Source organism: Deinococcus psychrotolerans (assembly GCF_003860465.1).
In the GTDB taxonomy this organism is placed as follows: Bacteria; Deinococcota; Deinococci; order Deinococcales; family Deinococcaceae; genus Deinococcus; species Deinococcus psychrotolerans.
This window is the reverse complement of record NZ_CP034183.1, coordinates 2301053-2413029: the sequence shown is the minus strand read 5'-3', so window position 1 is coordinate 2413029 and position 111977 is coordinate 2301053. Positions and strand designations below refer to the sequence as shown.

Genomic DNA, 111977 nt, shown 5'->3' with positions numbered 1-111977 from the left:
ACTTGGCTTCTGAACAAATAATGGAGACCCCACATGCCCCTAGACCCAGCCCTTAAAGAAGTTCTCCTTCAGTTCGCCGCCGCGCCGCAGCCAAATGGCCTCGACGAGATGCGCCAGATGGTGATTGCCAGCGCCGAGCGCACGCCCAAGCGCCCCACCAAGATCGCCGGAACCCGCGACATGCTTGTTCCTGGCCCCGAATCCGAGTTGCCCGCCCGCCTGTACTTACCGCTGGGCGCAAAGCCTGAAGGCGGCTGGCCGCTGACGGTCTTCTACCACGGCGGCGGCTTCGTCGCTTACAGCATCGAGACGCATGATCAGGTCTGCCGCGAGCTGTGTGAGGGTGCCAATACGGCGGTGCTGAGCGTGGACTACCGCCTCGCCCCCGAGCATAAGTTTCCGGCCCCAGTGGACGACGCCTACGCTGCCTTCGTCTGGGCTGCCGAGCACGCGGGCGAGCTGGGCATTGATCCCTCCAAACTGGCCGTATCGGGCGACAGCGCAGGCGCGAGCCTTAGCATTGCCGTGACCCAGCGTGCCCGCGACGAACACGGCCCGGCCATCAAAGCGCAACTGCTGATCTACCCGGCAGCCGATTTCGTCAACACCGAGCGCTACCCCTCGCGCAAGGAAAACGGTGAGGGCTACTTTCTGACCGAGGAGCGCATGAAGTTCTTCGGGGAAATGTATCTGGCCGAGGCCGCGCACGGCGAGCACCCGCATGTCTCGCCGCTGCACGCCGCCGACCTGAAGAACCTGCCACCCGCGCTGGTCCTCACCGCCGAGTTCGACCCGCTGCGTGACGAGGGAATGGCCTATGCCGAAGCGCTGGGGGCAGCGGGCAACCGCGCCGAGCAGCAGAGCGGCCCCGGCATGATTCACGGCTTTGCCAACATGACTGGCGTGTCTCCGGCAGCGGCGGAGTTAATGGATAGGGCGGCGGCTTGGCTGGGCAGGGAACTGGCGGGCACAGCTTAAGGCAGAGACTTTTAACCTGTCTGACAGGTGCGCCGAGTCTGCGCTAGAGTGAGGGCGTTCAAAATCCTTCACCCGCTCTTTGCGCTCACGCCCATCAGGAGGTTGACTTTCGTGGCCCCATTTCTCTCCAAACGCGATTTGCAGTTCCAGCTCTATGAAGTGCTCGACACCGCTTCCCTCCCCAGCCGCCCGCGCTTCGCGGAGCATTCCCGCGAGGTCTACGACGACGTGCTGGCGCTGGCCTACAACGTGGCCGATAAGTATTTCGCCAACCACGCCCGCGAAGCCGACCTCAACGAGCCGCATGTCGTGGATGGCAAAGTGCAGCTCGTTCCCGGCGTGCAGGCGGCGGTCAACGCCTTCCGCGACGCTGGATTTTTCAGCGCCCACCACGACGAGGAGTTGGGCGGCCTGCAACTCCCCTGGGTGGTGCTTCAGGCGGTGCAGGCCAACTTTCAGGCCGCCAATGTCGGTTCCAGCGGCTACGCCTTTCTGACCATCGGCAACGCCAACTTGCAGCGCGAGTTTGCTTCCGAGGCGCAGCAGGCCAAGTACATGATGCCGCTGCTGGAAGGCCGCTGGTTCGGGACGATGGCCCTCAGCGAGCCACACGCCGGAAGTGGGTTGGCCGATATCACCACGTCTGCCACGCCAAGGGAAGACGGCAGCTACAACATCTCCGGCAGCAAAATGTGGATTTCCGGCGGCGAACACGAGCTGTCCGAAAACATTGTCCATCTGGTGCTGGCCCGTATCAAGGGCGCTCCAGTGGGCGTCAAGGGCATCAGTCTATTTATCGTGCCGCGCTACCGTGTGGGCGAGGACGGCGGCGTGGGCGAGTCCAACAACGTCGTGCTGGCGGGCCTCAATCACAAGATGGGCTACCGGGGCACCACCAACACGCTGCTCAATTTCGGTGAGGGCGGCGAAACGGTGGGCGAACTGCTGGGCGAAGCGGGGCGCGGGCTGGCCTACATGTTCAGGATGATGAACGAGGCCCGCATCGGCGTGGGCATGGGCGCGGTGATGCTCGGCTACGCCGGATACCTAGCGAGTTTAGAGTACGCCCGCGAACGCAAGCAGGGCCGCCACGCCAGCAACAAAGACCCGCAGAGCGGCATGGTGGCGATCATCGACCACGCCGACGTGAAACGCTTGCTGCTGCGCCAGAAGTCGTTCGTGGAAGGCGGGCTGGCGCTGGGCCTCTACGCCTCAGCGCTGGTGGACGAGATTCAGACCGGGCCGGAAGCGGAGAAGCCCGATAACGAACTGCTGCTCGATCTGCTGACGCCCATCGTCAAATCGTGGCCCAGCAAGTACAGCCAAGAAGCGCTGAGTGACGCCATTCAGGTGATGGGCGGCGCAGGCTACACCCGCGATTATCCGGTGGAAATGTATTACCGAGACAACCGCCTCAACCCCATCCACGAGGGCACCGAGGGCATTCAGGGCAATGATCTGCTGGGCCGCAAGCTGGGTCAGGCAGGCGGGCGAGGCTTACAGGTGCTGATGGAGAAAATGCAGGCCGACCTTCAAGCATCCGAAAGCTTGGACGGCCTGACCGAGATTCGCGCTGCCCTGCAAACCGCCATGCAGGAATGCCAGACGGCGTTTGGGGCCATTCTCAAACGCGCAGCCGAACTTGGCCCCGATCTGTTTCTGGCCAACGCCAACAGCGCCCTGGAAGCCCTCGGCCACACCGTCATAGGCTGGATGTGGCTGCGGCAAGCGGCAGCGGCGGCCAAAGCCTTGCCAAACGCCAAAGGTGACGACTTGGACTTTTATCAGGGCAAATTGCAGGCTGCCAAATTCTTCGCCATTTACGAACTGCCCAAAATCAAGTTTCACACCGACCTCCTCGCCAGCGCCGATCCCACCACCCACGACATGCAAAGCAAGTGGTTTTAGGGTGAATCACACCGCAGCGTTCACGAACCGGAAGAAGATCAGGGGTTGGAAGACCCAGATGAAGCGCATCGAACGCTGGCGCACAGAGCATCTGACACCTGACTGGCCGCACTTTGAGCGCTACGATTATGACTACTGCAAGATTCAGATTGATCCTTGGAACCGCCTTATTGAGCGAGAACCGCCTATCTGGTTGGGGCGGCAGATGATTCACGGTCTGCTGGACATTCACGACTCTTGGACTTTGGCGTCCGGCCCGGAGGTGAAGTACCTGAAACTCTGGTTGAAGTGGCCTTACTTGACAACGTCGCAGGTGGTCATGGCAGGCGAGTCGCGGGCGTCTTGGTACGGTGGTGTGTTCCGACCTGTTGCCGACTTAGGGTGGGCAACGGAGAGGGGATTTCCACCGCAATTCGGCCCAGCCCTGCTCAAACGCTTACAGGGCTGGGACTGGCAGGAATGTCTGGATGAAGTGGAGGTTAAACGCGCAGACCTTCCGGCCAGTTGGCTAAATAAACGCCCTTATAGTTCCCTCCTTTCTGAAGGTGGCCGCTCTGTCACGCTGGTTGAAGTAGGCCGAGTCTGGCTAGGCAAGGAAAGGGTTCGAACGTGACAGGAGACCGCCGCCCCATCGCCGCCCGCGACTCTGGCGTGATGCAGCGCCTCGCGGCGTGGCTGATTTTGCGGCGGGCCTCGGCCAACGACATCTCGCTGCTGGGAATGGGAGCGGCGCTGCTGGCTGGGGGGTGCTTCGCCTTGGTACCGTCGCTGCCTCAAGCGACTTGGGTCTGGTGGCTATTGGGGGCCGCGCTGGTTCAACTGCGCCTGCTGGCCAACCTGCTCGACGGCATGGTGGCAATCGGACGCGGTGTGGCCTCCCCAGTGGGCGAACTCTTCAACGAAGTGCCAGACCGCGTGTCGGACACCACAATTTTGCTGGGGCTGGGCTGGGCGGCTGGCGAGCTGTCGCTGGGCCTCGGCGCAGCTCTGGCGGCCATGACCACCGCTTATATCCGCGCTGTGGGCCGCTCAGCGGGTGCGCCCAGCGACTTTCGCGGCCCGCTGGCCAAGCCGCAGCGCATGGCCCTCGTCACGCTGGCGGCGGTGTGGTGCGCGGTCACGCCCGCTACTTGGTCGGCGGCGGTTCCCACGCTCGCCCTTTGGGTCATTTTACTCGGCGCCGCTTTGACGGCAGCGCGGCGACTCACCGGCATCTCGCAAGCCCTCAGGAGGCTCCATTGAATACCGTCCCAGACACCAGCCCACTCAATACCGTTCAAGTTTCTGGCCGCAGCATGGCCTACACCGAAATTTGCCCCCAGAGTCCCAAAGCCACCGTCCTCTTTTTGGCGTGGCTGGGCGGATCGCGCCTTGGCTGGCAGAGCGTGGTGGGCGAGATCGGCAAGGACTTTAGGGCGCTGGCCCCCGATCACCGCGACACCGGCGACTCTCAGATGGTTGAGGACGCCTACACCCTGCCCGACTTGGCCGATGACGCCGCCGAATTTCTCAAGGCTCTCCAAACCGGCCCCGTGTTCGTGGTGGGCCTCAGCATGGGCGGGATGGTGGCGCAACATCTGGCGCTCAGGCACCCCGAGTTGGTGCGCGGCCTGGTGTTGGTGTCCACCACAGCGGGCGGAGCAGGCGGCACTCCCGCCACCGAGCGCGGGCGCAACGCTCTGTTTTTGTCCACCGAAATAGAAGCGGGAGAGCGGGCGCGGCAAGCTTTGGCGCTGATGGCCGCTGACGGCCTGCTGGAGCGTGACCCCGCCGCCTTCGACGCTGCCCAGCACAATGCCGAGCAGCATCCCCAGAGCGCTGAGAGCTACAAGCGGCAGTTTCGGGCCATCCGCAGCCACGACACCACCGCCGAGCTGAGCCAAATCAAAGTACCGACGCTGATTTTGCACGGCGAAACCGACGATCTGATTCCGCTGCCCAACGCTCAACGCCTCGCCGAGAGCGTCTCTGGCGCAGACCTCAAAACTTACCCGCAGACCGGACACATGCCGCAAGTAGAGCGGCGAGACGAGTTTCTGGCCGACTTGCGCGGCTTCCTGAAACAGTACGCATGAAGTTCTTGCTGCTGCTGGGCTTGCTGGGAGTCGGCGTCGTCTCCGCGCAGGCCACTTCGTTCAGTGACGGTTTCGCGCTGCCGTCCGGACGAATTCAGTGTCAGTTTAGCGACGAGGGAAGTCCGCCCGCGCTGAGCTGTGAAGTGCAACTCGCACAGTTCAGGCCGCCCACCCGGCCCGCCGACTGCCCGCTGGCCTGGGGCGATTCACTGGGCCTGGGCGTCACCGGCAAAGCGTATTTCGTCTGTCACGGCGACACGGTGTTTGATCCCTTGCGGCCCGCGCTGGCTTACGGCAACACTTGGCGCACGCCCGGCCTGACGCCAAATGGCCGGATCACCTGCCAGTCGCGCCCCAGCGGCCTGCGCTGCACCAATACTGATGGGCACGGCTTCGAGCTGGCCCGCGCTTATTACCGGCTGTTCTGAATTCACTCAAAGGAAAATCCTATGCCCCTACAACCCCTGTTTGACCTTACTGGAAAAGTCGCTCTCATCACTGGCGGCTCACGCGGCCTCGGCCTGCAAATTGCCGAAGCGCTGGGCGAATACGGCGCGAAAGTGGTGCTGACCGCCCGCAAGCAAAACGAACTCGACGAAGCCAAAACCCACTTGGAAGGCTTGGGCGTGGAAGTCATGACCATCCGCAACGACCTGAGCGATTACCCCAGCATCGAACCGATGGTGCAGCAAATCGTGGACGCTTGGGGCCAGATCGACATTCTGGTCAACAACGCCGGAACCACTTGGGGCGCAAAAAGTCAAGATCACCCACTGGACGCCTGGGAAAAAGTCATCAATCTCAATATCAACGGTCTGTTTCTGGTGACGCAGGCGGTGGGCAAGCTCTCGATGATTCCGCGCCGGAGCGGGCGGATCGTCAACATCGCCTCGGTGGCAGGGCTTCAGGGCAACGGCATGGGCATGATTCCCACGCTGGCCTACAACACCTCCAAAGGCGGCGTGGTCAACCTGACGCGCACGCTGGCCGCCGAGTGGGCCGAGCATAACATCACCGTCAACGCTATTTGCCCCGGCTATTTCCCCACCAAGATGACCAAAGGGACGCTGGATTACGGCATGGAGCGCATTTTGGCCGCCACGCCCCTGCGCCGCATCGGCAACGAGCAGGACTTGAAGGGACTGGCCCTGCTGCTGTCCAGCGACGCTTCCGCCTTTATGACTGGCCAAAACATCGCGGTGGACGGCGGGGCCATGTTGATATGAACGTGTTGATATGAATGGCGTCGGTTTAGAGAGCGAAGGCGCACGGCGGCTCGTCCAATTGGCTTTGGAAGGGAGCGGCTATTCCAAATGGATCGGTGTGCGGCTGCGTTCGTTTGCGGCGGGCACAGTCGAGATTGAGCTTGACTTGCGCCCCGACCTCACTCAGCATCACGGGCAGGCGCACGGAGCCGTCATCGGTTACCTCGCCGACACTGTGAGCGCTTGGGCAGCCGCCAGCTTGGGGGGCGACGTGGTGACGGCGGAATATAAACTCAATTTTCTGACGGCGGCACGCGGCGAAGTGCTGTGGGCGCGGGGCGAAGTGCTGCGGGCTGGGAAACGGCAAGCGGTGGTGCGCTCGGATGTCTACTCGCTCCGTGGCGAGGAGCAAACCCATGTCGCCACCGCTCTGGCCACCATCGCGGTGATCGGGCCGAGGAACTAAGGGCCAATCAAAGTCGAGCAGTGACTCTCGCTCCAGTCTTGCGCCGCAGCGGGACAACCCTGAGCCGCCGACCAAGCCGAATAAGTCGGGCTTAAGGCAGCCCACGCTGCGGCACAAAGTCGCCTGAGTTACCCCTAAACACGACCCACAAACCGCAGATACAGCAGCCGTAGCGGTCAAGCTTATCCCCAGCCCCACAGGAGGGTTATGCAGCCCAGCGAACTTCAGTCTCACCTCGGCCAACAAATCGCGCTTTCCGATTGGCTAGAGATCACCCAAGAGCGCGTCAGCGCTTTTGCCGACGCCACCAGTGATCATCAATTTATTCACGTCGACCCCGAGCGGGCGGCCCAGACTCCCTTCGGGGGCCCCATCGCCCACGGCTTCCTGACGCTCTCCCTGCTGGCGGGTGAGTTCGCCAATCTGGGCGGCAGCCTCCAGCTGGAGGGCGCAAAAATGGTGGTCAATTACGGCCTGAACCGGGTACGCTTCATTGCTCCGGTGCGGGTGGGCAGCCGCTTACGCAACCGCGCAGTGCTGCAAAGCGTGGAAGAAGGCGCAGGGTATTTGCAAGTGACAGTGCTCAACACCGTAGAAATCGGAGGGCAAGACAAGCCCGCCATGATTGCGGAGTCGCTGGGGCGGGTGTATTTGTAGAAACCTTTTGAGAAGCTTTAAATCGACCGCAGGAGTTCAGCGCGGACTTGCTCGGCGTCACTCGGCCTTTTGGCCGGATCAGCTTCCAGCAAGTTGGCGCATAGCTTTTCCAGCGGCTCCCCTGCCAAATCTGATTCACCGTCTGCCGGCAACTCACCCCTCAGACCCCAGTACAGCAGCACGCCCACGCCGTAAAGATCACTCTGCGGCCCCAACACCTCGCCGCGCTGCGCTTCGGGCGACTGAAAAGCGGCGGTGCCAATTCGGAGCGGCACGGCAAAGGTTTCGCCGATCGGCCCCGACAAATCGTAGTCCAACAAAGTGGCCGCGCCACTCTTTTGCACCAAGATGTTATCGGCCTTGACATCCCGGTGCAGCCAACCGCCCGCGTGCATGGCCGCCAAACCCTCCAGCACGTCGCTGAGCGTCCGCACAAAAGCGGGACGCTCACGCTCAAGGGCAGGGCGAAAACGGTAGCGGCTAAACAACTCGGTGCCTTTGGTAAAGCGCAGCACCACTGCTGGCTGGCCCGCCACTTCGCTGAGCAGCATGACTTCAGCCAAATGCGGCCCGCGCACCCGCATCCTGGCTTCTCTCGCGGCGTGATCGGCCAGCGGCGGCGCAAACAGCTTGACCGTGTAAGCTTCTCCGTCGTCGCCCAGCGCTACATACACCAAACTGGACGCGCCCTGTCCCAGCGGACGAATCAGGGTGTAGTGGTCAGCCAAACGGGTGCCAGCGAGCGACATACCTTAGCCTAGCGCTTCATATCTGACACGAACCCCTCAAGCCACTCTGGATTTTATGAACCCGTCTGCTGCGCCCGTCTTGCCCTTCAAGTTTTTGAAGCGCTCTCTACCCCTGCTCTGACCACCTCCGGCGCGGCCTGCCCCCACCAAGTCCCGCATTCTTTCATGCTAGATGGGCTATTCTTTGCAAGATTGCTTTTGACTGCCCCGCTTCCGCTGACCCAGATGGAATTCAGCGGGCGAAAGCGGGGCGGCCCTTGCCAAAGATCAGGAGTCAGATGACCAAACTCAAAAAACCGCCGAACGCCTTCCAGCGCCTCTGGAAAGAATTACTTGAGCCGATTGTTTTTGCAGTCGTCATCACTCAGTTCATTGCGACCTTGGTTGGCGTAGACGGCGTGAGCATGATGCCCAATTTGCGCCACCATGAGCGCGTGCTGGTGCCCAAATACGAAACGTGGCTGCATAAGGTCGGCATCGGGGACTTCAAACGCGGTGACATTCTAATTTTCAAGCCGCCCGCCGCTGCCGAAACCCGCACCTTCTTTAATTTGTGGACTTACCGCCCTTTCCTGATCAAACGGCTGACCGGCCTCCCAGGCGACAAGCTCCGCATTTCAAAAGGCGTCGTGTTTGTCAATGGCAAAGCGCTGAGCAACAATTACACCGCCGATTACTGGAAGTCGCAGGGCTGCTGGGATACGGACAGTCCAATTGCCAATCAAATTCAGTCGAGCCTCAAAGGTATTTTGACGGATCAAGCTGAAATCACTATTCCTGCCGGAGAGTATTTCGTGATGGGCGACAACCGCACCGAGAACGGCTCGGAAGACTCGCGCCTGTTCGGGCCGATTCCGCTGCGGGATATCGCAGGCCGCGCTGCCGCCGTGATCTGGCCGATCATGCGACAGGAGAACGCCAAGTACAACTGCGCCATTCAAAGCGCCAACCCTGCCGACTATGTGACAACCAGTGGTAAAAGTAACTTGAACTGGCGTATGTTGACGCGGCCTGAAACCTTTAATCAGGATTTTGGGAAGTAAAACGTACGGGCTGTAGAGATTAAAGAATAAAGCATAAACTGAGATCGGGACGGCAAAATCTACCGTTCCGATCTCAGTTTATAGAGATTCTCCATAATCCATAAAAATTTCGGTCACTCACTCATGCGCTTTGGTCTCTACCCTTCAAAATTTGCGTTTTGACTTCTCAGTACCCCTTCCCCAACTCCACTTTGTTCTTCGGCTCCTCGCCGCGTGCGAGTTGGCCCAGCACGGCCTCGGCATAGTCGGCGGCCCGCTGCTGCATATCCTGAGTGGTGCTGGCAATGTGCGGCGTAATCAGCACGTTGCCGCGCCCCCAAAGCGGGTGGCCTTCCGGCAGCGGCTCGGGGTCGGTCACGTCCAGCACCGCGCCTCCCAAGTGGCCATTATCTAGAGCCGAAACGAGCGCCGCCGTGTCCACCAGTTCGCCGCGCCCCAAGTTGTAGAGCCACGCGCCGGACTTGAGGCTGGCCAGCACCCCAGCATTCACGATCTGCTTGGTGGCGTCGGTCAGCGGCAGCAGCAACACCACATCGTCCGCCGTGCTGAGCGCCGCTTGAATCTCCTGCGGCGTGCTGCTGGAACGCAGGCCGGTGATCTGTGCGCCGAAAGGAGCCAGTAAGTCACTGAAAATGCGCCCGATGTGGCCGTAGCCCCACACCACCACGTTGCGCCCTTTCAGCGTCCACAGTTGTCCGGGGCGCTCCCAGCTCCCTGCCTGGGCAAAGCGGATCAGGCCGCGCCCCGCCGCCAGCAGAGTGGCCGCCGCGTGCTGGGCTACCGCCTCGTCGTGCAGTTCGTGGGCATTGTAAAGGGTCACGCCGGGCGGCAACATCTCGGGCCAGCCGTCGATTCCGGCGGTCAGGGTCAGCACCCACTTGAGGCCGGGGTGCAAGAGAACTTGTGAGCGCAACTTTTTGGGCATCCCCCACGCCACCAAGCCTTCAAATTCACCTTCAGGCAAAAAGTCGGCGCGGTAATAAGCAGACTCAGTACCCTCGGCAGTTATGGCGCGAAACTCCGGCAGATCAGGCATCAGGACGCGGGTGGGCGTCGTTGTGGGCGGCTTGGGCATCATTCCATTCCTCCAAAGTAATTTCCATGTGAACGTCGGTGCGCTTGGCGTGTTCGGTGCGGCCCATTTCGCGGAAACCGCTGGCCGCAAACGCCCGCTGAGCGCGGCGGTTGTGCAAAAAAGTGGTCAGCCGAATGCGCCTCAAGGTCGGTTGGCGCGTTCCAAAGGCCCAGTCCAAAGTGGCCTGCACCGCTTCGCGTCCGTAGCCCCCCCCCCAGAGTGTTCGCTCGCCGATCATCACGCCGAGGGTGGCGGTGGTGGGGCGTGAGGGCGGCGAGGGGCGCAGGTCGTAGAGTTCGATGCTGCCGATGAGGCGCTGATCTTCGTTCATGATGCCAAAGCCGTGACGTTCGCCGCTGCGCTCCTCGTCTTGCATCACTTTGCGGAACAACCACTCTGGCAGCCGGATCGGTTGAGCGCCGTTCCAATCGGCCAATTCGCGGTCACGAAAATAACTGTACAGGGTGCGCCACTCGGCATTGTTCATTTCAAGCAGGGGTTTGAGCCTTACCCGCCCCCAATTCAGCTCAGCCCGCTGCTGTCCACTCATCGGCTCCATCTTATCGGTAAACACCGGCTGAGCGGCAACCATGGTATGAGTGGGCTAAGCACTGCGAGCATCCGGCGGATCGACATACACCGTTTTTTGCTGGGTGTAGTGGACTTGCCCCGAAGGAGCGCCCTTGGGCCGCCAGACGTGCTTGATGCGGGTGTAGTCCACCGGCACGTTGCCGCTGAGCCGCGCTTTGCTGTGCTGAGCGGCGAGCTGGGCGGCGTACAAGATATCCGGCAAATCGAGGTCGCGCCCGCCAGTTCTGACCAAGACATGCGACCCCGGATAGCCCTGCACGTGAAACCAGTAATCCGTGCTGCGCCCCAAGCGGTGGGTCAGCGTAGCGTTTTCTTTGTTGTTGCGGCCCACCAACACCTCGAAGCCGCCGGGCGAGGTGTACCGCGCTCCGTAAGCGCTGCGCAGCGGCTGCTCGGCGGTGAGTTGGGTTTCGAGGGCGGCGAGCTGCTCCAAGCTGGAGGCGTCCAAGTCACTGAGGCGGCGCTCGACCTCGGCGTAATCCTCGCGCAAGGTGGGTTCGCGCTCGGCCAGCCGCTCGAACACGTCTTCGCGGCGGCGGGCACGGGTGTAGCGCTTCTCGGCATTTTGAATGGCGCTCAGGGATGGTTCTAACGCAATCGGCACTTCGCCTTCCCCAGAAAAGTCGGGCAGCAGCGCCGACGACGCGCCCGCCTCGACGGTGTGGGCGTACGCCATCAGCAAATCGGCTTCGCGGCGGTCTTGGGCGGCCTCGTCTAAGCCGAGGGTGGCCCGCTCCACATCGCCGAGTTGGTGGGTCAGCAGGGTCAGGCGCTTGGCCAGCGGTTCACGCAGCGCTTTGCGGAGTTGGGCAGCTTTCTCGGCGCGGGCCGCTTCGCGCGAGGCGTCGTTGAGGCTGGCCTCCGAAGCGCTGAGGGTCGGGTCAACGACCAGGCTTTTGAGGGCTTCTAAGACCTGCGGCCACCGCTCACCCGCTACGCCCACAAAGCCGGTACGGCGCACCAATTCGGCGCTGAGGCTCGGCCCCAAACCGTCAATCTGCTCGCGCCAACGGGAAACCGGCAGGTCAGCTAAACTTTCAGCCTCCTGCGCCGTCATCGTGCGCGGATCAAACTTGTCATAAGGCGGCGGCGGAACATACGCACCCCCGCTTCTGACGGTGCGGAAGCGGTTGCGGCTGTTGGTGATCTCACGTCCGGCGCTGAGAATCCGGCCTTGCCAAGCGTCTGCGTCTTCTTGCAAGGGTTCCAAGACCAGCAGGTTGGTGTTGCGTCCGGTCAACTCGAACAACAGTCGCACGGCCGACACGTCCACAAAGCCGCCCTCACCCGCGAAGGCAAACTGGGCCACCCGGTCAAGCTTGAGTTGCTCGGCGCTGAAGAGTTCACCGCGCACTTTGGCCGCCAGAAAGCGCTGAAAGGCGTTGTGGGCGTCGCCGCGCAGCCGCTCACGGCTCAGGTAAATCACCGGCTGCGGCGGGCGGTACGACAGCACCAGATTGCTAACGCCCTTTTGACCTTCAAAGAGCAGCGCCGCCGATGTCTCATCAGGAAAAACCCAGCCCAGCGTGCGGGCCGGTAAATGTTCCCGAAGCTCAGCGAGGGTGCGCGATAGAGCTAAACCTTCCATAAGCTTTTATTGTGCCGGTTTTGCAGGGGGCAAATGGGAAATGAAGTACCCCTTCGCCCCCTCACAGCAGGCCGCTCCTCTCCTATTTGCCCAGCACGAACTGAATCAGCCGCTTGACCGCCGCGATATCCGACGGGTTGCTGACTTTGTAGCCGTTGACGAATAAGGTCGGCGTGGCATTGACACCCGCCGCTAGGGCTTCTTGCAGTCCGGCGTCTACGTTGGCTTTGCCGCCCCGGTTGGCGAGGCAGGTTTTGAAGGTGTCCCCGCTGAAGGTTTTGGCTTTACCACCGGCAAGCTGAGTGGCCAGCGCTATGAAATTGGGATTGGGATTGGCGGCTTTCGTCCAGACCGTCCAGTTGGGGGTATCAAACAGCGCGTCTTTGTAAGCCCAGAATTGACCCTGCGCGGCGGCGCACTCGCTGGCTTCGGCGGCGGCGCGGGCATTCGGGTGGATTTGCTCCAAGGGAAACTGGTGAAATTCAAAGCGCAGGGTGTTGCCGTAGGTTTTTTGCAACTCCGTTTGCAGCGCAGGCCAAGCTTGCTGCTCGAATTGCTGACAAAAGGGACACTGAAAATCGCTGAAAAGCCGCAGCACCACCGCCGATTTGCTGGGGCCGAGCGTATTGGCCGTGCTGATAAACACCTTGCTGGGCACCTCCGCCAACTTGAGGCTAAATTGCAGGCGCTGGCCCATTTGCTTGGTAATCACTTGGTACTGCTCGGCGCTGATGGTCATACCGGCTGGAGTACTCAGTTGCGGCTTGACCTGCGGGTTGCCGAGGTATCCGGCGTAAGGCGTCGCCAGCCCGTCACCGTAGCCGCTCAGCACGCCGAGCAGTTGGCCCGCTTTGGCCGCGTCCGGCGTCGGCAGCGTCACGGTTGCGCCCGCCAAGTACGAACCCCGACTTACCAGCGTGATCTGGGTGCCGTCGGGGGCGGTGAGGGTATTGCCGCTTTTGACGTAAGCCGAGAGCAACGGGTTACCGTCCAGCGAGGTGCTGAGGTTGCCGACTTGGGCCAAGGCCGCGCCGCCGAGAAGCGCGAGTGACAGCGAAATAAAGCGAGCAAAACGAATCATCCCGCCATTCTAAGCGGGATGATCCTTCAGGGCTATGACAAGCTGAGGCTTTGAAAACTCAGGTTAGACGCGCACGAATTCGTCTACATTGACCACAAACATTACCGCGCCGCCCACCGGCACTTCCACCGGATCGGCCACCAGCCCTTCGCCCTGCTCCCCCATCGGGACGCTGGGCGTGACCAAGCGGCTGCGGCTGCGGCAGTTTTGGGCCACCAGAGTTTTGAGGTGCGGCAACCGCTCATCTTGGACACCAATCATTAATGTGGTGTTGCCCTCGCGCAAAAAGCCGCCAGTCGACGCGAGCTTGGTGACTTCGTAGCCCTGCTCAGAGAGGCTGCGCATCAGTCCGGGCGTATCGGCGTCTTGGACGATGGCGAGTACCAGTTTCATGGGTGTCAGTTTAGCAGATGGGGTGTGAGGGGGAAGTCAGGCGGGGTGCTTAAAGGTCACCTTGTTTCTGGGCTGTAGCGGCGACGTTCGCATTGAAGACAAAGCTTTTGCCCCGACTGGTGAAGCCTACAAATTCAATAATGCTGCTGCGGGACGCTGAGGCGTTGCTGGCAATTACCAAGTCAACCAAAGGCGTCGTAAAATCAAGGTTGAGCGGGCTAGTAGACACACCGTTCCCCTGAACCGTGGTGATGAGTGAGGAGTCACAAGACTGGGTTTGGCTGCGGGTCGAAGTAGGATCAATTGGGTTGACCACTGGGCAGGTATAACCAGAAGGAACATAAATGTTTAACTTGAGCTGAGTGATTGCAGCGTCTTTAGGATCAGCAACTTGCTCTACACCATTGAACTTGTCACTGATGAGCCGGAAACCAGTGACATAAGCCGCGTCTGAGCCGGGGCGACTGGTGAAGGTAAACGTAGCCGGGCCTGCGCCACTCGATGTCCAGACAGTTTTGGCGACTGTGCCTGGCTTGGCCGGAATCGCAGGAACCGCCGGAGTCCCTGGCTGACCGCCCACGCCCGGTACAGCCGGTACGGCGGGTATCTCAGGCGTACCGGCTGTCGCTGGAGTGAAGGTTTTGGTGACAATCACTGTTGACGTGGAGTCGCCAACCGCGATACCTACATTCAGGGTGGTGGGCAGTTGAATAGAACCTGTCGTGCCCACATCTCCGCATCCCGCCAGAGGCAACGCCAGCGCCCCCAACAACCACACCTTTTGAAATCCAAACTTCTTTCCTGCTTGCTTCATGCCTTCTCCTCCGGGTCTTGATCTCTAAGCTGTGGGTTGAGCATATAAAACGCCAGCCGCTTCATGCCCACCAAAAAGTCCACGTTCTCCACCATCACATCACGCCACTCATCACTGATCTCTTGCAAACCACGCTCATGTCCCGCGCTGTCTTGGGCCGGCTGAATGAGGGTCGGCGCGAAATTCAGAATACCTTTTACGCCCGCTTCGACCATAGACTGCGCCGCAGCCTGGGCGTGTTCGGGGGGCACCGCCAAAAAACCCATGTCAATAGCCCGGCCCTGCGCGGCTTGCTGCTGGGCAAAAGCAGTGAGGTCACGGATGTGTTGGATATTCAGTTGGCGCGGCTGCGCGGAGGCTGCCAGCCCTGAGCCGCTCACGCCCTCGCGCTGAGCAGGAACGTCAACGGGCGTGCCGATCAGCTCGGCTTTGACATCAAACAGGCCCACGTAGCCGAACTGGTACTCGCTCGCCCCCGGATAGTGGGCGATGGCCTGCCCCAATCTGCCCATGCCCACGATGACCACGCTCCACGAGCGGTTAAGGCCCAGCACGCGGGTCAGTTCGCGCTTAAGAACGCTGACGGTGTAGCCCATACCGCGTGTGCCGAACCTGCCGAAATATGCCAAGTCTTTACGGACTTGAAAGGCGCTGACCTGAGCACGCTCAGCCAGTGCGCCGCTGCTGGTGGTGGGCACTTCGGCGCGTTCGAGTTCTTCGAGAATGCGCAGGTACGTCACCAACCGCGAAACGGCGGCGGTGGGAATGCCGGGAACACCCTGAACCGTCACGCTGCCGCGCCCAGCCGCTCAGCGAACTCGGAAGTGATCAAAGCCGTTGTCGTTGAGCTTGCTTTCGGCACGCAGCACCGCCTCGCCGGAAAAGGGGCCGATCAAGACCGTGACCTTTTTGCCTTCCGGCGCTTGCACGCTGGGGTTGTAGCCCAAGTCGTCCAACAAGCCAACCAGGCGGGCAGCACTTTCTTGGCGGTCAAACGCGCCGACCTGCAAATACACCGGGCCACTGGGCGCAGCCGCTTGCGCGGGCTGGCTGGGAGCGGCCTGAGCGGGCGCGGGTGAACTGGTTACGGCAGAACTCACCGCTGAAGCCGCAGAAGGACTCGGAGCGGCGACACCAGCAGCATTGTTACGGGCGCTGTCAGAGCTGCCGCTGGCCGCTGGCTGCTCCAAACCGCTACTGACCGACGAGCGCGGCGCGTACAGCAGTGCGCCGCCGTAAGCCCGCAGGATGTCGCTGAGCGCTGCGTTGGCGTCACTGGCACTGGCAAAGGGGCCCACTTGCGCCACCACTTGCGACCCCAGATCAATCGGATAAACGGTGTAGCCCAGCGCACTCACCGCAGCGGTGCTGGCCTGCGCTTCCGCTACGCTGCCGAAAGTGCCGAGGCTGATGCGGTAATCGCGCCGCAGCGGAGTGCGGTTTTCGCTGGTCGCTACTGCTCCACCGCTGCGGGGCGGTGTGGTTGCCGCAGTGGGCGGCGCGGTGGGAGACGCAGGAGTGGTCGGCTGACCCGTTGCCGGTTGGGCAGTGGGCTGAGCCATCGGGGCTGGCGTGGTGGTCACGGGCGGCTGACTGGTGTCCGGCTGCGGCGTCACCGGCGGCGCAAGCGGGCTGGTGGCCACAGGGCCGGTGCTGGGTTGAGTTTGACCGGGTTGTGCAGGAGCCGCCGTGCTGGGCGGTGTGGTCGGGGATTCGGGCTGAGCCACCGTTGCCGTTTGGTCGCCGCTGGCCGGAGTGGAGGCGGCAGGATCAGTGACGGGCGTTTGAGCCGCCTGCGAAGGATCAGTGGCGGGGCTTGCAGCAGGCACAGTGGCAGCAGGAGTGCTGGGCACGGCGGAAGTCGTTCCAGTTTGGCCCACGCTTCCTTGGCCTGCGTCCGGCGGCGTGACGGCTTGGGTGTTGGTGACGCCCGTGCCGGGCGCGGCAGGAATGTCAGCGGTGCTGGCCGGAGGCGGCGTCAGCGCACTGGGGGTGATGGCGGCGCGGTTGCGCTGAGTCAGGAGCAAGCTTCCGAGGCCCAGCGCCAAGACCACAATTAAAATGCCGATCAGCAGATCAGGTAAACGTCGTCCTACAAGTCTCATGGTAGCTACCTCGAGCTACAGAGTAGGACATTTGAGGAATAAGGGGATGGGAGGGAGGCGAGAAAACTGCTTCTCCCCACCCCTTTTCTCAGTGCCAAATTGGTATGCGCTGCGTTATTTCAGTTCAGCTTTGGCGGCGGCCAACCCCAGTTTGGCCGCAGAAGTAAAAGCGGTTTTGGCTTCGGCGTCTTTGCCCTGCGCTTTGCGCGACAAGCCGAGCTGATACCAAGCCGCCGCGTTTTTGGGATCTTCGACGGCCACGCTGCGTAAAGTCGGTTCCGCTTCGGCAAAGCGCCCCGCCGAGAGCAGCGCCGCGCCGAGGTTGAGCCGGGCGCTGAGGGTGTCGCCCAGGCGCACGCTGTCGCTGAGCGCCGCAATCGCCGCCGGATAATCCTTGAGGGCGTAAGCGCTCAGGCCCAGCCACAGCGAAGTTTCGGCGCTGGGCTGCTTGGCGGCGCTGCCTGACAGCGCTTTGGCCGCCGCCGAGTAGTCTTTGAGGCGGTAAGCGCTGACGCCCTGCACAAACGCGGCGCGGGCCTGGGTGGCAAGGTCAGCGGGCGTGGGCGCGGGGCTGTCGGCCAGCTTGAGGGTAAGCTCAGCGCTCCTGCGGGCCTCGGCATTTTGGCCCAAAGCCAACTGCACCGCCGCCAAATTCAGGAAAATGCTGGCGTTGCCCGCTTCCAGAGCGGCGGCTTTTTGCCAAGCGCTCAGGCTGCCCTTCAGATCACCGTTGCTGGCCAGTAAGCCCGCCAAGGTGGAGGCCGCGCTCGCCGAGCGGCTGTCGGCCTGAACCGCTTCTTTGGCGGCTTGGGCGGCGGCCGGCACTTTGTTTTGGAGTTGCAGCAGCTGGGCTTTGCGAACCAGCAAGCGGGAGCGGTCGGTGCCGCTGAGTTGCCCTCCGGCGGCGCTGTCGAGTTCGCGCACCGCCCGGTCGGGCAGGTTTTGGGCGGCGTAGATGTCGGCGATCAGGAGGGCCGCTCCAGCGCGGGTAGCGTCGTTTTGCAGCGCACCGTAGAGCAGTGGCAGCGCTCCAGCGCCGTTGCCGGAAAGGGCCACCGCTTGGCCGAGGCGGTAGCGCAAATTGGCGTCGCTGGGGTCAATCGCCAGTGCCTGCGTCAGGGTGGCGCTCAGAGCGGCGTAATCTTGGCGGCGGTTTTGCTCACCGGCCAGCGCTTCCAAGACCTGACGGCGGGCGGTGGGCGCGGCGTCACCCGACAGCGCCGCCGCCGCCGTGAACTGCTTGAGCGCTTCGTCATACTCTTTGTTCTTGACCGCGATAATGCCGAGGTTGTACGGCCCTTCAAAACTGGCGGGTGAGAGCGCCACGAACTGACCCAGTTCAAAGCGGGCACCAGTCAAGTCACTCAGCGCGAACAAGCTCAGCGCCAAGCCGAAATGCGGCTCAGGTTGCTGGTAATTCTCCGAAATCAGTTCTTCATAAATGGTGCGGGCCTGCGCCCACTTGCTCTGGGCAAACAGCGCTTTGGCCGAGTTCAGGCGCACAATTTGGGCGTCGGTCAGCGGCACGGCGGGCGCTAGGGCGGCAGCGGGCAGGGCTGAAGGAGCGGCCACAGGAGAAACGGGCGACCCCGGCGCGGCTGGAACCTCAGCCTGAGCTTGCGCCTGCTGCTTTTCGAGCTGGGCTTTGAGCGCTTTGGCCCGGTCTATGGCCGCTTGGCCGCCGGTCACGCTCTGCTGATCGAGGGTGTTGCTGATGTTGATGGTCTGCAAGGTATCGACCATCGTCTGGGCGCGGGCCAGCGGCGCGGTAGCCAGCGCCAAGGTGAGAAAGGAAAGGGCTACCCAGCGCCGACGCGAGGGGGCAGGCGCAGGGTAGGCGGGAGCCAGCGGCGAGGGCAATCGTGTCTTCATCGTGCTTGTCATGCTAGCAGTTGGCTCTTGCCCAACCCTTACACCCAGCGCCGCACGCTCTACCGGCTGCGCTGGGTCAGCCACGCGGCCATGTCGTTCATCGGCCCGCTTTGCATCGGCGCGAAGGTGTCTTGGGTAATGGCGGGCGAGAGGCCCAGCGAGTGCCCCAAGCCCGCGTAGAGTTTGAAGGTGTGATCCGCGTTGCCTGCTGCGCCCAGCGCGTCGTCGAGACGCTGGGCAGCAGCGGGGTCAATGTTGCCGTCGTTCTCACCTTGCATAATCAGCACCGGCAACTTGAGACGGGAAGCCAATTCGCCCAAGGTCGGCAGGGTGGTGGCGGGGGCGTACATGGGCGACTGCGGCGTGAACTGCTGGTAAAACTGGCGAATTTGCGGCAAAGCTTCGGCCTTCAAATCGATCAACCCGTCTTTGTTGGTGTCGAGCAGGGTGCTCAGCATGGGTTTTTGTGGTGTGCTCTCCAGCGAGAACAGCAAGCTGGCTTCAGTCTTGGCCAGGCCGCTGCCGTTTCCGTAGAGCGCAGCCAGCACGCCTTTGAGGTCTATTTTGCCGTCTTTGCTGTAGGGCTGCAAATAGGCCAAGCCGACCCGTTCAAACTGGTTGGCAAACGAATCGGCAAACGAGTCCACCACCGGCCCCTGCACGATCAGGCCGCTGGCGTTGGTTTCCAGTGCCAAGCTGGACGCGATGACGCTGCCTTCGCTCCAGCCGTAAATGAAGACTTTGGAAGCGTCCACCCTCGGCTGCTGTTTGGCGGCATTCAGGGCAGTGCGGGCGTCAGCGAGCAGATCGGTCATGCCCAGTTTGCCGTACTCGGTAAAAGCGGCTTGGGCGGTTTGGGGCTGAAAAGTGCCTGCCGCGTAGCGTTTGTCAAAGCGCATGACCGCGAAGCCCGCTTGGCTGAGGTGTTGAGCGAGTGCGCCCAGCGAACCTTGAACGACTTGTCCCGCCGATACGCTGTAGCTGCCGTTCTGGTCTTCCGGCCCAGTGCCTGCAATCAGCAGCACCAGCGGCGCTTTGGCCGCGCCCGCTGGGAGGCTCAGGGTGGCCTGAGCACTGACTGGCCCAAATTGCAAGGTCAGGTCGCGCTCTGAACTGCGCGGGCCTGCGCCGCCGGCCAAAGCCGGAGCGGTCATGCCCAGCAGCAAAACGAGGGTCAAGCCAGAAACGCGCCGTTTGGTTTGGGGGAAGTCCATGCTCTTTATCTTGCGGCTTGCACGGTGAGAGTCCGTCTCCTTTTCATCAGCCTGCTTTTAATCTCAGGCAGCGTGGAAGTTGACGTTTCACACGCTCTACGCCCCCGCCACCGCGCCCGGCTGCTTGAGGGCCAGTTGACCGCAGGCCGCGCCCGCATCTCTGCCGCGTGAGCGCCGCACGCTGACCGGCACGCCCCGGTTTTCTAAGCGGTCATAAAAGGCTTGGAGTTCGTGTTCGGGCGTTTCCACAAAGCCGCTGCCTTCCCAAGGATTCATCGGAATCAAGTTGACGTGACTGACCAGGCCTTGCAGCAGATCGGCCAGCATGTCGGCTTGCCACAGCGAGTCGTTGACGCCGCTGAGCATGGCGTATTCGAAAGTGACACGCCGCCCGGTCACGGCTTGGTAATCGCGGGCCGCCGCCATGATCTCGCTGATCGAATTGGCCTGACCCGTCGGAATGATCTGCTGGCGGGTTTCTTCGTCGGGGGCGTGCAGACTGATGGCCAGCTTGATGCCGAGTTCGTCTTCGGCGGCCAGCTTGCGAATGCCTTTGGCCAGTCCCACCGTGCTGAGCGTCACGCGGCGCTTGCTCATGCCGAGCGCCTGCGGGTGCAGCAGCAGCTTGGCGGCGGCGATGGTGTGGTCGTAGTTGAGCAGCGGCTCGCCCATGCCCATGAACACCAGATTGCGCATCTCACGCGGCGAGAAACCCTGATGCCAACTCACCGCCAAAATCTGCCCCACCACTTCGCCGGGCGTCAGGTTGCGGCCAAAGCCCATCGAGCCGGTGGCGCAAAAAGCGCACTTGGCCGGGCAGCCCACCATGGTCGACACGCAGATGGTTTTGCGGTCGAGGTAAGGCATATACACCGCTTCCATTTGCCGCCCGTCAAACAAAGTGAACAGGTATTTGACGCTGCCGTCGCTGCTTTCCACCGTTTCGGTTCGGCTAAACGGATTGAGGGCGTACTGCTCCGTGAGTTCGGCCCGCAGCGGCAAGGGCAGATTGGTCATGTCATCAAAGCTGGGTGCGCCGTGGACAAACACCCATTCCAGCAGTTGTTTGCGGCGGTAGCCCAAGAGCGGATAAGCGTCGGGCTGGAGGTCAAGGAGAAGCGGCAACATCTTTCCAGTGTACGGCGCGTGGGCCAGCTTAAATGGAAGGCGTGCAGAGGAGGGCTTTGCCCTGTTCACCGCAATGCCTTATTCTCAGGTATGACCCACACCCTCAAAAGAGCAGTGGTTGTATCGGCGCTTTTCGGCCTCAGCTTGGGTTTGCCGCTTGCCAGCGCCCAGACCGTCATCAAGATCGCCACGCCGGAAACCTTGATGCCGATCCTCAAAACCGCAGGCTACACCGCCACCGTCGACCGCACTGGCAAGTCTCCTTTTCTTAAAGTCGAGAACAAAACCGACGGCAACGATTTTTACATCGATTTTTTGAATTGCAACACCAGCAGTTGTGACGGCGCGTTCGCCAACGTCTTTTATACCGCCACCGACTTCAAAACCAAGCCCGATCTCAAAGTGATCAACGCCTGGAACAAAGAGTATTTCAGCCAGGCCTATATGGACGATAAAGGCAACCCGCACCTGATCAGCACTTACACTTTCGTGGGCGGCTTTACCAGTGCCAACTTCCTAGATTGGGTTCAGACATTTTACGATGAGATCAATCAGTATAACGATATACTGGACGGCAAAGGCAAGTAAGCCGCTTAAGCTCAGTTGAGTTCACGCAAAGAGTTATCGGTGGGCACCGCCAACGCGAAAGCGGGAATCGGTGCCCTTCCTGTTTGGCCCCACGCGTCCCGCAGCTCGTAATACCCCGACATGCTGCCAGGCACGTCTTCGAGTGTCACGAAGCTGTCGTAGACGAACACGCCGCCGGGGGCGATGATCGGCTGCTGACCAATGACGCCTTCACCTTCCACCCGCGTTTCTCGCCCGCTGCCGTCGGTGATCTGCCAGTGGCGGGCCATGATTTGCCAAGAATCGGCGGCGTGGTTTTCGATGCGGATCAGGTAGCTGAACACCTGCCGACCTGCCCGCGAGTGGGCCGCGAGGTGCTGCACCGTGACGCTGACTCGCACCTCAGGCGCAGCCACGTGAAGAGGACGTTCGGCAAATTCGGACATGCAAGAAAGCATAAACCACCCACGCCAGCCGGTGAGCGCCTATGCTCGGGAGCATGACTGCTTTTACTCCGAAGACCAGCCCGCTCAACACCGAATTTTTGCTCAATCTTTTGCGTGAAGCCGGCCCCAGCGGTTACGAGGCCCGCCCCGCCCGCGTGTGGCTCAAGGAAGCCGCGCAGTTTGCCCGCACCCGCAGCGATTCTTACGGCAACGCCTACGCCGAAGTCGGCCCTGAGGACGGCCAGCCGATTATCTTGCTGGGCCACCTCGACGAAATCGGTTTGATGGTTTCGCACATCGACGATCAGGGCTTTTTGGCGTTTCTCAACCTCGGCGGCTGGGATCCGCAGGTGCTGGTCGGGCAGCGCATCCGGCTGCTGGCTCCGGGCCAGGACATTCTGGGCGTCATCGGCAAGAAAGCCATTCACGTGATGGAGCAAGAAGAGCGCACCAAAGCCAGCAAGCTCGAAGAGCTGTGGATCGACACCGGCCTGAGCGCCGAGGAAGTGGGTCAGCGCATTCCGGTGGGCACGGTGGGCGTCATCGAGCAGCCGCCGCTGCTGCTGGGCGACAAGCTGGTCAGCAAGTCGCTCGACAACCGCGTGGGCGCGTTCGTGGTTTTGGAAGCCCTGCGCCAGCTCGCGCAGCAAGGCGTCAAGCGCCGGGTGGTGGCGGTCGGCACAGCTCAAGAAGAAATCGGCTTGTTCGGGGCCAGCGTCAGCAGCCACGCCCTCGATCCCTTGGCGGGCATCGCGGTGGACGTGACCCACGAAACCAAGCAGCCGGGCGTCAATGAAAAGAAATACGGCAAGTCGCCGTTCGGCTCTGGCGCGAACCTGAGTGTCGGGCCGATGTTCAATCCCAAGCTCACCGACGCCATACAGGAAGTCGGCCGGGCCAAAGCTATTCCGTTCAGCGTATCGGCCACCCCGCGCCACTCGTCCACCGATGGCGACGCGCTGGCCCTGACGCGCGGCGGCGTGCCGACCGGCGTGGTCAGCATTCCCAACCGCTATATGCACAGCCCCTCGGAGATGGTGCAGCTCAGCGACGTGCAGGCCTGCATCGACATCATCGCGGCCTGGGTCATGAGCTTGCCGGAAGGCGAAGTGGACTTTTCGCGCCACTGAGCGCAGACCGTCGGGGCGCGGGGAAGCAGAGCTATCGGTAAGCCTGCTTCCCCGCGCCGTTTTCTTGGGCGCGTTGCGGCGCTCTTTCAACTCCTAAAGTCAGTCGCCCGCGCCCACTTTGGCCAGCACGGTGTCGTTCTGGGCGGCGAGTTCGAGGATGTGATAGCCGTAAGCGTTGATGACCTGCGCTCCGGTGGCCGCGTCGGTGTACGACACTTTTTTGCCCTCGTACTCGTGGATATGGCCGTGAACCACCATGCTGGGGCGGCGCTTTTCGATAAAGCCGCTGATAAATTCGCAGCCTCTATGGGCGTAGTCGCTGCCCGCGTGCGGCCCCAGCGGCGGAGCGTGGGTCAGGAAAATGTCCACGCCGCCTCTGGCTTGCCACGCCAGCTTGCTCAGCCCCCAGCGGGCCTGCGAGGCCGTGTACTGGTTCTCGCCGTCGCGGTAACGCGGCACCCCACCCCAGCCCGCGATCCTCAGCCCCGCTTCAGTAACTACCCGGCCATGCGCGTTGATGACGCCCTGCGGTAGGTGGCGGCCCGAGCCTTCGTTGATGTATTCGTCGTTGTGGTTGCCCGGCACATACACCACCGGCACCGTCAGCGTGGAAGCCAGAAACTCCAAGAAAAAACCCGGAATATCGCCCGCCGCCAGCACCAGATCAAATTCAGGCAGGCCGCTGGGAAAGCCCGTGCGGTACACGTAGGGATGCACCATATCGGCCACCACCATCACCCGCTTGGCCGCTGCGGGAGCGGATGGTGCGGCGAGTTTGGTCGGGCGGGCTTGGGCTGTAGGTTGGAGAAGCGAGGTCATAAATGCAAAAACTCCTGCCCGGCGCAGGTTCACTAAATTGGGGCAGCACCAATCAGCTCAAACGCGGCTGCTGACTCCACCCACCGGGACTTTTGTGGCCTCTATTCTAGCGCGGCTGGAGCGGCGCATCGGCAAGTCTGGCAAAATGCTAAAGATGACGGCCCCCGCTCCTGCTTCCAGCTTGCCCACCCTCTTCACGCCGCGCCTGAAGCTGTATCCGCTCACGCACGACATCGTGGTGCGGCAGCTTACGGGAAAGCCGTTCACGCTGGACTTGCCGGAACTCGGCCCAGTCGAGTTTGATACCGAGTGGCCCGGCGACGCCTTTGCCATCTTCGCGTCGCTGGCCCAGGACACGCAGAGTTCGGGCGGTTGGGTGATGGTTTATGCGGGCGAGGCGGCAGGCATGATCGGCCCCAAAGGGGTGCTGTGGGGCGCGGTGGAAATCGGTTACGGACTGCGGCCCCAGAATTGGCGGCAGGGGCTGGCCACCGAAGCGGTGCAGGCCGTAACCGCTTGGCTGCTGACGCTGGAACACGTCCGGCGCGTCACCGCCGAAACCGCTGTGGGCAATCTGGCCAGCGCAAAAGTCCTTACGAAAGCGGGCTTTGTAGAAACAGGGCGCGGCCACAGTGAAGAAGACGGCGACTTGCGGCTGTGGGAGCGGCGCACCTGAAAGAAATCCGACCTGCCACCCCGAGCCTTATGCGCCTTCCCACTACTCCAGCAGGGTGGCCCGAATCCGCGCCGAGAGCATGTCCAGCGCTGGTTCGTTCATGCCGCCGTGCTGAATGATCACGTCGGCGTGCCGCTTGGTGGGTTCGACAAAGCTCAGGTGCATAGGCCGCACGAACTCCAGATACTGCTGAATCACGCTTTCCTGGCTGCGGCCCCGCTCATGGGTGTCGCGCAGCAACCGGCGAATGAAGCGCACGTCCGGGTCGGCGTCCACGAAGACTTTGAGGTGCATCTTGCCGAGCAGATCGGGGTCGTAAAGCGCGAAAAACCCTTCCAGCACCACCACCGGCGCGGGCAAAACGGTCTGGGTCTCTTCGGCACGGGTGTGATGGGTAAAATCGTAGGTCGGCATATCGACCGGTACTCCGGCCAGCAGCGCGTCCAGATGCTCACGCAGCAAAGCCCAATCGAAGGCGGCGGGGTGATCGTAGTTGGTGCTGACGCGCGTTTCAAAAGGAATCTCGGCCTGGTCGCGGTAATAGTTATCTTGCCAGAGCACCGCGACGCCCGACGCACCCACTGTTTCGATGACCCGGCGGGTCACGGTGGTTTTTCCGCTGCCCGACCCGCCCGCCACCCCGATCACGAAGGGGCGCTGAAGCGACTTGTTCACGCCCGTCCGAGTGAGCCGATCAGTTCGATGCGGCGCTCGGCCAGTTTGCGGGCCACCAAATGCGGCGGCTTGTGGTGCTGCTCGGCCAGCGCCGCGATGCGCGAGACGATGCCGTAGATTTTTTCTCCGGCGGCTTCCGGCGTGAGGTTGTGGGCCGAGGCGATCAGGCCCGCGCCGTTGATGGCGAAGTCGGGAATATAAGCGATGCCCGCTTCGCGCACCAACTCCTCGCTGCTGCGCGAGAGCGGGTGGTGCTCGGCTCCGGCGATGAGGCGGCACTGCAACCTCGGCACGTCTTGACTGCGGATGCTGTAGCCGAAGGCGCACGGCGCGAGAATGTCGCAGGGCGCGTCGAGCAGGCTCTGGGTGTCCATGGCCTGACTGTTGTCCAAGCTGCTGCCCAGCGCTTCGGCCCGCTCAGCTTGGGTGTCGCTGAGCAGCAGGCGAGCGCCCTCGCGGTGGAGCAGTTCGGCCAGCAGCCGCCCGACCGTGCCGACGCCCAAGATGGCGACGCGCACATTACGCATACTCTCGCTGCCGAGGGTAAACCGGGCCGCTGCCTTGATGCCCCTATAGACCCCGTAAGCGGTGGCGGCGGCGGTGTCGGTGTTCATGCCCATGGTGCTGTTGGTTTCCTGCGCCACATAAGCAATGTCCTGACCCGAAACCCGCACGTCTTCGGTGAGAATCAGCCGCCCACCAAAATGGCTGATCTGCCGCCCCAAAGCCCGGAACAACGCTTCGCGGGCGTGGCCCTGCGCGTCACTGCCTTCTTCGCTCGTCAGGTTGTCGGGGCTGAGCAGCACGCACGACGCGCCGCCGTAATTCAGGCCCGTCAGCGCCGCCTTGAGGGTCATGGACTCGCTCAGCGCCAGCGCTCCCTTGAGCACCAAGTCTTCATCGAGCATCACCAAGCGGCATCCGGCGATGGCCGGGCCGAGCACCGTCGAGTGAATGGCCAGCACCGCCCGCAACCCGCTGGGCACATGCGAAAGCAGCGTGACTTGTTCGTGTCCGCGCTGCTGCATCTCGTCAAACATCAGCATTGTTCCGCTCCCTTCTGCACGCCGCTCACGCTAGCATGTCTGGATGTTTGCCGGCTTTGGGAGCGCCCTGTAAGATGGAAGCGTTCAGTGAAAGCCGCCGCGCTAGAGTAAGACTCAGCTCCAAGACCTTTGCCCAGCCAAGAACGCGGGCGCGGGGATGAGATTTGTAAGACATGGCATTCTAAAGTAATGGCGGATTAATCGCCGCACGGCAAAGACAAGCAAGGTCAGCTGAGGAAGGGAGCAAGTTGGCAAGGTGCAGAGCAGGTGGGAGAGAGTAAACCGTGACAAGGCCCCGGCTTTTGGACAATCTGGATTGCACAGAAGACACCCAAAACCAACACAGCACCATCTAAAACGGCTGCACTGAGTCGAGCAGACGCATAAAGTGAGGAGAGAAATGGAGACAATTGCGCCGCTGGCAAAAGTTCTAGCCGAGGCAAACGGAATCGAGTGGCGTTCGCTGCACGGTACAGGCAACGCCGGAATGATCACCGAAACCGATATTTTGGGTTACTTGGCCCGCGTCATGAGCGGAGAAGAAGACGCGCCGACGACCCCAGTCGATCCGATGCCCTCGCCTGCCGAGTTGGCGGTGTATTCATCGCCAGAAATGCTCAGCCGCGCCGGAGTCGAGCCGGAATTGGCCGAGTTTCTCAAGGCCCAGCAAGATCAGATTCAGCACGTCCAAACTCACGAAGTGGTGGCCCCGCCCGTGCCCAGCATGTCTGCACCTGATATTGCCGTTCCCGATATTGCTGTGCCGAGTGTGTCGATGCCCAGCGCCGCCATGTCCGATTTGGCCGCGCCTGATTTGGTGGTGCCTGAAGTGACGGCGGCAGAAATCGTGCTGGAACCGGTTGTGGCAGCCCCCGTCACCCCAGAGCCCACCGCGCCAACGCCCGCCTTTGAAGTGCCGCTCGCTGCCGAAGACGACCTCGCTGAGCCTGCGTTCATCCACACGCCGGCTCCCGCACCAGAAGATGAGTTCGAGCTGGAAGAAGAACCCGTGGAAGCCGAAGCTCCTGTGCCGCAAGCGCAGCCAGTGATGCCGCCTCCCCTGCCCCAAGCGCCTGCCAAGCCCGCTTCCGGCGGCCTGCTCAGCGGCCTGCTGTCGAGCTTGTACCGCCGCAACGACTCGCCCACTCCTCAAACGCCGGCCCAGCCCACACCGACTCAGCCGGTTGCCGCGACGCCTGCGGTCAACTTGCCGGAAGTGGTCAAACCCGCAGTCGTCAAGCCTGAAGTGAAGCTGCCCGAACTCGGCGTGCCGCCTGCCGCCGCCTTGGCGCTGCCGGAACCCGAACTGGCCGTACACGCCGACGTGGTGCCGCCGATCAGCACCGAGAGCAGTGCCGAAGAGCGCGTCCTGCCGCCTGCCCCCGTACTTGGCGAAGTCATCGTGCCCGATATCGCGCAGCCAATCGACACGGCGAAGCCATCAGACACCGCCGAGCCCGCTCCATTCGTGCCCAGCGAACCCGAAGTCGCGCCGATGCCTGCGCCGCAGATGCCGTCTGTTGCGGCCATCACCGTGCCCGCTGCTGCTTGGGCCGGAACCTACCTGCGCCGCGAGGTGGAGTTGAGCGCCATGCAAAGCGCCCGCGAGCAACTCAGCGATCTGGTCGGCGACTTGCCGCTCACCCTGATGCTGGCCCGCGCCGCTCAGCGCCACCTCGGCCTGCTGAACCTTTCCAGCGTGGCAGTAGCCAATGTGAGCGGTCAAGCGCTGGACGCCGATCTCAGCGGCGATCTCCGCAGCGGCATCAAGGCCCTTTCGGATGCCAAACCTGCTGGCTCAGCTGATCTGCTGATTCTCGACGCTGGCGAACTCGACCTCGACGACCTGCACTACCCGCACGCCGTCACGCTGTCGCTGGGCCGCGTTCAAAACGGCAAGTCGGCCCTGAGCCTCAACGGCGACTTGGACGTGCAGCAGGCCGCCCGCTTCCTCGCTGAAGTCTCGGCGCTGCTGGCCGCACCGGTCAAGCTGCTGGTGTAGTTGGGATAGGGGAAAGCAAACCAGTTTTCTAGCTTTGCTTTCCCCCCCGCTCTTCCAATCCGTTAAACTAAGTCACGGTGCTGTGCGCCGTGCTTTTTTTTGGCAAAATTCGCGCACAGTGGGAGGCATACATGCCCGGAATTGCAATTATTGGCGCACAGTGGGGAGACGAGGGCAAAGGCAAGATCACCGATTTTCTAGCTCCCAAAGCAGACTTCGTGGTGCGCTATCAGGGCGGAGCCAATGCCGGACACACCGTGACCGCCGCAGGCCAGACCTTCAAACTCAATTTGCTGCCCAGCGGCGTGCTACATGAACAAACGGTCAGCGTACTGGGCGACGGCATGGTGATCGACCCCGAGAAATTCTTGGCCGAGCGTCAGAATCTGCTCGACGGCGGCCTGAGTCCCGAACTCCGCATCTCCGAACGCGCTCACCTGGTCTTGCCGCACCACAAATACGTGGACGGGCGCAAAGATTTTGTCGGCACCACCGGGCGCGGCATCGGCCCAGCCTACGCTGACCGGGCGCGGCGGGTGGGCATCCGCTTTGGCGATCTGAGTGATCTCAGCGTGCTGCGCGAGCGGGTTGAGCGACTCATGGAAGCCAAGCCCAACAGCACGGCGGCGGCGGGCTGGGGCAGCGTCAGTGACGCGCTGGGCTACCTGCTGCCGATCCGCGACGCGCTGGTGCCGTTCGTGGCCGATACCGGCTCTCAGCTCCGTCAGGCCATCAAGGACGGTCAGAACGTGCTGTTTGAAGGCGCTCAAGCGACCCTCCTCGACCTCAATTACGGCACCTATCCGTTCGTGACCAGCTCACACCCCAGCGTCGGCGGCATTTTGGTGGGCGCGGGGGTCAGTCACAAGGCCATCAATAAGGTCTACGGTGTCGCCAAGGCCTTCAACACTCGCGTCGGCAACGGCCCGTTTGTCACCGAGGTGTTCGGTGAAATGGAACAGCGGCTGCGCGGCGACGGTTCGCAGCCCTGGGACGAATTCGGCACCACCACCGGACGCGCCCGCAGAGTCGGCTGGCTCGACTTGGCGCTGCTCAAATACGCCGTGGAGGTCAACGGCTTAGACGGGCTGGTCATCAACAAAATGGACGTGCTGGCCGGCATTCCCACGCTCAAAGTCGCCACCGAGTACGACGCGGCGGGCCTTCCCGTCTACCGCGAGATGGCAGGCTGGGCCAGCACCGAGGGCGTGGACAGCCGCGCAGGCTTACCCAAAGAAGCCCAGGCCTACCTCGACCTGATCGAAGACACCGTGCAGTGTCCGGTGGTGATTTTCTCGGCGGGGCCAGCCCGTGAGCAGACCTACGGCTCGGTGAGCTGGGAGTAGTTTTTTAAGCTGTCCGTGCTTTCGGGAACGCTGATGGCGAGAGATCGCCCGCGTTCCCAAAATTTTGACACAAACCTGACAATTGAACGGGCGGGCAGCGCTTTAGAATCCAAAGCATTCACGGGCCGCAGCATCTGGCCCACAAAGGAAGTGACTGACTTGACCACCTCTCCCATTATTCGTGCCGATAACGAACGCCTTGAAGTGCCGGGCGTCGCGGCGCTCACCCACGATTGGCTCGCGGCAATTGGCGAAGACCCAGACCGCGAGGGCCTGCTGAAAACTCCTCAGCGGGTGGCCCGCGCTTGGGGCTTTTTGACCGGCGGCTATCAACTGACTTTGGGTGAGGCTGCTGGGGACGCCGTGTTTGAAGCGGAGGGCTCAGAGATGGTGATCGTCAAAGACATCGAGTTCTATTCGATGTGCGAGCACCACATGCTGCCCTTTTATGGCCGCGCCCACATCGCCTACATCCCAGACGGCAAAATTTTGGGTCTGAGCAAATTTGCCCGCATCGTAGATTTGTATGCCCGCCGCCTGCAGGTGCAGGAGCGCATCACCACGCAGGTTGCCGAAGCAGTAGAAGAATTGCTGGCCCCCAAGGGCGTGGCGGTGCTGCTGGAAGGCACTCACCTGTGCATGGCCATGCGCGGCGTGCAAAAGCAGAATTCCTCAACCACCACCTCAGCCATGCGCGGATCCTTCAGGGATGACCCCCGCACACGCGGCGAGTTCATGAGCGCCGTGCAGCAGACCTTCAAAAACCGCTGAGCGCCAAACGGCTGAGGGACAGCCCCTCACCCTCAGCCGCCAACGAGATGCTCGTCGAAAAATCCCATCACCCTATTCCAGGCGTCGATGCTGGCTACGCCGTCAAAGCTGGGGCCGGGTGTGGCGAACGAGTGCCGCGCCCCCGGATAGACTTTGATGTCGTTGGCGACGCCCGCTGCTTCCAATTCGGCGGCCAGCGCCCTCCCCTGCCCAGCGGTGATGTCCTTTTCAGGGTAGCTGCCCACCACCGGGCAAGCGCGGCGCACCGCTTCCAGGGGGCGCGGGTTGAAACCGTAATAGGGCGCAACTGCCCTCACCCGCTGATCGGTGCAGGCCAGCGCGATAGCCAAGCTGCCGCCCAAGCAAAAGCCAATCGCACCGAGGCGTGAAGCGTCCACGCCGGATAGTGCGGCCAGTTCGCCCAGCGCGGCGCGGGTATCCCGTATTCCTTGATGGCCGAGGCTGTCGGCGAACACCCCGCCGAGCATCTGCGCCATACAGACGGCTTTGTTTTGATTGGCGAACAAATCCACCGCCAGCGCGACGTAACCGGCCTGCGCCATACGCTCGGCCACCGCCCTGATCTCGTCGGTCAGGCCAAAGATTTCGTGTATGACCAACATCCCCGGCGCTGAGTCGCTGCGGTCTGGTCGGGCTACGGGGCGCACCAAGTACCCTTCCAGGGTGCGGTCTTCTGAAGCAAATGAAATCAGCTCTCCGGTCAACTCGGTAGCGGGGCTTGTCATGCCCGCAGCCTAGAGCCTTTAGCATGGCGCATGGCTGAAACTGCTTCCGAAAACTGGCTGAGCTTGCTGGACTGGCGCAGGAAAATGAGTGACCTCTACGCCGAGGTGCGCCGCCTGTATGCCAGCGACCCGGCCGCCGCCCATCAGCTTTGGCAGCGGGTACGCAATGAACTGTTCAAATCGCACCCGCAGTCGCCGCTGCTGATGGAGGCGTGGGCCGACTTCGCGGCGCTGCCAGTGTGGCCTTACGATCCGGCCTACGCTTTCAGTTCAGCCGTCCAAACCGATTTGCCGCCCGAACAGTTCACGGTGCAGACCTCGGCGGGCCATGCTATGCCACTGATTCGGGTGGGGCGCGTGAATCTGCACAACCAGCACCATGATCTGGGAAAGCTGGATGTCTACTGGATCGACGTGTACGGCGGCGGAATCTTTTTGCCATTTCGGGACGCGGGCAGCGGTCAGACCCATTACGGCGGTGGGCGCTACCTGCTGGACACCGTGAAAAGTGCCGATCTGGGTAGCCTGGCAGACGGAAGAATGGTGCTGGATTTCAACTTCGCCTATCATCCGTCCTGCTTTTACGATCCGCAGTGGAGCTGCCCGCTGGCCCCGCCGCAAAACAAACTGGCGGCAGAGGTGCGGGCAGGTGAGCGGCTCTGAGAAGCGACGTTTGACTCAGCTCTGTTTCAGATACTTGCCAAACCAACTCAGCGTCTGCGCCCAAGCGTCATCGGCGGCGGCTTTGACGTAGCCTTGGCCGGTGTCATTGTTGAAGGCGTGGCCTGCGCCGTCGTAAATCTTCGTGGCATAGGTCGTTCCAGCGGCCTTGAGCGCCGCTTCCAGTGCGGGGATTCCGGAATTGATACGGGTGTCGTTGCCACCGTAAAGGCCCAGCACCGCCGCTTTGATGTCCGGCACTTTGGCGAGGTCGGGCGCGGGGCCGTAAAAGGCCACCGCCGCTTTGAGTTCGGGTGCAGCCGTCGACAAACGCCACGTCAGGCCGCCGCCAAAGCAAAAGCCCACCGCGCCGACGCCCTGCACGCCGGGTTGCGCTTCCAGCACCTTGAGGGCCGTCAGCAAGTTGGTCACGTGTTCGTCGCCGGACGTTTGGGCGAGGTAACTGGACACTCTGGCGGTGTCGAGATACTGCGCGGTGCCGCCAATCTTTGAAACCAAATCGGGGGCCATCGCAACGTAACCAGCTTTGGCGAGGCGGCGGGCAATGTCTTGGATGTGCGGCTGAAGTCCCTTGTTCTCGTGGATTACCAGCACGCCGGGCGCGTTGCCGCCGCCCACCGGACGGGCCAAATACGCCAGGTTGGTAAAGCCGTTGGCTTCGTAGGTCACGGGCTTTACCACGATGGACGGGTCTTGCGGATCCACCATGCCCGCGCCGCTGGCCTGATCCGGCTGCGGGGGCGCGGCTTGGGCCTGAGCCAGTTCGGCGGCGCTCACGCCTGCGATTCCCAGCGAGGTCAGCAGCGTTCTGGCTCCCAGCGCTCCGCCGCCCAGCAAGGTCATCCGGCGCAAGAACTCGCGGCGCTCCATTTCGCCCTCGCGGTAATCTTCGGCGAATTCCTCAACCACATAGCGGAATAAATCCTGACGGTCATCGGGCATAGGTAACTCTCCTCTGTGAATGAAGGGTGTTCAATTTCACTTTGCCCGAAAGTCGCGCCGGGGTGTGTGTTTCAGACGACGGTAACGCCCAGATGAAATCTTCTTCCACCTTTGTACTGCACCGTGCCTGCGACTTCACATCAAGCCGCCAGCATTTCAACGACAATGCCGAGCATGAACACCACCCTGACCGCCGTTCCCGACTTCCGCGTGGGCCACTGGACAGATCCAGTCGGCCAGACCGGCTGCACCGTGATTTTGCCGCCGAGTGAGGGCGCGGTGGCTTCGGCCAGCTTCCTTGGCCCCAGCCCTGCCACCCGCGAGGGCGTGCTGCTCTCGCCTGAAAAGAAAGTGGAGCGCATTCACGGCCTGCTGCTGACTGGTGGCAGCGCCTTTGGCCTCGCGGCGGCGGGCGGGGTGGTGCGCTGGCTGGAGGAGCAGGGCGTGGGCCACCCCACCCCGTTTGCCCGCGTGCCGATCGTGCCCGCCGCCGTGATTTACGACCTTGGCGCGGGCGACCCCAAGGCGCGGCCTGATGAAGCGGCGGGCTACTTTGCCGCCCAGACTGCCAGCTCGGCAGCCGTACCGCGTGGCCGGGTGGGGGCCGGAACCGGGGCCACCATCGGCAAGTATCTGGGGCCAACCCGGGCGGTAGCAGGCGGGCTGGGCAGCGTGTACCTGTCGCGGTACGGGGTCAGTGTGGGGGCGCTGGCGGTAGTCAATCCGATTGGCGATGTGTACAGCCCAGCGGGAGAGCTGTTGGCCGGGCCGGGGGTGGGGCCGGGCGCGGCGGCTTTTACGCCGGGCGACGTCGAAAACACCACCCTGCTGGTCATCGTTACCCAGCACTCCCTCACCAAAAACGACGCCCGGCGCTTGGCGGACGCGGCTCAAGCAGCGCTGGCCCGCGTGATTCGCCCCAGCCACACCTACTGGGACGGAGACAGCGCTTTCGTGCTGAGCAGCGCGGCCCTACCCGCCGCCGATCCGCTGCTGCTCGGCACGCTGGTGCAGGAAGCGGCGGCGCTGGCTGTCGCCGACGCGGTGCTGTCGCAGCGGGAATAAGCGCGGCGCGGCGGCTGTTGGCCATCGGACGGCAGCGTTTTCACGTCTGTACTCAGTGCAAAGTCGGGGCTCTGGCGGCTCGTTACGCGCTATGTGGCCGCTGAAGGCTAGCTTGGCGGGTTTTTCTCATCAAACCTGAGTGCTGCTGACCGTTCACCGCACTTCATTCGCCCCTCACATGCTGAACTACACTGGCCCAGATGAACCGCCTTCAGTCCACCGATATCGTTTCGCTGAGAATGTTTCATTGCCGCGCCGCCAGCGCCGTGCAGGGCGCTCAGTATCACTTGGCGGTGATGCACTACCGCACCTGCTTAGAATCTGCCGAGCGGCGCGAAGACGCTCAGGCCATGCGCTTTTTTGCGCTCAAGCTCTCGGAGTGTTATGCCCAAATGGGCCTGCGCGACAAAGCATTGCAGTTCCGGTCACTGGCTGAAGACAGCAGCGAGCAGATGGGCGGCCTGATCGGCTGAGGCGGCCATGTTCAGCGCTAGAGCCGTTCAGCGCCGAAGAAAACCGCGCACCTGAGCCACCCGCTCCGTCAGACTGCCTCTGAGTGGCTGATACCGAACGCCCCGCGTTTCCAAGTCTTGCCGAATGAACGCCTGCTGTACGCCGCGAACTTCAGTGTTGCTGCGCCAGCCGTCTTGCTCGTGCGCCAAGTCGTCGGCACACAAAAAGGTGTGAGCGTAACGGCGCTTGGCATCGTTGGCCAGCGCGTGCAACTCCGGCAGGGCGGTGCGGCACAGCAGGTACGACCACATCAGGGTGGTGGCGGCGGTGGTGTCCACGAACAGGGAGCGGTTTAGGCCCGGCGTGCGGGCAGCTTCTTCCTCTAGAGCACGGTGGCCGAGGGCGATTTCCAGAAAATGTTCAGGCGTCAGTTTGCCGTCCTCGCGCTCGTAAACGTCGCGGCCATACTCGCGGACGAAATGGGTGCCGAAATCGCCTGCCAGCGCTGCCGTCAGGGTGCTTTTGCCGGTGCTTTCCGCGCCCACGATGGCCACCCGCTCCACGAAATGCGCGTAGACCAGCGGGTTCAGGAAATGCCGCGAAGCGTGAACGTCGGCGCGAATGGCCGTGCCGCTGATCGGCGTCTGGCGGCGTTCAGGGTCGAAGTGAAGGTGAGCACTATTCAGTCGCTCGGCCAGTGGGGGGCCATACGCTTCACTGGTGACCACCACGTCCGGGCGTACATTCCAACCGTCCAGCACGGCCCCGACATACTGCTGATGCTCGGCGTCGGGGGCGCTGTTGAGCGGCGGATTGGGCGCGTCGGGGAGCAGGGTCAGCTGCGGAAACAGATGGGCCGGGAACACCTCGCGCAGCCAGCCCCGGCGCACAGGCGAAGGCATACTCGGGAAGTCGGGGCGGCTGTAGACCCATACGCTGACCCGTTCGCAGCGCGACAAGGCAAAGCGGATCAGCGCCTCGTGTCCGGCGTGGAGCGGGGCGAACTTGCCGACGATCAGGCCGTGCGCGAACTTGCCCGTATTGTCAGGCAAACTCGACCACGCGCCTCTCGTCTTTTCTCCAGGCGAAGTAGCCGTAAACGCTCATGGCTCCCAGAATAAATTGCAGGCCGAACAAGGCCCAGTACGCCGTGTGCCAGAAGTAAACCGCCTGCACCGCGTTGACGGTGACCCACACCGGCCAGCTCCAGGCCCATTTGCGGGTGGTGGCAAAATTGGCAACGAGGGCCAGCGTGACCGCCGCGAACTGCACCCAGTTCCATGACTCGGAGAAGTCGGTGGCGACGGTGGTGTAGGCGAAGATGGCGAGGCTGGCCACCCAGGTCACGCCGTACCACAGCGGCTCGTTGAAGGTCAGCTCTCCCCTATCGCGCCGCGCCTCCAAATGCCAGAGGTAGAGGCCGTGAATGCCGAACAGCAGGTAGGTGACTTGCAAGCCCGCCAGCATCCACTGGCCGCCGCCGACAAACAGCAGGAAGTACGGCAGCAGCGAGGCGTTTGACCAGTGCCAGTACGCCCGCGCCTTGGCGAACAGAAAGTAGAGGGAGACGAGAACGGCCAACCCGCCGGAGAGGTCAAGGAGGAGGGGCGGGAGGGTGGTGAGCCAGCTGATATTCATGGTTCCTCAAATCCCACACGGCTGAGTGTGGCAACCTGCCTTGCTAAGCCCGTGAGCTGCCACGCGAATCCCTTACCTGATGAAACTTCTGGACTAAACCAGTCACCATCGCGATCACTAACACGTTGCATCGTGAAGAGACCCAGCTGCTTTAGCCCCATGAGAGCGCCAATAAACTCCTGCCGAGTGATATTGGGAATGGACACCTGACTATCGACTGGAATTAAATCTCGGTAAGGGTCAATGGGGTCGAGAATCTTGAAATACTCAACAAACACCCGTAGTTCCCGATCTGACATGCCCTCAATAATCCGCATCGTTTGAAACTTATCCAGTTGAGGGCGTGGAAAGCTGAGCGAGCATCCAGCTAGAGCGCGGGCGATAAACCGCAACTTATCCTCCGTCTCGGCAACTTCTGCGGCCCTGACAGCTTGAATCACGTTGGCCGTAAAGGAATCAGATTTGACATATTCCCTGTCCAGAACGAGTTTTCCGGCCATGACCTTCTGATTCAGCAGACCAATTTCGTATTGCAACGCGCCCTCAAGCTGCTCTATTTTTCGCTGACTGGCGGCGATATAAATGCCCTGAAGAATCGTCACAGGAATGTTGACGCCGGGAATGGTGGACAGGATTGGCAAAAGCCGCTCCAATTGTTGGCTCACGCCCGCCCCCTAATCTCCTCCAATGTCTCGTCCACCAGCACTTCGCCGTCGCGGTACACCACACGCATCACGCTGTCGGGGTACTCGGTATCAAAGGTCTGGTACTGCTTCGTCACCAGGCGCTGGCCTTCGCGCACCAGATCGAGCACGCCGTCCTTACTGCGCTTGCCGGGGTCAGTCACCGGGTCTTTGTAAATCGGCTGAAAATACTCGCCCTCGGGGCCGTCGATCAGCGCGGCGCTGGCTTTGTAGGCAAAGCGCTGGGTGTCGCGATCCACTTTTTGCAGCAGCGCCCCGCCCATACCGAAGGCCACGTTCTCGGTCGAAAAGCCGTCCACGATCAGGTTTTGCAAGATCTCGCGAATCGAGTCCTCGTCCACGCCGTCGCCCTGAAGAACCCGCACGTGGTTGAGCAGCATGAAGCCCTTGCTGTTGGTGGTCGTGCCGAACTTGGCCGCCAGCGCCCGCACCGCCAGACGCACCATCGAGGCTGGGTCGCCACTGTCGGGGCGCACCACCAGGGTTCCGCCGCTGTCGATGACTTGCTGGCGCAGGGTTTCGCCCCAGTGGGTGTTGATGGCGTACTTGAGGTCGTAACTGTCACTGACCACCGCGTAGACGCTGCCGGGCTTGCTGAATTTCTCCACCATGTTGCGGTAGGCGTCTACTTCGTGTGCCTTGCCCCAGCTGGTAATGGTGCTGTGCTCGGCGGCGGGAATGGAGAAGGCGGCGATGTCGGCCCCGTAGTAATTGCGCCCGGTGCGCAGGGCTTCCAGCGTGTCGCTGCCCTGAAAGTTGATCAAGTGCGCCAGTCCGCCCAGGCCCGCGCTCTCGCGGCTGCTCACGCCCCGGCTGCCGAAGTCGTGCAGCTTGAACGGCAGTTCCTCGGCGGGCCGGTCGGAGGTCTGCTCCAGCGCGGCCTTCAGAATCTCGCGCAGGTAGTAGCTCTGGGTGGCGACGGTGGTGGTGTACCAGACGCGCATCAGCGACGTTTCAAACCAACCGGGCAGCCAGGGCACGGCGGGGTCGGTGTTGGTGACGGTCATCAGCGCGTTGTGGACGGGAACGAGCATCCCCTCCGGCACGGCGCGAATCTCCAGCGGGAGCTTGCCGCCGTGTGCGGTGACAATGTGCATCCAGCCGTCATACGGAAACGGCTCGCCGTGCGCGGTGATCAGCTCGCGGGCTTCCTCCACCATCTCGGCGGTGACGCGCACGCTCAGGTAGCGCTTGAGGATGTACTGCAACCCGAAAAAGCGGGTGGCCGGGTAGCGCCCGCCGCGCGATTCCAGATAGGAAAACAGTTTGCGCGTGCCCGCGGGGTACTGGAGAAAGTGGCTGGACTTGTAGCTGTCGGTATCTAAGATGATGTTGTTGTCGGCTAAGGGTTGCATGGTAATAGTCATGTTCGGCTCCTTTTACTTCTCATAATCTATACTTGGATTTATTAGAATGGTGAGTCCCAAGGCGACGTTGTTTCCCTATTTCTCTAAATACACCGCACCCTGAATCCGCGCTCAGCTTGGTAGTACGGCAAGCCCCGAACAGGTTGCCCCCGCTCCAGAGGCCCGTCTATCCAGAAGCGTTTGAGGCAGAGGTAGGCCAGATTAAGGCGCACGATCTCGCGCACAGCGGCATATTCCACATCGGCGTCGGGTACATCACCCGGTTCGCTGCCCATCAGGTAGATGTGAAGCCGCTCGCCCCAGCGAATTGCTGCGCCTTCTTCGCGCAGGTGAACAGAGCCACCATGCTCCTCGAGTGTCAGAAGCGTCGGCAAAAAATCCAGATCAGCGCACTGGAACCAACTGGCGTTCAAAAATTCATGCAGCGCCGCACTCGCCCGCTGTTGTCCGCGAGTTTGCAGGAGCACGCAGTGGCAATAAGTCGGGCCAGCGTACGCTGGGAACCGCTGAGTCTGGCTGATGCTGATGCCGCTCAAACTGACCTGCCACAGACGAGCAGGAAATTCTGGACTCATCTCAACGCGCAGCAAAAGCCAGCGAAAGCCGCTCCAGCTCAGCCGCATACTCAACCCGCGCTTGCCACTCTGCCGGAAAAGCCTCCAGCCCCAAGTAAGCCCCAGCAAACGCTCCAGCGAGGCAAGCCAGCGAGTCACTGTCACCCTTGGTCACGGCGGCGCGGCGCAGGCTTTCCACCGGATCATTCGGGGTCAGCAGAAAGCACAGCAGCCCGGTGGCGAGGGCTTCCTCGGCAATCCAACCTTCGCCAGTGAAGTCGCAGGGGTCGGCATCTTCGGGAAGGCCAGAAGCGAGCGCAGTGTTCAAGCGGCCCAGCACGCCCAAGCATTCGTCCCAGCCCTCCGAGATGTAGCTTTGCGGGCTGGCCGCGCCGTAATGCTGCCACACATCGCCCAGCCAGCCCTGGTGATAAACGTTGCGCTGGGCTTGGGCGTAGGCCGTCAATTCAGCCACCAACTGCTGCGGCTCAGTACCAGACACCAGCAGCCAAATCGCCTGCGCGGTCAGGTCGGCGGCGGCCAGGGCGGTGGGGTGGCCGTGTGTCAGGGCCGCTTGAAGTTGGGCCGCTCCCGCACGAATCAGGTCGTCAGCGATCAGGCCCAGCGGCTGAACGCGCATGTTGGCTCCGCAGCCTTTGCTCTGCGCCACCGTCGCAGCTTGCCACGCGCCGCCCCGCTGCAAATTGCGGCAGGCGGTCAGGCAGGTGTGGCCGGGAGCGCGGTTGTTTTCGGGGTCATGGAGCCAAGTAATGAACTCAGCCCTCAGCGTGGTTTCCAGCGCCGCCGGGGTGAATTCCGGTGCGGCCAGCAGAGCGCGGGCCACCGCCAGCATCATCTGGGTGTCGTCGGTGACGCGGCCCGCGTGAAGGTCAGTCGGGCCGCTGGGCGCAAACGTCTGCCGAATATGAATCAGGCTGTGCATGAATTCGGTGGGCGCAGCCAGCGCGTCGCCATAAGCCGAGCCAAAGAGGACGCCGCTGATTTGGCTGGAGGTGGGTCGGCTGTGCATCTGAACTCCTTTTGATGGGCCTGCGGGGTGTGGGAAGGGGAAGGTAAGCGCCAGCGAATGTGCCTACCCGCGCATCAAAAAATGCTCCATGATGGCGTGGTGGTCTTCAAAGAACAGCTCCGGCGCGGCCAGGGCCTCGCTGAGCGGCAGCCAGAAGGCGTCAGCGGCGTCGCTTCCGGGCCTCAGCACCGGCAATTGCCCGATGCCCAGATCAAACTGAAAGGCGTGCGACACCGTGCGGCCCCGCAAACTTCTGGCCGGATAATCGAACACCGCTTGAGAGCGCTGGTACGCCGCCAGATCGCTGATTTGCAGCCCGGTTTCTTCCACCACTTCGCGCACGCACGAGGCCAGCAACGTTTCTTTAAGGTTGAGAAACCCGCCCGGCATCGCCAGCCGTCCGCGTCCGGGATGCTCGGCGCGGCGCACCACCAAGACGTGGCCGCTGCGAATCACCACCGCGTCGGTGGTCACGAACACCACCGGATACGGCGTGCTCGCCCAAGCTGCTCGGTAGTCCTGCACATAGCGGTATTCAGCTTGTAAGGCGGCAAAGTCACCCGTCCGGCGAAAGCCTTCCAGGAACTTCCACACGGCGGGCGGCACGATTTTTTGCACCCGCTCCAGGTCGTCTTCAAAGTAAGCGCGGCGCACTTCGGTGGCGCTCAGATCACTGATTACATGCGTCGGCAAAAATTCCCAAGCCGGAAACGAGCGCAAATAGTAGCTGCTCTCGTCTTTGAGGTGCCCGATCAGCGCCACGTCGCTGCTGCCGTGGGTATGCCCCGCCACGCCGCGCTGCACCTCGCTGAGCCACAGCGACTCGTTGTAATAATAATCGCGCACATGCACGAACAGCACCCGGCTCACCTTGACGCCCGCTTCCCGCAGCAATTCCACGATCACGGCTTGGCGCTCCTCGGCGGTAAAGGGGTTTTTGACGTTGCGGGCCGCCCGCGCCGAGCCGATCACCACGATCAGCTTTTGAACCTGTGACAGGGCTTCGAGCATCACTTCGAGGTGGGCGGCGTGCGGCGGCTCAAAGCGGCCAATGTACACGCCAAAGGTGCGCTTTCGGCTACGGGATTCTGGCTGAGTTGGCTGTCGGTGGGTCATGCTCATAAACTACGCTACCGATTGTGAGACAAGTTAGAACAAGTGGCTTCAGGAACGAGCGGCTTCAGTCCCGATTACTTCCAACCCAGCGCTTGAAAGGCGACCAGCAACCCCAAGCCCACCACCAGCGTCCACAAAACGCTTTTGGTTTTCCAGGCCACCCCGCCCGCGACGACGCCGGCCACCATGCGGGCGCTGAGCAAGTTGAATTCGCCGCCGTGAACGAACAGTTCCGGCACCACCAGGGCCGACAGCACCGCCGCCGGAACGAGGCCCAACGCTGAGGCAAGGCGCTCCGGCAGCGGTCGGCCCCGCAGCAGCAAGAGCGCCGAGGAACGCAGCAAAAACCCGATCAGGCCGACTCCGAAAATGATGATCCAGATGGTCACGCCTGCACGTCTTTGTTGACTGACTTGGCCCTGAGGTTTTGGACATACAACCCCACCGCAATGCCGCAGGCCGCACCCACCATCAAGTTCAGGCGGTAGGGCAAGCCGTGGGCCGCCACCGCCACCGCGCCCGACACCAGCGCGGCCAGCAGTTGCGGACGGGTTTTGAGCACCGGCACCAGCAGGGCAATGAAGCTGAGCGGCACGGCGAAGTCCAGCGGCCAAGCGGCGGGAATGCCCGCGCCCAGCAGCGCCCCGGCCACGGTGCCGAGTTGCCAGGTCAGCCACATCACTGCCGACGCGCCCGCGTAATACTGCACCGGGTTGAGTTCATCGGCGGGCCGCGCGGCCATCACTGCAAAGTTCTGATCGGTCAGAACGTAGGCGAGCGGCCAGCGCCACAGCTTTGAAGCGCGGCTGAGCACCGGCAACATGGCGGCCGAATAAATGGCGAAGCGCAAATTGACCACCAGAGCACTCAGCAAAATCAAAATGGTAGGGGTGCCGCTCTTAAACATCTGCGAGGCGATCAGTTGCGCCGACCCCGCGAAGCCGATAACCGAGAAGAAAATCGACTGCACTGGCGAAAAGCCGGCTTGCACGGCGGCCACCCCCGTCACCAAGCTGAACGGCAAGATGCCCGGCACCAGCGGCAAGAATGCCCGGAGCCCACGCCAAAAGGAGGGTGAGAGGGAAAAGGAAGCGGCAGACGGTTTCACACCCGCTAGCCTGCCGGTTTTGGAGCGTGAAGTCCAGAAACACCCGCCGCTTCTGAGCCATTTGGCTTAGTTGGCCCTGACCTGAGCTTGATAGCTTAAGGAAATGCGCCGACCCCAAGCTGCCCTGATTTTTATTTTGATTACCGCCCTAGTCGACATCATGGGCATCGGGCTGATTATTCCGGTGTTGCCGCTGCTGGTCAAAGAATTGTCGGGCTCTGCGGCGGCGGGGGCGCGGTATATCGGCATTTTTACTGCTGTCTACGCCGTGATGCAGTTTATCTTTGCGCCGATTTTGGGGGTGCTGTCTGACCGGTATGGCCGCCGTCCGGTGCTGCTGCTGAGCCTGCTGGGTATGGGGCTGGATTACCTGCTGCTGGCCTTCGCGCCGACGCTGTGGTGGCTGTTTGTGGGCCGCGTCCTGGCGGGCATCACCGGAGCCAGCCTGACGGTCGCCAACGCTTACATTGCCGACGTCTCGGCTCCCGAAGACCGCGCCAAGAATTTCGGCAAGCTGGGCGCGACCTTTGGCGTCGGCTTTATCTTGGGGCCGGCGCTGGGCGGCCTACTGGGCGATTACGGCCTGCGCGTGCCATTCATGTTCGCGGCGGGGCTGGCCCTGCTCAACATGTTTTACGGCTACTTCGTCTTGCCGGAATCGCTGCCGCCTGCTTCACGCGGCGCGAGGCTGAGCCGCAAAAATCTCAACCCCTTCACGCCTCTGGCCGCGCTGGCTCAGTACCCGGTGATTCTCAATATGGCCGCCGCTTTAGTCGTGCTGGGCATGGCCGGGCAAGTCATCTTTTCGACTTGGGTGCTGTACACCGAGGGCGTGCTGGGCTGGACACCGCTGCAAAACGGCGTGGCGCTGGCGGCGTTTGGCTTGATGACCGCCATCGTGCAGGGCGGTCTGATCAGCGTTTCGGTGCGTTGGCTGGGCGAGCGGCGGGCCATTTTGCTGGGCCTGGCGATGGGAACACTGGAAATGCTGGTGCTGGCGTTTGCCAAAACCTCGCTGCTGCTGTATGTCTCGCTGATCTTCGGCGCACTCGGCGGGCTGGCTGGCCCCACCTTGCAGGGCATCATCAGCCGCCAGGTCAGCGAATCCGAACAGGGCAAAGTGCAGGGCGCACTCACCGCCGTCAACAGTTTGGTGGGCGTGGTGGGGCCGCTGCTCGCCACCTGGGTCTTTGCTTACTTCAACGGCGGCGGCTCGGGGGTGCGCTTTCCGGGAGCGGCGTTTATGATGGGCGCGGTCTTTTCGGTGATCGGACTGGGGCTGGCGTGGGCGGCGCTGCGTAAACTGCCGCCCGCTGCCGGGCCTACGGTGATCGAAGCCATTGAAGTCAAAACCGTCTGAACGGCGCTGGCCCCGCCGCTCATCCGCGTGCCCTACACTCAGCCCCGATGAACCGCGTGTGGCGCGAAGCCATTTTACCGCTGCTGGTGCTGTGGCTGATCTCCACTTTCGGCCTGACGATTGCCCGCGTAGACGGCAGCAGCATGAACCCCACCTTGCAGACAGGTCAGGCCATGCTGCTGCTCAAGTCTCCGCGCTGGGGCTACGCTTGGCACCTGACCGGCCTCCCCTACCGGCGCGGCGATATCGTCATTTTCAAAGCCCCGCCGGACAGCGAGTACGCCTGGGAGACGCTGAGTATTTTGGGCGTCTGGGAAGTTCGTCACCGTTCCTACAACATCAAGCGGGTGGTGGGGGTGCCAGGCGACACGGTAGAAATCAGGGGCGGGCAACTGCGGGTCAACGGGCAAAAAGTAGCTGAAACTTATGTGAGCGGAGGAGCGGCCCAAGACGAAGCGCCCAGCCGAGTGCCGCTGGGAGCGGTGTACGTGCTGGGCGACAACCGTCAACTCGCTGAAAGTGTGGACTCGCGTTTTTACGGGCCGGTCAGCGTGAAAGATGTGGCGGGCACGGCAAACATCTGTTTGTGGCCGCCGGGCCGGGTGGGCGGGCGATAAGCGGTCAGCCTACTTGAGCGCTTCAGCTTGAGCCACCCGAACTGGCCGCCGCCGCGTCGTTTTGCTCATCTTCCAGCGCTTTGTAGGCGCAGGCCGCCGCCAGTGCCGCGAGGCCGAGCGGTACGCTGCCGATCTGGAGATTGACATCCTTGCCGTCGATGTGGCCGCCGATACGTCCGGTCAGGTGTTGGCCGTCGAGCGTCAGATTCAAGTCTTTGCCACTCAATTTTCCCGAGAAGCGGCCCTGCACGCGGTTGCCGCTGATGTCCAGGCGCACGTCGTCGCCATCAATGCGACCGCCGAGGCGCACCTGAACGTGCGTATCGCTCACCTCGCCGTCGGCATCGAAGCCCCCGAAATGGCCGCCGATTCTGCCGTTGACCTGATCACCGCTGAGGCGCACATCGATGTCTTTGCCGTTGAAGGTGCCGCCGATGCGTCCGTGAAGGCGCTCGCCCTGCCATTTGGCGTGAATGTCGTAGCCCGCCGTGATGCCGCCGATGCGTCCGTCTAAATCTGCCATACGGGGAGTATAAACCGGCCCCACTCAGCTCGAATTATTCTGGTCATCGACGAAGGCTTTATAGGCGGCAACAGCAGCCAACGCTGCGAGGCCCAGCGGCACACTGCCGATGTTCACATTGACGTCTTTGCCAATAAACCCGGCCCCGATCCGGCCCTGAAGCTGCTGTCCGTGCAGGGTCAGCTCAACGTCTTTGCCGCTTTTTTCCCAATAAAAACGGCCAGAGGCCCTGTGACCGCTGATCTTCAGCCGCAAGTCGTCACTGCTCTGACGCCCACTCAATCTCACCTCAACATGGGTGGCACCGACTTCGCCTACCGCATCAAAGCCGATCACCTCGCCGCCGACACGCCCGCTGACCCGGTTGCCACTCAGGGTCAGCAAAAAATCCTTACCAATGATCCCGCCACCGATCCTTCCAGACAGCCGTTCGCCGTCCCAATCGGCGTGAAGGTCGTAGCCTCCCAGAGCGCCGCCGATGCGTCCGTCAAGGTCTGCCATAGCGGAAGTCTACCGCAGTGCGTCCAGCCCAGAACAAAAAAAGCTCCGGCAACTCGCACTGCCGGAGCTTTCAGATCAGTTCGCCTACAGAAATGAAATCAGCGCTTTGGTAAATTCCTCGGTGCCTGCCGTGCCGCCCAGATCGCGGGTGCGAGGGCCTTCTTGCAAGATTTTGTTGACAGCGTTATCGAGGCGCGTGGCAATTTCGGTTTCGCCCAAGTGCTGGAGCATCAGCACGGCGGCCAGCACGGTGGCGGTGGGGTTGGCCACGCCCTGCCCAGCGATGTCGGGGGCCGAGCCGTGAACCGATTCGAAGATGCCGAACTTGTCGCCGATGTTGCCGCTGGCGGCGATGCCCAAGCCGCCCACCAGACCTGCCGCGAGGTCGGAGAGGATGTCACCGAACATGTTGGTCATCACCAGCACGTCAAACTGGGCGGGGTTGCGGACAAGCTGCATGGCGGCGTTGTCCACGATCATGGTGCTGGTGCTGAGGTCGTCCATGCCTTTGACTTCATCCAAGATGGTGTTCAGGAACAGGCCCTGCGTGACCGGCAGCACGTTGGCCTTGTGTACCACCATGAGTTTCTTGCGCCGCTGCATGGCGAGGTTGGCAGCGAATTTGCCAATGGCGAGGCTGGCGTCTTTGGTGATCACGGTGTCGGCAATGGCGGTGTCGCCGTAGCGGCGTTCCTGCTCGACATACAGGCCCTGGGTGTTCTCGCGGACGATCACCAAGTCCACGTTGTCATACGACCCCGGCACCGGGCGGGTTTTGGTGGGGCGCACATTGGCGTACAGGCCGTACTTCTGGCGCAGGTGGCGAATTGCGCCCTTGAAGCCGTCCGGCTTATCGGTGGGGCTGGTGGCCGCGCCAAACAAAGTCGCGTGGGTGTTTTCCACCGCGTCGTAGGTGGCCTGCGGGGTGGACGTGCCGTGATCGAGAAAGTATTCGTAGCCTGCTTCGGCGTCGATGTACTCGGCGTCAAAGCCAGCGGCGTCCAGCACGCGGCGGGCTGCCGGAATCACTTCGTGTCCTATGCCGTCGCCTTCAATCAGTGCAATGCGGTATTTAGCCATAATGGATACAGTTTAGGGGATGGGGGCAAGGGCGCAGGCTCGCGGGGTGTTTCTGGGTGAGGGTACAGAGCTTACAATGCCCCATGAATCTGCAAAGTCTGGGCGCAGCCGGAACCGTCACCGGAAGCTGTCATCTGCTCACGCTCGGCGGCCAGCGGCTGCTCGTCGACTGCGGCCTGTTTCAGGGCGACGAGCACTTGGAGGCCCGCAACCGCGAAGCCTTTCCCTTTGAGGCGGGCGACCTCTCGGCGGTGCTGCTGACCCACGCCCACCTCGATCACGTCGGGCGGCTGCCGCTGCTGATTCGGCGCGGCTACAAAGGCCCGATCTACTGCACCCCGCCGACCCTCAAGCTGGCCGAAACCGTGCTGCTCGACAGCGCCCGCTTGCAGGTGGAAGGCTACAAGCAAGACGTTCAGCGGGCACGCCGGATGAACCGCGAGGCGGACGTGCCGCAACCCCTCTATGACGAGGAAGACGTTCACCGAACCGTCGCGCTGATGCGCCCCCTGCTGGAATTCGGCCAGACCCTCACGGTGGGGCAAGTCAAGGTGCGGGCCGAGCGGGCCGGACACATCCTCGGCAGCGCTTACCTGATTCTCGACTCGTCAGAAGGCCGGGTGATCTGCTCCGGCGACCTCGGCAACCGCGAAAGCGGCCTCCAGCAAGACTTCACGCCGCCGCCGGAAGCCGACGCGGTGCTGATCGAAACCACCTACGCCAACCGCACCCACCGCCCCTTGGCCGAGACGCTGGCCGAGTTCAGAGACGTGCTCAATCAGAGCGTACGGCTCGGCGGCAAAATCCTGATTCCGAGTTTTGCCATCGAGCGGGCGCAGGCGATCTTGTATTACCTCAAAACCCTGATGGACGCCGGAGACGTGCCGCGTGTGCCGATCTTTCTCGACTCCCCGATGGCGGCGCGGGCCACCCACGAATACTTCGAATTCGGCGACGAACTCATTCCCAAAGTCCGCGAAGCCCTCCGGAGCGGCCAAGACCCATTCAAGCCTTCCACCCTGCACGTCGTGACCAGCAGCGCCGAGTCGCAGCGCATCAACCGCTATGACGGCGCGGCCATCATCATCGCGGGCAACGGCATGATGTCCGGCGGGCGCATCCAGCACCACCTCAAGCACCAGCTCTGGAAGCCCAGCACCAGCCTCGTCATTGTCAGCTATCAGTCGCCCAGCAGCCTCGGCGGGCGCATCGTGGCGGGCGCAGACCACGTGCATCTGCTCGGTGAAGACGTGGCTGTCAAGGCGCACGTCCACACCATCGGCGGCTTCTCGGCCCACGCCGACCAGGACGACCTCCTAAGTTGGCTGGACACCACCGGCCAGGCCCACATCTGGCTGGTTCACGGCGAAGCGCAGGTGATGGACGAATTTCTGCCGATTCTGGCCGAGCGTGGCCGAGTTGCCGACCGGGTACCGAGGCGCGGCGCAGTTAACTTGGAGCAGACCCATTTCGCCGGAGGCAAACCGCCGGGCGAAGTGGACGAGGTGAGCAGAGGGGTGGGCCAAGCCGAGTAAGGCTGGCCGAATAAGACCAATCCTCTAACGTTTAGGGGGCAATACTGTATGGAATCCTTACACTATGTGGATTTCACGGCGTAAACATGCTGAACGGACACCAAATAATATGAAACACATTTTGAAGGAAATCCCTGAACCAATAAGAAAGTTTTTACGCGATTGGAACAATGAAATCAGCGATGACCTAATAGATCTAAATGCACCAATATTCGATGGCCGCCCTGTATTGCACCAGATAGCCCTATTAACACCATCCGATAAATATCTTGAACCGTCGCAGCGTGAAGGTCATAACGCTCCATGGATTTATAGGAAGACAGCCGACTTTTCCAGCGAATTAATTGAACTAGGGGCAAGTGTGAATGCCTTAGATAAAGACGGGAAAACCGCAATATGGTGGGCAACGCTCGGAGACAATACTGCATTGATAAGACTTCTTCTTGAGAAAGGTGCGATCACCATGTATGTTGACAATATTGGTCGTGAATTTAGAAAAAACGCATTATACTTACAAGAAGCAAACTTGCTGTCAAAATATGCGTTCGACTTAATAATCTCTAATGAGATATAAATTTTGTAGCGTCTGAATTCAATTGGTCTTATATTCCGTGTAACTGCTTAGCGCGAGAACCGTCCTTGCGCTAAGCAGTTACACCAATCCTTCAGCTTTATCTCAGGTTTGGATGCCGGGGGTTTGTTAGGCTCTGGAGCATGACGAATCCCACTGAACTCCAGATCGACAAGTACCACGAAGGCAACGGCGCACCCGCCAAGAAGGGCCAGATGGTCAAGGTGCATTACACCGGCACGCTGGAAAACGGCACCAAGTTCGACAGCAGCCGCGATAGGGGCGAGCCGATTGAGTTTCAGCTCGGCGTGGGCCAGGTCATTCAGGGCTGGGATGACGGCATCTCACAGATGAATGTCGGCGACAAGGCCAAGCTGACCATTCCGCCCAGCCTCGGCTACGGCGCACGCGGCGCAGGTGGAGTCATTCCGCCCAACGCCACCCTGATCTTTGACGTGGAACTGGTGGACGCCCGCTAAATTGCTGCCCAAACACAACGCCGCCGAACCTTATCCAAGCGTTCGGCGGTGTTTTCTTATGATTTAACGCTCGGTGATCTACATGTCGCTTGAGGCGTCGTCAGGAGACACCGGATAATCACGCGGGATTTCGGGGTCTGCTGGCGGCGTCCAGCCTTCCGGCATCTCGGCGTCGGTCAGGTTGCCCTCGCCGCCCGCGTCACTCTCAAAGCCCAGATCGGGGTTGCCCGGTGAGTCCTGAATCACGCCCCGGTTTTGGTTGGGGGTCTTGGTGGCACTCTCCGAATCGGTGCCGCGTGTTTCGGGAGCGCGGTCAAACTGCTCATCACTGGTGTGTCCGGTCATGGCTGTATTGCAGCACGCCGCAGAGAAAGTGGGGTGTGCGGACGCTAAAGGCCGAGTCAACCCAGAGACCGTATCAACTCAGAGTTGGAGCTGCGCCGCCGCCGCCTTGAGTTTATAGCGGGCCATTGCCAGATTGGCCTGCTCTTTGCGCAGCACCACATACAAAAACAAAGTGGTTCCCGGCAAGATATACAGCAGGTGGTACTGCTGTTCCAGAGTCACCATCATGTCTTCGATCTGGCCCTCAATGCCGAGCAGTTCCATCGAGCGCTTTTGTGCCCTGACCACTTCGGTGGTTCCGGCTCCGGCCAGTTCCAAGTCGATGCCGCTGCCGACCATGTCCAGCGCCATGCCGCTGCTGTAATCCACCAAGGCCGCCGCCACCGCACCGTCAATCGATAAAATATCGCCCACCAGGATGTCGCGGCTGTTGGGTTTGCCGAGCAACTTCTTCTCAATTTCCTTGCTCGGCACTGAAATAGAACTGGGCACGGAAGTCTGAATAATATAAAGGCCCATTTCGTCTTCATCGATCTCTTCAGAAACGGCAATGGCGTCGTCGAATTCAAATTCAGGAGGATCGTCAAAGGCGTCTTCGCTGAAGATATCCAGATTACTGGTTGCCTCTGCATCTGGCTCATTGTTCTGTTCTGGCGGGGCGGGAGCCATCGCTTCTTCGTCTTTTTTAACCATCGCGTCCATCAGCAAAGAAGACAGCGGCAAAGTCGGTTGGTTGTTGTGGTTGTGATAGGAGCGCTCCACCGCAATTGAAATGTTGTCCCACATCATGATTTCAATAGCGGCTTGTTTGTTGCTGAGTTCTTGGCGGTGAACATAAGCGCTGACAAACTTGCCCTTGTACAAATGGATGCGGCCCCACTTCTCCGCCGCAGAAACATGAATCGAAACGCTTTTGGCTTCCCACTCCATCATCTGCAAAAAGCTGGAGAGCATCAGGCCGCGCAGGGTGCCGTTGACCAGGCCGACCATTTCTTTTTCGATGGCTTTGCTGACGCTCAAAGCGCTCTCGGGCGCGATGATCGGCAAGCTGCCAAAGCGCTCGAAGACCGCTTGAAAGTCGGCTTCGGGCCGATCAGACAGCAGCAAAAAGAAGGTGCGCGGCCAATTGCGCTTGGCATGTTCGAGCAAGCTCTCGACGCTGCCCTCAAGCAAAGCGGGATCAAGCACCACCAAATCCGGCGGGAAGCTCTCGTAAGCGCTCATCACGGCGGCCACACTGCCCGTCGTTTCGATGCGCCACTTGACCGACTCACGGCTGTACCGCCGTAAATCTTTTTCGAGCTGCGGCGCTTGCTGGGTCAGCAGCAGCAGGAATTTTTTGGTTTCTACACGGGCAAGGATAACTTCACCTCCTTTGGCGGGGCCGCCGACACTGAGTTGGGGGGAAATGAAGTCGCGGCCTTGAAGCACAGCAGCCCTCACTTCTTGAGATTGGATTGTAGAGCAGTGGCAAGCGGCAAAAGGGAAATTTGCCAGAGTGAAGGCAGTTTTAGAAAACGCGGCTGGGAATAAGCGGCAGCAGGTTTCCCAGCGCGTGAGCAAGGTCTGAGATTCAGTATAAAAAAAACGCCTTACATGGCAATGACAAGCCCGACACGCAAAATGACTTTTGTTCAGCTGACAAACAGCACTGCCTTTCAGCAAAAACGCTTGATGAATAAGGACGCTCGATCACCCACCAGCCGCTCGACTGACCGCTGACTGGATTTAAGCTTATGGGAAGGGCACCTGACAATCTTAAGCTTTTGTAAAGGCAGGAGGCGTTTAGGTTCTGGCCTGGTTAGATTTTGATTTGACTGGGTTTTGATTGAGCTGTGCTCTGGTTTAGCTGGGTTTTGGTTTGATGATGCCGTCCTCTTCCCACTCGGCGCTGTCTTCTTCCGCAAAGTCGTCGCCCAGTTCCGGCCCCGGCAGAGTCAGGGTAAAGGCCGCGCCGCCCTGCGGATGGTTGCCGCCGCTCAGCTCGCCGCCGTGCGCCTGGGCAATCTGGCGCGAGACGCTGAGGCCCAGCCCACTGCTGCCCGCGCCGCTGACGAACGGATCGAAAATGCTCTCGCCCAGCTCGGCAGGAAGGCCGGGGCCAGAGTCGCGCACCGTAAAGCGCACCTGCTGCGGCGTTTCGCTGAGGTGGATCTCTACCCAGCCTGCCGCTCCCGCCGCCCGCCGCGCATTGGCCAGCAGGTTGCGCAGCGCCTGAGTCAGCCGGTCTGGGTCACACAGCACCATGCCGCGTTGCCAGTCGCCGCTGAAGGTCGTGCCCGCCACCAAGCGGTCTAAGCGCCCCTGTAAAGTGCCAGCCGGAATAAAATGCCAAACCAATTTCATTTCGAGCTGACCGCGTGCCAGTTGCATCAAATCTTGGGTGGTGAAGGTCAGTTCGTCGGCCACCAGCGCGGCGCGGGCCACGTCGGCGTCTCCGGTGCGCTGGGTGGCCTGACCCAGAGAAGCCCGCAGCACGGTCAGCGGAGCGCCGAGTTCGTGGACGATCTGGCCCAGAAGCTGCTTTTCGCGGCCCTGCTGCATTTCGATGCGGGCCAGGAGACGGTTGATGGCGGTCAGCAGGCGGTAGACCTCGTCTTGCTGCTGCGGGAGCGGAAGCGGCATGACCGTTTGGGCCGGATCGATGCGGTCAGCCAGTTGAGCGGCGCGGCCCAATCCGCCCAGAGCGCGGCGGCCCACCAACCAACCGAGCAGCAGCATCAAAGCCGGCGCGGTCAAAACAGCTATCCACAGCAGCCGCCAGGCACTTTGGCGGGCCTGAACCAGCGCGTCCTCGGGCAGGCCGACCCAGATAAAGCTTTTGCCGTCGCCGTAGCCTCTCAGTTCACGGGTGGCGGTGCGAACCAGCAAATCTTGAATCAGCACCTCTGTTTTGCCCCCGAAGGGAAACGGCGAGTTTTCGTAAACCTTGACACCCGCGTTGGCATACGTCACTTTGCCACCGCTGTCCACGATCATGGCGTAGCCGCCGCTGGGCGTGGCGGGTTTGCCCAGCCCGCTACTACCGCTGCCAAAAGCCTCAGCGAGTCGGTCAGCGCGTTCGTCGAGGCGGGCCTGAAACTGCGCATCGAGGTCGCTGAGCAGCTTGGCGGTAATCAGCGCACTGACCAGACCCACCACCAGCAGCGCCAGCAGGGTATACAGCAGCGCCAGCCGGAAGCGAAGGGTGTGCAAAAAACGCAATCGGGCCGAGTCGGTCACGCGCCAAGTCTAGGGGGAAACGGTGAGACGCGCTTCACGGCGGGCCAGTCAGCGGTAACGGGCTATCCTTTCCACCAACAAATTGAAAAAGCCGTCAGCGTTGACCTTGAGGGCCACATCTGCGTTCGGCGGCTGGCCGGTCACGCGCCACACGTCACACACCGTCCGGCCCGCGCTGAGGCCATCAGAAATGTCAATGTCTACCCGCATGGCCTGAACCTCAAACAAATCGGGCGCAATCAAATACGCCGCCGTCATCGGGTCGTGGAGTGCTCCGCCGTCCCAGCCGTAGCGCTCACGGTGGTGCTCGGCAAAAAATTCCAGCAACACGGCGGTAAACTCGCCCACTTTGCTGCCGAGCTGCCGAAAAGCCGCCACCCGAGCCGGGTTGGCAATCGCCTGATGGGTGGCGTTGAGGCCGAACATGGTCAGCTTGAGACCCGTTTCAGCGGCGCACTCAAAGACGATTCGGGCAGCGTGCGGGTCACACAGGGCATTGAACTCGGCGCTGGGCGTCCAGTTGCCGGTGTCCAAGCTGCCGCCCATCCAGACGACTTCACGGATCAGCGGCGCGATATCGGGCGCGAGGCGCAGGGCCAGCGCCAGATTGGTGAGGGGGCCAGTCGGCAGCAAGGTGACTTGGTGGGGCCGCTGGCGAACCGAATGGATGATGAACTCAGCGGCGTGCAGCGCTTCGGCTCCCCGCTTGGGCGTGGGGAAATCGGGGCCGTCCAGCCCGCTTGCGCCGTGAACCGACTCGGCACTCAGGCGCGGGACGACCAGCGGGCGGTCAGCGCCAGCATAAATCGGGAAATCTGCGCCCGAAGTCTGATTGATAAGTTCGCGCACGATTAGGGCATTCTGGGTGGTGCGCTCCAGGCCCACGTTACCGTAGGTCGTGGTGACGCCCAGCACCTCCAGCTCGGGGCTTGAGCAGGCCAGCAAAATGTTGATGGCGTCGTCGTGGCCGGGGTCGCCGTCGAGAATGACCGGGCGGGGAGCAGCAGGGGGCGGCATCATGCCAAATGATGGCACAGCGCCGCCCAGCTCCCGTTATGTCCGGCTCCCGTTATGTCCGGCTCCCGTTATTTCACCTGCGGCAGCAGCTTATTGGTAAACAAGCTGGCGAAATCGAGCCGCTTCACCGCTTTGCCCTCCGGCGTCCGGATCGCGCCCGCCTTCAGCAAAAAGGCCGGATATTCCGTCCACATCTTCAAAGTCTGCTGGCCCCAAGGCTGGCCAGACTGGGCATACGCCTGATGGCTGGAAAGCCAGGCCGTCCCCTCGGTCAGTACCTTCGGATCGGGGAAAGTGCCCTTGGGAACGGCTCCCAGCATCAGCGCGGCGGCTTCGGCAGGGTAGCGCTCGGCGTAGGCGTAGCCGCGTGCAGTGGCCGCCAGAAAGGCCCGCAACTTGGGCGTATTGGCCGACAGCCGCGCCGGGTCAGCCACCAGAACCGGCGTGTAGTAATCCGGCACGCCGTAGGCGGTCAGCGAAAACGTCCGCAGCGGCGTGCCGGCCAGCCGCGCTTCCACGCCTTCTGTGCCTTCAAAAATCCACATGAAATCGGCCCGCTTGGACAGCAGGGCAGGCAGGCCACCCGCGCTCAGCACCGGGCTTTTGAACTGGCCCTGCCCGCCGTCGTTGCGAATCAGGCGCTGAATGATCGGAGTTTCGTAGGGCGCACCGAAGGCCGCGTAAATCTTGCCGTCGAGCTGCTTGGGCCGCACCACCGCCGAACTCTTGAGCACCGCGAAGGCGGCGGTATTTTTGGCCAGAATGGCCGCGATACTGATCACCGGACTTTGCGAGGCGGCTGAAGCGGTCACGCTTTCCGCGCCGGAAATGCCCACGTCGGCGCGGCCCGCTGTGACCAGCACTTCCGGCGAGGTGGAGGCGTAGGGCAAAACGGTGAGCTGCACGCCCGCCGCTTTGTACCAGCCCTGCTGCTGCGCCACGTAAATGCCGATGTGATTGACGTTGGGCGTCCAATCGAGCGCCAGCGTCACCGGCAAGAGGGGCGGTGTGGTTTGGGCCTTGGCCGTTTGGGCTTGACCGAGTGACAGGCTCAGGCCGAGGGCCAGCGCCAACGTGTTGCGAATCAGGGTCATGGTGTGTTCCTTTTTGAGCTTCGGAAATTTGAGCTTCAGGATTGGTCGGACAGTGGCGGACGGCCCCGCAGGGCGGCGCGTTCCAGCAGCGAGACGAGGCCCACCAGCAGCACGCTGAACAGGGCGGTCAGGGCGATGGCGGCAAACACCAGCGCAGTGGCGCGGGCGTTGGCACTGGTCTGAATCAGGATGCCCAGCCCGGCATAGCCGCCGACGTACTCGCCCACGATGGCGGCGGTCACAGCGTAGCTGGCCGACAGGCGCAGGCCCGCAAAAAAAGCAGGCAGGGCCGCCGGGAAACGCAGCAAAGCGTCACGCTGTGAGGCCGAAGCGCCGTAGCTGCGAAACAGGTCTTCGAGCTGCGGGTTGGGCTGCATCAGGCCGCCGAGCGTAGACACTGTGATGGGAAAGAAGCAGAACAGCGTGACCATCACCAGCTTGGGCAGCAGCCCGAAGCCCAGCCAGACCAGCAGCAGCGGCGCGAGCGCGATCAACGGGATGGTCTGCGAAACCACCAGCCAGGGCAGCAGGGTGCGGCGCAGCCCGGCGGAGCGCCGCAGCGTCAGCGCACAGCCCAGCCCCAGAATCAGCGCCAGCAGCAGGCCCAGCAGGGTTTCGGCCAGCGTTTGCAGGGTGTGCATCGCCAAGATGTCGGCATTGAGCCGCAGCGCCGCCCAGACCTGACTCGGCGCGGGCAGCAAGTTGGGCGCGACCCAGCCCAGCCGCGAGGCGGCTTCAATCAGCGCGGCGGCGGCCAGGCCCAGACCCATGGCGGGCAGCAGCCCAGTCCACTTCACAGGGAATTAAGTCCTTAAGCCGGCTTGCCAGACCGTGTCGTAAAACAACTTCTCGCAGTCGTAGGTTTGCGAAACCACCAGTTTCAGCGCTTCCACTTCGGCAGGGGTCTGGCACAGCCGCTCCAGCAGGGCTGCCTCGCCGCCGTTGACGCTTTCTTCCAAGTGGTCGTGCAGCGGAAAGAAAGCCACCTGCTCGTCGGTGAGGTGATAGTGGCGCTGCAAAGCTGGCCCGACCCGCTGGCAAATGGCGATGAACACGCTCTCGCTGGCGCTGAGGCTGGCGAGCATGCCCACAAAGCCGTGACGCAGCAGGGCGTAATAAAAATGACTGGTCAGCGTCAGGCAACCAGCCAGCGGGGTAATGTGCTCGAAGTCGGAAGGTGTCAGGCCGATGCCCGCGCCGAAATGCTGCAAGCTGCCCTGTCCGGCAAAGACCGATTTGGGGTCGTGCTTGGCGCTCAGCGTCCGGTGGGCCGCTTCGTCGGGCGCGTGAGCCAGCAGCAGCGCTTCGAGTTGAGGTGAGTGCTGCACCAGCCAAGCGTCTTGCAGGGCAAAGACTTGCAGGCGGCCCAAGCTGGCCTGACCACTTTCTATGGCTCGCCAGAGCGGATGCTCAATGAGGGCTTGGCGTTTGGCCTGCAACTCGGGGCCGAGCAGTGCAGATAAAAAGGAACTTCCAGTCCATTCGATGGTGGTCTTTTGCATAAGCCTCCCCAGCTCTGGGAAGGGGCATGGACAACGCGCAGCGCGGCAATGGCGAAGTTGTCGTCACGCTCCCTCCGGCGGCGTTACCCGCGTCAGGTTCCAAGGGTTTGATCTCAGCCCGGGCTCCACTTGGCAGCCCGAGCACCCCCGGTGACACGGCCACGCTAGCACAGCCAGGGCGCGTTGATTAAACCAGCAAGACTGGTCAGTGAAGGCACAGCGAGTGGTGACTGAGTGCCGGTGGATAAGCAGGCCGTTCACAATCCAGCTGCGCTGCGCCAGACTAGACCTCAGCCGATGCCTCTGCCCTACGCGCCCTTTACCCCCGCCCAACTCGCCGTGCGCCGCCGCGTCTGGGACGCTTTTGGCGAACTTTTTTTGGACACCGACACCCGTCCCAGTTTGCCGCTGATCGCCCGCCGCTTGGCTGAATCGGGCCTAGACGAGGCCGCCCTCGGTGAAATCTGGCGCGAGGAGGTGACGCCCGCCCTGCTGTTCAATCTGACTCTGGTGGCTGGGGAGTGGGCTTACTTTGACCTCGACTGGCTGGAAGAACAGATCGTGCGGCGGCGGGCCATTCGGCACCAGCTAAAGCGCTGGTCGCTCTCAGCGCTGATGCAGCAGGTCTGGAGCAGCGAAGTGGAGCCTGCTTACGCGGCGGCCATGCGGCTGCGGAGTGGTTTGCTGGTTCTCCCCACCGCTGAGCGCTCAGCGCGGGCCGCCATCTGGCATAGGCTGGCCCGCGCTTACTTCTGGTCTGAAGTGTCACCGCTGACCGCTTGCCCGGCCAGTGCCGTAGACCTCAAGACCGTCTGGGCCGATTTGGAGCCCACCTTGCGCCCGCTGCTGCTGAAGAGCGAGGATGAGGAGCGCAGCAGCCAGGCCGTGCTGGCGCTCATCTCTTCGGCTTGAGAGAGTGGATGGGAGACATATTGCTGTCTTTCTGTAATCACGGCTGACCGAGAGTTCGCCCGTTTTGTAGGCGCTGGCCTCAAGCTGGAAGTGCTGGACTGAACTGCTGGAAGCTCAATCCGCTATCCTCGCGGCATGACTGCTCCTTCCCGCGTCCAGTACCGCTTTTTGCCCGCCCGCACCTTGCTGTGTGCCATCAACCACCTGCGCCCGGCCCGCCTGGACAACTTCGTGAACGGAGCCAGCCTGGCCCTGCCCACCGTCCTGACCGAGCAAGGCCTAGAGCAGCTCGGCCCGGTGGCCATCATCTACCACAGCCCCGTGACCGAGGAGAGCGACGGCCCGGTGGAAGTCTGCGTGCCGTATCAGGGTGAACTGAGCGTGCCGAACGGCCTGACCCAGCACACCGACCCCGAACACCGCGAGGCGTTTTTGCCGCTGACCAAGCGGGAGTTTATGGACTCGGCTCTATTTGGCGCTGCCAGACGGGAAGTCGAGCAGGCCGCCCGCGCCAACGGCGACGTGCTGGGGCCGCTGCGCCGAATGGATTACGGCGTGTGGGCCACGCGCGGCGAGGACGAGGTGGTGGGCGAACTGGCCGTGCCGATGAAATGGTTTAACCAACTGCGGCCCGAGTCACGCGGGCGACTGTTTCCGTAAACGGGGCCAGCAACGAGGCCAATAACGGGGCTTGACTCATCCCTTGGGGGAGGGTGCAAACTGCTCTTACCTCCGGAGGGTAAAGGATGCCGAACCCGCAAACCCGCACAGACTTGACGATTGGAGCGTTCTCGCAGCTCAGCCGCCTAAGCATCAAAGCGCTGCGGCTCTACGACTCGCTTGGCTTGCTTCCACCGGCCTGGACTGACACCGAGAGCGGCTACCGCTACTACGCCGCCGGGCAGCTCGATCGTGCCAAGCAGATCAGCTTGCTGCGCCAACTCGACTTGCCGCTGAGCGCCATTGCCGAAGTGCTGGACGCCCCGAACGCTGAGCGCCGGGAGCGGTTTGAGCATCTGTGGCAAGGCGTGGAAACCGCCCACACCCAACGGCGAGAACTGGCCGAGTACTTGCTGAGCCAAGTGTTCAAAGATCAAACCAGTACCGATCAAAGGAGCCCCAATATGACCCAGACCGCCACGCACACAGATCAGTCAGCCGACAGCCACTTCACCCTTCAGCAGCGCTTCGTACCGCAGCGGCGCGTCGTCTCTATCACCCGCCGGGTCTTTGTCAATGATCTCAAGGCCTTCTTTGAAGATTCGGGCCGCGTGCTTGCCTTTATAGAGCAGCAGGATGCACAGATGGCCGGGCCGATGTTCGCCGTCTATCACGGTGAAGTCAACAACGACAGCGACGGCCCAGTGGAGATCTGTTTTCCGTACAGTGGTGAACTGGCAGCGGAAGGCGAGTTCGCCCTGCGTGACGAGAACGCCCACCATGAAGCCTACGTCACCCTCACCAAAGCGCAATTCGAGTTTCCCCAGATTCTCAAGGCTTATGACGCGGCACTCTCATACGCCCAGCAGCTCGGCGAGTGCAGCCAGTTCGCGCCGCGTGAAGTCTACAACCAGAACTGGAACACGGCTGGGCCGACTGATTTGGTGGCCGATGTGGCCTGGCCGTTCGTGCCGAAAGCTCAGGGCTGAGCGAACCGCAGGAGTTCTTGCGCCAGCACCACTTCCGTGCCCGCCAACCCCACCGACAGAAAGAGGGTGATATCCTCTGGTCGGCGGGGCGGCAGGGCTTAGGCACACTCGCTGAGCGCTCTCACTGACGCGCTGGAGAGGACATGCCCATCCGGCCCGAATGACAGGCTTGGCGCTGCTCGTCACTCGCGGCAGGCCTGGCGGTCAGGCCCAATCTTGAAGCTTCGGGGCGAGACAGCACGTCCATTGCCACCGCGCCCAGAGCTGACGTTTGCAACGGCCCCAGTTCGCTTCCCACGATCATACCCTCCACCCGTATCTGAGCGTTCCAGACGGCCACCGATTGCTCCTCAAGCGGCGTTTCCACGTTGAGATAAGCCCGAAAGCCAAAAGCATCGGTGAGAAGTTTCATCCCTTTGGGGGCCGGTAATATTGGGCGGGGCGACCCTGCTCGTCCATCCAGACGATCCAACCGTTTTTGGAAGCGCCAGAGATATCATCTGCCGCCGTGCTCGGCGAGGTGTACTCCACATTCTTGAGGTAACGAAGCCGCCCGTCTTCTAACAGAAGAACTTCACCCGCCTCCAACATGGCTGTACGGCGTTTACCGACAGATGCAGCGTACTCCTTGACCTCAGCGCTGGTCATGCTGCCCGCTTGAATGACCCACTTGCCCAGCTCGGGAAGATAAACCGCCTGAGCATCTGCGTGTCCGGGCCGATACCGAAAACAAATTTCGGTCTGCAACGGTGGAGTCGGCTCACTCGGCTTGTTGGCTGAGAACTCCAGTTTGGCCGCCTTGTTGGGCTGCGTCTTAAGCTGCCATTTGCTTTCTTTAATTTCTAACTTCTTGGGTTCCGCCGCGGCTGGACTGGGCGACTGAATCTGCACCGCGCCGAGTAGCACGTTGCGCTCGGCTTCGGTGATCAGGCCCATCTTGACCGCCGCTGCCGCCGCCTTCTCGAAACTGGCAATGTCATATTCGCTTTGCACGTCTTCGACAATCGGGCGCTTTTCCAAATGAATTTGAGCGTCGTCACGCCGCTTTTGCTGAGCCTGCTGGACTTCCGAAAGCCGAGTTTCAAACTCACCCCTCATCCAGCTCACTGCGTCCAGCACGGCAGCAAGATCATCGGCAAACACCCCGGCGGCTTTCTGAACCAATTCGAGCTTCAGGACAATGCGCTCGGAGTACGGGCCTTGCATGTGCTCGTCGATGACCACCCACACCCGTCCATCGGTCAGCAGCGCCCAGCGAATCCCCTTGCCGCCCGCGTAGGCGGCGACCTGCTGATAGTCCTTGTCGTGCAGACCGACGTTCATACCTTTAAGTTCAAGGACGAATTGATACTGGCCCGCCACGACGCGCAAATCGGGCCGAAAGCCGCCCTTGTCGGTTTCCTCCGGAATCACTTCCGCTGGGTTCCAGATGTCAAAGCCTGCTGCTTGCAAAAGAGGCAACACGATGGCCTGCCGCACCACAGCTTCGCCCGGACTGGGCTGACTGGAGAGCCAGTGTTGGATGACTTTAACGACTTGAGTCACCCGCTCACGTCTCATAGAAGTTTGTTCGGCGGGCATGCTTCCAAAGTTTAGCGGAAGACTTTGGTTCTCTTGCAATTTCCGGTGGCCGATCCTCTAGACTCTCCCCTACCATGCAACGACTTGCGACGCTCCTGACGTTCGCGCTGGCGGTTTCGGCTGCCGCTCAAAGCGCCCTCCCGGCCAGCACTGCCCGCATTCACTACCAACGCCCCGATGCCCAGTACGGCGCTTGGGGCCTGCACGTCTGGGAAGACACCAGCGCGGCCACGAGCTGGGACAAGCCGCTCAAAGCCAGCGGTAAGGACGACTTCGGGGTGTACTGGGACGTGCCGCTGGGTTCCAGTCCCGTCAAGCTGGGCCTGATCGTGCATTCCGGCGACAAAAAGGACGCGGACGAAGACCTGTTCATGAACTTGGGACTGGGCCATGAATTGTGGATCAAGTCGGGCAGTGCCAACGTGGCCTACACCAAAGCGGGGCCGTTCACCGTAGACGCGACTCAGGCAGTCATCGCTCAAGCCGCGCCAGCACCCACACCCACGGCTGCCGCAGCCACCATTCCGGCTGGCAACGCCCGCATCAACTACTACCGCCCCGACGGCAAGTACGACGGTTGGGGGCTGCACGTCTGGGACGGCGCGAAAGCCCCGACCGAGTGGGCCAAACCGCTGGCGCAGACTGGCAAAAATGATTTCGGGGTGTACTGGGACGTGCCCACCGTGGAAGGCTGGAGCAAATTGAATTTCATCATCCACAAAGGCGACGACAAAGACCCTGGCCCCGACCAGAGCTTGCCCGCCAGCAGCGGTAATCAAGCCTGGATCATCAGCGGCAGTCCAGCGGTCAATACCACCCGGCCCGATACCAGCGTGCGGCCCGTGGGCGACCTCAGCCAGCAGCAAGCAGTGTGGCTGACGCGCGACACCATCGCCGTCAAGCCCGCGCTGCTGGCCAACGGTGCATTGCTCAACCTTTACTCCAGCACTTCGGGCGACCTCAAGCTGACCCCGGCGGGCGTCACCGGCGGCGAGAGCTTGCCCTTGGTGCGCTCAGATGCAGGCGACCAACTCAGCGCGGTTCTCAAAGCCAAATACCCGTATCTGGCCAATTATGCGGTGGTCAAGCTGCGGCCCGAGGACGCGGGCAAGGTGACATCAGCGCTGCGTGGGCAACTGGCGATCAGCAGCACTGGCCTTGACGACAAGCTAATAGACGCGACGGGCGTGCAAATTTGGGGCGTACTGGACGACCTGTTTGGCTACACCGGGCCGCTGGGCGTGACCTGGGCGGGCAGCCTTCCGACCCTGACCGTCTGGGCGCCCACCGCGCAGGACGTGAAAGTGCTGGTGACGGTGGGCGGTCAAACCAAAACTGTGGCGATGAAAGCTGGAGACAAGGGCAGTTGGAGCGTGACCGGCGACGCGGGCTGGAAGAATGCCCCCTACCGCTATCAGGTGACGGTCTACGCGCCCACGACAGGCAAACAGGAAACCAATGTCGTGTCTGATCCGTACTCCATTGGTCTGACCGCCGACGGGCAACAATCGCTCATCACCGATCTCAGCGACGCGGCGCAGAAACCGGCGGGCTGGGACACGCTCAAGAAGCCGCCGCTGAACTCGGTGGGTGATCTGAATTTCTACGAACTGCACCTGCGCGACTTCAGCGTGGCCGACGCCACCGTTCCCGCCGCCGAGCGCGGCACCTATCTGGCCTTCACCGAGAAGAACAGCGACGGCATGAAGCACCTCAAGGCGCTGGCCGACGCGGGCCTCAAGGCCGTTCACCTGCTGCCGACCTTTGACATCGCCTCGCTTCCCAAAGACAAAGCGGGCTGGAAAAGCCCCGGCGACCTCTCCAAGCTCCCGCCCGCCAGTGAGGAACAACAGGCCGCCGTCAGCACTGTCAGAGACCAGGACGGCTTCAACTGGGGTTACGACCCCTACCACTACATGACGCCGGAAGGTACTTACGCGGTGAACCCTGATCAGCGCACCAAAGAGTACCGCTCAATGGTCATGGCGCTGAACGCGGCGGGCCTGCGCGTCGTGCAGGATGTGGTCTTCAACCACACCGCCGCCAGCGGCGAGGCCGACAAGAGCGTGCTGGATAAGGTCGTGCCGGGCTATTACCACCGCCTCGACGTCAACGGCGTGGTCGCCAATTCGACTTGCTGCTCCAACACCGCCACTGAGCACCCCATGATGCGCCGCCTGATGATCGATACGCTGGTGCTGGAGGCCAAGCAGTACAAAGTAGACGGCTTCCGCTTCGACTTGATGGGCCACCATCTGGTCAGCGACATGCAGGCCGCCCGCGCCGCGCTGGACGCTTTGACGCTGGCCAAAGACGGCGTGGACGGCAAGCAGATCTACCTCTACGGCGAGGGCTGGGACTTCGGTGAGGTGGCCGGGAACGCACGCGGCGTCAACGCCACCCAAGTCAATTTGTACGGGCAGGGCATCGGCACCTTCAACGACCGGATTCGGGACGCGGTGCGCGGCGGCAACCCCTTCGGCGGGCTGCAAGATCAGGGCTTTGCGACGGGGTTGTTGAGCCTGCCCAACGGCCAGCCGCAGAACACCGACAAGGCGAAACTTCTCAAGCTCACCGATCAGATCAAAGTGGCCCTCAGCGGCAACTTGCGCGACTTCAAATTCGTGGACAATACGGGCAAAACCGTGACCGGAGCGCAGGTTCCTTACGGCGACGCGCCCACTGGCTACGCGGCCAGCCCCCGCGAGACCATCAACTATGTCTCGGCCCACGACAACCAAACGCTGTGGGACGCGGTGCTGCTCAAAGCGCCCCTGAATGCCACCACCGCCCAGCGGGTCAGGATGCAGAATCTGGCCTACAGCTTGGTGCTGCTGGGTCAGGGCATGCCGTTCATCCACGCGGGCGACGAGTTGCTGCGCTCCAAGAGCTTTGACACCGACAGCTACAACAGCGGCGACTGGTTTAACGAAATCGCCTGGACGGGAGCCGACAACGGCTTCGGGCGCGGCCTACCGATGGCCGAGAAAAACAAAGACCAGTGGAACATCTACCGCCCGCTGCTCTCCAATACGACCCTCAAGGTGACGGTGGCAGACCGGACGCGGGCCTCTGACAACTTGCGTGAATTGCTGAGCATCCGCAATTCCAGCCCGCTGTTCCGACTGCCGACCGCTCAGGCCGTGCAAAACCAACTGAGCTTCCTGAACGCTGGCCCCACGCAGACGCCCGGCGTCATCGTGATGAAGCTCAGCGGCGGGAACGCCCCTTATAAAAACGTTCTGGTGGTGTTCAATGCCAGCAATGCGGTCTACACCCTCAAAGACGCCAGCCTGACGCCACTCAAGCTGGACTTACATCCAGTTCTGAAAGCCAGCTCAGACGCGGCAGTGAAGCAGAGCACCGCCAGCGGCGACACGGTGAGCGTGCCGGGGCTGACGACGGCGGTATTCGTCGGCAAGTAAATCAGCTTGGTAAAGTGTCGCGGCAGAATTGGCCTGCACTCCATTCAGATTCGGACAGCTTCTCCGGCCTACTTCCTGGTGCTCACGCTATAGGCCAAAAACGCTTCCTTGCTCAGCACTTTCGCGCCGCGCAGCACGCTTAAAGTTGCGGCAGGATCGTCCAGAGTCAGGGCGTAGGTGTAGCCGTTGTTCGTCCAGCGGTAGTGCTGGCCGCTATGGGTGCCGCCCATGAGGTACAGCCCCGGCGTGCCGTCATGGTTGCTGCTGCTGTACGTCACTTTGTCACCGCTTTCCCAAACGGTAATGCTGTGCTTGGCGGTGGCTCCGATGAAAGCAGCTTGCGGTTTGTAGCGGCACGCGAAGGTTCCGGCCGACACTTTGAAGGCATTCACGTGGGTCATCCGGTACAACGGGTCGTTGACGTTTTCGATGTTGCTGGAATGCACGTAATACCTGGGCGTTTGGCTGACCTTTTGGCCCGCTGGCGTCAGCGCCGTGTAGAGGTTGCCTGCGCCCGCATCGCTGGGGCCTAACTGATAATCCTGAACGCTGGAATCACCGCCCGCCCATTCCAGCAACTTGACCGGCTGAGTGACCGGTTGGGCCGCGCCGCCGGTACCCTTCGGCTGAGTCACGGCCAGCACCCGCTCTGGGGTATCGCACCAGAAGGCGGCGGGCTGAGCGCCGTTCAGATTGAGGTACGACTTCATCTCGTAGCCCTGCGCCGTGGTAGGCGAGGCGGCGGCGAGGGAGGCGGCCAGCAGGGCAATCCAGAGGAGTTTCATGCCCTCAGCCTGATCTTTCAAGCTGAGCCAAAGCTGACGAATCGCCCAAGTCTTTACTGCCGCTTGTAAACCAGCCGGGTCAGCGAGAGTGCAGGCAAATCCAGCGTGTCGGCCAGCGGCAGACGGATCATTTCGTTTTCATCGTCCACTGTTTTTTGGGTAAAGGTCTTGCCGCCGACGAGCTGATAGCCCGGCAGCGCGGCGGTGAGCGAGTGCGCCTCGGCGGCAGTATTCGTCACCAGCACCGTCAGCAGTGGGCCGTCCTGCGCCGCGTGCGTCCAGAGGGCCGGATCGCCGCTGCTGATGGGCAGCCCGCTTCCGGTGAACGCATGAAGCTGCTGGAAAGCGTAGAGGGTGGGCCTCGGGATGCCCGCCAGGTCCACCAAGCCGTGCCCACCAGTGGCCTGCAGGGCAAAGTAAGCGGCCACCGACGCGCCGTTCTCGGCCAGCCGCAAGGTGGCTTCAGCGGCCCACAGCGCTCCGACTTGATCGCTCAGGTGGCGCGGGCGACCCGACACATACGACAAGCTGTACTCGGTGACGCCCAGCGGCGTGCGGCGGGTGTAGCCCAGCGGGTTGCCGCTCTGGCTGTCCATCAGCGCCCGAAAGCGCTTCACGTCGCGGTCGATCACCGAGACGCTCGCCAGCGCGTCCGCGTCGCTGGACAAGCCGTCGGTGGGGTATTCATGCCAGGTCAGCAAGTCCACGATGTCGCCGCAGCCCTTGACAAACTGCTCCAGAAAGCTGGCGGCTTTATCGCCGGTATTCGACACCGCTGGCCCCGCGAATTTGGCGGACGGATCAACCTGCAAGATGGCCTGCCGCTGCGCTCGGAAGGTGGCGCAGTAGCGCTGGGCTGTCCAAGTTGCGTCGCCCCGATTGACCGAATACAAATCAGGTTCGTTGCCGATTTCCCAGTACGCCACTTTGAGATTGGCGGCCTGCGCGTCCCTGGCGGCTTGGGCAGCATCTTGAGGTTGGTTCTTGGCTCCCGGCTTGCCGCCGAACACGCGGGTCTGCACCATCAGGGCGGGCGGGGTCAGGCCGGTAGTCAGCAGTTCCAAGTTGGATTTGAGCGGCACCAGACTGGCCGCCGTCAGGTCATTCTCGTCGCCAACGTTGCCGCCGGGAAAGCGCAGGAGAGTCGGGGCCACGCTCCGCAGGTCTTTTTTGGCTTCCACCACCGGCATCCAGTTGCCGTAATTGAAACCGCCGATCACGCTGGGTGGCAGCGGCGTCGGCGTGCCGCTGCCCAGCACCAGTGTGGCGGGCGCGGCAGCGGCGAGGCCCAGCGAAAGAGCAAGCAGCGCGGAGAGTCGGGTGTTGAGTCGCATGACCCAACTATAAGCACAACTGTCTAGGCACAGCAGCGTAAACCCAGCAGAAGCAGGCGAGTTCGTGGGCCTTGACTTTTCTGGCGGCGCGGCGCAGTATATAGGAACACGATAGAGCGTTTCGATACCGCACTTCGATCAAAGGAGATTCCCCTTATGTCCAGCTCCGTACCCAGCTCGCCCGACGCCAATTTGCTGCGCGGCCACCTCGACCTCATTTTGCTGAGCATCATTCAGGGACAGCCCAAATACGGTCTGGAAATCAGCAAGCAGGCGCAGGAGCGCACCCAGGGCTACTTCGACTTGAAAGTCGGCAGCTTGTATCCGGCGCTGCACCGCTTGGAAAAAGCCGGATTTGTGCGCGGCGAATTTCAGCCGGCTCCGCGCAGTGGCAGCCCGGTCAAGGTCTACGCCCTGACCGAAAGTGGCGGGCGCGAATTGGAGGCCAGGCGGCGGGAGTTTGAGACGTTCAGCCAGCAACTCGGCAAGTTGTGGCAACTGGATTCAATGCAACTGGGAGGCACAGCATGAAGCAGACCGAGCGGTATTTGAGGGCGGCCACGCGGGGACTGTGGGGCCGAGCGCGGCGCGAACTGCAAACCGAATTGCAGGGGCACATCAACGAGCGGGTGGCCGAGTTCCGGCTGGGCGGTCTGAGTTCCGAAGATGCCGAGCGCCAAACTTTGCGCGAACTCGGCACGCCCGTGCGGGTCAGCGGCGGAATGCTGGGCGTGCATACCGTTCCGGCACTGGGCAAAGCGGGTGCGCTGAGTTTGCTGCTGGCGACCACCCTGCTCACCACCTTGCCGCAGGGATTGGCACAGGTCAAAAGTATTTACGGCAGTGTGGAGAATATGTGGCCGTCCAGTTACCTCAATTTTGAGCAACTGATGGACTCCATCAAAACAGCGGGCGGCGAACTCAGCGGCCCGCCGAACGCCGCTACTCTTACCGTACCGGATGCGCCGCGCTCCCAGTATCCGCTCAATACGGCCCAGTGGAAGGGCGCAACGCTGAGTCAAGAGGGCAAAACCTATCTGCACACGGATTTGCTCGTTTCTACTCTCAAAAACACCGGGGCCAACGTGCGCGTGAGGGGCTGGACAAATCCCACATTAACGGCTGGGGCAACCAACATTCACCTTGAAACGGATGACTGGCGGGTGCTCAACGATCTCTATACGCTGACGTTGATCATGTCAGGGCCGAAACTCAATGCTGGAAGTGTCATGAACAGCTTGGAACCCAACGGCAACACCAGCGACATCACCTTCAAAGGCACTTTCAAAAAAGATGCCGTCTACGCTTTCGTGACACCTGTTTTTGGCGACTGGACAAGTCAGAAAACCGGGGGAGAGTTACTGAACAGCGGCAATATCATCTTGAAAAGCAATGTCAACCAAGCCAAAGACGGTCAAGTGCAATTTAGGATGGACAACGAAGCCAAACATTTCAAACTTTATTCCGATGTGAACGCCTTTCAAGCCGCGCTCGATCCCTACCGCGACACGGGTAAAATCCACCACTGGGACGCCGCCCACCCCGCCCCGGCGCTGATTCTGGAACTCAGCGGACATTTCGGGCCGGATGCTTATAGCGTCGTGCCTACTCAGTCGGTGCAGCGTCCTTAAAAATTTGTTCAACCCCAGACCTTGACCGCCCTCTCGCGGCTGTGCCGAGGGCGGTGCTGTTTTGAAATTTGTCAACTGTTTCTCGTAGCTCAGCGCGTCAGGCGAGCCAGCCAACGTGTCGCCAAGTCCGGTTGTCCGTCACGTACACTCGGCCCGCCGGTCAAGCGCAAATATCCCGCCAGCGGCTGCTCCGGGTCGCTGCCGAGCAGTTCGGCGTCCAGCAGATCAAGCTCAGCTTGAAGCGCTTCCGGCAAATCTGGCCCCGCGACAGCCTGTCCAAAACGGAGGTACGCTTCGGGCTTGGGCTGGCCGCGCAGCACCACCCGGAGAGCCACCGGAATCAGCGCCGCGCCGGAAGCCCCCGCCAGCCACGCCGCGCCCGCTTCTATACGCCGCACCTTGCCGAGCGGTTCCAAACGGCCTTCGGGAAAAACGACCACCCAGTGTCCAGTCTTTGAGGCCCTTAAAGCGGGCCGCAGTTCGTGAGCGCCGATGGCCCCGACGAGGCGCAGAAACGGAAAAATAGACAGTTGCCGCTCGGTCATCAGCACGCAGAACGGTTGACCGAGTTGCCAAGCCACTTCGCGCAGCACGTACCCGTCCCACCACGAGTGATGCGAAGGAGCCAGCACTGCCGCGCCTGACGGCAACTCGCCGCGCACCCACAAGCCGCGCAAACCGCTTCTGACCTGAGCGCGAATGGTGCTTCTGAGCATCCACTCAAAAAAGTCAGGTGGGTTGGTCATGTGATCTCACGCGTTTGGCCGAGACCGCACTGTTTCTCAGCACTGCCCAAACCGCCGCACCCATTGCCACAGCGGTCAAAAGAGCCGCCAACGGCAAGCCGAGCAGCAACAAGCCGAACGGCAAGAAAGCGGCTTCGATCAAGTAGGCGAGGCGGAAATCAGCCGGGAGAGAGGCCTGCGCCTTGCCTACAACCTGATACAGTTCCGGCGCAATCTTGCCAAAGGCCCACACCAGCCCCGCGCCCACCGCCCACCAGCCCACGAAGTTTTGAATCGGCGCTCCAGCCCACAGCGCTCTGGCGTCACTCCAAGCCCAAAAGCCCTGCGCGGTCATCAGCGGCTCCAGGCCGATGTCCCACGCCACCAAAAGCAGGCCCGCCAGCCAAGCGCGGCCCCTGGTCAGCAGCGCCGCCGATAAAGTCATGGCAAACCAGCCCAGCGGCACCAGCAGCGGCACGCTCAGCAAGGTGAGGCCCGGTGCGCCCGCGTAACTGTAGCTGCCAAACGGAAAGCCGGTGCGCGTGCCCAGCACTTCCACGCCCAGTCCGACGCCAAAGGCCAGCGCCGCCAGAATCAGCGATTTCGGGCCGACTTTCTGCCAAGCCCAACTCAGGCCCGCCAAAAAGAGCGCCCCGGTACTCAGCGTGCCGAGGAGTGGGAACCCGTCCGGCCACAAAGGAACCGGAATTTTGAGCAACGCGTAGAGCAGCAAAAAGCCCTGCCACGGCTGAAATACCTGTTTGAGGACGTTGACCCGCGTGAGCGCCACCGGATGTAAAAAGGCCATCAGGCCCGTCGCGATCAGCAGGTTGGTGATCAGGAAAAAGATCATTTCCTCAACGGGCAAGACCCCGCCCAGATTCCAACCGAGGGTGTAGCGCGGCGAAATGCTCCAGATACCGTTGTGGATGGCAAAGAGATCAGTGGCCCACAAATACAAAGTCGGCGGGATGGTCGCCAGCCAAAACAGGCGCGGCCTGCCCATCACCAAGTCGCCGCCAAAAGCCGACAGCCCTGCCAAAACGGGAGCGGCCCACGCCAAGATCAGCCCCATATAGAAGGTCGGCTCAAAGCGCAGCATCACCACGCCCGCAAACGCCACACCCAGCCACAAACCCGCCAAGCCCCAGCGCGTCAGCAGCGGCGAGGCAGAAATGCGCGGCGGGCCGGAGCGCCGCAGCAAAAAGTACAGCCACAGCCCCGTGATCAGCGTTTGCAAAGCGAAGAAGGCGTACTCCTCATAAGGCACGTACAGCAGGCGGCCCAGTACCCTTTCCGGCGGATAATTCCAGACCTGCTTGAACACCAAGTAGTTGTCCCAAGGCGTCGTGTACAGCATGGGGATCAGCGGGAACAGCAAAAAAGTCGTCCAGGCCCATTTGTTCTCGGGTCGGAACTCTCCCGCTACCGGCTGCCCCCGACGGGTTTGCCACCACGTCAAGCCGATCAGCAGCAGCAGCAGCGGCAAGATGAAGGTGAGGTGGTACTGAAGGTAAGTCATGGCCACAGAGGGCAGCCGCTCCGCTCATTCACCCCCGCCCGCTTCATTTGCCCAGCCCCCAGACTTTGCGCCGCGTCATGTCGTGAATCAGCACCCGCGCCGCGTTCCGGCCCGACGCGCCCATGATGCCGCCGCCGGGGTGGGTACTCGCGCCGGTCAGGTACAGCCCCTTGACGCCCGGCCATTTGTACTGGCTGGCCTGCATCCAGGGCCGGAACGAAAACATCTGGTCGAATGACATCTCCAGGTGCATCACGTTGCCCCGGTGCAGGCCCAGATTGCTTTCCAGCCACTGCGGGGTCTGCACCAGTTCGCCCACGATCATGTCGCGGGTGCCGGGGGCGTAGTGCTCGAAGGCGGTCAGGATGTTGTCGCGGGCCTCGGCCACCCGGCTTTCCCACGTTCCAGACGCCAGCTCATACGGGTAATACTGCGCCCACAGCCACAGCACGTCGCAGCCGGGAGGGGCCAGAGCGTCGTCCACCGCGCTGAAACTCATGGCGATGATCGGCGGGTCGGTGGTGGGTTCTCCGGCCAGGTATTCGCCGTAAGCCTTCATCAGTTGGCGCTCGTTTTTGATCAGCAGGCCCAGCGCCACCCGCGAGTCCGGCTCGGTGTGGTTGCGGTATTTGACCTTGCCATTCAGGGCCAGCCGCAAAATCATCCCAAAGCCGTTGCCGACGCGCACCCGCTTGGCCGCTTCCGGCACATATTCGTCGGGCAGAGTGGCGGCAGTGGTCAGAATGTGACTGCCCGCCACCACCGAGCGGCCCGTGAAGCGGCTGCCGTCTTCGAGTTCAATGCCGGTGGCCTTGCCGTTTTCCACCAGAATCCGCTTGACGGGAGCGTTGACAAAGACTTGCCCGCCGTTTTCTTCAATCGCCAACCTGAGCGCTTTGGTCAGGCCGCCGCTGCCACCTTTGGGCCGCGCCACGCCGCCCTGGTGGTAGAGCGGGTGCCACAGCAAAAAGGGAGCGCTGAGCGGGTCGGACGGGGGCGGGCCGGACTGAGCGGCCATCCAGGTCAGGGGCGCACGCACCCGTTCTTCGCTGAAGGTCTCGCGGGCCACGTCGCCGTAAGGGCGCAAAATGGTGGCGAGTTGCCTGCTCATGTCGCGGCCCTTGCCGCTGTTGACCAGCATCTTGCCGAGTTCAAGCGGGCCGGGCGCGGAGTTGAACAGATCGGCCACCGCGTCGGCAAACGGCGTCCAGTCAGACAGGAACTTGCGGTAAGCGTCGCCCTGCCCCGGGAAAATCTGGTTGAGTTCGTCGATGGTGCGCTCGGCGTCGCGGTACATGAACCAGGGCGTTTCACCATCGGAGGCCTGAAACATCGGATCGACTTCCAAGTAATGCAGGCCGTAACGGCTGAGTTCCAGTTCCTGCACCACTTTGGTCATCCGAATCAGAATGTGGGCGCTGCCGCCGTAGTCGAAGCGGTAGCCGGGCACCAGTTCTTCGGTGCTCACCGCTCCGCCGACGATGTGCCGCCGCTCAAAAACGCCGACCTTGAGGCCCGCTTGCGCGGCATACGCCGCTGTCACCAGGGCGTTGTGACCCGCGCCCATCACCAGTACGTCAAAATCGGGCATCTGCTCATTATGCCGTGAGGGGTGTGGGCACAGAAGGTCAGAAGTCTTGCGGTTGTTCGTCAGCACGCCTTTGTCAGAACTGGGCCAGAGTCGGCGCGTTAAGCTCTTGTCATGTTCGGACGCCGCGTTCCCGTCAAGTATGTGCTGCTGTTCAGTGTGCTGTTGGCGCTGGTCTGCGGCGGCACTGCCATTTATTTCGCCCAACAACGCAGTTGGATCGCCACCGCCCTGCTGGGCGTGCTGGCCATCTGGTTTGCCGTAGACGCCCTCCGCGCCTGGAGTTGGAAGAAAAAGTAACCCCCAGAGCGCCTAGACTGCACTAATGAGACTGCGCCTATGAGATTAGGCCCATGAGCGGCGTCATCTGGTTGGCCTTAGACGGCGTGGGCCACCCCGAAGACGCGCCGAGCGGCTCGGTCTGGGAACAAGACTTACCCACCCTGCGCCCCATCATTGACGCTGGGCTCGCACTTGACACCACTTTGGGCGTCGCGGGCCTGCCGCAGTCTGGCACTGGCCAGAGCTGCTGGCTGACTGGGCAGAATGCGGTGCGGTTGATGGGCAAAGGCGGCGCGGGCGAACACTTCGGGCCGCACCCCGGCCCCACTTTGCAGGCCCTCCTGCGTGAGTCGGCGCTGCCGGTACGCTTAAAGCAGGCGGGCCTGAGCGCGGCGCTGCTCAACTTTTATCCGCCGGGTTACTTTGCCGCCCACGCCAAACGCCCCCGCTACGGCTGTTTTCCGTTCAGCTTTCTGGCTGCAGGCTTGGCCCTCAATCCGCTCGACTTGCCCAGCATTTCCCCAACTTTGGGCCTGCGTTACGGCTCACCGTGGGCGGCCACCCAGACCTTGAGCGAGTTGGCTTATATGGGTGAGCAAGTGGCGAGGGCAGCCCAGCACCGCGATTTATTGGTGCTGGATTTGTGGCTCAGCGACCTGCTCGGCCACGAAGGCAAACCGGACGCGCCGCCGGAACTGGGCGCGGCGGGTCGGCGCTACATGCAGCACCTCGACGCTTTTTTGGGCGGCGTTCTCGGCGCGGGCGGGCGGGCCGTCATCAGCAGCGATCACGGCAACTTTGAAGATTTGCGTATCAAGTCGCACACCACCGCGCGGGTGCCGTTTGCGGGCAGCGGCGTGGACTTGGGCCGTCCCCACGACATCGTGCAGGCGGGAGCAGTGATGGCTGGTTGGTTCGGGCTGCTTGAGCGGACGCACAGCTGAAAGGGGAATGCAAGACGCCTTTTCCTAAACTGTTTTTGCCGTTCAGTCACCTTCAAAAAGTCAGCGCTACGGATTTGAGCTGAGTCACCGCTCCTCCCTGAGCGCCGCAGCCACCGACCACTTCCACTTGTGCGAGGTGCCGTGATCTGAACGTCGTGTTCCGTGAGAATGACTGAACTTGAAATGGTTTGCGATTAAGGAGAAACATGACTGTCAATGAACCTGCTGCGTTCCATCTGCTTTCTCACCGTAGGGTCTGCTTTGTTCTGGTATCGGCCGCACTCGTTTACGGCGCTGCTCAAGCTGAAAGTGCCACAACCAAAACCACCGCCGTCAACACCGCTGCGCCGATGAGCTGGCAAGCCGTGCAGCAGCAAGACGATAAGAACCGAGTCAAAATCGGCGTTACCTTTGACAAAGTCGACGCCGACGGCTACATCATCCTCAAATACGGCTCGGTCATGCTCAAAACCCGTTTGGCCGGCGTCAAAGTCAGAACCGCTTTGGCAGGCGTTTTAAATATGTACGTGCCGGAAGGAGCCAGAATCCAAGCTGAAATCGTGGAGAAAGGCAAGATTCAAAGCGTACTGCTGTGGAAAAACGGCAAGAATCTCAACGAGCAACTGATGATGGACGGCGTAGCGGTGGGTATTCGCTGAACAGTATGATAATTCAATCAAAAATCTTATTTAAAAGTAGCATTCTTCGATGAGGAGTCTGGTGTGATAAAATAATTTGTCTGATTCGCGTCATTTAGCCTGAAAGTAAAATCATCTTTGGTTGATTCGGCCAGCTGTGTCATACCAAAATTTCCATTGCATACCAGAGTGTATTTTCCGACCAATTGGTTTTGATTTGCGTAGATGCCTCGGGATTTCCTGTAATCTATTTGGATATTTTTCAACCGCTGGGCACAATTCTGTAAATTTGATTCACCAGATTTTTGTCTTTCGTTCGACGCCATGGAAAGTAGGATAGCCAGCATGACGGCAATTATTGAAACACTAGCGAGCGAATGGAGGCCGATCACAGCAACTTTGTTGGTGTTCTGCAAAGGGGGCCAACCTTGGAGCTTCCATAGCCCATACATAACGTGATAATTCACCTGTATTGCCAGCCAAGTCAGCACAGGAAATACCAGCACCCAGAGTCCCAGATGCCAGAAATAACTGTCCGCATAGATCACCCACACAAAAGTCTGCATCCAGCTTAAATGCTTTCTCCAGTTTCCCAGATAGCTAAAGCCGCTGCCAGGCAAGACCATATTGAGCAACATTCCCAGTGCATAAGAGGGTGGTTTTGGTGTGGCCGAGCCAGATGAACCCTGCACAAGCAGACGCTAGCAAAACGGTAAATGGTCTACAACGGGATACCCCACCCCGCCATCTGGCGTATGCGTCCTTTACGCTCTAGGCGTAGTCTAAACAGATGTCTGCGCCCGCTGCTTCTTCCGCTCCAGCCCTCAGAGTGCTGGGAACTTATCTGCTGCCGATGTGGCCGCGTGTACTGCTGCTGGCCGCTCTCCTGATCGGCAGTGTGCTGCTGACCCTGACTTTGCCGCAACTGATCGCCCGCTTTGTCGATACGGCGACGGCGGCGCTCGGCAAAAACGGCGCGGGCCTGAGCGCTTTGCCCAGCCTGACCCGCCTGAGCCTGAGCTATATCGGCGTGGCCTTGGTGGTGCAGCTGCTCTCAGCGGGCGCAACCTATCTGGGAGCCATCATTGGTTGGAGTGCCACCAACCGCCTCCGGAGCGACTTACTGGCCCACCTGCTCTCGCTGGACATGAGCTACCACAAAGAGCGCACCCCCGGCGAAATGATCGAGCGCATCGACGGCGACGTCACAGCGCTCAGCAACTTTTTTTCGCAGTTCGCGGTGCGGGTATTCGGCGCGGCTTTGCTGCTGACCGGCAGCGTGGTGATGTTTTTCAGGGAAGAAGCCTGGCTGGGCCTCGGCGTACTGGCGTTCGTGGCGCTGACGCTCTACGGAATGAACCACGTGCGGCGGCGCGGGATCGAACCCACCCGCCACGAGCGCGAGGGCAGCGCCAAGTTGTTCGGCTTTATCGAGGAGCGCTTGTCGGGCTTAGACGACGTGCGCTCACTCGGCGGCGGCGAGTACACCCTTCGCAAGTTTTTGGGCGTGCAACGCGGCTATTTTCAGCGCCTGATGACGGCGGGCGTCGAGCGGACGGCGGTTTGGCAATTCAGCATGTTGATGTTTACCCTCGGCTACGTCGGCGTCATCGGCGCAGCGGTGGGCCTGTACGGTTCGGGCGCGATCACCATCGGCACGGCGCTGCTGCTCTACCAGTACATGAGCATGGTCGAAGAGCCGATTGACCAGCTGACCCAGCAGCTTCAAGACGTGCAAAAAGCCGGGGCCAGCTTGCTGCGGGTCGGTGAAATCCTGAGCCTCACGTCCGCGTTGCCGTCCGGCACACAGCACTTGCCCGCCGGAGCGCTGTCCCTGGAATTTGAGGACGTGTCGTTTGCCTACGAAGGCGAGGACGACGCCCGCGTGCTGAGCCACCTCACCTTCACGCTCGGCGCGGGCCGCACCTTGGGCCTGCTGGGCCGTACCGGCAGCGGCAAATCCACCCTGACCCGCTTGGTGTCGCGCCTCTACGATCCGACTTCCGGCCGCGTCAAGCTGGGCGGCGTGTCGACCGTGGACGCCGATCTGACCTCGCTAAGAAGCCGAATCGCGGTGGTGACTCAAGACGTGCAACTCTTTCAAGCTTCGGTGCGCGACAACCTGACTTTTTTCGACGCTCACATCCCCGACGAGAGGGTGCGGGAAGCGCTGGCCGAAGTCGGCTTACTGGGCTGGGCCGAGAGCTTACCAGAGGGCCTGAGTACCCGTTTGCCAGCCGGCAGCTTGTCGGCTGGCGAAGCGCAACTGCTGGCCTTTGCCCGCGTGATGCTGCAAGACCCCGGCGTGATTTTGCTCGACGAACCCAGCAGCCGCCTCGATCCAGCCACCGAAGCCCGATTGACGGCGGCCATGCAGCGCCTCCTGACCAGCCGCAGCGCCGTCGTGATTGCCCACCGCCTCGACACAGTGGCCCGCGCCGACGACATCTTGGTGCTGGGCGCGGGAAAAGTGCTGGAATTCGGTACACGTGAGCAGCTGGCCCGCGACCCCAACAGCCAGTACGCCAAGCTGCTGGCCGCCGCCCAGTACAGCGAACTCGACGACTTGCCCGCCGATTTGGCTGCCGAAATCCGTGAGGTGCTGGCATGAGCGCTCCCGCTTCTTCCAAAGTGGCCTCCCCAACAGTCGTCACCTCCCCCACAGCGGCCGAAGTCCCGACCCTCAAGTTGATGCGCCGCTTGTTTGCTTACAAGCCTGCGCTGTTTGCCTTCAACGTGGCGGCTTGGACGAGCTTTCACACCTTGCCCGCCATTTTCAGCTATTTCGTCTCAAGGATTTTTGCTCACTTGGGCGAGGCCCAGACTTTAGGCAGCGCGGGACAAGCAGCCTCGGTTCGGCAAACCGCGATCACGGCGGCTTGGCTGGCCGTCGCGTACTTCGCTGCCGCCCGCTTTGCCCGCTTCGGGGTGTTTTACTTCGCAGTTCGGGCGTGGTTCAAAATTTGGTTTACCTTAGACGCTTTGCTGCGCCGCAATTTGCTGGCCCACCTGCTGCTGGCTTCCGGTTCGCGCCGCCTCCCCGACACCCCCGCCGAGGCGGTCAGCCGCTTCCGCGACGACGTGGACGACGTGGCCGCCAACACCGAAGCCTGGCTAGACGCGGGCGGATTCCTGCTTTACAGCGTCATTGCCATCACCCTGATGTGGCGGGTCGATTCCACCATCACCTTGGTCATCTGCGCTCCCCTGCTGCTGGTGATCATTTTCGTGCAGCGCCTCACACCGCAAATTCGCAGTTACCGCCGCCGGATGCGTCAGGCCACCGCCCGCGTCACCGACTTTATCGGCGAAACCTTCGGGGCCGTCAGCGCCGTCAAGCTCTCGGCGCGTGAGACGCAGATGGTGGGGCACCTCAGCGACTTGGGCGAAACCCGCAAGGCGGCGGCGCTGAGAGACGTGCTGCTGACCGAGCTGATCAAAGGCGTCAACATCAACATGATCAACCTCGGCGTGGGCGCGGTGCTGCTGCTGGGCGCAAACCTGATCTTGAAAGGGCAGATGACCATCGGCGACTTCGTGCTGTTTTTTGCGCTGCTGCCGCGCCTAACCGGCTCGATGGGTTACTTCGGCGACATGATCGCCCGCCACCGCCGCACCGGGGTCAGCTTTGAGCGGATGCAGCGTCTCCTGCAAGACGCGCCGATGAGCGAAATGGTGGCCCACCACCCGCTGTATCTGGACAAGGAGAATTTGGAGGGCGGGCCGCCGGCCGTGCCCCCACGCCGTGAAGCCGCGCCGTTCGAGAGCTTGCAGGTGCGTCACCTCAGCGCCGTGCATGACAGCGGGCGCGGCATACTCGACGCTTCGTTCGACCTCAAACGCGGCGAATTCGTGGTGATCACCGGACGCATCGGCAGCGGCAAAAGCACTTTGGTTCGCGCCCTGCTGGGCCTGATTCCGGCGGGCGGCGAGATCACTTGGAACGGGGACGTCGTCAGCGATCCCGCTTCATTTTTTGTGCCGCCCCGCAGCGCCTACACTGCGCAGTTGCCGCAACTGTTCAGCGACAGCCTGAGAGACAACGTGCTGATGGGCGCACCCGACGAAGACGGCAGCGCTCTGGCACAGGCGCTTAAATTGGCCGTCATGCAGCAGGATTTGAGCGAGTTGCCGCAGGGCTTATCGACCCAAGTCGGAGCGCGGGGCGTCAAACTGTCGGGCGGGCAACTCCAGCGCTCAGCCGTGGCGCGGATGCTGGCGCAGCAAGCCGATCTGCTGATCTTTGATGACGTCTCCAGCGCCCTCGACGCCGAAACCGAGCGCCAACTCTGGGCGGGCCTGGCGGGTGAACTCCCCGACGCCACCTGCTTGGTGGTCTCGCACCGACGCGCCGCCCTGCTGCGGGCCGACCGGATCATCGTGCTGGATGAAGGCCGCGTCGTGGATCAAGGCCAGTTGGGCGAACTGCTTTCCCGCAGCGGGCAAATGCAGGCGCTGTGGAGTGGTGAGGTGGGGAGTGGTGAGGTGGGGAGTGGCGAAGTGGGGAGCGCAGAGGTGGAAAGCGCGGAAACCGACCTTGACGCGCAGCCCGGGTTGGCTCCCAACCTTTAAGGCTGACGCACTCAGCCTGTCATAGCGGAGTCAGGTTCACCCGTTAAATTAAGGCTGAGCAGCGCCGCCGCCGCCCAGTTGGGGGGTTAAGCGTTGCCCCCTAACGTGAAAGTTGGTGAACGGCTTACCAGACCGTAGACTATACCAGCGTCTAAACGCTTACTGAGCGGTGAGTCAAATTCTGTAAAAGTGTCGGTATTTATGATGATGAAACGCCCCGCCCTGATTTTCCTTTTCGCCATGTTGCTGTCCGCCAGCGCAGGAGCGCTGCAAGTCATTGTCTGGGACAGAGATTTGCAGACCAAGCTCGGCTACGGTGAAGTCAGCGCCAGCAAACTCAATTTGCAACTCGTGACCGATTACAGCGGCCCGGTGGTGGTTCTCTTTGCCCGCGACAGCACCGAAAAGGCGGCTTACAGCGGCCTGGCTCCCCGCTATGACGGCCTCCTCAAAAATGGTGTCCTCAACATCAATGTCCCCGACAACACCGAGAATGTCACGCTGAGTAAATTTTTGGGCAGCTTCAAACTGAATTTATCGGTGCAAAGTGCCGGGCAAAACGTGAGTTTGCCGGGCCTCAAAACTGCGCCTGAAAAAGACCCCAAGAAGTAACATTCGCCGGCCTGCTCTCCCGTCTCCCCCGCCCGCGCTTCCCAAAGGAGTGGTTATGCTCTCACAGATTTTGATTGTCGAGGACGATCCCCATTTGGGGCCGCTGCTGCGCGATTACCTCAGCGCGGATTATCAGGTCTTTCACGCCGCCACCCTGGCCGAGGCCCAAAATTGGCTGGGCACGCACAGCGCCCAACTGATTTTGCTCGATCTCAACTTGCCCGACGGCAACGGCCTGGACTTGGTGCAGTCGCTGCGGCAGTACAGCTCGACACCGGTTTTGGTGCTCTCGGCCCGCAGCCACGTGCAGGAGCGGGTCGCGGGGCTCAATGCCGGAGCCGACGATTACCTCACCAAGCCGTTTGCCATGCCCGAACTTGACGCCCGCATCAGCGCTCTGCTGCGGCGCACCGCTTCGGGCGGTAGCGTCAATCTGGGCAACACCAGCTTGTCGACCAGTAGTCTGACACTCACCGCCGAGGAGCAGCACGTCAACCTCACCGAGCACGAGTCGCGCATCCTGGAGCTGATGATGAGGACGCCCGAGCGGGTCTTTTCGCGGGCCGACATCGAATCTCACCTCTACGGCTGGGAAACGCCCAACTCCAACAGCGTGGAAGTGCGAATTTCGCAGCTCCGCAAAAAACTGGAATCGGTGGGCAGCACCCTGAGGGTTCGCACCATCCGCAACGTCGGCTACGTCTTGCAGGCGTAGGCGTCCGCGCCGAATCCCGAGTTCAGCACGCCGCCGAGCTTCACCTCTCCACACATAAGCCGGAAGCCTGACGATTGTAGGTTTCCGGCTTATGTGTGGGTCAGGCGTTTATCCTCACTTCCTGTGCAACTCGGCCCACCGCACCCGTGAGGCCCATAGCGTGAGCAAATTCTTTGGATCGAACTTAACGGCCCGCGCCGCATTCCGCTATCCTGAACGCACGTTTCGGGAGGAAGGACATGCAAAATTACCAGCAGGGAGAACGTTTTTTTGATGAGATGTTTACCCCGGACGGCGCGGTCAGGCCCCATTATCAGGGCGTGCAAGCGTATTTAGAGCGCCTCGGTGTCCCGGAATTTGAGCGGCGGCGCTCATTGCTCGACTTGGCTTTTCGCAACCAAGGCATCACCTTTACCGTCTACGGCGACAGTGCCGGAACCGAGCGCACCTTTCCGTTTGATCCGGTGCCGCGCATCATCCCGGCGAGCGAGTGGGCCACTTTGGAAGCGGGCCTGACCCAGCGCGTCAAGGCGCTCAATGCCTTTTTGCGCGACATTTACAGCGACGCCCAGATCCTTAAGGAAGGAATCATTCCCAGCGAGTTGGTGTATTCGTCGAGCCACTTCCGGCGCGAAGTTCACGGCCTCAAAGTGCCGCTGGGCGTGTATACCCACATCGTCGGCAGCGATTTGATCCGCGATGAGCAGGGCAACTATCTGGTTTTGGAAGACAATTTGCGCTCGCCCAGCGGCGTGAGCTACCTGCTGGCCAACCGCGCCGCCATGACCCGCATCTATCCGGGCATGTTCGATTCGCAGGGCGTACGGACGGTGCAGCACTACCCCAACGAACTGCTGCGCGTGCTCAGTTCGCTCAGCCCGCGTGCGCCGGAAGCCACCGTGGTGCTGCTGACGCCGGGGATGTACAACAGCGCTTACTTTGAGCACGCTTACCTCGCTCAGCAGATGGGCGTCGAACTCGTCGAGGGCCGTGATTTGTTTGTGGACAATGGCCGCGTCTGGATGCGGACCACCAACGGGCGCACCCAAGTGGACGTGATCTACCGCCGCGTCGACGACGAATTCCTCGATCCGCTGACCTTCCGGCGCGACTCGGCGCTGGGCGTGCCGGGCTTGGTGGAGGTGTACCGTCAGGGCCGGGTCGCCATTGCCAACGCCATCGGCGCGGGCGTGGCCGACGACAAAGCCGTTTACGCCTACGTGCCGCAGATGATCGAGTATTACCTCGGTGAGAAGGCCATCTTGGGCAACGTTCCCACGTATCTGGGCTGGGACAAAGACCAACTCGGGTACATGCTCGAAAACGCCTCGGAACTGGTGATCAAGGCGGTGGGCGAGGCGGGCGGCTACGGCATGCTGATCGGCCCGGCCTCCACCCAGCAGGAAGTGACGGACTTCTTGGTGCAGGTGCGCGAAAATCCCCGCAACTACATCGGACAGCCGGTGGTGGGCTTGTCGCGTCACCCCACCTTTTATCCGGATTCCGGTGATTTCGAGGCGGCCCACATAGACCTGCGCCCTTACATTCTGGTGGGCCAAGACGTTTCCATTATCCCCGGCGGCCTGACGCGGGTGGCGCTCAAGCGCGGCTCGTTGGTGGTCAATTCCTCGCAGGGCGGCGGCTCCAAAGACACTTGGGTGCTGGATCACGACGGCCCGGTGAACGCCCAGATTCAAAGCCAGTTTCAAGGTGCACCGCTGCAAGGCGGTCTCGTCTCGCCGGGTCAGCCGCACTGGCCGCTGGGCGGAGCGTCGGGGCCAGCCCAGCGCCACTTGCAAAACGCGCCGCTAGATGAGGCCGCAGCGGGCCAGTCGCAATCGCAAAGCCAGTCGCAAAGCGGGGGCGGCACCCAGAGTCAAAGTCAGGCTCAGCAAGGAGAGCAGGAGCCGCCGCTGGGCGCTTTGCCCCTCAACTCAGCCGAGCCGCCCCCCGAGGACACCCATCAGCAGCACCGCTTTTTGCCGGGAACCGAACTGCCCGAGCAACTCGCCGAGCAAAGCGGCCACGTGGGGGTTGCCCATTCAGATCAAGTCCCTGACCCCGCCACCGTGCCGGGCATCGAACAACCCGATCAGCAAGGAGACGTGTAATGCTCTCGCGCTTAGCCGAATCGCTGTACTGGATTGGCCGCTACGTCGAGCGGGCCGAGAACACTGCCCGCCTGCTCAACGTCAACTATTACGCCACCTTGGAAGCGGGCGGGCGGGTCAGCGAGGAGTGGCGACCCCTATTGGAGATTTCCGGCACAAAGGCCGGCTTTGCCGAGCACTATGGCCGCGCCGATGCCCACAACGTGGCGGCTTGGCTGGCTTTCGACCGCCGCAATCCGTCGAGCATCGCGTCGAGCCTTTCCCGCGCCCGCGAAAATGCGCGTGGCCTGCGCGACCGGATTCCCAGCGAGATGTGGGAAGAACTCAATCTGGCTTACCTCAATCTGTGCTTTCAGAACGTCGATGTGCTGGCCAGCGACGGTCTGTTCGAATACTGCTCGGCGGCCCGCGACGCTTCGCAGATGTTTTTCGGCATTGCTTTTGCCACGTTGCCGCGCGACGAGGGTTGGTCGTTTATGCGGGCAGGTCAAATGCTCGAGCGCGGCGACAATTTGCTGCGGCTCCTGCAGGTGCGCTACAGCGTCCGCAGCCCCAGCAGCCCCGCGCAGGCCGCCGTGGACAACCACCGCTGGATGGCGGTGCTCAAAACGGTCTCGGCGTACGAGGCTTACCGCAAAAGCGAACACGGCGGCCTCGACCCGCGCACCATCGCCAAGTTTTTGCTGCTCAACGGCTATTTTCCGCGCAGCGTGCGCTACTGCGGCGAGAACTTGCACGACGCTTTGGCCCAAATCGAGCGCATTCATCCCAAGTCTCACCCCGAGCTGCTGCGCGAGGCCAAATGGCTGATGGCCCGCTTGGAGCACGCCAATGTGGACGACATCTTAGAGCGGCAGTCGCCCGGCCTCGACACCTTGCTGAGCGACTTCAACGCCGTCGGCTCCGCGATTTACGCGGCCTATTTCACGGTTTGAGCCTCTCTGCTTTCACGGATCCGCAACCCCAATGCAGCGAAGCGTGCCTATGTTGTCAGGGCGGCTGGTTTACCTTCTTTTGAGGACAGGTGGGCGCAGGCAAGTCGTCAACCCAGCGGCGTTCTGATTCATGACCTGTTTTGCCCGCCGTTTTCCCGTATCCTCACCGGAGAGTTATGCGCGCCGATATCCGTCACGTCACCGAATACGTCTATAAAGAACCCGCTTGGGATTCGTTTAACGAAGTGCGCCTGCACCCCGAGGCCAGCGCCCGCCAGCAACTCAAGAGCTTCCATTTGCTGGTGGATCCAGAAGCGAGCAGCGTCACCACCCACCGCGATTATTTCGGCTCCATCGTGCATCACGTTCACGTTCACGAGCGCCACCAAGTGCTGCGGATCGAGGCGCAGGCGCTGGTCACCACCAAGCCGCTGACAGTGCCGCCGCCTGTGCCGCTGAGCGCCCTCGACGACCTGCGCAGCGAAGTCACCGAGTTTTTGATTGCCAGCCCGCGTGTACCCAAAGGCGACTGGCCCGAGATCTTCGGCGTGGCCCGCCCTGGCCCCAACGATGATCTCTCGGCTTTTTTAACCGATCTGACCCACCAATTTTTTCATCAGTTCAGCTACAAGCCCGGAGCCACCAGCGTCCGCACCACCATTCAGGAGTTTGCCAAGTTACAGCAGGGCGTTTGCCAAGATTTTACCCACGCCATGCTGGGGGTCTGCCGCACGCTGGGCATCCCGGCCCGCTACGTCAGCGGCTACCTGTATTCCGGCGGCGAGATGATCGGCGCAGACGCCACCCACGCCTGGCCAGAAGTGCTGATCCCCGGCGCGGGCTGGGTGGGTTTCGATCCGACCAACGACGTGCTGGCCGGAGAAAAGCACATCAAGATCGGTCACGGGCGCGATTACCCCGACGTGTCGCCTGTGCGCGGCACCTTTTACGGCGGCGGGCAGGGCCGCTTGGACGTGGAAGTGCGGGTTTACGGTGAGCAGCAGCAGTAAAAAGCAGCTCTCCAGCAAAAAGCCGCCGCCTCATTGAAAGGCAGCGGCTTCGGTGTAAAGGGGAGTTAAACGCCGCTGAGAACAGCTCTGGCGATAAAGAGACTGGCCAAAAAGCCGCCGACAATCACAGAAACCAAGAAGTAGGCCACGCCGGACAGCACCAAAAGTGCGAGCGCTTCGCCGTTGGTGCGAATATTCATGCTGGACTGCACTGCCAGAAAGCCGAAATACATATTGGCTAAAGAGATGAGAATGGCAGCCAGAAAGCCGATAACGGGAATAACACCAATCAAAGTTCCCAGAATACTCATCGGCACAAAGAAGAGAGAAAAGGTGTAGGCAACTTCAGCGTAGGTTCCCGTTCCTTTAAACAGCGCCTTGCCGATGTAATAAACCGCTCCGGTAAAAACAGCAAAGCCCAGCGGAACGAGAATAAGACGGCTGAAGAGCTGACCAAAAAAAGTAACCTCACTGTGAAAGAGCGCGAAGAAAGCGGCGATCAGCGCCGACACCACCGCCGCGACCATCACGTAGATGTAGGCTTGCTGCACCCCGCCCCGCTGCTCAAAGCGCTCGAAAGTGGACACGCTCGGCTGGCTCAGCACCGCTGTACTCTGGCTAAACATGTCTTGGATACCGGCGCTAATCTGAGGAGACTTTTGCATACTGCTAATTATGAGGGCTGGGCCGTCAAAGTTGCGTCAAGAGCTTGGGCAAAACTTGAACGTTCTCAAATTGTTGACGGCGCAATCCGACTTGCCCCTTCTGTTTGGGCCGTAATTTGCGCTAAGCTGGCGGGATGCTTAAGGTCGAGTCCGAGTACACGCCCGCAGGCGATCAGCCAACCGCCATTCGCAGCTTGGTAGACGGCCTAGACAGCGGTCTGCGCTTTCAGACCCTCCTCGGCGCGACGGGCACCGGTAAAACGTACAGCGTGGCCCAAGTCATCGAAAAAACTGGACGCCCAGCCCTGATCATGGCTCCCAACAAAATCCTGACGGCCCAACTCGCCGCTGAGTTCCGCGAGTTTTTTCCGACAGCCGCCGTCGAGTTTTTTATCTCGTATTACGATTATTATCAGCCAGAAGCGTATGTGCCGGGCAAAGATCTGTTTATCGAAAAAGACGCCGCCATCAACCAAGAAATCGAGCGGCTGCGCCATTCGGCCACCCGCAACTTGCTGACCCGCCGCGACACCATCGTGGTGGCTTCGGTGAGCTGTATTTACGGCCTCGGCGATCCTGCCGAATACAGGGCACTCAACATTTTGCTGAAGGTCGGCGAACAGATGAGCCGCGACGAGATGTTGAGCCGTTTGATCTCGATGCAGTACGAGCGCAATGACATTGAACTGTCCGCCGGACGTTTCAGGGCCAAAGGCGAGATCATTGAAATCTGGCCCAGCTATGATGAACAGCCGCTGCGGATTCAGCTTTTCGGTGACGAAATCGAGAAAATCCAGATTGTGCATTCGTTGACCGGCGACAAACTCGGTGACTTGGATGCCAGCGTGATTTATCCAGCCAAACACTATGTCGCCAGTGCCAGCAACGTCGAGCGCTCTATTGTTACCATCCAGCAAGAGTTAGACGAGCGGTTAGAGTACTTCAACTCGGTGGGCAAACTCTTGGAAGCGCAGCGCCTTAAAGAGCGCACCCTCTACGACTTGGAAATGATGAAAGTGCTGGGCTACTGCTCCGGCATCGAAAACTACTCGCGGCACGTGGATGGCCGCAGGCCTGGCGAAACGCCCTTTACCATGTTGGATTACTTTCCGGAAGATTTTGTGACGTTCATTGACGAATCGCACGTAACGGTGCCGCAAATCGGCGGGATGGCCAACGGTGACAGGGCCCGCAAGCAAACGCTGGTCGATTACGGCTTCCGGCTGCCCTCGGCCATGGATAACCGCCCGCTAAACTTTCAGGAATTTTTGGAGAAAACGGGTCAAACCGTGTTTGTTTCGGCCACACCCGGCCCTTTTGAGCGTGAGGTCAGTGACAGCATCGCCGATCAAATTATTCGACCCACCGGACTGGTTGACCCGCCCGTAACAGTTCGCCCGATTCAGGGCCAAATTGACGACCTGCTGGGCATGATTCGGGGCCGTGCCGAAAAGGGCGAGCGGGTGCTCATCACCACCTTGACCAAGCGGATGTCCGAAGACCTCACCGAGTACCTGTTGGAGCGTGGCGTACGTGCCCGCTACATGCACTCGGACATCGACTCGGTGGAGCGCCAGGTCATCATTCGGGATTTGCGGTTGGGTCACTATGACGTACTGATCGGCATCAACCTCCTGCGCGAAGGACTGGACTTGCCGGAAGTCTCGCTGGTCGCCATTCTGGACGCCGACAAGCCGGGCTTCCTCAGAAGCGAGCGGGCACTGATTCAGACCATCGGGCGGGCGGCCCGCAACGTCGGCGGCGAGGTGATTTTGTACGGCGACAGCATTACCCCGGCCATGAAAAGCGCGATGGACGAAACCGACCGCCGCCGCGAAAAGCAGACCGCCTACAACTTGGAACACGGCATCACCCCGACCACCATCATCAAGGGAGTCAGAAACGTCATTCGCGGTGAGGAAGTGGCCGAGTTGCCCGCTTCCGGCGATTTGAGCAATGACCGCGACGCCCTGACCATTCAACTCACCGACCTTGAGCTGGACATGTGGCAAGCCTCCGAGGACTTGGACTTTGAGCTGGCCGCTTCCCTGCGCGACCAGATTCGCAGCATTGAGGCCAAATTGCAGGGCAAGAACTTTGAGCAGCCCACCGTGCCGGGTCAGAAAGTCAGAAAGCGCGGGCGGCGCTGAGTCAAAAGTGACGGGCAGCTATATCGCGATTGCCTGAAATTAGTTTCCCGTCGCCCGTGCCGCCGCGTGGCAGCCAATCTCTACTTCGCCTTCCAAGAGTCCCCGCGCTGCCAGCTCGCGCATGACCAATTGGCAGTAGGCGTGCAAGACCTCGGGGCTGGCCCAGTCTAAAGTCAGCGGCGAGAGGTTGAGACGGCGGGCTTCAGCAGCCAAGTACACTTCGAATTCACTCACCCTCACAGCATAGGAGAAGGGCCGAACAAGTTTCCCTGTTCGGCCCTTCTCAGTTGAGTGGCTCGCTCAGTCGAGTAGCTCAGTCGTCAGCAGCAGCCTGACGCATTTCGCGCTCATCGGCCTCGCGCAGCTTACGAATACCGCGCACGATGCCAATGACGGCGAAGTAACTGATGATCGGCAACACGATAGCCAGAATCCACAAAATCAAGTTGGCGCTGGATTCTTTGAGCACGCCCGACAGCACCAGCTCTGGCCTATAGCCCGCGACACTGAACACCGCGATCATCACGAAGAAGGCGATCCCCAGCCCCAACCTGACCGGATAATCGGTGGGATTTTCAGCGTAGTACTGGTTTTCACTGCTGCGGTCAATCAGCGGAATGGCGAACAGCAAGCCGATGATGATGCCCGGCATTACCAGCGCACCGAAGAACTCGGCGTTGAAGACTCCGCCCCACAAGTTGAACTCTAAGCTGCCCGGCAAGATCGCCAGGATGCCGAAGACCCACAGCAGGTAAAAGTCCGGCTTGACGATGGGCGACTGGTTGCTGGGCGGCCCGAAGACTTCAACCGGGTGAACCGGAATGAAGGCGGCGAACAACATCACCAAGCCAGTAAAGATCAGCGCCAGCATCAGCATGATGGGGGTCTGCTGGGTAATCAGCGGCACGCCCACGATCTTCTTATACGCCAGCTCTTTGGCGTAGCGGGGCTGGGTGTGCTTCTGCTTGATCATCAGCAGCATGTGCGCCCCAGTCAGGGCCAGCAAAATACCAGGCAGCAACATGATGTGGTAGCCGTAGACCCGCGAGATGATGCCGGGGCCGGGGAACTTGCCCGCAAAGGCGGCTTGGCCGACCCACTCGCCGATCCAAGGGATGCTGGAGGCGATACCCACGACCACTTTCAGGGTGGTGAAGGCAAAGTTGTCGTAGGGCAGGCTGTAACCCGTCACGGCGGTCAGGGCGGTGAAGATGATCAGGAGAAGGCCAATCCACCAATTGATTTCACGCGGCTTTTTATAAGCGCCGGTGAAATAAATACGCATCATGTGCATCAGGCCCGCGCCCATCATCAAGTTGGCCATCCAGTGGTGCATCCGGCGCAGCATGTCGCCGAACGGCATGGCATTGATGTTGATGGCGCTGGCCCACGCAGCAGGCACCAAGTTGGCTGAGGTGGGATCCATCGGGTTTTTGACCAAGATGGTGCTGGGCTCGTAGAACAGCGCCAGAATTGCGCCGGTCAAGATCAGCACGATTAAGGAAAATAGCGTAATTTCACCCAAGAAGAAGCTGTGGTGAACCGGGAAGGCTTTACGCAAAAACTTATCGTTTAAGCGCGAAATGTGAAGCCGCTCGTCGAGCCATTGGTTCATATCGTCTTCGCCTCCTCGAGAAGCGACTTCCAATCGCTCTCGGTCAATCCAAAGTAAGGCCCGCTCAGTGAGCCGGTCGCCATCACACCGCCCGCGTCAAGCTTGATCGGCAACTGCGGCAGCGGCTTGGGCGGTGGCCCGCCGATCACCTTGCAGCCTGCACGCGGGTCGTACGCGCCGGAGTGGCAAGGACACAAAATAGTTTCAGGTTTAGAGGGGTTGTCGCCGACTTGGCATCCGAGGTGCTGGCAAATGCCGCTGTAGGCCACCACGCCGTCTTGCACGCCTTTGAGGTCAGTGGGAGCCACGATCTCAGCAGTAGGAAACTTGAAGACAATCAACAAGTTGTTGGGTTCATCTTTTTTGATGACCGGCTTGCCGTCTTTGTCTTTGCCTTGCGGCCAAGCGCGGGTGATCTTGTCACTCAGATCACTGGTTTTAATTGGCTGACCGCTTTGGGATCCCTCGGCGTACACCAAGATGTCGCCCTCGATGGCAGGAACTTTTCCCGCCGTGATTCGGTTGGGAGGCCGCACGCCCGCCAGCGCTGTGACGAGGCCGAGGCCGCCCACTGCGCCGGCAGTGCCGAGCGCCACGTTGATGAACTTGCGCCGAGAAATTTCGGGGTCTGCACGTCTGTATTTGGTCATAAGTTCGTCACCACCGCTTTATTCACTTTTGCTTCAGCACTCGCCGCAGCCACACTTACCACGGAAACTCACCGCTGGAATCTTCGACCAGCACTTCGCTGTCCATGAAGTATTTCTTGTAGAGGCCCGCTGCCACGCCCAGCAAGATCACGACCATCGCCGCGTAAAAGCCTTCGCCGGTCACGTCGGGTTTGACGACCGGATCGGCAGCCCAGCCGTACCAATCACTGATAATCAGGCGGGCGAACAAAATACCGAACACCACCACACCGATCAGGGTGGAGACCATCGCCAGCACCGAGAGTGGGGTGCTGCGGGTTTTGTGAATGCCGGGCTTTAACTCCTGCCCCTCAGCCCACACGCTGTACAGGCCAATAATGCCGTAAGTCAGGCACAGCAAGATAAAGGTCACGAGCGTGATTTCCGGCAACTTGATTTCTTCCGGCACAAAGCGCGAACGGTTCTTGAGGACTTCCGGGCTGATGGTGCTGGCAGAAGCCGCAACCACAGCAGGCGTCACCAGTTCAGCTTTGTTGCCCCAAGAGTTCAGCACGTAGTTGGTGACGGCGTAGATTTCGTTGTCCTTGAGGCTGGCCTCAAAAGCCGGCATAGCTCCCTTGCCTTTGACCACGCGGGTATGCACCAGCACCGGGTCTTGCAAGATGGTTTCTTGCCCGGCGAGTTTGGGGCCCACACCGCCCTGACCATTCAGGCCGTGACAACCTGCACAGGCAGTGGCTCCCGTAGCCGCGTTGCCCTGCTCAAAAATCTTCTTGCCGACCGTCGGCCATTCTTTGGCGGCGGCGGCGGTGATGGCCGGATCAATCTTGATCGGCTCTGGGGCGGTTTCTTTGTTGAAAAGAAACAACAAAACAATCCATAAAATGGCCGCGATCACAATCGCAACCGAGGGCATTACTGCGTCATTCCGTTCCACGTTACGTTCTCCCTCATCAGCGAAATGGCCCTGCGCTTGTCTGAATACTGAGCCTAAAATCTGCCTTAGCGTATCATGGAGGGCCTTCCTTGAGAGGCGCTGACCATGCGCCCAGCCGCCGAGCAAGAGCAAAGGGAAAACCCCCGAAAAGCGCGACTTAGCGTCCACTTAATGTACAGAACATAAGGCGTCCTAAATGTCCCCGCTGATACCCTGATCAAGGCCGCCGAGTGCGGCCAGCAGCGGGAAAAGTGTAGTTGAGAGTACAAGCGTATCTTGGTTTTCAGGATGCTCGCGCCGGTCTGATCCGCCTTCACTCAGCAGCGCCACACACAGCGGCCTCGGCAGCAGCAGCAGGCCCACATCGTGATGCACACCCAGCAGTTCGCCGCTCTTGGTATAGGTCTGGTAGCGGGAAGAGTTGGCGGCGTGTCGGAGCAGCGAGCGGCCCAAAATGTCGCGGTAGTGCTGGCGTCCCAGGATAGAAAGGGCCAATTGGCGCACAGGCGGTTCAAGGCGCTGGCCCTGCCACAGCCCGAGCAGCAGCTCCGCTTGTTCAGCCGCCGAAGTGCGGTTGCGCTCGCCGAGAAGCTGGGCGGCGTTCTGCTGTTCTGGGGGCAGTTGCAGCTTGCCCACCAAACGGGTCTGCCGGCAGCCGCGCTCAAAGAGCCAAGCGTTAACCGCGTCCACGCCAAGCAAGTCGATGACCATATTGGTGGCGGTGTTGTCACTGACGATGATCATCAGGGTCAGCAGGTCTTCCAGGCTCAGTTCGAGGCCCGCACCGAGTTCGTGAAGTATCCCTGCGCCGCCCACCCGGTCTGCGGGTTTCAGGGTGTGGCGCTCGTTGAGGCGGAGCTGTCCAGTTTGCACCCGCTCCAAAGCCAGCAAGAGCAGCGGCACTTTGATGGTGCTGGCAGACAGAAAGGCCCGCTCGGCGTTCAAGCAGACCAGCACCTCCCCTTCCAGCGTGCTGATAGCCAAGCCAACTTCGCCGCCGTAGCTCTGGGCGCGGAGTTGCTCCAAGAAAGCTTGCCCTAAAGTCACAGACTCTGGGGTCACAGCGGCAATTTGAACTTAGCCAGCGCCGCAAAAGGGTGTAGAGCGCTCTGCGGTCTGAGGGTACAAAAGTCGGGGCCACCGTCGGGCGTGACGTGGTGCGGACAGGCCGGACATTCGGGAAACTCCAGAGCGGTGTAAGCCAAATCCGGCTCGGCTGAAGCAATAGACCAGGTGCGGGTGCATCCGGCGACATACGTTTGCGGCACAGCCGTAATTTTCGGTGCGGCTGTACGCCTACTCAAGGTTGGCGATGCCCTCCCGAATGGCGTAGAGCGCGGCCTGGGTGCGGTTGTTGAGCTGCAACTTGGTAAAGATTTCTGACAAGCGGTTGCGAACAGTTTTTTCGGAAATGTCGAGCCGGAGGGCAATTTCCTGGTTGGAAAAGCCCTGTGCCAGCAGCTTGAGAATCATGGTCTCGCGTTCGTTGAGATCGGCGTGTTTGCCGCTGGGCAGCACTTCGCGCTTGTCGCGGAAGTCGTCTAGAACGTTTTGGGCCATGTCGGGGTCAAGCAGCGCTTCGCCCCCCGCGACCCGCTCGATGGCGTCAATCAGGGTGGCCGCGTCGGCGTCTTTGAGAATGTAGCCGCGTGCGCCCGCTTTGACCGCCTCGAACACGTAACGGTCTTGACGGTACATGGTGATGATGATGACGCGGGCATTGGCGTCGATTTCCAGAATGTTCTGGGTGGCTTTCACGCCGTCGAGTTCCGGCATCTGAATGTCCATCAAAATGACGTCGGGATGGGTTTCAGCGGCGAAGCGAATGGCCTCACGTCCGTTGGCCGCCTCGCCAATCACCCGCATTCCCTCGCTCTCTAAGAGGCTGCGGAGTCCTTGGCGAAAGAGGGCATGGTCATCGGCGATCAAGACGCGAATCATGGACGCAGTCTACGGCGGCGGCGGCTCTGGCAGTGCGGGCAACCTCACTGAGCCAGCGTAAGCCCAAGCACCGAGCGGGCCTGTGACCCTGTTGCAAGAAAAGATGCCCTAAACTTGGGCCGTGATTACTTGGTTTGACGCCCTGCTCGTAACCCTGCTGGCCCTCACGGCAGCGCTGGGAGCCAGACGCGGCTTGGCGGGCTTGGCCTGGGGCTTAGGCGTCGTGGCGGTTTGCTTTGTCAGCAACTTTTTCCTTCATGGCTGGCCCGCTTTGGTGCTGGCGCTGGTTTTGGGTTTCGGGGTGGCCTGGTTCTCGCAGCGCTTGATCGGCCCCGCGCTCGAAACATGGCATATCGCGCTGGGCGCACTCGGCGGCCTGATCGCCGGCTTGGTGTTGGTCAGCAGCTTGGCACTCGGTTTTCCGATTGGAACAGACAACCAGTACCCGACCAACAAACTGCCGCCCAGCGTGCATGACGCGGTGGTCAATTCGTATGTCCAAAAAATACTTTTCCCTGTTTTCAATGGCAACGACGCGCTGAAGACCTTATTGATTCCCGATTTCAGCCAGCGTTAGAGCGGCAGGAAGAAAAAGGGGGGAGGGTGGAAGGCGTCAGTCACACTGTTGACGCCTCCCACCCTCCCCCTGCTAGAGGATCAGCTTTTCCCTGTAATTTACCCTGTAACCTCTGCCAAAGCCGCCAGCAGAGCGCTGTTTTGCTCGGGCGTGCCGATACCGATTCGCAAGCAGCCTTCCAGCATCGGCATTCCGTCCTGGCGGCGCACCAAGAGGCCGCGTGAGAGCAGGTGCTGATACGCGGCAGCGGCGTCAGGCGTTTTGAGTAAGAAGAAATTGCCCTGCGAGGGAAGCCCCGTATACACCGGATGACCTTGAAGCGCGGCCAAGATGCGCTGGCGTTCCTGAACGGTCTGGGCCACCCGCTGGCGCATGTACTCGGGGTGCTCTAAGGCGGTCATCGCCACCGTTTGCGTCAGGATGTTGATATTGAAAGCGCTGACCAACTTTTGCAGGTTCTGAGCGAGTTCGGGCGAAGTCAGCGCGTAGCCGAGGCGCAGGCCCGCCAGCCCCCAAGCTTTGCTACACGTTCGCAGCGAAATGCGGTTGCTCCTCTCTGCGACCAATGCGCGGCCATCCGAGTCGGCAAACTGGTAATAAGCTTCGTCGAGCACCGCGACCCAGTCGTCTCCGGCAGCGTCCAAAACGGCTTTCACGTCGCTCTCGGCGTCGAGGTGCCCGGTGGGGGCGTGCGGCTGGGTGACGAACAAAAGGCCCGGCCCACCTTTTTGCAACTCCGCTACCAAGCCTTCTACCGGCAGCGAAAAATCCGGCTTCAGCGGCACTTGCAGTAGGGTCGCGCCGAGCATGCTAGCTTCCAGACCGTAGACCGAAAAGTTGGGCTGTACGCTCAGCACCCGCTGATTTACACCTGCCATTTCGGTCAGCAGCTTGATCAGCACGTTGCTGCCGGGCGTGACCACCACGCCGTCAGGGTTCCAGTCTTCAAACTCGGCGATTTTGTCCCGCAGGGTGTCGGCGTGCAAATCGGGATAGCGGTTCCATTCTGTGTGGGCGAGGCGCTGCAAAGCCAGGTCGCGCAGTTCGGCGGGCAAATCTAGAGCGCTTTCGTTTTGATCGAGCTTGATCGCCGCGCTGACCGGCGTAAACGGGTAAGCCGGAGTGCGGCGCACCACTTGGCGCACGCCAGAGAGGGCGGAGGCGGGCAGCATTGGAGTAGAAGTCATGACACGGTTATAACCCTTTGCGCTGGTAACTTCAGCCGGTAAGCTCAGGGTCAATCCGGGATGCCCGTACTCTCGTCCACACTCATGCCCGCAATCATGAACAGCCGCGCCGCCGCGCTACCCTAAGAGCATGGCCCTGCCTCCCACCGATACCGTCAAAATCCGTGACGTTTTGCGCCGCGCCCAGCAGCGTTCGCGCGAACTGAGCCGCACCCAACAAATCCAGATCGGTGAAGATCTGTACTGCCGGATTGCCCCCGGCGGCTCCAAATTCTTGCTGTTCAGCTTGGACAGCGAACCTGACCATGCCACCGCTGAGGCCGTCGCGCAGGGTCTGGGCTTTGAATCTCCCGAATACGGCTGGCACCAAGGCGAAACCTTGCGCTCGCTGACGGTGGTGGACTTGGCCGCAGAGCCGGAGGCATTGCCCGATGCTTTAGAAACGGAGCCGCAGGAGCCGCCACTTTCTTAAACTGAAGCCATGACTCTTCACCAACAACCGCACCGCCGTTATTTGCAAGAAGCCTTGAATTTGGCCCGCCAAGCGTCGGACGCTGGAAGTTCGCCGGTCGGTGCAGTTTTGGTCGGCGCAGACGGCGAGATCCTTTACCGTGGCCGCAACCGCGTCGGCGAAGCGCAAAGTGCCGAGCACGTCGGAGACGCCAGCGTGTCACACGCCGAAATGGACATTTTCTTTCAGGCGGGCAAACTCGAAGACCCCCAAACGTTGACCCTCTACACCAGCTTGGAACCGTGCTTGATGTGCGGCGGGGCAGCGGCGCTGCTTCAGGTGGGCCGCGTGGTGTGGGCAACCGACGACGCTTGGGGCGGGTCGGGACGACTGATTGCCTGGGCCGATCACCCGGCCATGAAAGAAACCGAAGTGATCGCTTGTCCCGACGCCGATCTGGAACGTGAGGGCGCAGTTCTCTTTGCGCCAGAAGCCAAACGCGCTTTTCCCGACGAGGGTTGGGCGCTGTGGCGAGGGCGCTACCCAGAGGAAACGGCAGGCGTGAAATGAGCGTTCTGGTCGTCGGCAGCGCCAACACTGACATTTTGGTGCGGGTGCGCCGCGCTCCGCTGCCCGGCGAAACGGTGCTGGGCGGAGACGCCGAGGTGCAGGCGGGTGGCAAAGGAGCCAACCAAGCTGTAGCAGCGGCGCGGGCAGGCGCGGCGACGGCGTTTTGCGGCGCGGTGGGGGGTGACACGTTCGCCTCGGTGCCGCGTGAGGCGCTGCGCTCGGCGGGCGTTGACCTCCAGCATTTACGCGAGCTGACGGTGCCCAGCGGCATTGCCCTGATTACCATTTCAGATGACGGCGAAAACAGCATCACGGTGGCGAGCGGCGCGAACGCCCGTTTGAGTCCTGAGGATTTGCCCGCCGACTTTTCCAACTTCAATCATCTGCTGATGCAGCAAGAAATCCCGCCCCAAACGGTGCTGGCCGCCGCTCAGAAAGCCAAGCAAAGCGGCGTGCAGGTGCTGCTCAATGCCGCGCCCAGCCACGAATTCAGCAATAACTTGTGGCCGCTGCTGGACTATTTGATCGTCAACGAACATGAGCTGGCGCAACTGGCGGGTACAGCAGAAGGTCAGGAAGAATCGGCAGCCCGCTCGCTGCTGGAGCGCGGTGTGGGGGCGGTGATCGTCACGCTGGGTGGGCGCGGGTCACTGGCAATCACACCAGCAGGCCTATTCAGGCAGGCCGCCCACAAAGTCGTAGTGGTGGACACCACCGGAGCGGGAGACACGTTTTGCGGCGTGCTGGCAGCGTGGCTCTGTGGAGGCTCCGATTTGCCCGAAGCGCTGAAGGCGGCGGGCGTGGCCGGAGCGCTGGCCTGCACCAAACTGGGAGCGCAGGCGGCCATGCCTACACGCTCGGAGATCGAGGGAGCTTTGGCGGGCTGAGCTGGGTGAGGCTTTGCCTTGCTTCACAGGCTCGGCTTTCTTACATCACCAAATTCCGCGGTGCCGTGCCATGAAAAAACTCCCCCGCCACGCAGACAGGGGAGCAGATTTATTTTGCAGCAGCGCTCTAGCTCGATGCTCCGGCTTGACTGGCGGGCTTGCTCAGCGTGGGAGGCGGCGAAACCGGCTGCACGGGGGCGGCCAGCAACAACCGTTCCAGCACTTCGCCCACATTGGCAGCGGTGTGGATGGTCATTTCGTTGCGGATGCTGTCGGGCAAGTCCTGCAAGTTCGGCTCGTTGTCTTTGGGCACGATCACTTCGCGGATGCCGCCCTGATGGGCTGCCAGCAGTTTTTCCTTGACGCCGCCGATAGGGAGGACGCGGCCACGCAAGCTGATCTCGCCGGTCATGGCAATGTCCATACGGGCGGGGCGTCCGGTGATGGCACTGATCACGGCGGTGGCAATGGTGATGCCTGCCGAGGGGCCATCTTTGGGCGTCGCGCCGTCGGGGAAGTGAACGTGCAGATCCGTGTTTTTGTAGAACTCAGGGTCTGCGCCGTACTCGGTGGCGTGCTTGCGCAGGTAAGCGACAGCGGCCTGCACCGATTCCTTCATCACATCGCCCAAGCTTCCGGTCATGATGATTTTACCGCTGCCGGGGGTCGCCAGCGCTTCGACGACCAGCATGGTGCCGCCCACCGAAGTCCACGCGAGGCCCTGCGCCACACCGACTTGGGCTTCTTTTTCCATTCGGTCAGGCTTGAACATCGGAATGCCGAGGTAATCCGGCACTTGCTCGGCGTCCACCGTCTTGACACCTTCCCAGGGTTTTTCCAGCAGCTCGCGGGCGGCTTTGCGGGCCAGCTTGCTGAGCATCCTGTCCACGTTGCGCACGCCCGCTTCCATGGTGTATTCCTCGATGATGCGTTGCAGCGCGGCGTCGGTGACTTCCATGCGGCCTTCCAAACCGTGTCCACGCAACTGGCGCGGCAGGCGGTAGCGCTTGGCGATTTGCAGCTTCTCCGGCATGGTGTAACCGGGAATCTGAATGACTTCCATGCGGTCGAGCAGTGGACGCGGGATGGTCTGAAGGCTGTTGGCCGTCGTAATGAACATCACCTGCGAGAGGTCATACGGCACTTCCAAATAGTGATCTTGGAAGGTGTGGTTCTGCTCGGGGTCAAGCACTTCCAGCATGGCGCTGCTGGGATCGCCGCGCCAGTCGCTCGACATCTTGTCGATTTCGTCGAGCAGCATGATCGGGTTGACCACGCTGGCATTTTTCATGCCCTGAATAATCCGGCCCGGCATTGAACCGATGTAGGTCCGGCGGTGGCCGCGAATCTCGGCTTCGTCGCGCATACCGCCCAGCGCCATTCGCACGAATTTACGGTTGAGGCTGCGGGCAATGCTCTTGCCCAGCGAGGTTTTGCCGACGCCGGGAGGGCCGACCAAGCACAGAATCGGAGCACGCAGCTCGGAGTCTTCAATGCGCTCTTCCGCCGTGCGCTGCTTTTTGTTGCCCTCAGCGTCCACTTCATCGGGTTTATGGGTGAGTTGACGCACCGCCAAGAATTCCAAGATGCGCTCTTTGACGTCGTCTAGGCCGTAGTGATCGGCGTCGAGAATGTCGCGAGTGCGGACGATGTCCAGAATTTCTTCGTCTCGCTTACTCCACGGCACGTCGGTCAGCCAATCGATGTAATTCCTGACCACAGTGCCTTCGGGGCTGCCGCCGGGGGTGCGCTCCAAGCGGGCCAGTTCCTTGAAGGCTTTTTCCTTGACTTCGTCGGGCATTCCCGCCGCTTCAATTTTCTCGCGCAGGGCTTCGACTTCGGCGGGGCCTTCTTCGCCGCCGCCGAGTTCTTTGCCAATCGCCTTCATCTGCTCGCGCAGGTAATACTCGCGCTGGTTGGCGTCCATCTGCTCTTTGACGCGCCCAGCCACTTTCTTGTCCATATTGAAGCGCTCGAGGTCGCGGGTCAGGTTTTGCAACACCAAGGTGAGGCGCACTTGCTCAGCACCAGCGTCCAGTACCGCCTGCTTTTCTTCCAAGGTCCAAGTGGCGTGGTGGGCGATCTGGTCGGCCAATGTTCCGGCGTCACTGAGGGTCTTGATGCCTTCGAGCTGGTAGTTGTCGAGCCGCAGGGTTTTGTTCTGGCGCTGATATTCCTCGAACGCCGATTTGGTTTCCTGAATGATGACCCGCAGCTCGTCGGGGTTGCCCGGCTGCTTGTCGAGGGTTTCGACGCGCACCCGCAGGTAGCTGCCCGGCACCTGCTCAAGCATCTTGACGCGCTCCTGCGTTTCGACCAAAACCTGATAGGTGTTGTCGGGCAAACGCACGACCTGCTTGATGACGGCCAGCGTGCCGATGTCATGAAGCTCGGCGGGCATCGGGTCGTCGGTGGTGGCGTCGCGCTGAGTAACCACCAAGACGCGGCGGTCTGCGCCCTGCGCTTCGTCTACAGCGCGTTTACTCTTGGGGCGGCCCACGTCGATATTCTGGGTGACGCCCGGCATGATGACCATATTTCGAAGTGCGACAACGGGAAGTTCCCAGATCATGTTTGCTCCTTAAGCGCCGTACTCGGCCCCTGAACTCCGCTGACGCGAAATTCGGCTGGCAAAAACGGAGGAAAGTTTCTCTTTATTAGGCGCATCCTCAGCGCAAGCTCGGCCCTGAGAAAAAAGAATACGCCCCCCAACATGCCGAAAGTCTAACGGGCAAGTTGGAAGGACGCTGTAACCTAAACTGCTTTGTTTTATGCAGACTTCTTGAGTCCCTTAGACTCAAGTACCTTGAGCGGCTCATCTATATTTTCAGCGTCAAAGGTTACTTTTTTCAACGATTCGAGCGGCAACTCGAACAACAAGTCGGTCATGGATTTTTCCAATACGGCCCGCAGTCCACGCGCTCCGGTCTTGCGCTCGGCGGCGCGGTGGGCGACTTCTTTGAGCGCCGACTCGGTGAAGCTCAAGTCGACGTTCTGAAAACCGAAGAGGGCCTGATACTGCTTGATGATCGCGCCCTGCGGCTCGGTCAAGATGCGGATCAGTGCGTCTTCGTCGAGGTCTTGAAGCTGCACCACCAGCGGCAGGCGGCCCACGAATTCGGGAATCAAACCGAACTTGACCAAGTCTTCGGGCATGAATCGGAGTTCGGCCTTTTCGTCGCCTTTGTGCTCGGCTCCAAAGCCTAAGCCACGCACGTTGGTGCGGCTGCGGCCAATATCGGCGATGCCGTCAAACGCGCCGCCCACGATGAACAAGATGTTCTTGGTGTTGACCTGCACCAGTTCCTGCTGGGGATGCTTGCGCCCGCCCTGCGGCGGCACCTGGGCAATGGTGCCCTCAATGATCTTGAGCAGGGCTTGCTGCACGCCCTCACCCGATACGTCGCGGGTAATCGAGGTGCCTTCAGACTTACGGGCGATCTTGTCGATTTCGTCGATGTAGATGATGCCGCGCTCGGCTGCCGCCGGGTCGTACTCTGCGGCTTGCAGCAAGCGCACAATCACGTTTTCCACGTCATCACCGACGTAGCCCGCTTCAGTGAGGGTGGTGGCGTCGGCAATCGCAAACGGCACTTCCAGCATCTCGGCCAAGCTTTGGGCCAGCAGCGTTTTGCCGGTTCCGGTGGGGCCGATCAGCAAAATGTTGCTTTTTTGCAGGCCCACATCCGGGTGCGCCAGGCGCTGGTAGTGGCTGACCACCGCGACGGCCAGCGCTTTTTTGGCTTCGTCTTGACCGATCACGTACTCGTCGAGGTACGCCTTGATTTCCTTGGGGCTGGGCAATTCGTCGAGGTTGAATTCGCCGCCCGCCTTGCGCTGCTGCTTGACCAGATCAAAAGCACGCTCCGAGCACTCGTTACAGATAAAAGCGGTGCGCCCCGGCGCTTCGATGAGCTGGGCAATTTGCGGATGGCTCCGCCCACAAAACGAACAACGATCAGACACGGTCATTCTCCTTCACCTGTTGTTTGTCCAGCATACGGTGTCCTTTCTTGTACCACAGCCCCCATCAAAATCGTGCTCAAACCGGCTCCAGCTCGCGGGTGCTTTCGATCACCGAGTCGATCAGGCCGTATTTCATGGCTTCTTCCGGCGACATGAAGTAATCGCGCTCCATATCGCGCAGCAGTTTTTCGTTGGGCAAATCGGTGTGCTGGTGGTAAATATCCACCAGTTTATCGCGCAGATACAAAGTTTCTTTGGCCTGCACTTCCACGTCGGGCGTGTTACCCCTGAAGCCGCTGGAACCCTGGTGAATCATGATCCGGCTGTTGGGGAGGGCCAGTCTCTTGCCTTTGTCTCCGGCCATCAGCAGTACGCTGCCCATGCTCATGGCGATGCCGACACAGATGGTGCTGATCGGAGCGCGGATGTAACGCATGGTGTCGTAGATCGCTAGGCCCGCGTAAACCTCGCCACCGGGACAGTTGATGTACATCTGGATTTCCTGCTCCGGGTTCTGGCTGTCGAGCAGCAGCAGCTGGGCCACAATGGTGTTGGCCACCTGCGAATCAATCGGCGTGCCCAGAAAGATGATGCGGTCTTTGAGGAGGCGCGAGTAGATGTCGTACATCCGTTCGCCGCGTCCGGTTTGCTCAATCACGTAGGGAATAACACTCATGCGGGGCATTCTAGCGCGGCTCAGGCTTTTGAAAGTGCGCTGATAGGGGGTGCTTTGCTTGGGTCTAGATTTGGCAACAAAAAAGCATTGCCGGTGAGTAACGGCACCCAGCGATCATCCCTTATGGCTGCTGCCTTCCGGCCCTGACCAGATTCAGGCGTCGCCGCTGCGCTACGCCAGCAATGCGGAGGGCAGTGTAGCACTTCGGGCGCATAGAGGGTAGAGGTACGGGGCGTCTGTCAGAGTTTTTTACCTGGACGCTCTAAACATCGAAACAAATTCAGAGAAAATTCGCTCTGGCACGACATTCAGCTCATATTTTTACTAACGCACACTGCCGAGCCAAACCGTAAGAGCTGTGTAAGAACTCACGGTTTACCATTCATTCAGCAGCGAAGGAGACACCGACGCCGCCGCAATAGCAACAGGCGAGCGCAGCCATTTAATTTTCTTTCTGCGAGCGCTACCCAGGAGAACAACATGAATAACAAGAACCGTACCCAGGGCTTTACCCTCATCGAGCTGCTCATCGTCATCGCCATCATCGGCATCCTGGCCGCCGTTTTGATCCCCAACCTGCTGGGCGCTCAGAAGCGTGCCTATGATACGGGTGCCCAGTCCTGCGCCAAGAGCCTCCAGACCGCAATGGCCATTCAGCAGATTGACAACCAGACTTACCCTGTCGTTGATCTGGCCATGAGCGGCGCTAACTCGACCTGTAGCAATGGAAAGATCTCTCTCCCTTCTAAAAACACTGCTGCTCAGAACGATTACAGCTTCACGATCCGAGACTCACGTGGCAGCAAAGAGTACACCGTCACTCCCAGCAGCCTGAGCGCGACCACTAGCTTCTAAACCTAACGTACTAGCAAGGAGGCGGCCATCAGGTCGCCTTTTTTATTCTTTAGTATGAAAAGTTCAAAGAGGAATATGAAGAACAATGTCGCCTTAGAACAGAACCTGCTGTCGATCTTCGTATTTTTGTATGGGATTTTGCTATGGCCTTTTGAGAATGCAGCCACCATATTTGTAGTTCCAAGGCTGATCATTCTGGGATTATTTATAGCCATCTTGCCAGTCGTGAGGATGGCGAGTCAGAAAGATGCCCGTCTGTTAGACTTACCCAAAGCTCTCTTGGGGCAACCAAGATATGTGTTTTTCCTACTGGCATTCATCGCCTCAGTTGTACCGTCAGTGTTGCTCTCGCCAGATCCGGGCCACGCCTGGTTCGGCAGCCAGAATTTTCAGACAGGAGGCATGTTTATTATCCTGGCGAGCTTAACATTCTGGATTTACAGTACTGGGCCTAAGGTTCCAAGATTTGGACTGATCAGCCTCATCATTGTCCTTAATATCATAACCATAGTAGAGTATCTTGGTTTCAGGCCTTTGGACTTCGTTACCAGCGTCTTTCATCCCCTCTCGACTTCTTTCCCGGCAGCTACTGTCAGTCACCGTGGCCAGCTCGCGGGACTACTTTTATTGCTGGCTATACTTCCTCTCTACTGGTTCAAGGGCGACTATACAAATTGGAAATTTTTTGCCTTATTTGCTTTGGCAGTTGCAGGATTGGGATGCACTACCAATTCAACCGCCTTAATTGCGTTAGCTGTAACGATATGCATCCTTATCTTCACACAATTTAAATTACTGAGATGGAAGAGCCTGATCATCTTGATCATAGCTATTCTTTCCTATAACTCCTATCAATACTTGAAACCCGTTAATAATTATTTCCAGAATATAGGATGGGTTAGGGTAAAATCCGAAAGCAAAGATGCTGAAAACACCATAACTTTCTCTACTAGGCTATTATTATGGGAAGCAGCAACTAGAATGACACTAGCGCGTCCAGTCTTTGGCTGGGGGCCGCAAACTTATAACCAATACTGGTTTACGTATCTTCCAAAAGCCAAAGCAGATCAACTCTTTCGTCTGGAATTAGGATTAAAGCCCGGACAGAAGATGGTTAGGATGAATGATTCTGCTGCTTACAAGCTTCCTAATGGAAAAACGCAGCCAGTTGTCCTAAATTACCTTTCCTCGCACAGTGGGTATCTTGATCTTGCATACGGTCAGGGCTTGGTGGGAATTCTTCTCTTTCTGGCTCTAGCTATTTCCGTTCTCATTCATTTATACAAACTTTCGGGAAATTTCTTCATCTATGCCTTTTTACCTGTCTTGGCTTACGGAGTTTACCTCGCAGCATGGTTTATTACCGTCCCTGTAACGGGAATTGCAGTCATTGTTTTTGGAATGATCGTAAATAACGCAACACCGAAAACGTGCATCATAGAGCACAAGTCCTCAATTTCTCTCTCGGAGATACCAGTCTCGAAAAGGATACTATGAAGACCCATCCAGATCTTCCTATTAGGACGCCGGACGAAGTGCAGATTGAAGGTTTTACTCTCATAGAACTTCTGATCGTGATTGCCATCATTGGTATTCTTGCCAGTGTTCTGATCCCCGGTGTTCTGGCTGCCAATAAACGCTCTTACGATGTCAGCGCCCAGGCCTGCGGTAAAAGTCTCCAGACGGCGCAGGCCATCGCACAAGTGGACTTTAAGTCTTATTTGATGGTTGGCAGTGGAAGCAACCAGCTTAGTCGCTCAACAGATGGTGTTAATGCAGCCTGCGCCTTCTCCGATATGTTCGTCAAAGAGCGCAGCACTTCTGGCACTATTGTTTCCGACTACACCATTGATGTCTGGGATCGTCGCGGCGGCCATGTCTTCACCCTCTCACCAGCTGGCTTTTTCAAAGATGCACCCGGCGCAACCGCTTTCTCTAGCACTGGCGGGGGCGGTAGTAACCTTCCCTAACTTGCTCTTCTTCCGCTGACCTCAGCCTCGCTACTTTAGAGCGGGGCTTTTTCGTGGAGATTACCTCTCTCTTGCAGACTTCTCTTCACGCTCAATCCCTCAAACAGCAAAAACGGCTTCCTCCACCCCCACTCCCCACATTTGTTAACCTACACTCCATGCGCCCGCTTCCCGCTCTCCCACTGCTGCTACTGACGGCCTGCTCTGGCCAGATCAAAGACGTGCAGACGTTTTCGTACCTAGGCAACGAACTGCGGAGCGGCGTGATCGGCTATGACCGTTCGCCCCCAGCTGGTGGCCCCTACAGCCCACTGTGGCAGACCTGCGGCAGCTACAGCGCCCCGATTTATCCCGAATATGCGGTGCATAGCTTGGCACGCGGCGCAGTGTGGCTGACCTACTGGCCCACCCTCAGCCCCGCCGACCTCGGCAAACTCAAAGACGCCGTCAGCGCTCAGCCCAATACCCTGCTTTCACCGCTGGCCGATCAGCCTGCCGCCATCATGGCCACCGCTTGGAATGCTCAGCTCGGCGCCGACAGCGTGAGCGACAGCCGCCTGCGCCGCTTCGTGCAGGATTATGCCAATGCCAAAAGCGTGCCGGAAGCGGGCCAGCCCTGCACGGGCGGATACGGGGGAACCCAATGACCGAAACTCAGGCTAACTCTGCGCTCGAACAAGCCCGCACTTTACTGCAAGCTGCCAAGCGCGTGGCCGTCATCACCGGAGCGGGCATCAGCGCCGAGAGCGGCATCCCCACGTTCAGAGACGCCCAGACCGGCCACTGGGCCAGATTTCGCCCTGAAGACTTGGCCAGCCCCGAGGCGTACCAGCAAGATCCCGAAACAGTATGGGATTGGTACGCCGGACGGTACCGCGACGTGATGGCCGCCCAGCCCAATGCCGGTCATATGGCACTGGCCGAGTTGGAGCGGCGCAAGAGCAGCCATCCAGACGGCTTTTTACTGGCCACCCAGAATGTAGACGGCCTGCATCAGCGGGCGGGCAGCCGCCAACTGGTGGAACTGCACGGCAACCTGACCCACGCCCGCTGCGAAACGTGCCAGCACTTGGCAGCCCTTCCCGCGCCGGAAACGTTTGAGCCGCCGCCGATCTGCCTGAAGTGCGGCTCACGGATGCGCCCCAACGTAGTCTGGTTTAGCGAGTGGCTGCCGCCCGAAGCACTGGCCCGCGCTGAAAAGGCATTTGAAGCCGCAGACGTGGCCCTGGTGATCGGCACCAGCAGCTTGGTGCAGCCCGCCGCCGGTTTAGCGCTGCTGACGCTTGAAAACGGCGGCAGCATCATTGAAATCAACCCCGATGTCACGCCGCTGAGCGAGTGGGCCAGTGTCGTGCTGCGCCTGAAGGCCAGCCAAGCGCTGCCTGCTCTGTTGGAAGGCTAGGCATGAGCCAACCATTACGACCCCTAAAACTGCGCCCTTACGCACCCGCCGACTTGGCCGCCATCTATGACATCTGCTTACGCACAGCCGACGCGGGCGGTGATGGAGTAAAGCTTTACCAAGACCCTTGGGTGCTGGGACACCGCTACGCCGGGCCATACGCGGCGCTGGAGTCGGAGTTTTGCTTTGTGCTGGAGGACTCAGAGCGGGTAGAAGGCTACATTTTGGGCGTGCCTGACAGTGCCCGTTTTGCCCGTGAAAGCGAGGCCAAGTGGTTTTCGCTGCTGCGCCCGCTTTATCCTCTGCTGCCTGAAACCGACAAAAGTGAGGACGCGCAGGCCCGCCGCCTGATTCACGCGGGCTGCCCAGCGCCCAGCACGGCTTGGCTCAGCCAGTATCCGGCTCACCTGCACATTGACTTGCTGCCCAGCGCTCAGGGGCAGGGCTTGGGCCGCGCTCTGATGGAAGCGCTGTGGGCGGCTCTTCGGCGAGCGGGCGTGCCGGGCGTGCATCTGGGCGTCGGCGCAGGCAATCCCAGAGCACACGCCTTTTATCTTCACTTGGGCTTCACCGAGCTGGAGAAAGTCGAGGGCCGCTTTTGGACACTGGGCTACGACCTGCGCTAGAGCCCGCTTCGCTGCCTACAATTCCGACAAATCGGCGTTGAGTATCATCAGGCCGCGCACCGCGTCAGCCAGCGCCAAATGGCCGTTTGGCATGGCCACAATGTCCATCGGCTTGCCGAAGATGCGCTGCTGAGTGACTTTGAAGGTCTTTAAGTCCACCACGCTGACCATGCCGCCTCTATCAGTCAGGTAAGCTCTGTCCTTCATCACGCTGATTTTGTCGGGGTGGCCGCTCACCTTGAGGCTGCGCTCCACCTGACCTTGTAGGCCGAGTTCCAGCAAACGGCCCTGTACGTCCAGCGCCAAAACCTGACCCTCCCAACTTTGCAGGCCCACCGGAGCGCCGCCCACAGGGTAGACGGCCAGCACTTTTTCACCGTCGGGTGAGAGGGCAAAAATCTCTCCGGTGGTGTGCTGCGTGACCAAAATCCGCTCCGGCAGCGGCAGCACAGCGTCCATATAGTCGGCTTGAGGCATCTTGGTGGGTTTGGCAAGCTTATTGATGTAGCAGCTCGCGCCCTTAAAGATTCGCAGTTCGCCACTGGCCGCCGACTTGACATACACGCTGCCGTCTTTGACCGCCAACCCCGCCGCGCCGCCGGGAACCGGATAGGTGCGCTCGATTTTGCCGCTGGTCACGTTGAGCACCACCAATTGCTCGTTGGCGGCGTCCAGAAGATACGCTTTGCCGCCGCTATAGACGCCCTCGGTGTACCAAGCGGGGAGGGGCTGCTTGACGGCCACGCCGCTCAGCTTGCCATCAGCCCTGCGAATGACCAGCGGGGAGTTCATCGCCTCGCTGCGGGCCAAAATCAAGGTGCCGCCCGCATTAATGACCACATCGGCTTGCTTGACGCTCGGCTGAGCAGCAGGCCAGATGAGGAACGCTGCCAGCGCCGCTGCCGCGCTCAGGCCCGCCGCGAGGGAGAGTGTCCAGCGGCGTGAAAACGGTCGCGGCCGAGTGCGACTGGGCAGTGTTGGCCGAGCAGCAGGCTGAGACTGGGCAACCGGAGCTTGAGGCTGGGCACGGGCGCTCTCCAGAAGCCGCTCACGCGCCCCGCTCGGCATGGGCACGGCGGGCAAGGCTGTCAGCAAGCTGCCCAACACCTGCTGAAGTTCAGCCGCTTGACGGGCACAATCGGGGCAGCCCGTGAGGTGCTGGCGCACGGCCCTCGCGGTGTCGGCGTCGGCAATACCGATGAGAACGGCGTCCAGTTCATCTTGGCAGTCTTGGCACGCTCTTTTTCGCTCACTCATCGGCTTTCCACCTCCCCTCCCAGCTCAACATTTCCGGCGTCGTGTAGCCCTTGTTCGCTCAGCACGCCGCGCAGGCGTTCCAGCGCGTACTTGAGACGGCTTTTAACGGTGCCCACCGGCACTTGCATGGCCGCCGCGATTTCCTCACGGGTTTGCCCTCTGTAGTAGGCCCGCTCCACCGTCTCACGCTGGGGCGGCTTGAGACCCGAGAGCGCCGCTTGCACCCGCTCGGAGACTTGGCGCTGCTCGGTTTGCGTGAGCAAGTCCACCCGTTCGTCGGCCAGCGGCAGCGGTGTGCCTTCCTCGTCCTCCAAGGAAGTGTGAAAGCGCACGCCGCGCAGTTTGGAAATGGCCGCGTGGCGCACCACCGTCAGGATGAACGTGGAAAAGGCGGCCCGCTGCGGATCAAAGAGCTGAGGCTTTGCCCAGACTTTCAAAAACGAGTCATGAACGATTTCTTGCGCCGTCGCGCTTTCCTTGAGGATGTAGAGCGCCAAACCGTACGCGGCGGCGTGATAGCGGTCAAACAGTTCGCCCAGCGCCGCTTCGTCGCGCAGGGCAAAGCGGGCGATCAGCTCGGCGTCACTGGCGGCTGGACTGCTGATGACCGGACTACTGATGACTGGCCCCGCTTCGGCTCTGGCCGCATCATCGCTCCGCATGGGTTTCAAAGTATCACCACAATCGGCATTCCAGGCAGCAGCCCGCGCCACTCCCCGAGTGTTTGTCGCCAAGCTCAGCATCAGGCGTTCTCCTCACTTCAAGGTACGCACCGCCGCCAACAAAAGTTCAGAGTTAAAAGGCGCTGCTTGAGCCTTTCCCTTTCTCTGCCCCACGCCGAGCGGTGCCGCCTCAAAGAGAGTCACCCTGAACATTCGCAGCCTGACCACCTTACTTGCTTGCGTCGACTTCGCCCAAAGTAGTGCCCATCCCAGCGAAACCATGAAAGACAGCTCAGCGGGGATTTCAGCTTCCGCGGCGACACTGAAGTAAGTTCAGATCTGGTCAGGCGGCCCTCTCCCCCACCGTTTTCAGCTCAGTTCGTGGTACTCACCCCGGAAGTAAACCAGCGGGTCGTCGTCGGTGTAGCGGCTGTACTGCACTTCACCCAAGTACAAAGTGTGGTCGCCCGCGTCAATGGTGCGCTCTTTGCGGCAAACCAGTTGGGCCACCGCGCCGCCGATCAGCGGCAAGCCCTCGTGGTCAAACCAGATCACTGAAGCGCCCTGCGGCTTACCCGCGAAATGCTCGCTCAACGCCCGCTGCGAGGTGCTCAGCACGCTGACGCCGAACCGCTCGACCTCGGCCAGCGCGTCGTGCATACTGGCCCGCTTGTCTACGCTGACCAAAATCAGCGGCGGAGACAAGCTGACGCTGACAAAGGCGTTGGCGGTCATGCCGCGCTTTTCGCCCGCATGGAAGGCGGTGATGATGGTGACGCCGCTGGCAAAACGGCCCAGCGTTTGACGGAACTCGTGGGGAGGCAAAGTCATGCGCTGATGCTAGCGTCGCCTGAGCCTCCGACCAAATAAAGCTTGGCCAAAAGAAAAAGCCTGCCCCAGTTAAGGAGCAGGTCTTTTCGTTTTTAGATTGGCTTAAGCGGCGATTACCAGCGAATATCCGGCGCGGTCAGCACCTGCTCGGCGGGCAAGCTGGTCAGCAGTTGGTAGGTCAGCGTGTAACTGCCGGGAATCACGCGGGTCAGCAAGATGGTGTCGCCGTCTACACGCGGCGAGAGGTTGGCGAGGCTGGGGCCGCTCACCGACAGCGGGCCGCGCACCGCCGAGCCGCTGGTGGGCAAGGGATCGGTGATCTGGACATTATCGATGGTGCTGTCCGCCGTGATTTGCAGCGTGACCACGTAGCCCTGCGCGTTGGCCTCGATGCTCTTGGCTACGCCCGCCCGCGCACCCTGCTCCACGTTGCGGGTGATGTTGGCTCCGCCCGGACTGCGCACACGGGCCTGACCCGTTGTCCGCAGGCCAACCGGATCGAGCACCGCTTCGGCGCTGTCGGTGCGGCAAACCCGAACCGGCACTTTGAGACGCAGCGGATTGCCTGAAGACAAATCGCCGCGCAGGGTCAGCGGGTAATCGCTAGTCCAACCCGCCGGTAAGTTGAGGTTAAGGGTGCCGGGCAACTTGTAGGGAAAGTCGGTCTTGGCAGTGGCGGTGAGCTGGGCCACGTCGCAGGCTCCCAGCAAGTCGGGCGAGGTCAGCAGCGTGACTTCGGTGCGCGGGGTGTACTCGATGGTGACGCGCCCGGTGGTGCCGTCGACCACGCGGCCTACCGGCGGGTTGTTGACGCTGCTGCCGGCCAGTTGGGTGGGATCAATCGGGTAATCGCCGGGTCGCAGCGGCATGGTGATGGGCGTGCTGTAGGTCTTACCGGCCAGGTTGAAGGGAATGCCGGTCAGCGGAATGCGCTGGCTGCCGTAAATCGCCACCGAATCGACGGCCAAAGCCCCTTCCGGCGGGCGGGCCACGAAGCGCAACTTCACGTCGCCGGGCGTGTAGCGGAGTTCGGTGGGCGACACCACATTGCCGCTGCCCTGCAAGACAGTGGCGCTGACCGGCACGTAGCCGTTGGGCAACACCGGGCGCACCGAGTTGTCTTTGGCTTCGATGTAGCTGGCACCCGGAATCGGCTTGCCTTGCGGGTCGACCACATCGACGAGCAGTTTGTAAGGCGGCCGTGCCACGAAGCGCAGCTTGACGTTGCCGGGGGTGTAGCGCAGCTCGGTGGACGAAATCACGTTGCCGGTGCCCTGCAAGACGGTGGCGCTGACCGGAACATAGCCGCTCGGCAAGGTTGGGCGCACGGTGTTGTCGTTGCTGAGGGTGTAACTCGCCCCCGGAATCGGATTGCCCTGCGGGTCAACCACGTCCACGAGCAGTTGGTTGCTGATTTTGGCGGTGGTGGGCGGCGTAAAGCCACCGACCCGCGCCGTGATCGGCTTGTCGTCGAGTCTGAAGCTGTAGGTCACAGCGTTGGAATACTGCTTGGTGGTGGGCAGCACCTTGATATAGACCGCCCACTCGCCCACCAACGCGGCGGTGATCGGGAACTTGACTGTGGCATATTTGCCGTTGTCGCTGCTCGGCAAATCCACGCGCTTGTTGCCGGGCTCGACCACCCAGTTTTGGGCTTCTTTGGGGCCGTCGATGTCGTAGTTGGTGACGCTCAGCGTTTTGCCGACCCAGTCGGAGGGCACGGTCAGGCGGGCCACCAGCAAATCGCTTTGTTCGGTGTCGCGGGCGTTGACCGTGAAGTCGCTGGTTTCCAGAGTGAAAGGAGTGGACACCCGCAGCGCGAAGCTGTTCTTGCCGTCGCCGCTGCTGTTGACCTTGAGGTTGTACGTTCCGGCGGGCAGGCCCGAGGCCCACAAACTTTCCCAGGTGTGCTCACGGTTCATGCCGAAGCTGCGCTCAAACACGGTGCCGCTTGTCCCACTGAGGGTGAAGGTGGTGGAGAACTGGATATTTTTTCCGTACAGCTCATCGCCGAAGTAGCCCTGAGCCTTGGTTTTGCGGCCATCGGCATAATCCGAGAGGTTGAGGGTCGGGCTGTAGACTTCCAGACCAATCGGCTTGTAGGCGTCTTGGGGAGAAACCCGGATGACGTAAGTTTCAATGTCAATCGGCCATTTTTCGCCCACCGAGGCCAGCGGCAGCACCCCGCCGGTCTGGGCCAGTGCTGCGGGAGCGCCCAGGGTCGCCAGCGAGAGGGCCGCGCCCAGCAGGAGAGCAGCGGAAGGAAGGCGGGTTTTCTTGACCGTATTGTGGAGCGTATTTTGTTCAGACATGCAGTCTCCGTGAAGCCGACTTTTCAGCGCTTGGACAGGCTTGGGTGGGGTGCGGAATAACGTACTCGGCACAAGAATACACGCCCCGCCCGCTTGGTGCCGCCGCCTGCTCTATCTTGAGGACATGTTGGCCCGCTCTCAAGCCCAGATTTCGCTGTCCGCTCTGCGGCAAAATGCCCAACTTCTCTCGCGCCGAGCCGCAGTGCGGCTGATTGCCCCCGTCAAGGCCAACGCTTACGGCCACGGCCTAGAACTGGTGGTGCGGGCGCTGGAAGACTTGCCGGAGGTGTGGGGCTTTGCGGTGGCCATGCCGCGTGAAGCGCAGGCGTTGGCAGCGCTCAGGCCCAGCAAACCGGTGCTGCTGCTGACCCCCGCCGCACCGCAAGAGTTTGCCGAACTCGCCGACTTGGGCGTGCGGCTGAACATCAGCACCGCCGAGGAAGTCGCCGCCTTGCCGAAAAATGCCAAAGTGCATTTAAAGGTCGAAACCGGCATGAACCGCAACGGCGCGAGGCCGATTGAAGCCGTCAGGCTCGGTCAGCAGCTCACTGATCTGGGAATGCTGGAAGGCGTCTACACCCACTTCGCCCGCGCCGACGAACCCGACCTCGGCCCCACCCGTCAGCAGCTCGAAGTCTTTCAGACGGTCTTGGCACAGCTTCCGTCCTCGGTCAGTGGCGCTCCGCTGCTGGCCCACGCGGCCAACGGCGGCGGTGTGCTGGGCCTCGGTCAGGTGGAGGGGCTGAGCCTCGCCCGTCCGGGGCTGGCGCTCTACGGCTACGCGCCGGAGCATCTGCACGGTTTGTGGCCGCTGCGGCCTGCGATGCGCCTGATGGCCCGCGTCGGCTCGGTGCACCGCGTCTATGCGGGCGAAACCATCGGTTACGGCGGGCTGTACACGGCGGAGCGCGACCAAGACGTTGCCACCGTGCAATTTGGCTACGCCGACGGCTATCCGCGCAACGCCACCCTCAAAGCGCAGTGTGTGGTGGCGGGTCAGGTGCGCCCAGTGCGGGGCCGCATCTGTATGGATCAGTTCATGCTGGATGTCAGCGGCCTGAGTGTGAAGGTGGGCGACTGGGTGGAAGTCTGGGGCAACGGGCCGGTGACGCTGGGCGACGTGGCGGCGTGGGGCGACACCGTGGACTATGAAGTGCTGACCGGGCTGGGCGAGCGGGTGGAGCGGGTGTCGGCAGAGTAGACGCACACTGACGTCTTGAAGGGTCGTTGGTTTCGGTTCGGTTTGTTGGATTGTATTTGCCCGTCGCTCAGCGGGAGGGTGTTGTCATCGTTGTTCCCCACCCCCCAGCGGGCAGGCGTCCTCATGGGCGTCCGTTCTGCCCAAGAAGCCCCCTCCCCGTTGGGAAGGGGGAGCTAGTCGCTGCGCTCGGCACTGTGTCTTCGCGGCGTTTCTGCTGGCTCCTTCCTCCTACGTTCTCCACGGCTGGCTACTCGTTTACGTTTTGGCCGCTGCGGTTCGTATCTGCCCAGCTTATGAACTGGGCAGCTGAAGGTTAATTTCAAAAGCGTACGCATTTTATCCCTCGCCCCCTGTGGGAGAGAGAGGGAGCCGCATGCGGAAGGGTGAGAGGGCCACCATGCACCAAACCCGCCATACACAGCCAAAATCACCTCAAGACGGCAACTCCACTTCCCCCGCCGCCAGCAAGTCAGCCAGCGTGGTAAAGCCCTCCAAGCGCGGCCAGGTCGGCAAAAAAGCCTGGGTGGCCGTCACTTCGTTGGGCACCACCACCACCCGCACGCCTGCCGCTGCCGCCGCTGTCGCGCCGTTGAAGCTGTCTTCTATGGCCAGACACTGCTCAGGGCGCAGGCCCAGTTGTGTGACTGCCAGCGTGTACAGCTCGGGGCTGGGCTTGACCTGAGTCACGTCGTAGCGGGTGGCCATCACTTCAAAAAAGCCGAGGAGGCCGTGCTGCTCCAGCCAGCGGCTGACCCAGACTTTGTCGCTGCTGGTCGCCAGAGCCAGCCGGAGGCCCACCGCCCGCGCTTCTTCCAGCACGCCCAGCACACCGGGGCGCAACTCGGAGACGGTGATGTCGGCAGTGATCTGGTCGTGCAGCTCGGCGTGGACTTCGCTGCGGCGCACCTGCACGGCGTCGGGGAGGCCCAGCCAAGGATCGAAAGCGTCCCAGGTGCCCACACCCTGCTGCCAGTCACGGAGCGCCAGCTCACGCCCGTGCTGGCGGTAGAGCGCTTCCCAGCGGCGAAATTCAAGGGTTTCGGTATCGAGGATGGTGCCGTCGAAATCAAAGATCAGGGCTTGGATGGTGGGAGCTGGAGCGGTCATGCTTCCAGTGTAAGAGCTTTCAGCTCTCCATCTCCCCCATCGCTTTCAGCACGTTTTGCATGTGGGTGTCCAAATCCACGCCGAGTTCCTGTGCGCCCTGCGTGACCTCCTCACGGTTGACGCCGCCCGCGAACGCTTTGTTTTTGAAACGCTTTTTGAGACTGGAGAGTTCGACCTTGCTCACGTCTTTGTCGGGGCGCACCAGTGCGGCGGCCTGCACCAAGCCGGTCAGCTCGTCTACGGCAAACAGCGTCTGGGCCAATTTGGTTTCACGCGCCACCCCGCTGTAAGTCGCGTGGCCGAGAATGGCCGTCAGCACCTCTTCACTGAGTTCAGTGTTGGAGCGCAAATACTCCACGCCCCAAAACGGATGCTGCTCCGGGTGGAGTTCGTAATCGAAGTCGTGCAGCAGACCAGTCACGGCGTACGTTTCTTCGTCTTCATTCCAGATGCGAGCATAAAAGCGCATGGCCGCTTCCACATTCAGCATATGCCGCTGCAAAGATTCGGAGGGGGTGTGCTGGAGCATCAGGGCGTAGGCTTGGTTGCGCTGCATAAAAGCAAAGATAGCAAGCAGCAAGCTATCCTTTTCCCATGACCCACTTCTCCCCTGCCGACCCCAGCCCCCACGCGCTGGGCTTTGCCATGCCGCCGGAATGGGCACCCCACGCCGCCACCTGGCTGGGCTGGCCCGCTGACGACGAGCTTTGGTTTGGCCATCTGGCCGGAGTGCGCAGCGAATTCGCGGAACTCATCAAAACCATTGCCCGCTTTGAACCGGTTCAGCTGATTGTGCGTGACGAGGAAAGCGAACGAGACGCCCGTTTGAGGCTGGAGGATG

General features: G+C 61.2%; 117 protein-coding genes, 1 other RNA gene and 1 riboswitch (2 of these 119 running past the window's edge). Of the genes, 54 read left to right on the top strand and 64 right to left on the bottom strand.

All coding sequences use genetic code 11. The features are described from left to right. From EHF33_RS11925 to EHF33_RS11880, 10 genes are all read left to right on the top strand, one after another. Positions 1–21 carry the 3' portion of a hypothetical protein gene (locus EHF33_RS11925; RefSeq protein WP_124871773.1) on the top strand. It extends 435 nt beyond the left edge of the window, so 21 of the gene's 456 nt are visible here — the last part of the coding sequence; its start codon lies off the left edge, out of view; it ends in the stop codon at positions 19–21. Between the two features lie 12 nt (positions 22–33). Then, positions 34–978 (top strand): alpha/beta hydrolase, encoded by a 945-nt coding sequence (locus EHF33_RS11920; protein WP_124871770.1) that lies wholly within the window; start codon positions 34–36, stop codon positions 976–978. A gap of 111 nt (positions 979–1089) precedes the next feature. After that, on the top strand, positions 1090–2886 hold the full coding sequence (locus tag EHF33_RS11915) for an acyl-CoA dehydrogenase (protein WP_164473469.1): 1797 nt from the start codon (positions 1090–1092) through the stop codon (positions 2884–2886). A gap of 58 nt (positions 2887–2944) precedes the next feature. Beyond that, the gene (locus EHF33_RS11910) at positions 2945–3499 is read left to right on the top strand and encodes a hypothetical protein (protein WP_124871764.1); all 555 of its coding nucleotides are present in this window, start codon (positions 2945–2947) and stop codon (positions 3497–3499) included. Continuing rightward, positions 3496–4128, top strand: a complete 633-nt coding sequence (locus EHF33_RS11905; RefSeq protein ID WP_124871761.1) for a CDP-alcohol phosphatidyltransferase family protein — start codon at positions 3496–3498, stop codon at positions 4126–4128. Before EHF33_RS11910 ends, EHF33_RS11905 begins: the two co-directional genes overlap by 4 nt. Continuing rightward, the gene (locus EHF33_RS11900) at positions 4125–4961 is read left to right on the top strand and encodes an alpha/beta fold hydrolase (protein ID WP_241191156.1); all 837 of its coding nucleotides are present in this window, start codon (positions 4125–4127) and stop codon (positions 4959–4961) included. The genes EHF33_RS11905 and EHF33_RS11900 overlap by 4 nt, the downstream gene beginning before the upstream one ends. Continuing rightward, positions 4958–5389: a DUF6636 domain-containing protein gene (locus tag EHF33_RS11895; protein ID WP_124871758.1), complete on the top strand. Its 432-nt coding sequence runs from the start codon at positions 4958–4960 to the stop codon at positions 5387–5389. Before EHF33_RS11900 ends, EHF33_RS11895 begins: the two co-directional genes overlap by 4 nt. A gap of 21 nt (positions 5390–5410) precedes the next feature. Beyond that, on the top strand, positions 5411–6187 hold the full coding sequence (locus tag EHF33_RS11890) for an SDR family oxidoreductase (protein ID WP_124871754.1): 777 nt from the start codon (positions 5411–5413) through the stop codon (positions 6185–6187). 10 nt (positions 6188–6197) lie between these two features. Next, on the top strand, positions 6198–6632 hold the full coding sequence (locus tag EHF33_RS11885; RefSeq protein WP_124871750.1) for a PaaI family thioesterase: 435 nt from the start codon (positions 6198–6200) through the stop codon (positions 6630–6632). A 207-nt stretch (positions 6633–6839) separates the two neighbouring features. Continuing rightward, the gene (locus EHF33_RS11880; RefSeq protein ID WP_124871747.1) at positions 6840–7289 is read left to right on the top strand and encodes a MaoC family dehydratase; all 450 of its coding nucleotides are present in this window, start codon (positions 6840–6842) and stop codon (positions 7287–7289) included. 17 nt (positions 7290–7306) lie between these two features. Here the strand turns inward: EHF33_RS11880 and EHF33_RS11875 are convergent, their stop codons facing one another. Continuing rightward, a complete protein-coding gene (locus EHF33_RS11875) occupies positions 7307–8038 on the bottom strand; it encodes a serine/threonine-protein kinase (protein ID WP_124871743.1) in 732 nt (243 codons plus the stop codon). 278 nt (positions 8039–8316) lie between these two features. Between EHF33_RS11875 and lepB (EHF33_RS11870) the strand changes: the two genes are divergently transcribed. After that, positions 8317–9081, top strand: a complete 765-nt coding sequence (gene lepB / locus EHF33_RS11870; protein ID WP_124871740.1) for a signal peptidase I — start codon at positions 8317–8319, stop codon at positions 9079–9081. A 166-nt stretch (positions 9082–9247) separates the two neighbouring features. Here lepB (EHF33_RS11870) and EHF33_RS11865 read toward each other — a convergent pair whose 3' ends face one another. The 11 genes from EHF33_RS11865 to rlmN form a co-directional block, all read right to left on the bottom strand. Continuing rightward, positions 9248–10159 carry a D-2-hydroxyacid dehydrogenase gene (locus EHF33_RS11865; protein WP_241191155.1) on the bottom strand — a complete coding sequence of 304 codons (912 nt, stop codon included), beginning with the start codon at positions 10157–10159 and terminating at the stop codon, positions 9248–9250. After that, positions 10110–10706, bottom strand: coding sequence for a GNAT family N-acetyltransferase (locus EHF33_RS11860; protein WP_124873138.1), 597 nt, complete (start codon positions 10704–10706; stop codon positions 10110–10112). The genes EHF33_RS11865 and EHF33_RS11860 overlap by 50 nt, the downstream gene beginning before the upstream one ends. A gap of 54 nt (positions 10707–10760) precedes the next feature. Continuing rightward, complete coding sequence (locus EHF33_RS11855) at positions 10761–12335, bottom strand: Rqc2 family fibronectin-binding protein (RefSeq protein ID WP_124871737.1); 1575 nt, start codon at positions 12333–12335, stop codon at positions 10761–10763. 82 nt (positions 12336–12417) lie between these two features. Continuing rightward, positions 12418–13416 carry a DsbA family protein gene (locus tag EHF33_RS11850; RefSeq protein ID WP_124871734.1) on the bottom strand — a complete coding sequence of 333 codons (999 nt, stop codon included), beginning with the start codon at positions 13414–13416 and terminating at the stop codon, positions 12418–12420. 63 nt (positions 13417–13479) lie between these two features. After that, positions 13480–13809, bottom strand: a complete 330-nt coding sequence (locus EHF33_RS11845; RefSeq protein WP_124871731.1) for a cyclic-di-AMP receptor — start codon at positions 13807–13809, stop codon at positions 13480–13482. Between the two features lie 49 nt (positions 13810–13858). Continuing rightward, positions 13859–14623 (bottom strand): hypothetical protein, encoded by a 765-nt coding sequence (locus tag EHF33_RS21335; protein WP_124871729.1) that lies wholly within the window; start codon positions 14621–14623, stop codon positions 13859–13861. Beyond that, positions 14620–15414, bottom strand: coding sequence for a redox-sensing transcriptional repressor Rex (locus tag EHF33_RS11835; RefSeq protein WP_124871726.1), 795 nt, complete (start codon positions 15412–15414; stop codon positions 14620–14622). Before EHF33_RS11835 ends, EHF33_RS21335 begins: the two co-directional genes overlap by 4 nt. A gap of 18 nt (positions 15415–15432) precedes the next feature. Next, positions 15433–16728: an SPOR domain-containing protein gene (locus EHF33_RS11830; RefSeq protein WP_124871722.1), complete on the bottom strand. Its 1296-nt coding sequence runs from the start codon at positions 16726–16728 to the stop codon at positions 15433–15435. Between the two features lie 114 nt (positions 16729–16842). Further along, positions 16843–18600, bottom strand: coding sequence for a tetratricopeptide repeat protein (locus EHF33_RS11825; RefSeq protein WP_124871719.1), 1758 nt, complete (start codon positions 18598–18600; stop codon positions 16843–16845). 59 nt (positions 18601–18659) lie between these two features. Further along, on the bottom strand, positions 18660–19814 hold the full coding sequence (locus EHF33_RS11820) for an alpha/beta hydrolase family protein (protein ID WP_241191154.1): 1155 nt from the start codon (positions 19812–19814) through the stop codon (positions 18660–18662). Positions 19815–19910: 96 nt separating this feature from the next. Further along, on the bottom strand, positions 19911–20939 hold the full coding sequence (gene rlmN / locus EHF33_RS11815) for a dual-specificity RNA methyltransferase RlmN (protein ID WP_124873134.1): 1029 nt from the start codon (positions 20937–20939) through the stop codon (positions 19911–19913). A 93-nt stretch (positions 20940–21032) separates the two neighbouring features. Here rlmN and EHF33_RS11810 point away from each other — a divergent pair, with 93 nt between their 5' ends. Further along, a complete protein-coding gene (locus tag EHF33_RS11810; RefSeq protein ID WP_124871716.1) occupies positions 21033–21530 on the top strand; it encodes a YbjN domain-containing protein in 498 nt (165 codons plus the stop codon). A gap of 11 nt (positions 21531–21541) precedes the next feature. Here EHF33_RS11810 and apaG read toward each other — a convergent pair whose 3' ends face one another. Continuing rightward, positions 21542–21955: a Co2+/Mg2+ efflux protein ApaG gene (gene apaG / locus EHF33_RS11805; protein WP_124871712.1), complete on the bottom strand. Its 414-nt coding sequence runs from the start codon at positions 21953–21955 to the stop codon at positions 21542–21544. A 53-nt stretch (positions 21956–22008) separates the two neighbouring features. Between apaG and EHF33_RS11800 the strand changes: the two genes are divergently transcribed. After that, the gene (locus EHF33_RS11800) at positions 22009–23085 is read left to right on the top strand and encodes a M20/M25/M40 family metallo-hydrolase (protein ID WP_241191153.1); all 1077 of its coding nucleotides are present in this window, start codon (positions 22009–22011) and stop codon (positions 23083–23085) included. Positions 23086–23184: 99 nt separating this feature from the next. Here the strand turns inward: EHF33_RS11800 and EHF33_RS11795 are convergent, their stop codons facing one another. Beyond that, complete coding sequence (locus tag EHF33_RS11795) at positions 23185–23820, bottom strand: metallophosphoesterase family protein (RefSeq protein WP_124873133.1); 636 nt, start codon at positions 23818–23820, stop codon at positions 23185–23187. A gap of 238 nt (positions 23821–24058) precedes the next feature. Here EHF33_RS11795 and EHF33_RS11790 point away from each other — a divergent pair, with 238 nt between their 5' ends. Beyond that, positions 24059–24580 (top strand): GNAT family N-acetyltransferase, encoded by a 522-nt coding sequence (locus tag EHF33_RS11790; protein WP_164473468.1) that lies wholly within the window; start codon positions 24059–24061, stop codon positions 24578–24580. A gap of 42 nt (positions 24581–24622) precedes the next feature. Here EHF33_RS11790 and udk read toward each other — a convergent pair whose 3' ends face one another. Together udk and EHF33_RS11780 are read right to left on the bottom strand one after the other, a co-directional pair. After that, complete coding sequence (gene udk / locus EHF33_RS11785) at positions 24623–25255, bottom strand: uridine kinase (RefSeq protein ID WP_124871703.1); 633 nt, start codon at positions 25253–25255, stop codon at positions 24623–24625. Beyond that, entirely contained in the window at positions 25252–26301 is a 1050-nt protein-coding gene (locus EHF33_RS11780) for a Glu/Leu/Phe/Val dehydrogenase family protein (protein WP_124871701.1), read from the bottom strand. Before EHF33_RS11780 ends, udk begins: the two co-directional genes overlap by 4 nt. Before the next feature lie 400 nt (positions 26302–26701). Here EHF33_RS11780 and EHF33_RS11775 point away from each other — a divergent pair, with 400 nt between their 5' ends. The 3 genes from EHF33_RS11775 to folE all read left to right on the top strand — a co-directional run bounded on the left by EHF33_RS11775 (position 26702) and on the right by folE (position 30420). After that, positions 26702–28303 carry an E3 binding domain-containing protein gene (locus tag EHF33_RS11775; protein ID WP_124871698.1) on the top strand — a complete coding sequence of 534 codons (1602 nt, stop codon included), beginning with the start codon at positions 26702–26704 and terminating at the stop codon, positions 28301–28303. A gap of 131 nt (positions 28304–28434) precedes the next feature. After that, the gene (locus tag EHF33_RS11770; protein WP_124871695.1) at positions 28435–29649 is read left to right on the top strand and encodes an adenylosuccinate synthase; all 1215 of its coding nucleotides are present in this window, start codon (positions 28435–28437) and stop codon (positions 29647–29649) included. Positions 29650–29808: 159 nt separating this feature from the next. Then, entirely contained in the window at positions 29809–30420 is a 612-nt protein-coding gene (gene folE, locus EHF33_RS11765) for a GTP cyclohydrolase I FolE (protein WP_164473467.1), read from the top strand. Between the two features lie 32 nt (positions 30421–30452). On the opposite strand, the gene EHF33_RS11760 is transcribed toward folE, so the two are convergent. Then, positions 30453–31166: a dienelactone hydrolase family protein gene (locus EHF33_RS11760; RefSeq protein WP_124871692.1), complete on the bottom strand. Its 714-nt coding sequence runs from the start codon at positions 31164–31166 to the stop codon at positions 30453–30455. A 30-nt stretch (positions 31167–31196) separates the two neighbouring features. Between EHF33_RS11760 and EHF33_RS11755 the strand changes: the two genes are divergently transcribed. Next, entirely contained in the window at positions 31197–31829 is a 633-nt protein-coding gene (locus EHF33_RS11755) for a DUF1684 domain-containing protein (protein ID WP_124871688.1), read from the top strand. Between the two features lie 15 nt (positions 31830–31844). On the opposite strand, the gene EHF33_RS11750 is transcribed toward EHF33_RS11755, so the two are convergent. Continuing rightward, a complete protein-coding gene (locus tag EHF33_RS11750) occupies positions 31845–32789 on the bottom strand; it encodes a dienelactone hydrolase family protein (protein WP_124871685.1) in 945 nt (314 codons plus the stop codon). A gap of 174 nt (positions 32790–32963) precedes the next feature. On the opposite strand from EHF33_RS11750, the gene EHF33_RS11745 reads away from it, so the two are divergent. Beyond that, complete coding sequence (locus EHF33_RS11745; RefSeq protein ID WP_420889943.1) at positions 32964–33854, top strand: P1 family peptidase; 891 nt, start codon at positions 32964–32966, stop codon at positions 33852–33854. A gap of 200 nt (positions 33855–34054) precedes the next feature. Further along, a complete protein-coding gene (locus tag EHF33_RS11740) occupies positions 34055–34327 on the top strand; it encodes a hypothetical protein (RefSeq protein ID WP_124871682.1) in 273 nt (90 codons plus the stop codon). A gap of 27 nt (positions 34328–34354) precedes the next feature. Here EHF33_RS11740 and EHF33_RS11735 read toward each other — a convergent pair whose 3' ends face one another. The 9 genes from EHF33_RS11735 to EHF33_RS11695 form a co-directional block, all read right to left on the bottom strand. Then, the gene (locus EHF33_RS11735; protein ID WP_124871679.1) at positions 34355–35359 is read right to left on the bottom strand and encodes an AAA family ATPase; all 1005 of its coding nucleotides are present in this window, start codon (positions 35357–35359) and stop codon (positions 34355–34357) included. Next, on the bottom strand, positions 35352–35945 hold the full coding sequence (locus tag EHF33_RS11730) for a nicotinamide mononucleotide transporter family protein (RefSeq protein ID WP_124871676.1): 594 nt from the start codon (positions 35943–35945) through the stop codon (positions 35352–35354). Before EHF33_RS11730 ends, EHF33_RS11735 begins: the two co-directional genes overlap by 8 nt. Then, positions 35942–36610, bottom strand: a complete 669-nt coding sequence (locus EHF33_RS11725; protein ID WP_124871673.1) for a hypothetical protein — start codon at positions 36608–36610, stop codon at positions 35942–35944. Before EHF33_RS11725 ends, EHF33_RS11730 begins: the two co-directional genes overlap by 4 nt. Further along, positions 36607–38016 carry a nicotinate phosphoribosyltransferase gene (locus EHF33_RS11720; protein WP_164473466.1) on the bottom strand — a complete coding sequence of 470 codons (1410 nt, stop codon included), beginning with the start codon at positions 38014–38016 and terminating at the stop codon, positions 36607–36609. Before EHF33_RS11720 ends, EHF33_RS11725 begins: the two co-directional genes overlap by 4 nt. A gap of 83 nt (positions 38017–38099) precedes the next feature. Then, positions 38100–38591 carry a hypothetical protein gene (locus tag EHF33_RS11715; RefSeq protein WP_124871669.1) on the bottom strand — a complete coding sequence of 164 codons (492 nt, stop codon included), beginning with the start codon at positions 38589–38591 and terminating at the stop codon, positions 38100–38102. Position 38592: 1 nt separating this feature from the next. Beyond that, on the bottom strand, positions 38593–39600 hold the full coding sequence (locus EHF33_RS11710; RefSeq protein ID WP_124871666.1) for an ADP-ribosylglycohydrolase family protein: 1008 nt from the start codon (positions 39598–39600) through the stop codon (positions 38593–38595). Positions 39601–39663: 63 nt separating this feature from the next. After that, entirely contained in the window at positions 39664–40716 is a 1053-nt protein-coding gene (locus EHF33_RS11705; protein ID WP_241191152.1) for a bifunctional nicotinamide-nucleotide adenylyltransferase/Nudix hydroxylase, read from the bottom strand. Positions 40717–40790: 74 nt separating this feature from the next. Continuing rightward, positions 40791–41105, bottom strand: coding sequence for an AzlD domain-containing protein (locus EHF33_RS11700; protein WP_124871660.1), 315 nt, complete (start codon positions 41103–41105; stop codon positions 40791–40793). Next, positions 41102–41824, bottom strand: coding sequence for an AzlC family ABC transporter permease (locus EHF33_RS11695; protein ID WP_124871657.1), 723 nt, complete (start codon positions 41822–41824; stop codon positions 41102–41104). The genes EHF33_RS11700 and EHF33_RS11695 overlap by 4 nt, the downstream gene beginning before the upstream one ends. A gap of 103 nt (positions 41825–41927) precedes the next feature. Here EHF33_RS11695 and EHF33_RS11690 point away from each other — a divergent pair, with 103 nt between their 5' ends. Both EHF33_RS11690 and lepB (EHF33_RS11685) read left to right on the top strand, forming a co-directional pair. After that, positions 41928–43184 (top strand): TCR/Tet family MFS transporter, encoded by a 1257-nt coding sequence (locus tag EHF33_RS11690; RefSeq protein ID WP_124871655.1) that lies wholly within the window; start codon positions 41928–41930, stop codon positions 43182–43184. Between the two features lie 47 nt (positions 43185–43231). After that, positions 43232–43801 carry a signal peptidase I gene (gene lepB / locus EHF33_RS11685; RefSeq protein ID WP_124871653.1) on the top strand — a complete coding sequence of 190 codons (570 nt, stop codon included), beginning with the start codon at positions 43232–43234 and terminating at the stop codon, positions 43799–43801. 22 nt (positions 43802–43823) lie between these two features. Here lepB (EHF33_RS11685) and EHF33_RS11680 read toward each other — a convergent pair whose 3' ends face one another. From EHF33_RS11680 to EHF33_RS11670, 3 genes are all read right to left on the bottom strand, one after another. Then, on the bottom strand, positions 43824–44324 hold the full coding sequence (locus tag EHF33_RS11680) for a hypothetical protein (protein ID WP_124871650.1): 501 nt from the start codon (positions 44322–44324) through the stop codon (positions 43824–43826). Positions 44325–44348: 24 nt separating this feature from the next. Continuing rightward, a complete protein-coding gene (locus EHF33_RS11675) occupies positions 44349–44825 on the bottom strand; it encodes a hypothetical protein (protein WP_124871647.1) in 477 nt (158 codons plus the stop codon). Between the two features lie 84 nt (positions 44826–44909). Further along, positions 44910–45905 carry an isocitrate/isopropylmalate dehydrogenase family protein gene (locus EHF33_RS11670; RefSeq protein ID WP_124871645.1) on the bottom strand — a complete coding sequence of 332 codons (996 nt, stop codon included), beginning with the start codon at positions 45903–45905 and terminating at the stop codon, positions 44910–44912. 83 nt (positions 45906–45988) lie between these two features. Here EHF33_RS11670 and EHF33_RS11665 point away from each other — a divergent pair, with 83 nt between their 5' ends. The 3 genes from EHF33_RS11665 (at position 45989) to EHF33_RS11655 (ending at position 48490) form a co-directional block, all read left to right on the top strand. Beyond that, positions 45989–47440: an MBL fold metallo-hydrolase RNA specificity domain-containing protein gene (locus EHF33_RS11665; RefSeq protein ID WP_124871642.1), complete on the top strand. Its 1452-nt coding sequence runs from the start codon at positions 45989–45991 to the stop codon at positions 47438–47440. A gap of 64 nt (positions 47441–47504) precedes the next feature. After that, entirely contained in the window at positions 47505–48014 is a 510-nt protein-coding gene (locus EHF33_RS11660) for an ankyrin repeat domain-containing protein (protein ID WP_124871639.1), read from the top strand. A 140-nt stretch (positions 48015–48154) separates the two neighbouring features. Next, positions 48155–48490, top strand: coding sequence for an FKBP-type peptidyl-prolyl cis-trans isomerase (locus EHF33_RS11655; protein ID WP_124871635.1), 336 nt, complete (start codon positions 48155–48157; stop codon positions 48488–48490). A 78-nt stretch (positions 48491–48568) separates the two neighbouring features. Here the strand turns inward: EHF33_RS11655 and EHF33_RS11650 are convergent, their stop codons facing one another. From EHF33_RS11650 to EHF33_RS11620, 7 genes are all read right to left on the bottom strand, one after another. Continuing rightward, positions 48569–48835, bottom strand: coding sequence for a hypothetical protein (locus EHF33_RS11650; protein ID WP_124871632.1), 267 nt, complete (start codon positions 48833–48835; stop codon positions 48569–48571). A gap of 78 nt (positions 48836–48913) precedes the next feature. Then, entirely contained in the window at positions 48914–50266 is a 1353-nt protein-coding gene (locus EHF33_RS11645) for a DUF4388 domain-containing protein (protein WP_124871628.1), read from the bottom strand. Between the two features lie 414 nt (positions 50267–50680). Further along, positions 50681–52057: a sensor histidine kinase gene (locus EHF33_RS11640; RefSeq protein WP_124871625.1), complete on the bottom strand. Its 1377-nt coding sequence runs from the start codon at positions 52055–52057 to the stop codon at positions 50681–50683. Between the two features lie 48 nt (positions 52058–52105). Further along, on the bottom strand, positions 52106–53077 hold the full coding sequence (locus EHF33_RS11635) for a nucleoside hydrolase (RefSeq protein ID WP_124871622.1): 972 nt from the start codon (positions 53075–53077) through the stop codon (positions 52106–52108). A gap of 65 nt (positions 53078–53142) precedes the next feature. Next, a complete protein-coding gene (locus EHF33_RS11630; RefSeq protein WP_124871618.1) occupies positions 53143–54168 on the bottom strand; it encodes an ABC transporter substrate-binding protein in 1026 nt (341 codons plus the stop codon). Positions 54169–54203: 35 nt separating this feature from the next. Beyond that, on the bottom strand, positions 54204–54965 hold the full coding sequence (locus EHF33_RS11625; RefSeq protein WP_124871615.1) for an ABC transporter permease: 762 nt from the start codon (positions 54963–54965) through the stop codon (positions 54204–54206). Positions 54966–54971: 6 nt separating this feature from the next. After that, positions 54972–55670 (bottom strand): thiaminase II/PqqC family protein, encoded by a 699-nt coding sequence (locus EHF33_RS11620; protein WP_124871612.1) that lies wholly within the window; start codon positions 55668–55670, stop codon positions 54972–54974. A 51-nt stretch (positions 55671–55721) separates the two neighbouring features. Continuing rightward, a riboswitch (TPP riboswitch) is annotated at positions 55722–55829 on the bottom strand. An 81-nt stretch (positions 55830–55910) separates the two neighbouring features. Here EHF33_RS11620 and EHF33_RS11615 point away from each other — a divergent pair. The 3 genes from EHF33_RS11615 (at position 55911) to EHF33_RS11605 (ending at position 58231) form a co-directional block, all read left to right on the top strand. Further along, the gene (locus EHF33_RS11615) at positions 55911–56582 is read left to right on the top strand and encodes a DUF7079 family protein (RefSeq protein ID WP_124871609.1); all 672 of its coding nucleotides are present in this window, start codon (positions 55911–55913) and stop codon (positions 56580–56582) included. A gap of 135 nt (positions 56583–56717) precedes the next feature. Then, a complete protein-coding gene (locus EHF33_RS11610) occupies positions 56718–57242 on the top strand; it encodes a GyrI-like domain-containing protein (protein WP_124871606.1) in 525 nt (174 codons plus the stop codon). An 86-nt stretch (positions 57243–57328) separates the two neighbouring features. Further along, complete coding sequence (locus EHF33_RS11605; protein ID WP_124871604.1) at positions 57329–58231, top strand: MerR family transcriptional regulator; 903 nt, start codon at positions 57329–57331, stop codon at positions 58229–58231. 121 nt (positions 58232–58352) lie between these two features. Here the strand turns inward: EHF33_RS11605 and EHF33_RS11600 are convergent, their stop codons facing one another. Together EHF33_RS11600 and EHF33_RS11595 are read right to left on the bottom strand one after the other, a co-directional pair. Then, on the bottom strand, positions 58353–58643 hold the full coding sequence (locus EHF33_RS11600; protein WP_124871601.1) for a hypothetical protein: 291 nt from the start codon (positions 58641–58643) through the stop codon (positions 58353–58355). Beyond that, complete coding sequence (locus tag EHF33_RS11595; RefSeq protein ID WP_124871598.1) at positions 58640–59812, bottom strand: DUF4357 domain-containing protein; 1173 nt, start codon at positions 59810–59812, stop codon at positions 58640–58642. Before EHF33_RS11595 ends, EHF33_RS11600 begins: the two co-directional genes overlap by 4 nt. A 74-nt stretch (positions 59813–59886) precedes the next feature. On the opposite strand from EHF33_RS11595, the gene pulA reads away from it, so the two are divergent. Further along, positions 59887–63237, top strand: coding sequence for a pullulanase-type alpha-1,6-glucosidase (pulA, locus tag EHF33_RS11590; RefSeq protein WP_124871595.1), 3351 nt, complete (start codon positions 59887–59889; stop codon positions 63235–63237). 68 nt (positions 63238–63305) lie between these two features. Here the strand turns inward: pulA and EHF33_RS11585 are convergent, their stop codons facing one another. Both EHF33_RS11585 and EHF33_RS11580 read right to left on the bottom strand, forming a co-directional pair. Next, on the bottom strand, positions 63306–64022 hold the full coding sequence (locus EHF33_RS11585; protein WP_124871592.1) for a hypothetical protein: 717 nt from the start codon (positions 64020–64022) through the stop codon (positions 63306–63308). 53 nt (positions 64023–64075) lie between these two features. Then, the gene (locus EHF33_RS11580) at positions 64076–65356 is read right to left on the bottom strand and encodes a GH39 family glycosyl hydrolase (RefSeq protein WP_124871589.1); all 1281 of its coding nucleotides are present in this window, start codon (positions 65354–65356) and stop codon (positions 64076–64078) included. A 156-nt stretch (positions 65357–65512) separates the two neighbouring features. Between EHF33_RS11580 and EHF33_RS11575 the strand changes: the two genes are divergently transcribed. After that, the gene (locus EHF33_RS11575; RefSeq protein ID WP_124871585.1) at positions 65513–65887 is read left to right on the top strand and encodes a PadR family transcriptional regulator; all 375 of its coding nucleotides are present in this window, start codon (positions 65513–65515) and stop codon (positions 65885–65887) included. Further along, complete coding sequence (locus EHF33_RS11570) at positions 65884–66987, top strand: permease prefix domain 1-containing protein (RefSeq protein ID WP_124871581.1); 1104 nt, start codon at positions 65884–65886, stop codon at positions 66985–66987. The genes EHF33_RS11575 and EHF33_RS11570 overlap by 4 nt, the downstream gene beginning before the upstream one ends. Positions 66988–67076: 89 nt before the next feature. Here the strand turns inward: EHF33_RS11570 and EHF33_RS11565 are convergent, their stop codons facing one another. From EHF33_RS11565 to EHF33_RS11555, 3 genes are read right to left on the bottom strand one after another with little or no spacing between them, the layout of a single operon-like run. Beyond that, a complete protein-coding gene (locus tag EHF33_RS11565; RefSeq protein WP_241191151.1) occupies positions 67077–67733 on the bottom strand; it encodes a lysophospholipid acyltransferase family protein in 657 nt (218 codons plus the stop codon). After that, on the bottom strand, positions 67717–69234 hold the full coding sequence (locus EHF33_RS21745) for a carotenoid biosynthesis protein (RefSeq protein WP_124871578.1): 1518 nt from the start codon (positions 69232–69234) through the stop codon (positions 67717–67719). Before EHF33_RS21745 ends, EHF33_RS11565 begins: the two co-directional genes overlap by 17 nt. A 43-nt stretch (positions 69235–69277) precedes the next feature. Then, complete coding sequence (locus EHF33_RS11555) at positions 69278–70825, bottom strand: phytoene desaturase family protein (protein WP_124871575.1); 1548 nt, start codon at positions 70823–70825, stop codon at positions 69278–69280. Positions 70826–70936: 111 nt separating this feature from the next. Here EHF33_RS11555 and EHF33_RS11550 point away from each other — a divergent pair, with 111 nt between their 5' ends. The 3 genes from EHF33_RS11550 (at position 70937) to EHF33_RS11540 (ending at position 72707) form a co-directional block, all read left to right on the top strand. Further along, complete coding sequence (locus tag EHF33_RS11550; RefSeq protein ID WP_124871572.1) at positions 70937–71122, top strand: hypothetical protein; 186 nt, start codon at positions 70937–70939, stop codon at positions 71120–71122. 53 nt (positions 71123–71175) lie between these two features. Further along, complete coding sequence (locus EHF33_RS11545; RefSeq protein ID WP_164473465.1) at positions 71176–72048, top strand: metalloenzyme domain protein; 873 nt, start codon at positions 71176–71178, stop codon at positions 72046–72048. Positions 72049–72254: 206 nt separating this feature from the next. Further along, positions 72255–72707, top strand: coding sequence for a hypothetical protein (locus EHF33_RS11540; RefSeq protein WP_124871569.1), 453 nt, complete (start codon positions 72255–72257; stop codon positions 72705–72707). Between the two features lie 26 nt (positions 72708–72733). Here the strand turns inward: EHF33_RS11540 and EHF33_RS11535 are convergent, their stop codons facing one another. Beyond that, entirely contained in the window at positions 72734–73378 is a 645-nt protein-coding gene (locus tag EHF33_RS11535; RefSeq protein ID WP_124871566.1) for a hypothetical protein, read from the bottom strand. Between the two features lie 98 nt (positions 73379–73476). On the opposite strand from EHF33_RS11535, the gene EHF33_RS11530 reads away from it, so the two are divergent. The 7 genes from EHF33_RS11530 to EHF33_RS11500 all read left to right on the top strand — a co-directional run bounded on the left by EHF33_RS11530 (position 73477) and on the right by EHF33_RS11500 (position 82641). Further along, complete coding sequence (locus EHF33_RS11530; protein WP_124871564.1) at positions 73477–75297, top strand: ABC transporter ATP-binding protein; 1821 nt, start codon at positions 73477–73479, stop codon at positions 75295–75297. After that, positions 75294–77258, top strand: a complete 1965-nt coding sequence (locus EHF33_RS11525; protein WP_124871562.1) for an ABC transporter ATP-binding protein — start codon at positions 75294–75296, stop codon at positions 77256–77258. Before EHF33_RS11530 ends, EHF33_RS11525 begins: the two co-directional genes overlap by 4 nt. 240 nt (positions 77259–77498) lie before the next feature. Beyond that, the gene (locus EHF33_RS11520; RefSeq protein WP_241191150.1) at positions 77499–77870 is read left to right on the top strand and encodes a hypothetical protein; all 372 of its coding nucleotides are present in this window, start codon (positions 77499–77501) and stop codon (positions 77868–77870) included. Between the two features lie 55 nt (positions 77871–77925). Next, on the top strand, positions 77926–78585 hold the full coding sequence (locus EHF33_RS11515) for a response regulator transcription factor (RefSeq protein ID WP_124871559.1): 660 nt from the start codon (positions 77926–77928) through the stop codon (positions 78583–78585). 239 nt (positions 78586–78824) lie between these two features. Next, a complete protein-coding gene (locus tag EHF33_RS11510) occupies positions 78825–80696 on the top strand; it encodes a circularly permuted type 2 ATP-grasp protein (protein ID WP_124871556.1) in 1872 nt (623 codons plus the stop codon). Then, positions 80696–81631: an alpha-E domain-containing protein gene (locus tag EHF33_RS11505; RefSeq protein ID WP_124871553.1), complete on the top strand. Its 936-nt coding sequence runs from the start codon at positions 80696–80698 to the stop codon at positions 81629–81631. The genes EHF33_RS11510 and EHF33_RS11505 overlap by 1 nt, the downstream gene beginning before the upstream one ends. A gap of 176 nt (positions 81632–81807) precedes the next feature. Next, positions 81808–82641, top strand: coding sequence for a transglutaminase family protein (locus tag EHF33_RS11500; RefSeq protein ID WP_124871550.1), 834 nt, complete (start codon positions 81808–81810; stop codon positions 82639–82641). A gap of 65 nt (positions 82642–82706) precedes the next feature. On the opposite strand, the gene EHF33_RS11495 is transcribed toward EHF33_RS11500, so the two are convergent. Then, entirely contained in the window at positions 82707–83306 is a 600-nt protein-coding gene (locus EHF33_RS11495) for a YIP1 family protein (protein WP_124871546.1), read from the bottom strand. 134 nt (positions 83307–83440) lie between these two features. On the opposite strand from EHF33_RS11495, the gene uvrB reads away from it, so the two are divergent. Continuing rightward, positions 83441–85456 (top strand): excinuclease ABC subunit UvrB, encoded by a 2016-nt coding sequence (uvrB, locus tag EHF33_RS11490; RefSeq protein WP_124871543.1) that lies wholly within the window; start codon positions 83441–83443, stop codon positions 85454–85456. 39 nt (positions 85457–85495) lie between these two features. Here the strand turns inward: uvrB and EHF33_RS11485 are convergent, their stop codons facing one another. The 7 genes from EHF33_RS11485 to EHF33_RS11455 all read right to left on the bottom strand — a co-directional run bounded on the left by EHF33_RS11485 (position 85496) and on the right by EHF33_RS11455 (position 90599). Beyond that, the gene (locus EHF33_RS11485; RefSeq protein ID WP_124871540.1) at positions 85496–85690 is read right to left on the bottom strand and encodes a hypothetical protein; all 195 of its coding nucleotides are present in this window, start codon (positions 85688–85690) and stop codon (positions 85496–85498) included. Between the two features lie 79 nt (positions 85691–85769). After that, positions 85770–87071, bottom strand: a complete 1302-nt coding sequence (locus EHF33_RS11480) for a cytochrome b (protein ID WP_124871537.1) — start codon at positions 87069–87071, stop codon at positions 85770–85772. Next, positions 87068–87721, bottom strand: a complete 654-nt coding sequence (locus tag EHF33_RS11475) for a Rieske 2Fe-2S domain-containing protein (protein ID WP_124871534.1) — start codon at positions 87719–87721, stop codon at positions 87068–87070. Before EHF33_RS11475 ends, EHF33_RS11480 begins: the two co-directional genes overlap by 4 nt. A 55-nt stretch (positions 87722–87776) precedes the next feature. Further along, the gene (locus EHF33_RS11470) at positions 87777–88658 is read right to left on the bottom strand and encodes a cytochrome c (RefSeq protein ID WP_164473464.1); all 882 of its coding nucleotides are present in this window, start codon (positions 88656–88658) and stop codon (positions 87777–87779) included. Between the two features lie 192 nt (positions 88659–88850). Then, positions 88851–89720, bottom strand: coding sequence for a serine hydrolase (locus tag EHF33_RS11465; protein WP_241191149.1), 870 nt, complete (start codon positions 89718–89720; stop codon positions 88851–88853). After that, positions 89717–89926 carry a hypothetical protein gene (locus EHF33_RS11460; protein WP_241191148.1) on the bottom strand — a complete coding sequence of 70 codons (210 nt, stop codon included), beginning with the start codon at positions 89924–89926 and terminating at the stop codon, positions 89717–89719. The genes EHF33_RS11465 and EHF33_RS11460 overlap by 4 nt, the downstream gene beginning before the upstream one ends. Before the next feature lie 28 nt (positions 89927–89954). Continuing rightward, positions 89955–90599 carry a response regulator transcription factor gene (locus EHF33_RS11455; RefSeq protein WP_124871528.1) on the bottom strand — a complete coding sequence of 215 codons (645 nt, stop codon included), beginning with the start codon at positions 90597–90599 and terminating at the stop codon, positions 89955–89957. 121 nt (positions 90600–90720) lie between these two features. Between EHF33_RS11455 and EHF33_RS11450 the strand changes: the two genes are divergently transcribed. Beyond that, positions 90721–91176 carry a hypothetical protein gene (locus EHF33_RS11450; RefSeq protein WP_241191147.1) on the top strand — a complete coding sequence of 152 codons (456 nt, stop codon included), beginning with the start codon at positions 90721–90723 and terminating at the stop codon, positions 91174–91176. Between the two features lie 98 nt (positions 91177–91274). On the opposite strand, the gene EHF33_RS11445 is transcribed toward EHF33_RS11450, so the two are convergent. After that, entirely contained in the window at positions 91275–92363 is a 1089-nt protein-coding gene (locus EHF33_RS11445) for a pyridoxal phosphate-dependent aminotransferase (protein ID WP_124871525.1), read from the bottom strand. Between the two features lie 130 nt (positions 92364–92493). Between EHF33_RS11445 and EHF33_RS11440 the strand changes: the two genes are divergently transcribed. Genes EHF33_RS11440 through EHF33_RS11430 form a run of 3 tightly spaced genes read left to right on the top strand, consistent with a single transcriptional unit; the run spans position 92494 to position 94271 of the window. Beyond that, positions 92494–92835 (top strand): hypothetical protein, encoded by a 342-nt coding sequence (locus tag EHF33_RS11440; protein ID WP_124871522.1) that lies wholly within the window; start codon positions 92494–92496, stop codon positions 92833–92835. A 9-nt stretch (positions 92836–92844) separates the two neighbouring features. Continuing rightward, positions 92845–93384: a nucleoside deaminase gene (locus EHF33_RS11435; RefSeq protein ID WP_124871519.1), complete on the top strand. Its 540-nt coding sequence runs from the start codon at positions 92845–92847 to the stop codon at positions 93382–93384. Next, positions 93381–94271 (top strand): ribokinase, encoded by an 891-nt coding sequence (locus EHF33_RS11430; protein WP_124871516.1) that lies wholly within the window; start codon positions 93381–93383, stop codon positions 94269–94271. Before EHF33_RS11435 ends, EHF33_RS11430 begins: the two co-directional genes overlap by 4 nt. Positions 94272–94398: 127 nt before the next feature. Here the strand turns inward: EHF33_RS11430 and lon are convergent, their stop codons facing one another. The 4 genes from lon to ffs form a co-directional block, all read right to left on the bottom strand. Further along, on the bottom strand, positions 94399–96843 hold the full coding sequence (gene lon / locus EHF33_RS11425) for an endopeptidase La (RefSeq protein WP_124871512.1): 2445 nt from the start codon (positions 96841–96843) through the stop codon (positions 94399–94401). Between the two features lie 197 nt (positions 96844–97040). Continuing rightward, complete coding sequence (gene clpX / locus EHF33_RS11420) at positions 97041–98243, bottom strand: ATP-dependent Clp protease ATP-binding subunit ClpX (protein ID WP_124871508.1); 1203 nt, start codon at positions 98241–98243, stop codon at positions 97041–97043. 70 nt (positions 98244–98313) lie between these two features. Further along, the gene (clpP, locus tag EHF33_RS11415; protein WP_124871505.1) at positions 98314–98922 is read right to left on the bottom strand and encodes an ATP-dependent Clp protease proteolytic subunit; all 609 of its coding nucleotides are present in this window, start codon (positions 98920–98922) and stop codon (positions 98314–98316) included. 75 nt (positions 98923–98997) lie between these two features. Continuing rightward, positions 98998–99096: signal recognition particle sRNA small type (ffs, locus tag EHF33_RS11410), an RNA gene on the bottom strand. 297 nt (positions 99097–99393) lie between these two features. On the opposite strand from ffs, the gene EHF33_RS11405 reads away from it, so the two are divergent. The 6 genes from EHF33_RS11405 to EHF33_RS11380 all read left to right on the top strand — a co-directional run bounded on the left by EHF33_RS11405 (position 99394) and on the right by EHF33_RS11380 (position 103766). Beyond that, a complete protein-coding gene (locus tag EHF33_RS11405) occupies positions 99394–99768 on the top strand; it encodes a type IV pilin protein (RefSeq protein ID WP_124871502.1) in 375 nt (124 codons plus the stop codon). Between the two features lie 75 nt (positions 99769–99843). Further along, on the top strand, positions 99844–101265 hold the full coding sequence (locus EHF33_RS11400) for an O-antigen ligase family protein (RefSeq protein ID WP_164473462.1): 1422 nt from the start codon (positions 99844–99846) through the stop codon (positions 101263–101265). Continuing rightward, positions 101262–101738 carry a type II secretion system protein gene (locus EHF33_RS11395; protein ID WP_124871496.1) on the top strand — a complete coding sequence of 159 codons (477 nt, stop codon included), beginning with the start codon at positions 101262–101264 and terminating at the stop codon, positions 101736–101738. The genes EHF33_RS11400 and EHF33_RS11395 overlap by 4 nt, the downstream gene beginning before the upstream one ends. Before the next feature lie 158 nt (positions 101739–101896). Further along, positions 101897–102385: a DUF3105 domain-containing protein gene (locus tag EHF33_RS11390; protein WP_124871494.1), complete on the top strand. Its 489-nt coding sequence runs from the start codon at positions 101897–101899 to the stop codon at positions 102383–102385. Beyond that, positions 102382–103140 (top strand): SIR2 family NAD-dependent protein deacylase, encoded by a 759-nt coding sequence (locus tag EHF33_RS11385; protein WP_124871491.1) that lies wholly within the window; start codon positions 102382–102384, stop codon positions 103138–103140. The genes EHF33_RS11390 and EHF33_RS11385 overlap by 4 nt, the downstream gene beginning before the upstream one ends. A gap of 2 nt (positions 103141–103142) precedes the next feature. Then, positions 103143–103766, top strand: coding sequence for a GNAT family N-acetyltransferase (locus tag EHF33_RS11380; RefSeq protein WP_124871489.1), 624 nt, complete (start codon positions 103143–103145; stop codon positions 103764–103766). Positions 103767–103781: 15 nt separating this feature from the next. Here EHF33_RS11380 and EHF33_RS11375 read toward each other — a convergent pair whose 3' ends face one another. The 4 genes from EHF33_RS11375 to EHF33_RS21330 all read right to left on the bottom strand — a co-directional run bounded on the left by EHF33_RS11375 (position 103782) and on the right by EHF33_RS21330 (position 108828). After that, positions 103782–105023, bottom strand: a complete 1242-nt coding sequence (locus EHF33_RS11375) for a zf-HC2 domain-containing protein (RefSeq protein WP_124871486.1) — start codon at positions 105021–105023, stop codon at positions 103782–103784. Then, on the bottom strand, positions 105020–105685 hold the full coding sequence (locus EHF33_RS11370) for an RNA polymerase sigma factor (protein WP_164473461.1): 666 nt from the start codon (positions 105683–105685) through the stop codon (positions 105020–105022). Before EHF33_RS11370 ends, EHF33_RS11375 begins: the two co-directional genes overlap by 4 nt. Positions 105686–106054: 369 nt before the next feature. Continuing rightward, on the bottom strand, positions 106055–106516 hold the full coding sequence (locus tag EHF33_RS11365) for a flavin reductase family protein (RefSeq protein ID WP_124871480.1): 462 nt from the start codon (positions 106514–106516) through the stop codon (positions 106055–106057). Between the two features lie 113 nt (positions 106517–106629). Beyond that, a complete protein-coding gene (locus tag EHF33_RS21330) occupies positions 106630–108828 on the bottom strand; it encodes a hypothetical protein (protein ID WP_206431583.1) in 2199 nt (732 codons plus the stop codon). 124 nt (positions 108829–108952) lie between these two features. Here EHF33_RS21330 and alr point away from each other — a divergent pair, with 124 nt between their 5' ends. After that, on the top strand, positions 108953–110029 hold the full coding sequence (gene alr / locus EHF33_RS11355; protein ID WP_124871477.1) for an alanine racemase: 1077 nt from the start codon (positions 108953–108955) through the stop codon (positions 110027–110029). Between the two features lie 432 nt (positions 110030–110461). Here the strand turns inward: alr and EHF33_RS11350 are convergent, their stop codons facing one another. Both EHF33_RS11350 and EHF33_RS11345 read right to left on the bottom strand, forming a co-directional pair. Further along, positions 110462–111136: an HAD-IA family hydrolase gene (locus tag EHF33_RS11350; RefSeq protein ID WP_124871475.1), complete on the bottom strand. Its 675-nt coding sequence runs from the start codon at positions 111134–111136 to the stop codon at positions 110462–110464. A gap of 19 nt (positions 111137–111155) precedes the next feature. Next, the gene (locus EHF33_RS11345) at positions 111156–111692 is read right to left on the bottom strand and encodes an HD domain-containing protein (protein WP_124871472.1); all 537 of its coding nucleotides are present in this window, start codon (positions 111690–111692) and stop codon (positions 111156–111158) included. Positions 111693–111730: 38 nt separating this feature from the next. Here EHF33_RS11345 and EHF33_RS11340 point away from each other — a divergent pair, with 38 nt between their 5' ends. Further along, on the top strand, positions 111731–111977 hold the 5' portion of the coding sequence (locus EHF33_RS11340; RefSeq protein WP_124871469.1) for an agmatine deiminase family protein. Its footprint extends 824 nt past the window's final position; only the first 247 of its 1071 coding nucleotides appear in the window; its start codon is at positions 111731–111733; its stop codon lies off the right edge, out of view.

Coding starts and splice junctions, on each gene's coding strand:
- EHF33_RS11920 (WP_124871770.1), top strand. CDS start 34: ATGCCCCTAGACCCAGCCCTTAAAGAAGTTCTCCTTCAGTTCGCCGCC.
- EHF33_RS11910 (WP_124871764.1), top strand. CDS start 2,945: ATGAAGCGCATCGAACGCTGGCGCACAGAGCATCTGACACCTGACTGG.
- EHF33_RS11895 (WP_124871758.1), top strand. CDS start 4,958: ATGAAGTTCTTGCTGCTGCTGGGCTTGCTGGGAGTCGGCGTCGTCTCC.
- EHF33_RS11890 (WP_124871754.1), top strand. CDS start 5,411: ATGCCCCTACAACCCCTGTTTGACCTTACTGGAAAAGTCGCTCTCATC.
- EHF33_RS11885 (WP_124871750.1), top strand. CDS start 6,198: ATGAATGGCGTCGGTTTAGAGAGCGAAGGCGCACGGCGGCTCGTCCAA.
- EHF33_RS11880 (WP_124871747.1), top strand. CDS start 6,840: ATGCAGCCCAGCGAACTTCAGTCTCACCTCGGCCAACAAATCGCGCTT.
- EHF33_RS11875 (WP_124871743.1), bottom strand. CDS start 8,038: ATGTCGCTCGCTGGCACCCGTTTGGCTGACCACTACACCCTGATTCGT.
- lepB (WP_124871740.1), top strand. CDS start 8,317: ATGACCAAACTCAAAAAACCGCCGAACGCCTTCCAGCGCCTCTGGAAA.
- EHF33_RS11865 (WP_241191155.1), bottom strand. CDS start 10,159: ATGATGCCCAAGCCGCCCACAACGACGCCCACCCGCGTCCTGATGCCT.
- EHF33_RS11860 (WP_124873138.1), bottom strand. CDS start 10,706: ATGAGTGGACAGCAGCGGGCTGAGCTGAATTGGGGGCGGGTAAGGCTC.
- EHF33_RS11855 (WP_124871737.1), bottom strand. CDS start 12,335: ATGGAAGGTTTAGCTCTATCGCGCACCCTCGCTGAGCTTCGGGAACAT.
- EHF33_RS11850 (WP_124871734.1), bottom strand. CDS start 13,416: ATGATTCGTTTTGCTCGCTTTATTTCGCTGTCACTCGCGCTTCTCGGC.
- EHF33_RS11845 (WP_124871731.1), bottom strand. CDS start 13,809: ATGAAACTGGTACTCGCCATCGTCCAAGACGCCGATACGCCCGGACTG.
- EHF33_RS21335 (WP_124871729.1), bottom strand. CDS start 14,623: ATGAAGCAAGCAGGAAAGAAGTTTGGATTTCAAAAGGTGTGGTTGTTG.
- EHF33_RS11830 (WP_124871722.1), bottom strand. CDS start 16,728: ATGAGACTTGTAGGACGACGTTTACCTGATCTGCTGATCGGCATTTTA.
- EHF33_RS11825 (WP_124871719.1), bottom strand. CDS start 18,600: ATGAAGACACGATTGCCCTCGCCGCTGGCTCCCGCCTACCCTGCGCCT.
- EHF33_RS11820 (WP_241191154.1), bottom strand. CDS start 19,814: ATGGACTTCCCCCAAACCAAACGGCGCGTTTCTGGCTTGACCCTCGTT.
- EHF33_RS11810 (WP_124871716.1), top strand. CDS start 21,033: ATGACCCACACCCTCAAAAGAGCAGTGGTTGTATCGGCGCTTTTCGGC.
- apaG (WP_124871712.1), bottom strand. CDS start 21,955: ATGTCCGAATTTGCCGAACGTCCTCTTCACGTGGCTGCGCCTGAGGTG.
- EHF33_RS11800 (WP_241191153.1), top strand. CDS start 22,009: ATGACTGCTTTTACTCCGAAGACCAGCCCGCTCAACACCGAATTTTTG.
- EHF33_RS11795 (WP_124873133.1), bottom strand. CDS start 23,820: ATGGTGGTGGCCGATATGGTGCATCCCTACGTGTACCGCACGGGCTTT.
- EHF33_RS11790 (WP_164473468.1), top strand. CDS start 24,059: ATGACGGCCCCCGCTCCTGCTTCCAGCTTGCCCACCCTCTTCACGCCG.
- EHF33_RS11780 (WP_124871701.1), bottom strand. CDS start 26,301: ATGCTGATGTTTGACGAGATGCAGCAGCGCGGACACGAACAAGTCACG.
- EHF33_RS11775 (WP_124871698.1), top strand. CDS start 26,702: ATGGAGACAATTGCGCCGCTGGCAAAAGTTCTAGCCGAGGCAAACGGA.
- EHF33_RS11770 (WP_124871695.1), top strand. CDS start 28,435: ATGCCCGGAATTGCAATTATTGGCGCACAGTGGGGAGACGAGGGCAAA.
- EHF33_RS11760 (WP_124871692.1), bottom strand. CDS start 31,166: ATGACAAGCCCCGCTACCGAGTTGACCGGAGAGCTGATTTCATTTGCT.
- EHF33_RS11755 (WP_124871688.1), top strand. CDS start 31,197: ATGGCTGAAACTGCTTCCGAAAACTGGCTGAGCTTGCTGGACTGGCGC.
- EHF33_RS11750 (WP_124871685.1), bottom strand. CDS start 32,789: ATGCCCGATGACCGTCAGGATTTATTCCGCTATGTGGTTGAGGAATTC.
- EHF33_RS11745 (WP_420889943.1), top strand. CDS start 32,964: ATGAACACCACCCTGACCGCCGTTCCCGACTTCCGCGTGGGCCACTGG.
- EHF33_RS11740 (WP_124871682.1), top strand. CDS start 34,055: ATGAACCGCCTTCAGTCCACCGATATCGTTTCGCTGAGAATGTTTCAT.
- EHF33_RS11730 (WP_124871676.1), bottom strand. CDS start 35,945: ATGAATATCAGCTGGCTCACCACCCTCCCGCCCCTCCTCCTTGACCTC.
- EHF33_RS11720 (WP_164473466.1), bottom strand. CDS start 38,016: ATGACTATTACCATGCAACCCTTAGCCGACAACAACATCATCTTAGAT.
- EHF33_RS11715 (WP_124871669.1), bottom strand. CDS start 38,591: ATGAGTCCAGAATTTCCTGCTCGTCTGTGGCAGGTCAGTTTGAGCGGC.
- EHF33_RS11710 (WP_124871666.1), bottom strand. CDS start 39,600: ATGCACAGCCGACCCACCTCCAGCCAAATCAGCGGCGTCCTCTTTGGC.
- EHF33_RS11705 (WP_241191152.1), bottom strand. CDS start 40,716: ATGACCCACCGACAGCCAACTCAGCCAGAATCCCGTAGCCGAAAGCGC.
- EHF33_RS11690 (WP_124871655.1), top strand. CDS start 41,928: ATGCGCCGACCCCAAGCTGCCCTGATTTTTATTTTGATTACCGCCCTA.
- lepB (WP_124871653.1), top strand. CDS start 43,232: ATGAACCGCGTGTGGCGCGAAGCCATTTTACCGCTGCTGGTGCTGTGG.
- EHF33_RS11680 (WP_124871650.1), bottom strand. CDS start 44,324: ATGGCAGATTTAGACGGACGCATCGGCGGCATCACGGCGGGCTACGAC.
- EHF33_RS11675 (WP_124871647.1), bottom strand. CDS start 44,825: ATGGCAGACCTTGACGGACGCATCGGCGGCGCTCTGGGAGGCTACGAC.
- EHF33_RS11670 (WP_124871645.1), bottom strand. CDS start 45,905: ATGGCTAAATACCGCATTGCACTGATTGAAGGCGACGGCATAGGACAC.
- EHF33_RS11665 (WP_124871642.1), top strand. CDS start 45,989: ATGAATCTGCAAAGTCTGGGCGCAGCCGGAACCGTCACCGGAAGCTGT.
- EHF33_RS11660 (WP_124871639.1), top strand. CDS start 47,505: ATGTGGATTTCACGGCGTAAACATGCTGAACGGACACCAAATAATATG.
- EHF33_RS11655 (WP_124871635.1), top strand. CDS start 48,155: ATGACGAATCCCACTGAACTCCAGATCGACAAGTACCACGAAGGCAAC.
- EHF33_RS11650 (WP_124871632.1), bottom strand. CDS start 48,835: ATGACCGGACACACCAGTGATGAGCAGTTTGACCGCGCTCCCGAAACA.
- EHF33_RS11635 (WP_124871622.1), bottom strand. CDS start 53,077: ATGATGCCGCCCCCTGCTGCTCCCCGCCCGGTCATTCTCGACGGCGAC.
- EHF33_RS11630 (WP_124871618.1), bottom strand. CDS start 54,168: ATGACCCTGATTCGCAACACGTTGGCGCTGGCCCTCGGCCTGAGCCTG.
- EHF33_RS11620 (WP_124871612.1), bottom strand. CDS start 55,670: ATGCAAAAGACCACCATCGAATGGACTGGAAGTTCCTTTTTATCTGCA.
- EHF33_RS11610 (WP_124871606.1), top strand. CDS start 56,718: ATGACTGCTCCTTCCCGCGTCCAGTACCGCTTTTTGCCCGCCCGCACC.
- EHF33_RS11605 (WP_124871604.1), top strand. CDS start 57,329: ATGCCGAACCCGCAAACCCGCACAGACTTGACGATTGGAGCGTTCTCG.
- EHF33_RS11600 (WP_124871601.1), bottom strand. CDS start 58,643: ATGAAACTTCTCACCGATGCTTTTGGCTTTCGGGCTTATCTCAACGTG.
- EHF33_RS11595 (WP_124871598.1), bottom strand. CDS start 59,812: ATGCCCGCCGAACAAACTTCTATGAGACGTGAGCGGGTGACTCAAGTC.
- pulA (WP_124871595.1), top strand. CDS start 59,887: ATGCAACGACTTGCGACGCTCCTGACGTTCGCGCTGGCGGTTTCGGCT.
- EHF33_RS11585 (WP_124871592.1), bottom strand. CDS start 64,022: ATGAAACTCCTCTGGATTGCCCTGCTGGCCGCCTCCCTCGCCGCCGCC.
- EHF33_RS11580 (WP_124871589.1), bottom strand. CDS start 65,356: ATGCGACTCAACACCCGACTCTCCGCGCTGCTTGCTCTTTCGCTGGGC.
- EHF33_RS11575 (WP_124871585.1), top strand. CDS start 65,513: ATGTCCAGCTCCGTACCCAGCTCGCCCGACGCCAATTTGCTGCGCGGC.
- EHF33_RS11570 (WP_124871581.1), top strand. CDS start 65,884: ATGAAGCAGACCGAGCGGTATTTGAGGGCGGCCACGCGGGGACTGTGG.
- EHF33_RS11565 (WP_241191151.1), bottom strand. CDS start 67,733: ATGACCAACCCACCTGACTTTTTTGAGTGGATGCTCAGAAGCACCATT.
- EHF33_RS21745 (WP_124871578.1), bottom strand. CDS start 69,234: ATGACTTACCTTCAGTACCACCTCACCTTCATCTTGCCGCTGCTGCTG.
- EHF33_RS11555 (WP_124871575.1), bottom strand. CDS start 70,825: ATGCCCGATTTTGACGTACTGGTGATGGGCGCGGGTCACAACGCCCTG.
- EHF33_RS11550 (WP_124871572.1), top strand. CDS start 70,937: ATGTTCGGACGCCGCGTTCCCGTCAAGTATGTGCTGCTGTTCAGTGTG.
- EHF33_RS11545 (WP_164473465.1), top strand. CDS start 71,176: ATGAGCGGCGTCATCTGGTTGGCCTTAGACGGCGTGGGCCACCCCGAA.
- EHF33_RS11540 (WP_124871569.1), top strand. CDS start 72,255: ATGACTGTCAATGAACCTGCTGCGTTCCATCTGCTTTCTCACCGTAGG.
- EHF33_RS11530 (WP_124871564.1), top strand. CDS start 73,477: ATGTCTGCGCCCGCTGCTTCTTCCGCTCCAGCCCTCAGAGTGCTGGGA.
- EHF33_RS11525 (WP_124871562.1), top strand. CDS start 75,294: ATGAGCGCTCCCGCTTCTTCCAAAGTGGCCTCCCCAACAGTCGTCACC.
- EHF33_RS11520 (WP_241191150.1), top strand. CDS start 77,499: ATGTTGCTGTCCGCCAGCGCAGGAGCGCTGCAAGTCATTGTCTGGGAC.
- EHF33_RS11515 (WP_124871559.1), top strand. CDS start 77,926: ATGCTCTCACAGATTTTGATTGTCGAGGACGATCCCCATTTGGGGCCG.
- EHF33_RS11510 (WP_124871556.1), top strand. CDS start 78,825: ATGCAAAATTACCAGCAGGGAGAACGTTTTTTTGATGAGATGTTTACC.
- EHF33_RS11505 (WP_124871553.1), top strand. CDS start 80,696: ATGCTCTCGCGCTTAGCCGAATCGCTGTACTGGATTGGCCGCTACGTC.
- EHF33_RS11500 (WP_124871550.1), top strand. CDS start 81,808: ATGCGCGCCGATATCCGTCACGTCACCGAATACGTCTATAAAGAACCC.
- EHF33_RS11495 (WP_124871546.1), bottom strand. CDS start 83,306: ATGCAAAAGTCTCCTCAGATTAGCGCCGGTATCCAAGACATGTTTAGC.
- uvrB (WP_124871543.1), top strand. CDS start 83,441: ATGCTTAAGGTCGAGTCCGAGTACACGCCCGCAGGCGATCAGCCAACC.
- EHF33_RS11480 (WP_124871537.1), bottom strand. CDS start 87,071: ATGAACCAATGGCTCGACGAGCGGCTTCACATTTCGCGCTTAAACGAT.
- EHF33_RS11475 (WP_124871534.1), bottom strand. CDS start 87,721: ATGACCAAATACAGACGTGCAGACCCCGAAATTTCTCGGCGCAAGTTC.
- EHF33_RS11455 (WP_124871528.1), bottom strand. CDS start 90,599: ATGATTCGCGTCTTGATCGCCGATGACCATGCCCTCTTTCGCCAAGGA.
- EHF33_RS11445 (WP_124871525.1), bottom strand. CDS start 92,363: ATGACTTCTACTCCAATGCTGCCCGCCTCCGCCCTCTCTGGCGTGCGC.
- EHF33_RS11440 (WP_124871522.1), top strand. CDS start 92,494: ATGGCCCTGCCTCCCACCGATACCGTCAAAATCCGTGACGTTTTGCGC.
- EHF33_RS11435 (WP_124871519.1), top strand. CDS start 92,845: ATGACTCTTCACCAACAACCGCACCGCCGTTATTTGCAAGAAGCCTTG.
- EHF33_RS11430 (WP_124871516.1), top strand. CDS start 93,381: ATGAGCGTTCTGGTCGTCGGCAGCGCCAACACTGACATTTTGGTGCGG.
- lon (WP_124871512.1), bottom strand. CDS start 96,843: ATGATCTGGGAACTTCCCGTTGTCGCACTTCGAAATATGGTCATCATG.
- clpX (WP_124871508.1), bottom strand. CDS start 98,243: ATGACCGTGTCTGATCGTTGTTCGTTTTGTGGGCGGAGCCATCCGCAA.
- clpP (WP_124871505.1), bottom strand. CDS start 98,922: ATGCCCCGCATGAGTGTTATTCCCTACGTGATTGAGCAAACCGGACGC.
- EHF33_RS11405 (WP_124871502.1), top strand. CDS start 99,394: ATGAATAACAAGAACCGTACCCAGGGCTTTACCCTCATCGAGCTGCTC.
- EHF33_RS11400 (WP_164473462.1), top strand. CDS start 99,844: ATGAAGAACAATGTCGCCTTAGAACAGAACCTGCTGTCGATCTTCGTA.
- EHF33_RS11395 (WP_124871496.1), top strand. CDS start 101,262: ATGAAGACCCATCCAGATCTTCCTATTAGGACGCCGGACGAAGTGCAG.
- EHF33_RS11390 (WP_124871494.1), top strand. CDS start 101,897: ATGCGCCCGCTTCCCGCTCTCCCACTGCTGCTACTGACGGCCTGCTCT.
- EHF33_RS11385 (WP_124871491.1), top strand. CDS start 102,382: ATGACCGAAACTCAGGCTAACTCTGCGCTCGAACAAGCCCGCACTTTA.
- EHF33_RS11380 (WP_124871489.1), top strand. CDS start 103,143: ATGAGCCAACCATTACGACCCCTAAAACTGCGCCCTTACGCACCCGCC.
- EHF33_RS11375 (WP_124871486.1), bottom strand. CDS start 105,023: ATGAGTGAGCGAAAAAGAGCGTGCCAAGACTGCCAAGATGAACTGGAC.
- EHF33_RS11370 (WP_164473461.1), bottom strand. CDS start 105,685: ATGCGGAGCGATGATGCGGCCAGAGCCGAAGCGGGGCCAGTCATCAGT.
- EHF33_RS11365 (WP_124871480.1), bottom strand. CDS start 106,516: ATGACTTTGCCTCCCCACGAGTTCCGTCAAACGCTGGGCCGTTTTGCC.
- EHF33_RS21330 (WP_206431583.1), bottom strand. CDS start 108,828: ATGTCTGAACAAAATACGCTCCACAATACGGTCAAGAAAACCCGCCTT.
- alr (WP_124871477.1), top strand. CDS start 108,953: ATGTTGGCCCGCTCTCAAGCCCAGATTTCGCTGTCCGCTCTGCGGCAA.
- EHF33_RS11350 (WP_124871475.1), bottom strand. CDS start 111,136: ATGACCGCTCCAGCTCCCACCATCCAAGCCCTGATCTTTGATTTCGAC.
- EHF33_RS11345 (WP_124871472.1), bottom strand. CDS start 111,692: ATGCAGCGCAACCAAGCCTACGCCCTGATGCTCCAGCACACCCCCTCC.